General features: G+C 45.1%; 113 protein-coding genes and 3 pseudogenes (1 of these 116 running past the window's edge). 62 read left to right on the plus strand and 54 right to left on the minus strand.

The genetic code is table 11. The features are described 5' to 3' along the window. Positions 1–101: 101 nt before the first annotated feature. From ACFO4O_RS00005 to ACFO4O_RS00020, 4 genes are all read right to left on the minus strand, one after another. Positions 102–650: a response regulator gene (locus tag ACFO4O_RS00005; protein WP_382405123.1), complete on the minus strand. Its 549-nt coding sequence runs from the start codon at positions 648–650 to the stop codon at positions 102–104. Between the two features lie 233 nt (positions 651–883). Further along, positions 884–1,084: a helix-turn-helix transcriptional regulator gene (locus tag ACFO4O_RS00010; RefSeq protein WP_382405125.1), complete on the minus strand. Its 201-nt coding sequence runs from the start codon at positions 1,082–1,084 to the stop codon at positions 884–886. A 9-nt stretch (positions 1,085–1,093) separates the two neighbouring features. Further along, positions 1,094–1,510, minus strand: a complete 417-nt coding sequence (locus ACFO4O_RS00015) for a hypothetical protein (RefSeq protein ID WP_382405127.1) — start codon at positions 1,508–1,510, stop codon at positions 1,094–1,096. A gap of 354 nt (positions 1,511–1,864) precedes the next feature. Further along, entirely contained in the window at positions 1,865–2,233 is a 369-nt protein-coding gene (locus ACFO4O_RS00020; RefSeq protein WP_382405129.1) for a hypothetical protein, read from the minus strand. An 824-nt stretch (positions 2,234–3,057) separates the two neighbouring features. Between ACFO4O_RS00020 and ACFO4O_RS00025 the strand changes: the two genes are divergently transcribed. After that, positions 3,058–3,477 carry a TA system antitoxin ParD family protein gene (locus ACFO4O_RS00025; RefSeq protein WP_382405131.1) on the plus strand — a complete coding sequence of 140 codons (420 nt, stop codon included), beginning with the start codon at positions 3,058–3,060 and terminating at the stop codon, positions 3,475–3,477. Between the two features lie 9 nt (positions 3,478–3,486). Next, positions 3,487–4,059, plus strand: a complete 573-nt coding sequence (locus tag ACFO4O_RS00030; protein ID WP_382405132.1) for an AAA family ATPase — start codon at positions 3,487–3,489, stop codon at positions 4,057–4,059. 696 nt (positions 4,060–4,755) lie between these two features. On the opposite strand, the gene ACFO4O_RS00035 is transcribed toward ACFO4O_RS00030, so the two are convergent. Genes ACFO4O_RS00035 through ACFO4O_RS00050 form a run of 4 tightly spaced genes read right to left on the minus strand, consistent with a single transcriptional unit; the run spans position 4,756 to position 7,342 of the window. After that, a complete protein-coding gene (locus ACFO4O_RS00035) occupies positions 4,756–5,226 on the minus strand; it encodes a PaaI family thioesterase (protein WP_382405133.1) in 471 nt (156 codons plus the stop codon). Continuing rightward, on the minus strand, positions 5,219–5,572 hold the full coding sequence (locus ACFO4O_RS00040; protein WP_382405134.1) for a DUF4442 domain-containing protein: 354 nt from the start codon (positions 5,570–5,572) through the stop codon (positions 5,219–5,221). The genes ACFO4O_RS00035 and ACFO4O_RS00040 overlap by 8 nt, the downstream gene beginning before the upstream one ends. A gap of 28 nt (positions 5,573–5,600) precedes the next feature. Continuing rightward, positions 5,601–6,491, minus strand: coding sequence for an alpha/beta hydrolase (locus ACFO4O_RS00045; protein ID WP_382405135.1), 891 nt, complete (start codon positions 6,489–6,491; stop codon positions 5,601–5,603). Beyond that, complete coding sequence (locus ACFO4O_RS00050) at positions 6,488–7,342, minus strand: SDR family NAD(P)-dependent oxidoreductase (protein ID WP_382405137.1); 855 nt, start codon at positions 7,340–7,342, stop codon at positions 6,488–6,490. Before ACFO4O_RS00050 ends, ACFO4O_RS00045 begins: the two co-directional genes overlap by 4 nt. A gap of 163 nt (positions 7,343–7,505) precedes the next feature. Between ACFO4O_RS00050 and ACFO4O_RS00055 the strand changes: the two genes are divergently transcribed. Further along, positions 7,506–7,919, plus strand: coding sequence for a MarR family winged helix-turn-helix transcriptional regulator (locus ACFO4O_RS00055; protein ID WP_382405139.1), 414 nt, complete (start codon positions 7,506–7,508; stop codon positions 7,917–7,919). A 71-nt stretch (positions 7,920–7,990) separates the two neighbouring features. Here ACFO4O_RS00055 and ACFO4O_RS00060 read toward each other — a convergent pair. The 10 genes and pseudogenes from ACFO4O_RS00060 to ACFO4O_RS00105 form a co-directional block, all read right to left on the minus strand. Continuing rightward, positions 7,991–8,167: pseudogene (locus ACFO4O_RS00060) on the minus strand (IS3 family transposase); the annotation flags it as partial. 12 nt (positions 8,168–8,179) lie between these two features. Continuing rightward, positions 8,180–8,422, minus strand: a complete 243-nt coding sequence (locus tag ACFO4O_RS00065; protein ID WP_382405140.1) for a DDE-type integrase/transposase/recombinase — start codon at positions 8,420–8,422, stop codon at positions 8,180–8,182. Between the two features lie 48 nt (positions 8,423–8,470). Beyond that, positions 8,471–8,614: a transposase gene (locus ACFO4O_RS00070; protein ID WP_382405141.1), complete on the minus strand. Its 144-nt coding sequence runs from the start codon at positions 8,612–8,614 to the stop codon at positions 8,471–8,473. Between the two features lie 56 nt (positions 8,615–8,670). After that, complete coding sequence (locus ACFO4O_RS00075; protein ID WP_382405142.1) at positions 8,671–8,892, minus strand: hypothetical protein; 222 nt, start codon at positions 8,890–8,892, stop codon at positions 8,671–8,673. Positions 8,893–8,919: 27 nt separating this feature from the next. After that, positions 8,920–9,219: a type I restriction-modification system subunit M N-terminal domain-containing protein gene (locus ACFO4O_RS00080; RefSeq protein ID WP_465253827.1), complete on the minus strand. Its 300-nt coding sequence runs from the start codon at positions 9,217–9,219 to the stop codon at positions 8,920–8,922. Between the two features lie 174 nt (positions 9,220–9,393). Next, entirely contained in the window at positions 9,394–11,235 is a 1,842-nt protein-coding gene (gene glmS, locus ACFO4O_RS00085) for a glutamine--fructose-6-phosphate transaminase (isomerizing) (protein WP_382405143.1), read from the minus strand. Positions 11,236–11,264: 29 nt separating this feature from the next. Then, on the minus strand, positions 11,265–12,629 hold the full coding sequence (gene glmU, locus ACFO4O_RS00090; protein WP_382405144.1) for a bifunctional UDP-N-acetylglucosamine diphosphorylase/glucosamine-1-phosphate N-acetyltransferase GlmU: 1,365 nt from the start codon (positions 12,627–12,629) through the stop codon (positions 11,265–11,267). A 117-nt stretch (positions 12,630–12,746) separates the two neighbouring features. Then, a complete protein-coding gene (locus ACFO4O_RS00095; protein ID WP_382405145.1) occupies positions 12,747–13,655 on the minus strand; it encodes a DMT family transporter in 909 nt (302 codons plus the stop codon). Further along, entirely contained in the window at positions 13,642–14,175 is a 534-nt protein-coding gene (locus tag ACFO4O_RS00100) for a methylated-DNA--[protein]-cysteine S-methyltransferase (RefSeq protein WP_382405146.1), read from the minus strand. The genes ACFO4O_RS00095 and ACFO4O_RS00100 overlap by 14 nt, the downstream gene beginning before the upstream one ends. After that, the gene (locus ACFO4O_RS00105) at positions 14,172–15,551 is read right to left on the minus strand and encodes a DNA-3-methyladenine glycosylase 2 family protein (protein WP_382405147.1); all 1,380 of its coding nucleotides are present in this window, start codon (positions 15,549–15,551) and stop codon (positions 14,172–14,174) included. Before ACFO4O_RS00105 ends, ACFO4O_RS00100 begins: the two co-directional genes overlap by 4 nt. 130 nt (positions 15,552–15,681) lie before the next feature. Between ACFO4O_RS00105 and ACFO4O_RS00110 the strand changes: the two genes are divergently transcribed. After that, a complete protein-coding gene (locus ACFO4O_RS00110) occupies positions 15,682–16,854 on the plus strand; it encodes a serine hydrolase domain-containing protein (protein WP_382405149.1) in 1,173 nt (390 codons plus the stop codon). Between the two features lie 206 nt (positions 16,855–17,060). After that, positions 17,061–18,266, plus strand: a complete 1,206-nt coding sequence (locus ACFO4O_RS00115; RefSeq protein WP_382405151.1) for a GGDEF domain-containing protein — start codon at positions 17,061–17,063, stop codon at positions 18,264–18,266. A 12-nt stretch (positions 18,267–18,278) separates the two neighbouring features. Here the strand turns inward: ACFO4O_RS00115 and speA are convergent, their stop codons facing one another. After that, entirely contained in the window at positions 18,279–20,219 is a 1,941-nt protein-coding gene (gene speA, locus ACFO4O_RS00120; RefSeq protein WP_382405152.1) for a biosynthetic arginine decarboxylase, read from the minus strand. Positions 20,220–20,449: 230 nt separating this feature from the next. Between speA and ACFO4O_RS00125 the strand changes: the two genes are divergently transcribed. Next, positions 20,450–21,418: a GGDEF domain-containing response regulator gene (locus tag ACFO4O_RS00125; RefSeq protein ID WP_382405153.1), complete on the plus strand. Its 969-nt coding sequence runs from the start codon at positions 20,450–20,452 to the stop codon at positions 21,416–21,418. Positions 21,419–21,443: 25 nt separating this feature from the next. On the opposite strand, the gene ACFO4O_RS00130 is transcribed toward ACFO4O_RS00125, so the two are convergent. Further along, positions 21,444–22,310 carry a hotdog family protein gene (locus ACFO4O_RS00130; protein ID WP_382405154.1) on the minus strand — a complete coding sequence of 289 codons (867 nt, stop codon included), beginning with the start codon at positions 22,308–22,310 and terminating at the stop codon, positions 21,444–21,446. A 178-nt stretch (positions 22,311–22,488) separates the two neighbouring features. Continuing rightward, complete coding sequence (locus ACFO4O_RS00135; RefSeq protein ID WP_382405155.1) at positions 22,489–23,388, minus strand: MipA/OmpV family protein; 900 nt, start codon at positions 23,386–23,388, stop codon at positions 22,489–22,491. Positions 23,389–23,607: 219 nt separating this feature from the next. On the opposite strand from ACFO4O_RS00135, the gene ACFO4O_RS00140 reads away from it, so the two are divergent. Next, a complete protein-coding gene (locus ACFO4O_RS00140; RefSeq protein WP_382405157.1) occupies positions 23,608–24,411 on the plus strand; it encodes a polysaccharide lyase in 804 nt (267 codons plus the stop codon). Between the two features lie 82 nt (positions 24,412–24,493). On the opposite strand, the gene ACFO4O_RS00145 is transcribed toward ACFO4O_RS00140, so the two are convergent. Next, complete coding sequence (locus ACFO4O_RS00145) at positions 24,494–25,066, minus strand: GspH/FimT family pseudopilin (RefSeq protein ID WP_382405158.1); 573 nt, start codon at positions 25,064–25,066, stop codon at positions 24,494–24,496. A gap of 109 nt (positions 25,067–25,175) precedes the next feature. Continuing rightward, positions 25,176–25,937: a DNA-J related domain-containing protein gene (locus tag ACFO4O_RS00150; RefSeq protein ID WP_382405160.1), complete on the minus strand. Its 762-nt coding sequence runs from the start codon at positions 25,935–25,937 to the stop codon at positions 25,176–25,178. Positions 25,938–26,111: 174 nt separating this feature from the next. On the opposite strand from ACFO4O_RS00150, the gene ACFO4O_RS00155 reads away from it, so the two are divergent. From ACFO4O_RS00155 to ACFO4O_RS00165, 3 genes are all read left to right on the plus strand, one after another. After that, positions 26,112–30,041 carry a PAS domain S-box protein gene (locus ACFO4O_RS00155; protein ID WP_382405161.1) on the plus strand — a complete coding sequence of 1,310 codons (3,930 nt, stop codon included), beginning with the start codon at positions 26,112–26,114 and terminating at the stop codon, positions 30,039–30,041. Between the two features lie 408 nt (positions 30,042–30,449). Further along, positions 30,450–31,856, plus strand: a complete 1,407-nt coding sequence (locus ACFO4O_RS00160) for a xanthine permease (protein WP_382405162.1) — start codon at positions 30,450–30,452, stop codon at positions 31,854–31,856. 59 nt (positions 31,857–31,915) lie between these two features. After that, entirely contained in the window at positions 31,916–32,428 is a 513-nt protein-coding gene (locus ACFO4O_RS00165; RefSeq protein WP_382405163.1) for a YcxB family protein, read from the plus strand. 104 nt (positions 32,429–32,532) lie between these two features. On the opposite strand, the gene ACFO4O_RS00170 is transcribed toward ACFO4O_RS00165, so the two are convergent. Next, positions 32,533–33,429, minus strand: coding sequence for a LysR substrate-binding domain-containing protein (locus ACFO4O_RS00170; RefSeq protein ID WP_382405164.1), 897 nt, complete (start codon positions 33,427–33,429; stop codon positions 32,533–32,535). A 109-nt stretch (positions 33,430–33,538) separates the two neighbouring features. Here ACFO4O_RS00170 and ACFO4O_RS00175 point away from each other — a divergent pair, with 109 nt between their 5' ends. Then, positions 33,539–33,907 carry a hypothetical protein gene (locus ACFO4O_RS00175; RefSeq protein ID WP_382405165.1) on the plus strand — a complete coding sequence of 123 codons (369 nt, stop codon included), beginning with the start codon at positions 33,539–33,541 and terminating at the stop codon, positions 33,905–33,907. 119 nt (positions 33,908–34,026) lie between these two features. Here ACFO4O_RS00175 and ACFO4O_RS00180 read toward each other — a convergent pair whose 3' ends face one another. Further along, a complete protein-coding gene (locus ACFO4O_RS00180) occupies positions 34,027–35,424 on the minus strand; it encodes a DUF1501 domain-containing protein (protein ID WP_382405166.1) in 1,398 nt (465 codons plus the stop codon). 26 nt (positions 35,425–35,450) lie between these two features. Further along, positions 35,451–37,364, minus strand: a complete 1,914-nt coding sequence (locus ACFO4O_RS00185; protein ID WP_382405167.1) for a DUF1800 domain-containing protein — start codon at positions 37,362–37,364, stop codon at positions 35,451–35,453. A gap of 353 nt (positions 37,365–37,717) precedes the next feature. Between ACFO4O_RS00185 and ACFO4O_RS00190 the strand changes: the two genes are divergently transcribed. After that, complete coding sequence (locus ACFO4O_RS00190) at positions 37,718–37,969, plus strand: hypothetical protein (RefSeq protein WP_382405168.1); 252 nt, start codon at positions 37,718–37,720, stop codon at positions 37,967–37,969. Positions 37,970–38,204: 235 nt separating this feature from the next. Here ACFO4O_RS00190 and groL read toward each other — a convergent pair whose 3' ends face one another. Then, a complete protein-coding gene (gene groL / locus ACFO4O_RS00195; RefSeq protein WP_382405170.1) occupies positions 38,205–39,842 on the minus strand; it encodes a chaperonin GroEL in 1,638 nt (545 codons plus the stop codon). Between the two features lie 55 nt (positions 39,843–39,897). Next, positions 39,898–40,188 carry a co-chaperone GroES gene (locus ACFO4O_RS00200; RefSeq protein WP_382405171.1) on the minus strand — a complete coding sequence of 97 codons (291 nt, stop codon included), beginning with the start codon at positions 40,186–40,188 and terminating at the stop codon, positions 39,898–39,900. Positions 40,189–40,638: 450 nt separating this feature from the next. Between ACFO4O_RS00200 and ACFO4O_RS00205 the strand changes: the two genes are divergently transcribed. After that, entirely contained in the window at positions 40,639–42,477 is a 1,839-nt protein-coding gene (locus tag ACFO4O_RS00205) for a M2 family metallopeptidase (RefSeq protein ID WP_382405172.1), read from the plus strand. A 43-nt stretch (positions 42,478–42,520) separates the two neighbouring features. Here the strand turns inward: ACFO4O_RS00205 and ACFO4O_RS00210 are convergent, their stop codons facing one another. Beyond that, complete coding sequence (locus ACFO4O_RS00210; protein ID WP_382405173.1) at positions 42,521–43,033, minus strand: FxsA family protein; 513 nt, start codon at positions 43,031–43,033, stop codon at positions 42,521–42,523. Between the two features lie 377 nt (positions 43,034–43,410). Between ACFO4O_RS00210 and ACFO4O_RS00215 the strand changes: the two genes are divergently transcribed. The 12 genes and pseudogenes from ACFO4O_RS00215 to ACFO4O_RS00270 all read left to right on the plus strand — a co-directional run bounded on the left by ACFO4O_RS00215 (position 43,411) and on the right by ACFO4O_RS00270 (position 57,268). Further along, entirely contained in the window at positions 43,411–45,192 is a 1,782-nt protein-coding gene (locus ACFO4O_RS00215) for a protein-disulfide reductase DsbD (protein ID WP_382405474.1), read from the plus strand. 944 nt (positions 45,193–46,136) lie between these two features. Continuing rightward, positions 46,137–46,724, plus strand: a pseudogene (locus tag ACFO4O_RS00220) (methyl-accepting chemotaxis protein); the annotation flags it as partial. 51 nt (positions 46,725–46,775) lie between these two features. After that, complete coding sequence (locus tag ACFO4O_RS00225; RefSeq protein WP_382405174.1) at positions 46,776–47,057, plus strand: STAS domain-containing protein; 282 nt, start codon at positions 46,776–46,778, stop codon at positions 47,055–47,057. Between the two features lie 16 nt (positions 47,058–47,073). Then, positions 47,074–48,744, plus strand: coding sequence for a SpoIIE family protein phosphatase (locus tag ACFO4O_RS00230; RefSeq protein ID WP_382405175.1), 1,671 nt, complete (start codon positions 47,074–47,076; stop codon positions 48,742–48,744). 3 nt (positions 48,745–48,747) lie between these two features. After that, a complete protein-coding gene (locus ACFO4O_RS00235) occupies positions 48,748–49,113 on the plus strand; it encodes a response regulator (RefSeq protein WP_382405176.1) in 366 nt (121 codons plus the stop codon). A gap of 25 nt (positions 49,114–49,138) precedes the next feature. After that, the gene (locus ACFO4O_RS00240) at positions 49,139–51,154 is read left to right on the plus strand and encodes a chemotaxis protein CheA (RefSeq protein ID WP_382405178.1); all 2,016 of its coding nucleotides are present in this window, start codon (positions 49,139–49,141) and stop codon (positions 51,152–51,154) included. Then, entirely contained in the window at positions 51,144–51,650 is a 507-nt protein-coding gene (locus ACFO4O_RS00245; RefSeq protein ID WP_382405180.1) for a chemotaxis protein CheW, read from the plus strand. The genes ACFO4O_RS00240 and ACFO4O_RS00245 overlap by 11 nt, the downstream gene beginning before the upstream one ends. 964 nt (positions 51,651–52,614) lie before the next feature. Then, positions 52,615–52,806, plus strand: a pseudogene (locus tag ACFO4O_RS00250) (hypothetical protein); the annotation flags it as partial. Between the two features lie 30 nt (positions 52,807–52,836). Further along, positions 52,837–54,759 (plus strand): methyl-accepting chemotaxis protein, encoded by a 1,923-nt coding sequence (locus ACFO4O_RS00255; protein WP_465253828.1) that lies wholly within the window; start codon positions 52,837–52,839, stop codon positions 54,757–54,759. A 3-nt stretch (positions 54,760–54,762) separates the two neighbouring features. Next, the gene (locus ACFO4O_RS00260) at positions 54,763–55,596 is read left to right on the plus strand and encodes a CheR family methyltransferase (RefSeq protein WP_382405181.1); all 834 of its coding nucleotides are present in this window, start codon (positions 54,763–54,765) and stop codon (positions 55,594–55,596) included. Next, positions 55,593–56,198: a chemoreceptor glutamine deamidase CheD gene (gene cheD, locus ACFO4O_RS00265; RefSeq protein ID WP_382405182.1), complete on the plus strand. Its 606-nt coding sequence runs from the start codon at positions 55,593–55,595 to the stop codon at positions 56,196–56,198. The genes ACFO4O_RS00260 and cheD overlap by 4 nt, the downstream gene beginning before the upstream one ends. Before the next feature lie 20 nt (positions 56,199–56,218). Then, the gene (locus tag ACFO4O_RS00270; RefSeq protein ID WP_382405184.1) at positions 56,219–57,268 is read left to right on the plus strand and encodes a protein-glutamate methylesterase/protein-glutamine glutaminase; all 1,050 of its coding nucleotides are present in this window, start codon (positions 56,219–56,221) and stop codon (positions 57,266–57,268) included. A gap of 8 nt (positions 57,269–57,276) precedes the next feature. On the opposite strand, the gene ACFO4O_RS00275 is transcribed toward ACFO4O_RS00270, so the two are convergent. After that, positions 57,277–58,971, minus strand: coding sequence for a GGDEF domain-containing response regulator (locus ACFO4O_RS00275; RefSeq protein ID WP_382405185.1), 1,695 nt, complete (start codon positions 58,969–58,971; stop codon positions 57,277–57,279). 327 nt (positions 58,972–59,298) lie between these two features. Here ACFO4O_RS00275 and ACFO4O_RS00280 point away from each other — a divergent pair, with 327 nt between their 5' ends. From ACFO4O_RS00280 to purD, 11 genes are all read left to right on the plus strand, one after another. Then, complete coding sequence (locus tag ACFO4O_RS00280) at positions 59,299–60,147, plus strand: hypothetical protein (RefSeq protein ID WP_382405187.1); 849 nt, start codon at positions 59,299–59,301, stop codon at positions 60,145–60,147. Positions 60,148–60,894: 747 nt separating this feature from the next. Beyond that, positions 60,895–61,329 (plus strand): type II 3-dehydroquinate dehydratase, encoded by a 435-nt coding sequence (aroQ, locus tag ACFO4O_RS00285; protein ID WP_382405188.1) that lies wholly within the window; start codon positions 60,895–60,897, stop codon positions 61,327–61,329. 52 nt (positions 61,330–61,381) lie between these two features. Next, positions 61,382–61,831 carry an acetyl-CoA carboxylase biotin carboxyl carrier protein gene (gene accB, locus ACFO4O_RS00290; RefSeq protein WP_382405189.1) on the plus strand — a complete coding sequence of 150 codons (450 nt, stop codon included), beginning with the start codon at positions 61,382–61,384 and terminating at the stop codon, positions 61,829–61,831. A gap of 15 nt (positions 61,832–61,846) precedes the next feature. Next, positions 61,847–63,193 (plus strand): acetyl-CoA carboxylase biotin carboxylase subunit, encoded by a 1,347-nt coding sequence (accC, locus tag ACFO4O_RS00295; RefSeq protein WP_382405191.1) that lies wholly within the window; start codon positions 61,847–61,849, stop codon positions 63,191–63,193. A 243-nt stretch (positions 63,194–63,436) separates the two neighbouring features. Beyond that, complete coding sequence (locus ACFO4O_RS00300) at positions 63,437–63,823, plus strand: hypothetical protein (RefSeq protein ID WP_382405192.1); 387 nt, start codon at positions 63,437–63,439, stop codon at positions 63,821–63,823. Positions 63,824–63,835: 12 nt separating this feature from the next. Further along, complete coding sequence (locus ACFO4O_RS00305; protein ID WP_382405193.1) at positions 63,836–64,030, plus strand: DUF6435 family protein; 195 nt, start codon at positions 63,836–63,838, stop codon at positions 64,028–64,030. A gap of 203 nt (positions 64,031–64,233) precedes the next feature. Next, positions 64,234–65,112: a 50S ribosomal protein L11 methyltransferase gene (gene prmA / locus ACFO4O_RS00310; protein WP_382405195.1), complete on the plus strand. Its 879-nt coding sequence runs from the start codon at positions 64,234–64,236 to the stop codon at positions 65,110–65,112. 133 nt (positions 65,113–65,245) lie between these two features. Next, the gene (gene dusB / locus ACFO4O_RS00315; protein WP_382405477.1) at positions 65,246–66,241 is read left to right on the plus strand and encodes a tRNA dihydrouridine synthase DusB; all 996 of its coding nucleotides are present in this window, start codon (positions 65,246–65,248) and stop codon (positions 66,239–66,241) included. 33 nt (positions 66,242–66,274) lie between these two features. Further along, positions 66,275–66,568 carry a DNA-binding transcriptional regulator Fis gene (fis, locus tag ACFO4O_RS00320; protein WP_371194355.1) on the plus strand — a complete coding sequence of 98 codons (294 nt, stop codon included), beginning with the start codon at positions 66,275–66,277 and terminating at the stop codon, positions 66,566–66,568. A 211-nt stretch (positions 66,569–66,779) separates the two neighbouring features. Beyond that, on the plus strand, positions 66,780–68,384 hold the full coding sequence (purH, locus tag ACFO4O_RS00325) for a bifunctional phosphoribosylaminoimidazolecarboxamide formyltransferase/IMP cyclohydrolase (protein ID WP_382405197.1): 1,605 nt from the start codon (positions 66,780–66,782) through the stop codon (positions 68,382–68,384). A 20-nt stretch (positions 68,385–68,404) separates the two neighbouring features. Further along, a complete protein-coding gene (purD, locus tag ACFO4O_RS00330; protein WP_382405199.1) occupies positions 68,405–69,700 on the plus strand; it encodes a phosphoribosylamine--glycine ligase in 1,296 nt (431 codons plus the stop codon). Here the strand turns inward: purD and ACFO4O_RS00335 are convergent. Next, on the minus strand, positions 69,693–70,514 hold the full coding sequence (locus ACFO4O_RS00335; protein WP_382405200.1) for a hypothetical protein: 822 nt from the start codon (positions 70,512–70,514) through the stop codon (positions 69,693–69,695). The two genes, purD and ACFO4O_RS00335, sit on opposite strands and share 8 nt — an antisense overlap. Positions 70,515–70,962: 448 nt before the next feature. Here ACFO4O_RS00335 and ACFO4O_RS00340 point away from each other — a divergent pair, with 448 nt between their 5' ends. From ACFO4O_RS00340 to envZ, 3 genes are all read left to right on the plus strand, one after another. After that, on the plus strand, positions 70,963–71,865 hold the full coding sequence (locus tag ACFO4O_RS00340) for a phosphoribulokinase (protein ID WP_382405202.1): 903 nt from the start codon (positions 70,963–70,965) through the stop codon (positions 71,863–71,865). A gap of 92 nt (positions 71,866–71,957) precedes the next feature. Next, a complete protein-coding gene (gene ompR, locus ACFO4O_RS00345; RefSeq protein WP_382405203.1) occupies positions 71,958–72,680 on the plus strand; it encodes an osmolarity response regulator transcription factor OmpR in 723 nt (240 codons plus the stop codon). 11 nt (positions 72,681–72,691) lie between these two features. Next, a complete protein-coding gene (gene envZ, locus ACFO4O_RS00350; protein WP_382405205.1) occupies positions 72,692–74,005 on the plus strand; it encodes a two-component system sensor histidine kinase EnvZ in 1,314 nt (437 codons plus the stop codon). 162 nt (positions 74,006–74,167) lie between these two features. Here envZ and hslO read toward each other — a convergent pair whose 3' ends face one another. Both hslO and ACFO4O_RS00360 read right to left on the minus strand, forming a co-directional pair. Next, positions 74,168–75,082, minus strand: coding sequence for an Hsp33 family molecular chaperone HslO (gene hslO, locus ACFO4O_RS00355; protein WP_382405207.1), 915 nt, complete (start codon positions 75,080–75,082; stop codon positions 74,168–74,170). Positions 75,083–75,092: 10 nt separating this feature from the next. Beyond that, positions 75,093–75,527, minus strand: a complete 435-nt coding sequence (locus tag ACFO4O_RS00360) for an RNA-binding S4 domain-containing protein (RefSeq protein ID WP_382405209.1) — start codon at positions 75,525–75,527, stop codon at positions 75,093–75,095. A 222-nt stretch (positions 75,528–75,749) separates the two neighbouring features. On the opposite strand from ACFO4O_RS00360, the gene gspC reads away from it, so the two are divergent. The 12 genes from gspC to ACFO4O_RS00420 all read left to right on the plus strand — a co-directional run bounded on the left by gspC (position 75,750) and on the right by ACFO4O_RS00420 (position 87,526). Next, complete coding sequence (gene gspC / locus ACFO4O_RS00365) at positions 75,750–76,694, plus strand: type II secretion system protein GspC (RefSeq protein ID WP_382405210.1); 945 nt, start codon at positions 75,750–75,752, stop codon at positions 76,692–76,694. A 30-nt stretch (positions 76,695–76,724) separates the two neighbouring features. Further along, positions 76,725–78,767, plus strand: coding sequence for a type II secretion system secretin GspD (gene gspD, locus ACFO4O_RS00370; protein ID WP_382405478.1), 2,043 nt, complete (start codon positions 76,725–76,727; stop codon positions 78,765–78,767). Positions 78,768–78,769: 2 nt separating this feature from the next. After that, a complete protein-coding gene (gene gspE, locus ACFO4O_RS00375) occupies positions 78,770–80,362 on the plus strand; it encodes a type II secretion system ATPase GspE (RefSeq protein WP_382405211.1) in 1,593 nt (530 codons plus the stop codon). Beyond that, entirely contained in the window at positions 80,362–81,579 is a 1,218-nt protein-coding gene (gene gspF / locus ACFO4O_RS00380; protein WP_382405213.1) for a type II secretion system inner membrane protein GspF, read from the plus strand. The genes gspE and gspF overlap by 1 nt, the downstream gene beginning before the upstream one ends. Before the next feature lie 14 nt (positions 81,580–81,593). Further along, complete coding sequence (gene gspG / locus ACFO4O_RS00385) at positions 81,594–82,049, plus strand: type II secretion system major pseudopilin GspG (protein WP_382405214.1); 456 nt, start codon at positions 81,594–81,596, stop codon at positions 82,047–82,049. A gap of 26 nt (positions 82,050–82,075) precedes the next feature. Then, entirely contained in the window at positions 82,076–82,687 is a 612-nt protein-coding gene (gene gspH / locus ACFO4O_RS00390) for a type II secretion system minor pseudopilin GspH (RefSeq protein ID WP_382405215.1), read from the plus strand. Next, on the plus strand, positions 82,684–83,082 hold the full coding sequence (gene gspI, locus ACFO4O_RS00395) for a type II secretion system minor pseudopilin GspI (protein ID WP_382405217.1): 399 nt from the start codon (positions 82,684–82,686) through the stop codon (positions 83,080–83,082). The genes gspH and gspI overlap by 4 nt, the downstream gene beginning before the upstream one ends. A gap of 3 nt (positions 83,083–83,085) precedes the next feature. Then, on the plus strand, positions 83,086–83,868 hold the full coding sequence (gene gspJ, locus ACFO4O_RS00400) for a type II secretion system minor pseudopilin GspJ (RefSeq protein WP_382405218.1): 783 nt from the start codon (positions 83,086–83,088) through the stop codon (positions 83,866–83,868). Next, entirely contained in the window at positions 83,868–84,971 is a 1,104-nt protein-coding gene (gene gspK / locus ACFO4O_RS00405) for a type II secretion system minor pseudopilin GspK (protein ID WP_382405219.1), read from the plus strand. The genes gspJ and gspK overlap by 1 nt, the downstream gene beginning before the upstream one ends. Before the next feature lie 92 nt (positions 84,972–85,063). Further along, a complete protein-coding gene (gene gspL, locus ACFO4O_RS00410) occupies positions 85,064–86,251 on the plus strand; it encodes a type II secretion system protein GspL (RefSeq protein ID WP_382405221.1) in 1,188 nt (395 codons plus the stop codon). A 29-nt stretch (positions 86,252–86,280) separates the two neighbouring features. Next, positions 86,281–86,757 carry a type II secretion system protein GspM gene (gspM, locus tag ACFO4O_RS00415; protein WP_382405223.1) on the plus strand — a complete coding sequence of 159 codons (477 nt, stop codon included), beginning with the start codon at positions 86,281–86,283 and terminating at the stop codon, positions 86,755–86,757. A gap of 13 nt (positions 86,758–86,770) precedes the next feature. Then, complete coding sequence (locus ACFO4O_RS00420) at positions 86,771–87,526, plus strand: type II secretion system protein N (protein WP_382405224.1); 756 nt, start codon at positions 86,771–86,773, stop codon at positions 87,524–87,526. Between the two features lie 77 nt (positions 87,527–87,603). Here the strand turns inward: ACFO4O_RS00420 and yjjX are convergent, their stop codons facing one another. Then, positions 87,604–88,128: an inosine/xanthosine triphosphatase gene (gene yjjX, locus ACFO4O_RS00425; RefSeq protein WP_382405225.1), complete on the minus strand. Its 525-nt coding sequence runs from the start codon at positions 88,126–88,128 to the stop codon at positions 87,604–87,606. A gap of 4 nt (positions 88,129–88,132) precedes the next feature. After that, complete coding sequence (yrfG, locus tag ACFO4O_RS00430) at positions 88,133–88,828, minus strand: GMP/IMP nucleotidase (RefSeq protein WP_382405226.1); 696 nt, start codon at positions 88,826–88,828, stop codon at positions 88,133–88,135. 61 nt (positions 88,829–88,889) lie between these two features. Here yrfG and nudE point away from each other — a divergent pair, with 61 nt between their 5' ends. From nudE to ACFO4O_RS00445, 3 genes are read left to right on the plus strand one after another with little or no spacing between them, the layout of a single operon-like run. After that, positions 88,890–89,453: an ADP compounds hydrolase NudE gene (nudE, locus tag ACFO4O_RS00435; protein ID WP_382405227.1), complete on the plus strand. Its 564-nt coding sequence runs from the start codon at positions 88,890–88,892 to the stop codon at positions 89,451–89,453. After that, positions 89,450–90,271 (plus strand): 3'(2'),5'-bisphosphate nucleotidase CysQ, encoded by an 822-nt coding sequence (gene cysQ, locus ACFO4O_RS00440; protein ID WP_382405228.1) that lies wholly within the window; start codon positions 89,450–89,452, stop codon positions 90,269–90,271. The genes nudE and cysQ overlap by 4 nt, the downstream gene beginning before the upstream one ends. A gap of 53 nt (positions 90,272–90,324) precedes the next feature. Beyond that, positions 90,325–90,915, plus strand: coding sequence for a YceI family protein (locus ACFO4O_RS00445; RefSeq protein ID WP_382405229.1), 591 nt, complete (start codon positions 90,325–90,327; stop codon positions 90,913–90,915). Positions 90,916–91,043: 128 nt separating this feature from the next. Here ACFO4O_RS00445 and ACFO4O_RS00450 read toward each other — a convergent pair whose 3' ends face one another. Genes ACFO4O_RS00450 through ACFO4O_RS00465 form a run of 4 tightly spaced genes read right to left on the minus strand, consistent with a single transcriptional unit; the run spans position 91,044 to position 94,743 of the window. Next, positions 91,044–91,253, minus strand: coding sequence for a YheU family protein (locus ACFO4O_RS00450; protein WP_382405231.1), 210 nt, complete (start codon positions 91,251–91,253; stop codon positions 91,044–91,046). Beyond that, entirely contained in the window at positions 91,250–92,269 is a 1,020-nt protein-coding gene (locus ACFO4O_RS00455; protein ID WP_382405233.1) for a hydrolase, read from the minus strand. Before ACFO4O_RS00455 ends, ACFO4O_RS00450 begins: the two co-directional genes overlap by 4 nt. Before the next feature lies 1 nt (position 92,270). Then, positions 92,271–92,780 carry a TIGR02444 family protein gene (locus ACFO4O_RS00460; protein ID WP_382405234.1) on the minus strand — a complete coding sequence of 170 codons (510 nt, stop codon included), beginning with the start codon at positions 92,778–92,780 and terminating at the stop codon, positions 92,271–92,273. A 1-nt stretch (position 92,781) separates the two neighbouring features. Next, a complete protein-coding gene (locus tag ACFO4O_RS00465) occupies positions 92,782–94,743 on the minus strand; it encodes an ATP-binding cassette domain-containing protein (RefSeq protein WP_382405236.1) in 1,962 nt (653 codons plus the stop codon). Between the two features lie 107 nt (positions 94,744–94,850). On the opposite strand from ACFO4O_RS00465, the gene ACFO4O_RS00470 reads away from it, so the two are divergent. Beyond that, positions 94,851–95,054, plus strand: a complete 204-nt coding sequence (locus ACFO4O_RS00470; RefSeq protein ID WP_382405238.1) for a YheV family putative zinc ribbon protein — start codon at positions 94,851–94,853, stop codon at positions 95,052–95,054. A 67-nt stretch (positions 95,055–95,121) separates the two neighbouring features. On the opposite strand, the gene ACFO4O_RS00475 is transcribed toward ACFO4O_RS00470, so the two are convergent. Both ACFO4O_RS00475 and ACFO4O_RS00480 read right to left on the minus strand, forming a co-directional pair. Continuing rightward, positions 95,122–95,346: a SlyX family protein gene (locus tag ACFO4O_RS00475; protein WP_382405239.1), complete on the minus strand. Its 225-nt coding sequence runs from the start codon at positions 95,344–95,346 to the stop codon at positions 95,122–95,124. Between the two features lie 4 nt (positions 95,347–95,350). Beyond that, entirely contained in the window at positions 95,351–96,328 is a 978-nt protein-coding gene (locus ACFO4O_RS00480) for a WD40 repeat domain-containing protein (RefSeq protein ID WP_382405241.1), read from the minus strand. A gap of 106 nt (positions 96,329–96,434) precedes the next feature. On the opposite strand from ACFO4O_RS00480, the gene fkpA reads away from it, so the two are divergent. Further along, positions 96,435–97,190, plus strand: coding sequence for an FKBP-type peptidyl-prolyl cis-trans isomerase (gene fkpA, locus ACFO4O_RS00485; RefSeq protein ID WP_382405243.1), 756 nt, complete (start codon positions 96,435–96,437; stop codon positions 97,188–97,190). Between the two features lie 188 nt (positions 97,191–97,378). Here the strand turns inward: fkpA and ACFO4O_RS00490 are convergent, their stop codons facing one another. After that, on the minus strand, positions 97,379–97,609 hold the full coding sequence (locus ACFO4O_RS00490) for a hypothetical protein (protein ID WP_382405245.1): 231 nt from the start codon (positions 97,607–97,609) through the stop codon (positions 97,379–97,381). 109 nt (positions 97,610–97,718) lie between these two features. On the opposite strand from ACFO4O_RS00490, the gene greB reads away from it, so the two are divergent. Both greB and ACFO4O_RS00500 read left to right on the plus strand, forming a co-directional pair. Continuing rightward, positions 97,719–98,192, plus strand: a complete 474-nt coding sequence (gene greB, locus ACFO4O_RS00495; RefSeq protein WP_382405246.1) for a transcription elongation factor GreB — start codon at positions 97,719–97,721, stop codon at positions 98,190–98,192. A gap of 93 nt (positions 98,193–98,285) precedes the next feature. Further along, entirely contained in the window at positions 98,286–100,625 is a 2,340-nt protein-coding gene (locus ACFO4O_RS00500; protein ID WP_382405248.1) for a Tex family protein, read from the plus strand. 35 nt (positions 100,626–100,660) lie between these two features. On the opposite strand, the gene ACFO4O_RS00505 is transcribed toward ACFO4O_RS00500, so the two are convergent. From ACFO4O_RS00505 to bioH, 3 genes are all read right to left on the minus strand, one after another. Further along, complete coding sequence (locus ACFO4O_RS00505; RefSeq protein WP_382405250.1) at positions 100,661–101,368, minus strand: putative metalloprotease CJM1_0395 family protein; 708 nt, start codon at positions 101,366–101,368, stop codon at positions 100,661–100,663. A gap of 28 nt (positions 101,369–101,396) precedes the next feature. Beyond that, a complete protein-coding gene (locus ACFO4O_RS00510; RefSeq protein ID WP_382405251.1) occupies positions 101,397–101,627 on the minus strand; it encodes a hypothetical protein in 231 nt (76 codons plus the stop codon). A gap of 118 nt (positions 101,628–101,745) precedes the next feature. After that, complete coding sequence (gene bioH, locus ACFO4O_RS00515; protein ID WP_382405252.1) at positions 101,746–102,546, minus strand: pimeloyl-ACP methyl ester esterase BioH; 801 nt, start codon at positions 102,544–102,546, stop codon at positions 101,746–101,748. 38 nt (positions 102,547–102,584) lie between these two features. Here bioH and ACFO4O_RS00520 point away from each other — a divergent pair, with 38 nt between their 5' ends. Beyond that, positions 102,585–103,328, plus strand: a complete 744-nt coding sequence (locus ACFO4O_RS00520) for a ComF family protein (RefSeq protein WP_382405254.1) — start codon at positions 102,585–102,587, stop codon at positions 103,326–103,328. Here ACFO4O_RS00520 and ACFO4O_RS00525 read toward each other — a convergent pair. Next, complete coding sequence (locus tag ACFO4O_RS00525) at positions 103,307–105,838, minus strand: M14 metallopeptidase family protein (RefSeq protein WP_465253829.1); 2,532 nt, start codon at positions 105,836–105,838, stop codon at positions 103,307–103,309. The genes ACFO4O_RS00520 and ACFO4O_RS00525 overlap by 22 nt on opposite strands. A 350-nt stretch (positions 105,839–106,188) precedes the next feature. On the opposite strand from ACFO4O_RS00525, the gene nfuA reads away from it, so the two are divergent. Further along, the gene (gene nfuA / locus ACFO4O_RS00530; protein ID WP_382405257.1) at positions 106,189–106,767 is read left to right on the plus strand and encodes a Fe-S biogenesis protein NfuA; all 579 of its coding nucleotides are present in this window, start codon (positions 106,189–106,191) and stop codon (positions 106,765–106,767) included. Positions 106,768–106,818: 51 nt separating this feature from the next. Here nfuA and ACFO4O_RS00535 read toward each other — a convergent pair whose 3' ends face one another. Further along, entirely contained in the window at positions 106,819–108,306 is a 1,488-nt protein-coding gene (locus ACFO4O_RS00535) for an MATE family efflux transporter (RefSeq protein WP_382405258.1), read from the minus strand. A gap of 26 nt (positions 108,307–108,332) precedes the next feature. Between ACFO4O_RS00535 and ACFO4O_RS00540 the strand changes: the two genes are divergently transcribed. Continuing rightward, complete coding sequence (locus tag ACFO4O_RS00540) at positions 108,333–109,436, plus strand: polysaccharide deacetylase family protein (RefSeq protein WP_382405259.1); 1,104 nt, start codon at positions 108,333–108,335, stop codon at positions 109,434–109,436. A 64-nt stretch (positions 109,437–109,500) separates the two neighbouring features. Here the strand turns inward: ACFO4O_RS00540 and ACFO4O_RS00545 are convergent, their stop codons facing one another. From ACFO4O_RS00545 to ACFO4O_RS00570, 6 genes are all read right to left on the minus strand, one after another. Continuing rightward, positions 109,501–110,097, minus strand: a complete 597-nt coding sequence (locus ACFO4O_RS00545; protein WP_382405260.1) for a GNAT family N-acetyltransferase — start codon at positions 110,095–110,097, stop codon at positions 109,501–109,503. 9 nt (positions 110,098–110,106) lie between these two features. Beyond that, positions 110,107–110,766, minus strand: coding sequence for an SCO family protein (locus ACFO4O_RS00550; RefSeq protein WP_382405261.1), 660 nt, complete (start codon positions 110,764–110,766; stop codon positions 110,107–110,109). A 45-nt stretch (positions 110,767–110,811) separates the two neighbouring features. Then, positions 110,812–111,708: a heme o synthase gene (gene cyoE / locus ACFO4O_RS00555; protein WP_382405262.1), complete on the minus strand. Its 897-nt coding sequence runs from the start codon at positions 111,706–111,708 to the stop codon at positions 110,812–110,814. Between the two features lie 37 nt (positions 111,709–111,745). Further along, on the minus strand, positions 111,746–112,729 hold the full coding sequence (locus tag ACFO4O_RS00560) for a COX15/CtaA family protein (protein WP_382405264.1): 984 nt from the start codon (positions 112,727–112,729) through the stop codon (positions 111,746–111,748). 19 nt (positions 112,730–112,748) lie between these two features. After that, complete coding sequence (locus ACFO4O_RS00565; RefSeq protein WP_382405266.1) at positions 112,749–113,309, minus strand: hypothetical protein; 561 nt, start codon at positions 113,307–113,309, stop codon at positions 112,749–112,751. Between the two features lie 221 nt (positions 113,310–113,530). After that, on the minus strand, positions 113,531–114,256 hold the full coding sequence (locus ACFO4O_RS00570) for an SURF1 family protein (protein ID WP_382405267.1): 726 nt from the start codon (positions 114,254–114,256) through the stop codon (positions 113,531–113,533). 31 nt (positions 114,257–114,287) lie between these two features. Between ACFO4O_RS00570 and ACFO4O_RS00575 the strand changes: the two genes are divergently transcribed. Then, entirely contained in the window at positions 114,288–114,497 is a 210-nt protein-coding gene (locus ACFO4O_RS00575; RefSeq protein WP_382405268.1) for a DUF2909 domain-containing protein, read from the plus strand. 14 nt (positions 114,498–114,511) lie between these two features. Here the strand turns inward: ACFO4O_RS00575 and ACFO4O_RS00580 are convergent, their stop codons facing one another. Then, positions 114,512–115,343, minus strand: the 3' portion of a protein-coding gene (locus ACFO4O_RS00580; protein ID WP_382405269.1) for a cytochrome c oxidase subunit 3. Its footprint extends 59 nt past the window's final position; the window shows 832 of its 891 coding nt (coding positions 60–891); its start codon lies off the right edge, out of view; its stop codon occupies positions 114,512–114,514.

The raw sequence follows: 115,343 nt of genomic DNA on the forward strand, positions 1-115,343 counted from the left end.
AGTAAATCGATTTGGGCTGAAAAGAACTTAGCTCAAATCTAATCTGACAGGCACCGATTGAAAAGCGGGTAAGTGTCAGATCAAGTCTGAGCTAGTACAACTTACTTGTCTGCTGCGCCACTGTCTGTACTTTGTTCTTGATTGTCTGCTCTTTGAGTGTCAGATTTTTCAGGAATGATAGGATTTAAGTTCACTTTTCTTAGAAGTTTCAGCACGCGATATTCAAGCTCTTTGGGTTGGAAGGGCTTTGAAAGATAATCGTTAACACCTAGTTCAACCGCCTTGAGCACTCGTTTTTTATCAATAGAAGCGGTCAACATCAAAAAAGGAATGTGCCTTGTGGTATCTTTTGATCTAACTTTCTGAAGAAGTTCTATGCCAGTAACTTTTGGCATGTCCCAATCACACACAATCATATCTACTCGATGCTTTTCTAATATGTGCCACGCTGCATCACCGTTGTAAGTGGCGATCACTCTAGTCGCACCCATTTGACGCAGGCATGCCTTGATCATACTACGGATAGCTTCCATATCGTCAACCACCAAGATGTTAATTGACTTTAATAGTTTGTTTGGGTCTTGCATGCGCGGTGTATGGTCGCTTTTTTGTTCTTCATATAGGGTGTATCGGTAATTTGAGCCTTTCACTTAAATAATGCGCTTTGACATTGCACTTCAGTTTTTCACTGACATACAGTTGAAGCCAACGCATATTAAGAAAGTAACAATTCTAAAGGATCACGCTAGTGTGATAACTCGTCCTGCTCAGCCTTAATTATTCAGTCTTGCTCTGGTCGTTAACCTTGATACTTGTGTTTGTTTGGAACTTGCAACAATGGCGTCCTTGCCTCTAATTCTTTTGTGTAGTTTGCTGAAATGCTTCAATCACCATTTTCAAGTTCAAATACACTTTCAACCGTTGTATTAAAATGCGCAGCTATTTTTAGCGCAATAATTACCGATGGTGTAAAGCGAGAGGTCTCAACAGTACTTATTGTTTTTCGTGATACTTCAATTAAATCAGCCAGTTCCTGTTGAGATATACCACTATTCTTGCGAAATTCTGCAATATTATTTTTCATTTTCAGTCCTTAGGCGCGACTTTGCCACAAAAGTGATATGCCGTATGTAACGCAAGCAATTGCCAAGTAAATGAATGCCATAGACGAATGCGATATTTGTGAAAGCAAAGTCGAGCCAAAAATAATTGCTATGCCAAAAGCCCCTATTAGTGAATAGGCACAATGTTTGTATGCTTTGGTGTTAATAGCACTTAAAAACTCATCTTTATAAGTTATGTAGAGCTGCCTACTCTTTAGCCCACCTTGTAAACAGAACATAATAAACGTACCTACAAAGGCAACGACCAGTATTCCAATAGTGATAGCTCTATATTCATCAACTAGCGGGTATAGAGATTGTGCCAATAGTGCAACGCCTATAAAGACTGAAAACCAGGCATTGTGGCTCATAAACTTCTCTTCTGACTTTGGGTTGTGTTGTTTCATGTTTGTTTCCTTTTTTTGATTAAATGATACCTTGAGGTATCGAGGTAACCTCAAGGTATCATCGTGTCAACAAGTTTTTGTAACCTTTGGGTATCAAGGAGAGAAGTGTTTATGTGAGCCTTGTTTGTTGAGCTTACCTTTGCAGACAGTTTTACTTAGCAAATGAATCTATTGTTTTGCTGCTTCGCATGGCAACCTTTGTGCCCAACTCATACTCCTAGCGTGATAAGGCTTGTCAGACTGGCTATTTTCTTGATTGTTTAGTTTAAGACTATTTTTCCCTCGCTGTGACGCCGTCACTCATATGCGAAGATTGCTATTGCAAGGGTCGAGCGTTGAATGCCGAAGTAAGTTTTAAATAAATTTTACGTCTCCTTTTTTGCGTTCTTTTAAATCACTTCCCGAGCCCATACCCCAATAGTCAGATACCCAGCAGTTTTGCGTTTGATCATAGCCAAAGGTGTAGCTGTGGCTGTCAATGTAAATTGTGAGCGAATCTTCACCAGTGGGTGAGTACTCGAAGTCAAAAGCACCGTCAACTCTGTTGAGGGCGCTAGCAATTTCCTCATAACCTGCACACTGTTGCTTAGATGGCATCTCAAAACTGCCAACAACAAGCATGTCCTCTTGTTGTTTTGTTTTAGTGCTTAATATCCAATGCGGATTTGCCCTATCAACCTCGCCACAGGTGCAGAGTTTAATTTTGCTTTTTGACTGACACATAATATTTACCCTTCTAAAAATAGGCCTCTGTCTTGAACCAAGACCGAACAATTTGTTTGCGCAAAGCTTTAACAGGTCTTACTTATTATTTCGGCGTTTTGAATACTGCCGTTTGTTACTCTTTAGAATGAAGAGGTGGACACACTCCACCCCGCAGCGCTACTTTTTCTTTGTCTCTGTTGTGCGAGTGAATTAATATCTGAAACTGAAACCACCTGAAACTCGCGATTTCGTGTTGGTAGATTTTATTCAAAATTCGTAAAGTTTGAAACTGAGTAAAGCCTAAACTTTAATATGACAAAAAGTCCACGTATTAATGTTTGAAACTAATTAATCTCATTAAGATTACCCATGAGCAGTCAAGATAGCTCTGCTTAGCAAGTGCTGGAAGTCGAGAAAATAAAACAGGCGGGGTTTAACCGACAATTTCTCTAATTGCAGCTAACCGCTAACTACCTGTAACTCCATTCAATCATCATTACCTTAAGCAATCTGATCTAAGCGTTCACATTCATCGGCCAGCCGTTTAAGCGAATCGTAGCCACGATATGACAAACAAGTAACCGACAAAATAATACTGCACACGATATAAGACAATAGAGCAGTATCGTTCCTACTTATTTTTTTATATTCGGCTCTATGTGCAAGAGCTGATCGCAGGACATAGAACCCTTTGATCATAGCTTTTAATGATGAATAACTTTTAAATTCATCAACATCATTTAGCTGCATGTTGATGTCTTTTTAAAGCGATATAAAAGGCATTCGCTTTCATGTAGAGATTTGCTACACTTAATCGCGTAAAAGAAGAAAGAGGCTAAATCATGGCTAAACATAACAGTCCTATGCGCCTTAACGAGCAATTAGTTAAGGACGCAAAAATTATTGGCTCTACTTTAAGCAGAACTGCCGCAGAGCAAATCGAATATTGGTCGGAAATTGGCAAGCGAGTAAGTGCAAACCTCTCACCTGCACAAGTCATCAGTCTATTCCACGGTAGTGCGTCAATCAAAGTTGAAGCAGCTAGCGAACAAGAAATTGACCCTTTTTATGTTGCAAATGAGGTGAATGCAGATACTTCGCTTTCACAAGACTTACTTAACCAAGGAAACGTACTTTATTCGCCTAACATCGATATGACGCACTTAGGTACACTAAAAGCCACCTACCCAAATGGTGAAGTGAAGTTTGGTAAATTTGTAGATGGCGAGTTTGTTGCTGAACGCGCTAAATCCAAAGCATAAGGAAGTAGCTTGTCTCAACTTAATATAATTGTAGGCGGCAATGGTAGTGGAAAAACAACTTTCTACTATCGTTATCTAAGTCAATACAACTTGCCTTTTCTGAATGCAGATGAGTACGCCAAGAAAATATGGCCCGATGCGCCAGAAAAACACAGCTATGAAGCCGCCAAAGAGGTCGAAAAACTAAGACAACAGTTTCTAGCTAGCCATCAGAGCTTTTGCTTTGAAACCGTTTTCTCTCACCCCTCTAAAGTGGATTTTATTGCCGATGCAAAGGCCAGAAACTTTAACATCAACTTGTACGTTATTCATATCGATAGTTCGCCTGAAACAAATATTGCCCGCGTAAACAATCGAATTCACCAAGGCGGTCACAGCGTCCCCGAACAAAAAATATCAGAGCGCATTCCTCGCATGCTCAATAATGTAAAGCTTGCCATTCCCTTGTGCGATACAGTCTCTTTTTATGACAATACTGATGAAAAAGAAACGCACAAGTGTGTCGCAATTTTAAGTGCAAACCAAATCAAAAAGTTTAGAGAACTGCCAGATTGGGTAAAGAATACGATTGGAAATAGCTAACTGTTGAATTCAATTTTCCACATAATATTCCGAATACTTTTTTTATCTTGCCCGAAATCCACTCTAAGCTCTTTTTGAGTTTATCCTTGCTGTTCAATTATTACCCCACTAAAAAATACTGCCTTGATCGTATTCAAAATTGAAATAAAAAGATTTGCTTTGGTTTAAATAATTTAGAGTTGCCAAATAAATTTGGTCTACTTTTTTGCGTTTAAGGCATACTTACGATCATAATTGCATCCAAGCATCCTTGTGATTAGCCACTTCAGCAGTCTTTCAGAAGCGTTTGATTGGGAACAACTTAAAAGAAATAAAAGAAAGACATGCGTTAGCAATTTATAAGCAAGCATTCGCTGGCATAAAAAAATAATTTCAAATCATAAAAAGCTGGTCTTGAAATCAGCGGCTTTGGATATCAAATTGAATATTCAGTTTCCATGTTTTTTTATCGATTACTTAGATTGGTAGTTAGACCGTCAAGTTCCTTTGGTAATCATAGTCTTACAGATTACTTCTCTATCTGAAACATGCAGAGAATCCTAACAATCGATCCAGTAAAAATCGAGTCCTTATATCAGCCAACCTAATTAATTAGTCGATTGAAATCTGAGATTTACCGGTTGGTCGATTAACCGGTTGATCGATTATGAAGTTCTGGTTCGCTAAACACAGTTTTACCTCGACGGAAGATTTGACCTATTTCATTATTACATGCCAGTTAGCTTTCATCTTCGCTACTAATTCGTTATTGCCGCTATCTATTACATTCACTGAAACTGAGAACTGTACTTTCTTTTCCTTACGAAGTTTAGCCAGTAATAAGCGTGAATTGCCCTCCACTTTTGCATCTGCAACAGCTTCACCCTTACAGTCTGATATTACGGTAAAATCAGCTCGGGAAACAACTGGGCGTGCATTTATAATCACAGGTAAAAAACTGCCAGTCATGGCCGCACCAGACGCCGTTTCGGCAAGTGTAAAAAGAGCTCCCGATTCAAAAGCTCCTTGAGCATCTTGGAGGCATGGATTGACGGCCATTCGAGCAGAAGCAATACCACTGTCAAAAGATGTAACTTTTAGACCGCATTCACGCGCAAATGGTACGCCATTATTCAGTTTCCTTGCTGCAATAGGTTTAAGAACAAGAGATAAAATAGAATCAAACATGGACTGACTCCTGACCGCTTTTTTTCGCAGTAATCTCCACTACGATGATTTCGTTATTGTCGTAAATTTTGGTGAGATAATCTCTTGATTGGGTTATGCATTCAGTGCTTGCTCTTAGCAAGCCCCGAGCAGGCTTTTTATAAAAAATGGTGAAACAAAAACCTTTTGTATCTGTTGGAACATTAGTTTCTGTTTTTAGTTTTGCAATGAGTGACTGTTGGGCAAGCGTAAACAAGGCTCCAGCGTGAATTGTATTGACATGGTTTTTGACACGTGGTTTTCCTTCCAAAACAAGCTGCGATTGACGCTCACTAATTGAGCATAACTCAGTGAACTGTTTTTTCATTTCAATATAACCCCTTACTGTATGTCGTTTACCCTAAAACTGTTGCTAAAAATGCAAGCTGGTCTTTGAGTGTTTGATTGGTGTGTTGTGGTTCATATAATTCAAAGTGGTCACAGTCATATCCCACGCTTTTAGCATTCTTTGCCCGTGCGACGACTTGATAAGCTAAATCAGGGATAGCGATTGAATCGCGGTTGCAAATACATAAGAGCAACGATGAAGTAATACGATGAGCCTCTTTAATCGGCCTGTAGAAGGCAAGTGTCAGAGCAAACCCAGCAGTAATCTCATTTCTCCAAACACGGCTAGCGCTAGCGTGTCTTGGATATCCTAATACAGCGTCCCTAGTTACCATTAAAGCGCTACTATCTAGCTCTCCAACCAACGGGATAAGTTTGGGTGAAGCCCCGAAACTTCTGCCAACAATATCTAACAAGGCATTGATTGTGAGCTTAAGTAACCTGAGTGGATGGGTATGTAAAACAGTATGTAAAAAGTCAACGTTAGGACACTGCGCTATAATTGCATCAATATCATTTCTTCTAGCGCCCAAGGTTAGAGTATGACTACCACCGAAAGAGGTTCCCCAAAGCACCAATTTGGTAGTATTAAGGTTTTTTGAGTTCTTCTTGGTATAACTGATGACGCTGTTCCAATCTTCTAACTGTTTTTTTATAGAGAACAACTGTCGTGGTGAGCCATCACTTTCGCCGAAGTGTCTGTAATCAAATGCGATAGCATTATAACCGTGATGGGAGAAAAATTTCGCAAGGTCTTTGTTTGCGCAATCCATTGTACCACCTATGCCATTCCCCAAAATGATTGTTCCACATACCTTAGTTGTTTTCGCTTTTACTTCGAAAATTTTAATTGATTCTTGAGTCTCCGACTGAATAAACTTGCAGTTGATATTCGTCACGACTTTTGATCTCTTTCTTGTGCTTTTAGCAACTCTATTCGTTTACGCCGTTTTTCTGGTAGCACTTTGATAAACTGATTCGGAAGAAATCGCTTAAATCGCCATAACGTTCTGAGTTTCTTTGGTGCAAAAATATAATTCTGTTTATTTGCTATACCTTCGAGAATATCCTCCACAGCCTGCTCGACGGTATAGTCAGAATATTTCATCAATAGACGTGCGGCTTCTTTTTCCTCGTCACTTGCTAGTAGAGAGGCCAGCAAATTAGTCTTAAAGAATGCTGGCAATGAAACTGAGATAAGTAATGAGTCTGTCATTGAATACTCGCCAATCAGAGTCTCTGTCAATGAAACTACAGCAGCTTTAGAAGAATTGTAACTAGCCATCATTGGTGAAGACATAAAACCCGCCGCACTGGCAACATTGTGCAATATAGCCCTATTCCCTATTAGATGTGGTAGCGCAGCTTTACAGCCATTTACGACGCCGAATACATTTATCTGATATATTTTATTCCAATCGTCTAGTGTTCTTTCTAGAAAATTCCCGCCAGCAGCTATTCCAGCATTGTTAATCATTACACCTAAGCCATCGGCTGCAAAATCATCAATACATGCTTTTAGCTCAGCATAGTTAGCCACGTTTCCTTGAAAAAATATTGGACTAGTTCTTTCACATTGAAGCTGCTTCTGCGCCGACTCGATGTGCTCTTGGTTTAAATCGAATATACCAACTCGCCACCCTGCCTTTGCAAACTCAGATGCAATAGCTAATCCGAGGCCGCTAGCCCCACCAGTAATAAATATTGACCTATTTTCAATATGCTTTTCAATTTGTGTTATGTGCTTCATATATCGACTCAGCAAGCGTTTTTATGCAAGGTATTTAAACATACCTGACATGTCAAGTATATTTTGGTATGCAAAAGACTATTGCTTTCTTGAATTAGTAATGTATAAAACTCTGAATCAATAGGCTGAACTTATAAAAACAAATAAGGAACTGGGATTCGAGGTGAAAAACCGTCAGCTTTTCTTTTTACTCAATCAAGCTAGACATGCATCAATGAAATTTGTTGACCAAAACTGTCTAGAATTATTTGGCGCTTCAGGTGTTCAAATTGGAGCACTATTTTATTTAAAAGAAAATCCAAATAGCCTAATGAAAACTATGGCTAAAAAGCTGCTCCTAGATGACTCAGCTGTTACAGGATTGGTTAAAAGGTTAGAGAAAGCGGATATGGTTTTTCGTCAAAAGTGCCCTGAAGATGGAAGGGCATTTAGGCTCAATTTAACAACAAAAGGCGAGAAAACCATATTATCGGTGATACCTTTTCTGCGAGACTTCAACCAGTCTATTGAAAATCAATTCAGTTCTGAGGAGCTAGATGTTATAGAACGGTATCTAACTACCATGAGGAAACTATAGCGGTCTTAACAATCAGAAATAGTCAATCATCGATTGCTCTGTGAGATAGACTGTGATGGGGCCTGAGTTCCCTAGACACTTTCTATCGCTTTAAAGTAATTACTTTCAAAGGTATTAGGTGACACTCGTATATTGCTCGTGTGTCGACGTTTTGGATTGTAAATCATCTCAATATAATAAAATATAGCCTGCCTAGCTTCAGAGCGGGTTTTGTAGATTTTTCGCCTAATTTGCTCTCGCTTCAAACTACCAAAAAAGCTCTAAGCGGCAGTATTGTATTGACAGTTTCCACGCCGACTCATACTCGGTATAATTTTGTAATTGGCTAGAAGTTTTTTGAATTGTCGGCTTGTGTATTGAGAGCCTTGATCCGAGTGTAAATTGACTTCTTTTACTGGTTTTCTGCGCCAATAAGCGGAAGTACTAGCATCCATAGCCAAGTCTTCTGTCATCATCGAACTCATCGACCAGCCCACAACGTTTAGAGCAAATAAGTCGAGCATTTTCTGCTCTCAAGTCTTGCTCATCATCACTCGCTTTTGATGGCACAGCTAGCTTTTTACGCCAATCATAAAGAGTTTTTGTACATACCCCTGGTCGATATCCGCAACGTCATTTACACTGTAGCCATGAACGGTTACTTGATTGACTGCTTCTCGCTTGAATTCATCGGTGTATCTGGTGCCTCTGCTCATTGTATCTTTCCTTGTGGTATTGTTTCTATTTTTACCATAAAAAGTGTCTACAAGTCTCAGGCCTTATCAATTAGCTGTACTCCAATAGAATCCTTAGCGAACATATCACTGGTGTAAAGGTCTATTTGAAAGCGAACATCTAACGGTGGAATATTGGGTGTTTCATTTTTTCTGATCAGATAAGAATCAATTGCATTTGATAATAATTCCTCAAATACGATAAATCGGTTGTCGCTTATTCTAGTCGTTTTTTTGCTACCTCTAATATCAAGTGTCATCCTGCTCTCCTTGTTCGAAGTATTCACTTAGGGTTGATGTATATTGAATTGGTATTTTTCTTGATAAGCAACATAGCCTTGCTCAATTAGTCTTTTGCGTTGAGCTTCAAACTGGTCTGTGATGAATTTTAGGAATATGAGACTGAGCACAACATGTTTGTACTCTGAAGATTCAACACTTCCACGCAGTTTGTTGGCAGTGTCCCATAAGTGCTGTTCGAATTTGGCGGTGGTTGTGGTGTTTTTTTGTTTGTCGCCATACCTTAAAGCTTCCTTAGCAACACCTTGCTTATAATAATTATTATTCTTACATTTCCTTGTTCTCATTATTCCACTGTTTTGAGGTTTTTGAAAATGAAGAGACTATTAAAACAAAGCCCGCATAAAAGCGGGTTCGTTATTATGGCTTCAGTTTGAAACTTTAATGTCTAGTTTCAAACTTTAATTCCAAGTTCCAAACTTTAATTCGATCGCACATCTGTATCTGTGCCTGTATCTGCGTCACTCCACAGTAACGCTTTTAGCTAAATTCCTCGGCTGATCTACATCTGTCCCTTTAATTAAGGCGACATAGTATGAAAGTAGTTGCAGAGGTAGGGTATACACAATGGGCGCGATAGACTCCATGCAGTGAGGCACGTTTACTACACGCATGGTTTCGTCTGACTCAAAATGCGCGTCTTTATCGGCAAATACATACATTATGCCGCCGCGAGCACGTACTTCTTCAACGTTCGATTTTAGCTTTTCTAATAGCTCATTGTTCGGCGCAACTACAATTACCGGCATGTCGGCGTCGATTAAGGCAAGTGGACCATGTTTAAGTTCGCCCGAGGCATAAGCTTCTGCGTGAATATACGAAATCTCTTTTAATTTAAGTGCGCCTTCCATTGCGATGGGATACTGGTCGCCGCGGCCTAAAAATAAGCTATGTTCTTTATCTGAAAACTCCTCAGCTAGCTCATCAATTTCATTGGCAAGGGTAAGGGTTTCATCAAGTTTATTGGGCAGTTCTACAAGCGCTTGCAATATGTGCTGTTCAAGCTGGGCAGGCATATTGTGATGCTTACCTATCGCCAATACCAGCATCAAAAAGCCTGCAAGCTGAGTGGTAAACGCTTTGGTAGATGCCACACCGATTTCGGCGCCAGCCTTGGTCATAAATGAAAGTGAAGACTCACGCACTAAAGACGAACCGTCAACATTACAAATTGCCAAACTCGACATATAACCGCATTCTTTGGCCAATTTTAAAGCGGCTAATGTATCGGCAGTTTCGCCCGACTGAGAAATAGTCACCAATAGGCTATTAGGTTTTACTACGGATTTTCTGTATCTAAACTCCGAAGCAATCTCAACGTCACACGACACCCCAGCGTAAGCCTCTAGCCAGTATTTTGCGGTCATGCCGGCGTGATAACTTGTGCCGCAGGCAATGATTTTGATGTGCTGCGTTTTAGCAAAAATGGCATCGGATCCTTCGCCAAATACATCGTCTGCAATTCCCTCTGGGCTTACACGGCCTTGCAGGGTATTGCGAATTACAGCGGGCTGTTCGTATATTTCTTTGAGCATATAATGGCGATAACCGGCCTTGTCACCAGCATCATGCTCTACGTTTGATTCTACAATAGGGCGCTCAACCTGCGTGCCAGTGGCATCAATGATGACAATGCTCGTGCGCGTAATTTCGGCAACATCACCCTCTTCTAAAAAGATAAATCGGCGGGTAACGGGTAACAGCGCCATTTGGTCTGACGCTATAAAGTTCTCACCAATGCCCAAACCAATCACCAGTGGCGAGCCTGAACGTGCCACCACCATAGTGCTGGCATCTTCTTTATCAATAATCACCGTGCCGTAAGCACCATGGAAGGTTGGCACTGCTTTGAGTACCGCTTCTAAAAGCGATGCGGATGATTTTCGTAATTGTGCAACGGTATGGGCAATGGTTTCGGTATCGGTATCTGAAGCGAAGTGGTAGCCGCTTGCACTTAGGCTGTCGCGCAAGGCTTTGTGGTTTTCTATGATGCCGTTATGCACCACTGCAAAGCGTTGTTCACTCACATGCGGGTGAGCATTAGCTTCGGTTACGCCGCCGTGCGTTGCCCAGCGCGTATGCGCAATGCCAGTAGTGCCTAATGCAATTCCGCTATCGCTTTGGTGGTCAATGGCGTCGCTCAACTCTTTTACTTTGCCGGTGCGCCGAATCACATTAAGCACGTTGCCGTTAATGAGCGCCACGCCAGAGGAGTCGTAGCCGCGATACTCTAAACGCTTCAATCCCTCTAGTAATATTTGTACTACGTTACGCTCAGCAACCGCGCCAACAATCCCACACATAATCTCTTCCTTCGCTTATTCGTTTTGGCTTATTTTTTAACTGGCTTTTGCCAGCCTGCAATATTGCGCTGTTTTGCCCGGGCTATCGCTAAATTATCAGCATCAACTATTTTGGTTATGATACTGCCCGCGCCGACTGTCGCGCCCTTACCTATTGTCAGAGGGGCTACTAGAGCACTGTTGGAACCAACAAATACGTCGTCTTGAATTTCGGTTTTAAATTTATTTACGCCGTCGTAGTTACAGGTAATGGTGCCTGCACCAATGTTGACGCCGCTGCCTATCTCAGCATCGCCAATATAACTTAGGTGATTTACCTTTGAGCCCTTACCAATGCTGGCTTTTTTGACTTCTACAAAGTTGCCTACTTTAACACCCTCACTCAAATCGCTTCCTGGGCGCAAGCGGGCGTAAGGGCCTATTTTACAATTTGCGGCAAGTTTGGCATCTACAATATGGGAGAAGGCTTCAATCACAGTGCCGTCGCCAATCTCACAGTCTTTGAGCACACAGTTAGGACCAATGCTAACATTATTGCCAAGCACTACTGAGCCTTCAAATAGGGTGTTTACGTCAATGCTCACATCACGACCCACGCGCAAATCACCGCGCACATCAACCCGATGAGGGTCGGCCAAACGTACGCCGTCATCCATCAAGGTGTCTGCTATTTTAAGCTGGTAAGCACGCTCTAATGCGGCCAACTGTTTACGATTATTGATCCCTTCAACTTCTTTAGGCCATTGCGGCTGCGCCGATTGAATCACTTTACCCTCTTGCGCTGCCATGGCAATTACGTCGGTTAGGTAATATTCGTTTTGTGCGTTGTTATTCGATAATTTAGACAGCCACTGCTTTAAATCTTTACCTGCCATGATCATCATGCCGGTATTAATTTCGGTAATAGCGCGTTGTGCGTCTGTGGCATCTTTATGCTCAACAATTGCCGTAATAGAGGCGCCATCTGCACTGCGCACAATGCGGCCCATGCCGGTTGGGTCTGGCAAGTTCACGGTCAGCAGAGCTAAATCACAGTTTTGCTTCACTGCCACTAATTGCTCTAAGGTGCCTTTAGAAATAAGCGGGGCATCGCCCACTAAAATTAGCACGTCGTCATTATCGTTTATATGCTCTTGCGCCTGCATTACCGCATGACCGGTGCCAAGCTGCTCTGCTTGCAAACACCAGTTGAGCTGATGCTTATTTAACCGTGCTTTAAGCAAGTCTCCACCGTGACCATAAACAAGGTTAATCTGATGACAGTCAAGGCTCTTAACGGTATCTATAATATGTTCAACAATCGGCTTGTTGGCTAAGGTATGAAGGACTTTAGGAAGGTCAGACTTCATTCTAGTGCCTTTGCCCGCGGCTAGAATGACTACAGATAGCGCCATGCTTTTTCCTCATAATTTCAGTGCGCAAAGTGTAGCCAAAGCAGGCGCGTTTGTCAGTAGCTTTTCATTTTAAGGACTGGTCGCAGAATTGAGTGACAGACTGGTCGAGGAGATGTTTTATAGCGACGCGCTTTTTTTACCGGGCAGCAAACGCTTGAATATCGCCCAAGCGTTAGTTGCCATCATTACACCAAGTAATATCATGCTGCCGCCAAAAATAGAGCTTAATGACAAGACTTCATCTAATATCACCACGCCCCAAAATATGCCAAAAAGCGGCACTAAATAGCCAACGGTCATACTGCGCGAAGCACCAATTTTGGCAATTAAATCGAAGTACATAACGTAAGCCAAACCTGTGCACAAAAAGGCAAGCGTTAAGCCACTTATCCAAGCGCTGCTAGAAGGCATAACCTCAGGCAAATGATAAAGGGCAAAGGGTGCAAGAATAATCGCTGTAAATATTTGGCTTCCCGCCGCAATCGCAAAAGGCTTGGCTTGCGACAGGTGACGCTTTAAATAGCTCGCGGCTATGCCATAGCATAAGGTGGCGGCTAAAGCGGCGAGTACGGGTAGCGCCGAGGCAAGCCCATCACCCTGTACGTGCGTTTGCCCCACCGTAATAACTACCACGCCGGCAAACCCCAAACCTATACCACCGATGCCGAGCCAGCCAATAGACTCGCGTAAATACAAATATGCCACAAGCACGCCAAACATAGGCGCAGTTGCGTTTAAAATTGCACCGAGGCCTGCGTTTAAGTGCAGCAGCGAATAATTGAACAAGCAAAACGGGATTGCGGTGTTTACTAGCCCCACCACAAAGAGTTTAGGCCAATAACGAATTAAATCTCCCCCTTGTTTTTTTAGTAAAACCAAGGGCAGCAAGCAAAGCGTCGCTCCCAACGCGCGTATTTCAACTAACGCAAAAACGCCAAATGCAGGCACCGCCTCTTTCATTAGCATGAAGGAGGCACCCCAAATAGCGCCTAGCAGCAGCAGTTCGGCAAAATCAGATGTTTTCAATAAACAATCTCTGTTGGTTAGATTCAAGTGAGAGCAAAAAAGCTTTTCGCGACATGCCGCCTGCATATCCGGTTAGCTTTCCGTTGGAACCGATTATTCTATGGCATGGCACTATAATAGCAATAGGGTTTTTGCCATTCGCAGCACCAACCGCTCGACACGCTTTTACATTACCCACCGCTTGAGCAATATCTAAATACGACGCAACCTCGCCGTAGGCAATCTGCTGCAGAGCATTCCACACTTGCTGCTGAAATTGCGTGCCTTTTGGACTAAGGGGTATATCGAAGGTCGAACGCGCACCAGCAAAGTACTCAATTAGCTGCCCTTTGGCGTGTTCGCTAATGTCGTTGGCCTGCTCTTGCACAGCATCGTCTGCAAACGCAACGCTCAACACGGCGCGCTCACTCGCCCTCACCTGCACATATCCTACAGGTGTTGCAAACTGACTAATGCCGACAGTCCTGTACTCTTGTTTTTGTTGCTGTTCTTGTTCTGCGCTCTTAGCTTGCTTGCTCATGCTAAATTCCATAATGCGAGGGTTAGGTAACTGCGCCATGGAGCGGCGTGCTCAGGCGTAAATGGCGGTGCTTTTTGTTGCTCAAAGCTATCGTGCAATTTCTTGATTTGCTGGCGAATGATCAAATCGGTATCTAGCCACACGTCGGTGCTGCTGGTGGCGCGCAATTTTACGTAGTTTACTGTCCACGGGCCAATGCCTTTAAGCGCGAGCCATTGGTCAAAATCTGCATTGGGGTGTTGAGCCATCAGAGCAGCAAAGTTCTGCAGAGCGGCTTTTCTAGCTCCAGGCATCTTTAAAAAACTTAAGTCTGCATCGCGCAACTGCTCGGGCGTAATAAAGCTTTGCGCCGCGCCCACAAGGCCCTGCTGCAAGCGATTAAGCTGCGTGATTGCCGCCTGTACGCTTACCTGCTGCCCGAGAATTGCCCTTACGCCCGCCTCAAAACGACAGCTCAAGCCGGGTATGCGAATACCACGATTAATTTGCGATGGCTTAAGCCCTGCTTTTTCAATGGCGTCATAAATCACATAGGGGTTCGCCTGTAAATCTAAAATTTTGTTAACCCGTTCAATAATTGCCGCACTCAAATCAACATGCTCGTGCGAATAAGACACCTCAAAAGCCCGAGCACTTGCTTTATGCCGCATACAAACCCGTACATTGCGGTTGTGTATGTTGAGGCTTTTAGTAAAGCTGGTTTGGCTTACCGCCTCGTTGTTATCTATTTGCCGACGTTTAAAAAAATCGCGCATGCTTGGCCAGTCATATTCGCCCTGATAATAAAGCATGAGCTGAATATTAGCTTGCTTCGCTGAAGCGGCATGATGCGCGCTTCTAATTTGAGTAGGGGTTAATGAGCAGATTTGTTTCATATGATGCTGCAACTGCCTGCTACTACTAAATCCTGCGCCTTGTGCGACTTGCTCTATGTTCATGTTAGAGCCGTGCAGCAAGCGTTTTGCGAGTAAAATTTGATTGAACAGGCGAAATTGTTTTGGCGATAGCTGCAAGTGGCTCGTCATTAATTTTCGCAAATAACGCGCACTTACTCCCAAACGCTCAGACACATCTTCTATGCTGCGGCTATAATCTTCGGTGAGCAGGCGCATGGCTCGCTCTACAGTGGTTTGTACGCCCTGCCAAGCGAACGAATGAGGCGAACTGTCGGGACGGCACCTCAAACACGGGCGAAAGCCTCTATGCATAGCCTCAACCGCGCTGTGAGCATACTCTACATTCTTCTCTAAAGGCGCTCGTACTTTGCAAATGGGGCGGCAAAAAATGCCTGTGCTTTTTACCAAAACAAAAAACTTGCCGTCAAAGCGGGGGTCTCGTGCCATTCTGGCGCGCTCACATTGCTCAATCGTTAACATCGTTTTCCATTTAGTGGTATGCTTTGGCTATAACAAACAGTCTACGATGATAACGCAAAAAAACACGTTGTTTTCGGAACTCATTGTTAATTAACCTTACTAACTCATACTATTTATAATGCAGTAATTCATGATTTCTACTCGCCTGTTTATCCGCCTAAGTTGTGTCTTGCTGAGTCTTTTAGCTGGATTTAGCGTGCGCGCGCAGGCTCCATCTGTAGACATGCAGTGGACAAACGACTTTGCCAACGAGGTAAGAGCCGAGGCCAAAAAGCGTAATATTCCAGGGTTTGTGTTTGTGGTTGTTGAGCGCGGAAAGCCGGCAAAATTCTATACCTTTGGAAAAACGGAAAAACGCGGCGAAGCTATCTCAACCAACACAAAATTTCGCCTAGCGTCGGTATCAAAAACCTTTACCGCCACCTTAATTGCCACCGAAAGTCCAATTGCTACCACCATGGGCTGGCAAACGCCGGTCAGTGAAATAACGCCAGAGTACAACTTCGATAAATACCCTCAAAAACCGCTTCTTCTCAGGCACATTGTTGGACAGTCTACGGGCTTTATGCCCAACGCCTACGACAACCTCATAGAAGCGAACTACCAGCGAAAACGAGTACTGAAAGAATTTCAAGCACTCGAGCCTTTATGTGAACCCGGATATTGTTATACCTATCAAAATGCGCTGTTTGGCGTAATAGAGGAGCATTATGCCCAGCGCAATACTTCTTATGCTAAGCAGTTGCAGGCGCGTTTATTTGAACCGCTGGGGCTCGAGGCATCAGTAGGCAGAAACGCGCTAGAATCAGCCTCAAGCTGGGCTAAACCACATGCCGCTATTGCCAGAAATCGCTGGGCGAAGGTAAAAGTAAAAGATGATTATTATCGATTTTCACCGGCTGCGGGTATTAACGCGAGCGCGAAAGACATGGAAATATGGATACGGGCTATGCTGCTCGAATATCCAGACGTAGTGTCCGAAGATATGGTCACTGAAATGACTTTACCCAGAGTGCAAACCAAAAACGAACTGCGTAGGCGCGGTTGGCGACAGCATCTAAACAGTGCGCATTATGGTTTAGGTTGGCGTGTATATAACTTTAAAGATATTCAGTTGAACTATCATGGTGGCTGGGTACAAGGTTATCGAGCGGATGTGTCGTTTGCCCCAGAGCTCGGCATTGGTTACGCCTTTTTGATGAATGCTGAAAGTAATTTAATTAATCAGGTGACCGCCGATTTTTGGGCTAACGTGGTTAATGCCTACGAAGCAAGATTGGCAGCGCAATCAACGCGTAATTGAGTTTATATACTCATAAGCAAAGGCCTTATCAAATAAGACAAAATGCCGATATACTCTTTAACGCCGTGAAATCGCTTTACTAGATTCACAAATAAACACTGTGATAGGCAACTAAAATTAAGGGCAGTCGCGTAAAATTATGCTGTGCCTTTAGGTTTATCAACGAAATGGCTGAACAACGAATAGTCTAAACAACGAGCTTAAGATTGAACCCAGTAAGTTTAAACACCACAGAATATAAAGATATTGCTATGCGCACTCGAGCAGACATTATTGCTTTGCTCTTTGCACAATCGGGCAATGTCCTCATCGGGCATATTGGCATTATATGTATCTATGCCTTTTGGCTCTCAAACACAGTTGACGCTAGCTCATTAACTATTTGGATTAGCCTTGGTGTGTGTATATCGCTGGCGCGTTTTGTTTTGTCATTGGCCTACCAAAAATATCATCACAGTGCGCTCAGTCAGAATCAGTGGGTTGCTATATGGACAGTGCTCACCATCCTTATGTCGCTATCTTATGCTTTTGCTATAACGGTGGTTACGCCTGCTTCGCCCCCTGAATATATCATGAGTACAGCAGCGCTTTTATTCGCAGTATATGCCGGAAGCGCATTGAGTTACGCCACTAGTTTGTATGCCATAGCATGCCTAACCCTCCCTGTTAGTATCATTAGCGCAGCTTACATGTTTATGCTCAATACCCACGCCAGTATTTCGGTTGGCTTAAGTGTTGTGGCTTTTGCAGGCGTGACATTTCTGCTAGTGCGCAAGGTAAACAAGGCACTTGTTAAAGCGATTGAGCTTAACTATCAAAACCAACAAGAGATTGATAAGCGCAAGCTCGTTGAAAGGCAGCTATACGACATTTCTCGTCGCGACTCACTTACCGGTTTATTTAACCGCCGTTATTTTGATGAAATGTTGGAGGTAGAATTAGGGCGTGCTTATCGTAGCCATAGCGCACTTTCGTTGGTGCTTTTAGATGTGGACTATTTTAAGGAATATAACGACCACTATGGTCATGTTGCCGGCGATAATTGTTTAGTTGATTTAGGGCAAATTATTGAGCGGCAAACTAATCGCAAAGGCGATTTGGTTGCCCGCTATGGCGGCGAAGAGTTCGCCATTATCTTGCCGGGTATTGATGCAAAAGGCGCGCTAGCCTATGCCAAACGCCTGCAGAGCTTTGTTCAGAGCCAGCGCTTGGAACACAAAGCAACAAAACTGACGAGCTTGAACTGCCTAACCATCAGCGTAGGCGTTACCAGCGTGGTACCGGTTATGAAAATAAAGCCTCGCCAATTGATTGATCAGGCAGACAAAGCGCTATACGACGCCAAAAACGACGGGCGCAACCGCGTCAAAGCATTTGCGCCATTTGGCATCGACCATGAAGGCCTTAAATAACCTAATTCCTGTTTAAGATTCAGTATTTAAGTAGGTGTAACCGGCCAAGCAGTGCTCGTAAAAATCTGTCCATTTTACACCTTCTCTCGGCTTGATATTGCCAGCGGCAACTTCTTTGTCGATATACTTTTTAATATCAATCGCCATAGAGCTTGGGTGATACTGCATTACCGACAACACGTGCTCCACACTCGAGCCTTTAACAAACTCTTCAATATAAAAATCTTGTGGGTCATCGTCGTAACTGAAGATATGAACTTCGTTCAAACGGCCAAACAAATTGTGCATATCGCCCATCACATCTTGATAAGCACCGGTTAAAAACAAGCCTAAGTAGAAAGGCTCGTCTTTCGAAAATGCGGGCATCGGCAACACGTGGTCTATCGCGTGCTCAATCACAAATTTGTCAATCTTGCCATCGCTGTCGCATGTAATATCTACTAACGAACCGTCATTTACAGGCGGTGTATGCAGGTTAGTAATGGGGACAACTGGCAATATTTGGTCAATCGCCCAGCTGTCTACCGCCGACTGGAATATAGAAAAGTTGCACAAGTATTGAGACGATAATGAGAAGTCTAATGACTGCACTTCTTCTGGCACAAAATCAGCATTGCGGTAAAAATGCTTAACCTTGCGCATTATTTGCCAATAGAGCGTTTCAATTTTACCTAACTCTTCAAGGCCAATGACCCTTAATTTGAAGGCATCTGACGCCTGCTCTTTATATTGCGTCGCATCGTTGTAGACTTCTTGAAAATTTAGCTCACCGCTAAGGTGGTCAGCTAAATCACGCATGTTTTTTAGCAAAATGTGATCATCTTCGCCGGCGGCGGTATCAATTTGAGCGCCGTCAGGTTTGATTTCACCTACCACTTCGGTAATGACGCAGCTGTGGTGAGCAGTTATCGCACGTCCGCTTTCGGTCACAATATTGGGGTGGGGCACGCCTTCTAAATCACAGACTTCGCGCATGCCATACACCACATCGGCAACGTATTCTCTCACGCTGTAGTTGCGTGATGAATCGGCGGTAGATTTACTGCCGTCGTAATCAATACCCAAACCACCGCCCACGTCTACGTACTCGAGCGCAAATCCCATTTTCACTAATTCTGCGTAAATACGAGCGCTTTCATTGACCGCGTCTTTTATGGCGCGAATTTCTGGAAGCTGCGAACCAATATGAAAATGCAAGAGTTTTAAAGTGTCGCTCATGCCTTCTTTTTCAAGCAAGCGCGCGGCTTTAATAATTTCGGAAACATTCAAGCCAAATTTGGCCCGCTCGCCGCTCGAGCCTTGCCATCGGCCTTGACCCTTCGACTGCATTTTTGCACGCAAACCGATTATCGGCGCGATATCTAACTGCTTAGATACCTTGATAAGCATGGTCAGTTCACTGAACTTTTCGATGACCACAACCACCTTGCGTCCTAATTTACGGCCTAATAGAGCAAGCTTTAAAAATTCTTCGTCTTTGTAGCCATTTAAAATGGTGAGCGCATTTAAATTAGTATTCATGGCAAGCACGGCGAGGAGCTCTGGCTTTGATCCCGCCTCTAAACCGTAGTCGTAAGGCTGCCCAGCATCTACAATTTCTTCAACCACTTCACGCATCTGGTTAACTTTAATAGGATATACGCCGCGATATTTACCTTGATAGGAAGCTTCGCTAATAATTTCTCTAAACGTCTCATTGAGCGTAATCACCTGTGAGCGCAAGACATCATGGAAACGTACCACTACAGGAAATTGGATATTTTCTTCACGTATTTCATCGATTACCGCTTTCATATCGATGCGCACGTCATTCATTCTAGGTTCAGGAATAACGTGTATATTACCGTTCTCACCAATTTCAAAGTAACCACCGCCCCAGCTAGAGACACCATATACGCGCTCTGCATCTTCAATCGTCCACGTTTTTTCAGGCTGTTTGTCGCTCTGAGTCATTGCCACACCTACTTATTAAAGGGGCTATCAATTAGGGGCGTATTATAGCTACACCTGTGTAAGTTGCCACTATAAGCATCACTTCATCAGAATATTTAATTGAGCCTTTTAGCTATGCGAATTTGAAACAAATGTAAACTTGGTGTAAATTTTGATATATCTTTGTTAAATGTGCTGAGATATTTGGGTAACGAAGCATTCCACTACGGACTAATCAAAACGGACTAACCATGTACTCAGTAACCGATAGCGTAGAACAAGAGCTGCATCGCATAATGATTGTTGATGACAGTGCCAGCGAATTAACAATTTACGCAAACAGCTTGGCGGCCAACTTTGCTGTTACTGTTGCAGACTCGGCAGATAAGGCATGGGAACTGCTAAATCGCTCTCCATTACCAGACGCTATTGTGCTCGATATTATGCTGTCGGACATAGACGGCATCGCCTTATGCGACCGCATAAAAGAAACGCGCTACTTCAGTGACATTCCCATTATATTTTTAAGCGCACTTGACGAGCCGAATATAAAATCACAAGCCTTTGAATTAGGCGCAGCAGATTTTGTTTCGAAACCACCGGTCATGAGTGAGCTAACCGCGCGCCTTAATCGGCATATTGCTCAGTATCATAAAACTAAGCGTCTTGAGTCTTTAATATTTATAGACCCCCTTACGCATTTACCTAACGAAGTGAAATTTCATGAAGTACTTAAGCAAGAATGGTCGCGGTGCGCGCGATATTGGCATCATCTGTCATTGCTGATGATCCGCGTTCATGGCTTGGAGCGGGTAAAAGAGCATTTTGGCGTTGACGAATACTACGCCGTGACCGCAAGCATCGCAGACGATTTGTGCAGCGTTGGCGCCCGCCCAGGGGACTTGTTTGCGTCGATAGGTGATAATACCTTTGCCCTACTACTGTCTGACTGCAGTACCGAAGGCGCGCTGTTAAAAGCAAAACAGATAAGCGAGCGATTTGAGCACCCCCACTTCATGGTAAATCATGAAACGTCTGCAAAACATCTCTATTGCAGCATAGCCTACACAGTGGCGGCTCCTGCGGGTGGTTCGTCGGTAAACGAAATCATGAAAACTACCGAAGACCTATTGCTAAGCGAGACTACACCTGAGCGCACAATGATTCATGGGCACACGAATTTATTGGGAATTGAAGGGATATCAAACTTCGCTAGCTGAGAAGTCTCGCTGCGGTCTTAGCTTACTATTTTCCGGGGAGCTGGGTGGTTTGCATTAAGTCAACTTGAGCGGTAAAAAGAGGCGTTTGTTGGTTCACATATCCGAAGCATTCGTAGCGCTGAGCACCTGTTTTCAGCACCAGCGGCTCTCGAATTAAAATATTCAGGGCATCATTACTTCTTAGCTGCTTTAACTGCACTTTATCAACGCATAAATGTTGCGCTGTGTATATCAGTGGGTTTTTCACCAAGTCGTATCTGATGGCTTGGGCACGTTCGAGCATTGCTGAAGAAAGCAGAGCCAGCGGATACATTTGTGGAAAGGTCACTTTGTTGGCGAACTCATCAATAAACTTAGTCTGATCAGCAAATGCGCTTAGTAAAAAGTTTTTTGCGTTTCCAACAATCATCCATTTACGTTTAAAAAAGTACTCACCATCTAAAATAAAGCTTCGGTCGGGAGTGTTTTTTAGCTCCGACAGCAATACCTCTGGGAATTCCATGTTTAAGGTAGGATATTCGCCGTCTCGCTTAAAACCGATAATTGCAGGCTTATTGTTGGTTTTTAAGCACACTCGGGTGGAATATTGTTTGCCGCTGTCATTTTTAGATAAGCGACTTTTTTTAAGCTCAACGCTTACCTCATCGCCTACTTTTACTGCATTCGCAAAATTAAATTCAAAACTGCTGAATCTGAGCATGTCTACAGTGAGGTGAGCGCTATTTTGCGGGATATGTGTTTCAACCATACAGCCTAGCTGAAAACCAAGAGCAATGGGCCCTTTGAATGGATTACCTTTTATCCAGCCCCAGCGAAATTGGTCGTGAAATAAATTGAAATCGTCGGTTGAATTGCGCGCCATATCTATATGCACTTGCGACAGGGTATACATCAGGCCTCCAAACAACGTTTCGTTTTAAATAGATGCGAAGCACAAAGCTTATACATCGCGCGATAATCTCTATTAAGGTTATCGCACAAAACCCTGTTTTACTTAGGCATACTTTAGGATGTTTTTGGCGGTTTATTCACCGTACGTGCGCGGTTGCTCTCGGGTAGCTACCCGCTTGTTACCAACTTGCCACCGCATCTGATTGATATAAACGCCATACAAAGCCCACTCCATAGCTATAGGTGATGTCTTTTTCAAATAAGGGACTGTCTTGGTTTGCCGCCCCTTGATGAAAACGTGCTGTACCGCCTAAAAACCCTCGCATGTTTTTCATAATTGGAAATGAAAATCCAAGCGATAACTCCGAGCCTAAATACCCACCGCTGGCGTCGAAGGCCGCTCGGTTGGGTCTAGCAAATGCTTGGTCGACTTCATAAAAATAATCGTGCAGGTCTTCACTGGCGAATACAGCGCTAACGGCCAGATTCAACGCAGTATCTTTAAATAAGGTGCCGCGCTGCTGATACGTCAGTTGAGGCTCAAACACATAACCACGGTCGTCTATGCGTTTAAAATCTGTAGAGAATACAGCGCGTGCCTGCATGCGCAGGTTCAAACGTCCTTCGCCGCCATTATCAAACGTAAAGTCGCGCAAACGGTATACAAGCTGCGGCCCAATCTCAAATAAGAAATCAAGCTCGGGCATCCCTTCTCGGGCGGTATTGTCGTCGCTATCTGCGGCAAATGCGCCACCAACCGACACATCGAGCTCAAAGTTGCTGCTCTCAGCCACGACAGCACGCGCGCCGCCCCCGCCCCCAATGCGGAATACATCGCCTCGATAAATAACATATGGAGCGGCCAAAGCGACAAAGTTTCTTTCTTGTGATGCTGGGTAATTAGGCACGTCCACAAAGCCACCGCCAGCGCCAAATTCCCACAAGGGTTGCGCTTCATCGCTATCTTCAAATCCAGTGAGGCTTCTGTCAGGAGATTCACTTTGCTGGGCTTGCACAGCAGCTGAACTTATAAGCAAAGTAAAGTAGAGTACGATGAGTGTAAACGGCATTTTGAGCATGAGGCCTCGATGAGTGATCTGCGAATCAATAATTATTACTGCATTTTGCAAAAAAAGGCGCAGAATAAGCCAAACATTCACGCCCGAGCATGCTGAAAAAATCGAGGAAAAAAATCGAGAAAATCGAGGACACTCAACGTGAGGAAACTAGCGAGGAAAAATCGAGGACACTCAACGTGAAAAAGAAAAAACTAGCGAGAAAAAGCGAGGACACTCAACGTGAATATTAAACACTATACTGTTTTCATAAACTCAATGGTGATGCTTTTGCTTTCAAGTCTCGCGAGTGCCATGAGCGCTGATGCCAAGACCGTATTTGAAGAAAGCTTTGACGATATACCCGTTGGCGCTTTCACCGAGAGTGAGGCTGCATCGCGCTGGCCAAGCATTAAATGGGCACAGTTACGCGGCCGCTTCAGCATTGTCGAAAATCAGAAACAAGGCCACACCTTGCGCGCAAAATATCCCGCAGGCGGCGTGGGCCCTAGTGAATCAGGAGGCCAATTCCCCTTGTATTTTGAGCCTGCGGACGAATACACGCTCAGCTATAAATTATATTTTGAAGAAGGGTTTGAATTTGTTTTGGGCGGAAAACTCCCCGGACTAGCGAGTGGTGGAGAGAAATACTCAGGGGGTATTCATGCAAAAACGGGGGACGGTTGGACCGCCCGTTTTATGTACAGAGAACAGGGTCAGGCAGAGGTGTATCTATATTATGTGGATAATCCAGAGCAATGGGGACACTCTGTATTGCTGGGCGATTTAAAATTTGAAACGGGCAAATGGTATACCATTGTTCAACGCATAAAGTTAAACAAGCCAGGGCAAGCGGATGCGCTTTTGCAGGTCTGGGTAAATGATGAAATGCTGTTAGATAAACAGAATTTCAGATTACGTTTGGGCGAAAAAGGACAGATAGATTCGTTTTATTTTTCGACGTTTTTTGGTGGCAATCAACCTCATTGGGCACCGAAAAAAGATGTATACATTCAATTTGACGACATCACTATAGTAAGACCATGAGCATATACGCGTTTCAGGCCTTACGCGTTAAGGCTGTTTTGTAATACTCTTTTAACCGTAGTCTACCCACCTTAAAAAGTGATTAACTTATACATGTCACCGCATCGCCACTACCAAGTTCGTGAATGTCATCATTGTTAGTGTCGGTGCTGACTCTAACTCGCCCTTGCAAACTTATTATCAGCGCCCTATTAAGCGTGGCGTTTTCCCTCGTCGGGCAAACACGCAAGGTTGCCGGACTGCCTATGGTGCCGTCTTCATAAAATCTAATTAGCTTTTTGGGCCCCTGCAAAATGACCCCGGTGGGAATTTTCTCGGTAACGTAAATCAGCGCCTCCTCTTCATCTCGATATTGGTTAAAATTTTTGTCGTCAAACACCATTTTAGGCAAGCTCCAATCATTAATATCGCATTGCGACAAGTCGGCGCTCGGACATAACGCAATGCTTTGATGCTCATCGATGGCTTGCGCCCGAGTGTATCTGAGCATAGCGCTAAGCAAATTTACTTGTGCAGTAATGCGACTTTTGTCCACTATAGCTGTTGCGCTGGGACCAACAGCGCTCAACAAAATAGACACAATCGCTAGCACAATTATCATTTCTAACAAGCTCAAACCGTATTGGGGGCGAGCAAATCCCTGCTCTATATTCAACTCATAATCCTTTATGCAAGATGTGACTGAATACGCACAATAGCGCACAACAACCTGCGTAATAACTGAACTAAATAATGGTTTTTGTTCTTTAGGCTGCTAACGATAGCTAGGCTGCGCTCAGAATATGTTTTCGTAGTTTGTTATAAGCGTTAAGTATTGCTTTTGAACGTTCAGCGCACCCGCCCTTGTCTGGATGGTTTTGGTGCTGCAATTTACGATACTGCGCTTTTAACTCAGCCAGACCTAAGAGCTTTCTCCCATCGTTTACTGGCGGCAGTGCTAACACGCTCAACATCTCATTTAATTGCGTTTGGGATAAAAGGTTACTTTGGTCAAACCCCGCCATTTTTTGCCAAAATGATGTGAGTAAGTCTTCGACATCCTCTGTACTCGTCTCATTCAAATTATCCCAGTTCAGGTAATAATCGGCGAGCGGATCTTTGGTTTCGATTGAATGAGTTTGTGATTGTACAGAGTGAGTGTCCTTGGAAAATTCCTCGGAAAGTTGAGTGTCCTCGGAAAAATCAGAGTGAGTGTCCTTGGAAAGTTGAGTGTCCTCAAAAAGATGGGAATGCTTTTGCGAAGGGCTAGTCATAGGTAGCAGCGTTATTTTGGTCAGCGCTATCTCTAGTTCCCCCACGCCTTGACTGCGCCATTGCGCTCTAAGCTGATATAAATGATGGAATAAAATAAAGTGAGTCTGAAATAAGGTTAATGGGTCGCGCAAGGCTTGGTCATCAAAAAGCTCAAAAGGAGGCAACTTTAGCGACTTGATAAGACTGTACTCGTCCATGCCTTCAATAAACTGAGGCTTAAATGTTTCAAGTGCCTCATTTAAAATCGATGAATACTCATCAAATACTTGCACCGTTAAAACTCCTACAGCGGTTTATTTATGCGACACCTTATGCGACACCATGACAATTAAAGCTTGATTACGTATATCTAATAATACCAAAATCTTTATGTTTTTATATACACTTAACGAATGTCGAGTAATCTAGTAATATCTGTACAACTTTTGTTAATGGATTAACCAAGTATGCCCATAAGTGATTTTGCGATGCGCTTGTTCAATAAACTAGCAGTCTCAGCCGTCCTAATTTGCACAAGCTTGCCAAGCTTTGCCATATCTAATTATATTAATGCCCAGTCAGAAGGCGAACTGAGCAGCTTTGCGTTTACGTTGGTGATTGCTTGTGGCGTTTTATTACTTTCATTGCTCGTGTTTGTCGCATTGGCAGTCTATCGAAAAAACAAACTCGAAAAGAGCGAAAACCACCACCAAACCACGTTAGAGAAACTGCCCAGCGGGATTGTGCATGTTGGCATTGGCGGCAACATTATTTATGTGAATAAAGCGGCGGCAACCTTGCTCGGCAGAGACGCGGCTAAACTAGTAAACTCGCAATTTAGCAGTGGCTTTACCGCAGAGGCTGAGCAAGAAGTAAAAGACGCGCTCACTAAAAAGAATGTGAGTGTTCAGGTGCGCGCAAAATCGAGCAATTTGTTTTTACTGGCGCAAATTGGCCCGCTTATCAATCACGACGACCATGCATACACCCTCATTACCTTAAGCAATCAAACGGCCTTAAAGCGTGACTTCGACGACGTATCACAGAAACATCGTCATCTGAACCATCTTGTTGATACTAGTCAGTTTGCTCGCGTGCATCTCAACTTAAAAGATGACCGCTTTGTGCATGAACATTTATTCAACCAGTATCTAAATATTGGCGATAGCATGCAGGAAGACGGCTACTCTTCGCCACTTCCTGTGAGTGATTTTGTAAAGTATATCCACAGCCACGACCTGAGCAATTGGAATGATGCACTCGATACTGCCAGCTCTATTGGTAAGGCAAGAATCAGCATTCGAATGGAAATTGTCAATGCAGGTGAGAGCAACTTGCTTTACATGCCACTCGATATTGACATCATTTGCACAGACTTTGATGGGTCAGCGGTGGTCGAGACTAGCACTCCTGAACAAAGCGTTAACACTTTAACAGCTAAAAGCACTGAACTTCAGCTTCAAGATAAGGCACCTGAGGCGCCCAAGCGCCCGAAAGCATCAAAATTTACGCTCTTACTTAGGCCCGAACTTCCCCTTGAACAGATAAAAAAGAAACTGGATATTGTGAGTGAAGAGCGCGATGCGATGATAAATGCAATCCCGCATCCGGCCTACTCCTTAGATAAAACTGGAAAAATCGTATGGTCGAACTCTCGTTTTGATATGTTGCTGCGCAGCATATTGCCGGAAATTCCAAGCAAAAACCTGCTTGAGCTGAATCCTTTCCCAGAAAAAGTCATGAAGCTTCATCAAAATATTTCGTTTATGTCGAGCCACCAAGACGGGATGGAATTCAGCGTTACGACAATCGACAATGCAACGCTGCATTTTAAACTCGAACTGGCGTTTTACGTAAGCGATGACCGTTTGAATGAGCAAAAACATGCAGGGATGGTGGGCGTACTTAAAGACTTAACTGATTTACGCCTAACCCGCCAAACGCTCAAAGAAGAAGAAGAGCATAGTAAAGCTCAAGCGTCTAAACTGGCTGAAACGCAGGCTCACGTAGACCAGCTCAATGCTCAGCTACAAGAGGAGCTGTCTAGCGCCGAGCGCCTAAACGATGAGCTAATAGCCACACAAAACCGTGCTGAACAGACTGCCATTCAACTTCATCAAGAAAAAGAGCGCATGGGACGCTTTTTAGAACTCGCACCGGTAGCGATAGCTACGATTAATGATAATGACGAAATTATCAGTGCTAACAAGGTCATGCTCGACCGCTTAAAATACACTGAAAAAGAACTCAAAAAAGGCAATATCTACAAGCTGTTTAGCGACCCAACCGAAGCCGGCACCGCTGCTAAATATCTCAATAAAGAGGGAAAATTGAGAGACTTTCATGTTCGCTTGGTAGGTAAAGACGAGAAAATATATCCGGGAGAGTTAAAAGTTGATTTGTTTAACGCTGAAAAACAAGAGTATTTATTTTGGATAGTAGACCGCTCTGACGAACAATTTCAGCGCGATAAGTTTGAAAACACCCTTACACATAGCCGCCTGCCAATGGCTATCTTGACCACAGGGGGATTTACGAAGCTCAACAAAGCCGCCTGCACGTATTTTGGGGTTGAAGATGAAGAGGACATGTTTGGTCGCTCTCCCATTACGCCCGAACTCAACGAAAGCCCTGAGGTTGCCAGCCATTTACATAAAGAATTGTTAAAGCTGCCAAATAGCGGCAAAGTGCTTTCGATGCCATGGGCACATAAAGTCAATGGAAAGATGCGCCCTTGTCACGCCACTTTTGTGCCTATTTACAAAGACCAAGTGTTTAACTGTATATTGTGCATTTGGCAAGACCGTGAAGAACTGCGTAAAAAAGAGCTTGAATTAAAAACCGCGTTAGAAGCGAAAACTAAGCTTGAAAATGAGCAACAAACAACGGCAAACGAATTAATAAGTAACCGTGAACAGCTCGATAAATTAAGCCAAGAGCATGCGTCGTTAAAAGAGCAGCTCGAACAATCTACCCAAGCAATTAAAAACTTAACTGAGCGTAAAGAAGCCCTAGAAAGTGATACAAAAGAGGCCAAGCAAGCGTTTGATGATGCACAAGCAAGTATTCAGCAGTACGAAAAACGCATTGCAGAGCTAGAAGAAGCCGGCAACACTCATCAAGAACGAGATAAAGAGCTTTGTGAACAGCTCGAACAAGCGCGCACCGACGTAAGCCTTAAAGAAAAGGAACTGTCTGATTTACATAAACAACTCAAAACCTTAAATAACGATTTAGTTAAACGCCAGCAAACGCTCGATAGCTTGACCGAAAACGCAAATAAACAGCTTAGTGAGCGAGGCGAGTTAGAGCAGGAACAAGTAGAAATACAGCAGAAGCTTGAGCAAGCTAACAGCGAGATTGCCGCTAAAGCCGAAGAAGCCTCAAAACTTGAACAAGCACTGAAAGACTTAGAGAGCACATCGGATAAAACGATTGCGACACTTAAGGCTCAGCATGAAGCTACGCTCAGTAAAGCCAAGACTGATATTGATGCCATATTAAGCGCGAAGGAGGGCCTGCAGCAAGAGTTAAAAAAAGCTGAGGGTAAGATAAGCGACTTAGAAAAAGCAATAGAAAAACGGGCCAATCATGAAAAAGCCTTGAGCGAAAAGCTCCGTGCTCAAGAGACCTCAATGACCGAGCTGGCTAAAGAAAAAAATCAGGGCTCATCGATTATAGAAAAAGCTCAAGGCAAGCAAAAAGCTTTAGCCGAAGAGCTCACATCGGTGCGCCGCGACAGAGATAGCAACGAGCAACTACTCAAAAAGCAAAAGGCTGAACAAGAAGCCCTAGTTAACAAACTTGAAGCGCTAGAAAGCCAGCTTGCTAAGAGCCAAGAAGCGCTTGCGGCAAAAAGTGAAGCTTTAAAGAGCGCTGAGCGCTCCCTCAAAAAAAGCAATGAGCAGCTCAGTAAAGTAAACAAAAAATCAAATGCGCAGCCTGCCGCAAAAGAGCAATCTGCAGTGCAGGCCGCTAACATTGACGAGTCGAAGCCTAAAGCAGAGACTACACAGGCTAAACGCTCAGATATTGCGAGCATTCCCCTACCTAACAACCCTGAAATATGGTTTGATATTTCGCATTTTTTGAAAGAGCAAGGGCCGGCAGTGTCTGTTAACGATGCCCTAGCAGGCTTAACAAAAAACATCGAACAAAACATTGAACAAACAGAGCGCGCCATAGCGACCAATAAGAATGATGACATTCAAATCAGTGCCAATGATCTTGTGAAATTGGGCGAGAAGACACACTCTGAAGCTCTCATGCAGCTTATACAAAACATTGAGCACGATTGTGCGAAAGGCATGTTCGACAATGTGTCGATACGCTGGCCTGCAACTAAAAGTGGTTTGCAAAAAACCTTGCGCGTAGTGTATTCACATCTTAATGCATAGTTAGTGCATAGTTAGTGTATAAATAAGCCCAACTCTCGCTACGTCATTATGTGTATGAACTGGGCTGTTCTTGGCTGAACTGGGCTGCTCTTGGCTGAATTGGGCCTGCCTATATTGGCAGGCTACTTAAGCTAAACTACTTTTTCTCATCACTGTACTCCTTCCTGCTTTGTCGAACAAAGATTCCATCAAGCAAAAATTCCTTATTTAATCTCAGCTCTGGATAAGAAATAGTGCAATCAAATCTTATTATCAGCCAGAGATATTTTTAATTATTTGTTAAATAAATGCGTATAGTTTGTTACAAATAGGGTAATAATAGGGAGAGCGAGCGCAGGTATTTATCCCAACTGTAAATCGCGTTTAGATACCGCACCAATATAAAGCTTACATAACGAGAACGATAATATGCTAATTAAACGAAAAGATGGTGACGTACAGCCCGGTATTAAATGGGGTCCATTTGTCATGCGCATTCCTTTGATACACCTGCGGTTTTCGCTGACTAATTTACTTCAAGGCCTTGCTGTTGCAGGCGCTACAGGGCTCGCTTTGGTTCCATACTTCATCGCACTATTGGGTCTTAGCTTTGAAGAAGCTGTGGTTATGGCCATGTTTCATAGCATGCTTATCTCATTTTCGTGGATGTTTTTTGGCGACCCATACGCACCGGGGTGGCTAACCCCCGCCATTCCATTTGTGGTTGCCTTTATTACCGCACCTGCCTATCTAGGTGATCACACGGCACAATTTCAGGCCATGACTGCGCTCTCCCTCAACTTCGCTTTTGTGCTAATCTTTTTGGGTGTTACCGGACTTGGCGCTAAGCTTGTTAAAGTTGTGCCAAACGTATTCAAGGGCGGCATCATTTTGGGCGCGGCAGTGGCTGCTTTTTTACGGGTCACTAAAGATGGTGATGCTGCTAATGTGTTTCAATCTGCGCCTATTGCGGGCACCCTAGGCGTAGTTGTTTGTTTGGTGTTTGCCTTTTCAAAGCCCCTACAGGCACTGGCTGTTAACAATAAAACCCTTGCGAAGATCCTGGGCCTTGGCTTGCTGCCAGGGTTTATCATAGCCGGAACGGTTGGCTACTTTACAGGCGAGTTTACCTACAACATTCGTTGGGAAATTCTTGATGTGGGTGCTGCTGCCACTTCACTGTGGGCAAAGGCGTCTCCTTTTGCTATTGGCTGGCCGCCGATTGACGTATTTGTTGCCTCTTTTCCACTTGCTCTTATTACCTATATCTTGTTTTTTGGTGATGTTGTGACCGGCAATGAAATGATTGAGCAAGCCCAAAAAGCACGAAGCGATGAAAAGCTTGAACTAAACGGAAGCCGCGCTCATATGGCAACTGGAATCCGTAACGTGTTAATGGGAATCATCGCTCCATTTTTTACCACACAAGGCGTTTTGTGGACCGGCATACAAGTTATTTTGCTCAAGCGCTGGACCGCCGGACGAGACAAGGTAGATTCAATTTTTGACAGCATCGGAAGCTTCTATGCGTTTGGGCTACCTATACTGTTTATTTTACTGCCCTTGGTGACCTTATTGCAGCCTCTGCTGCCAGTAGCGCTTGCAGTCACCTTAATCCTTACAGCATTTGCCTGCGCCACGTTAGCGCTGTCGCTTGTCAGTGATGCAACCGAGCGCGGCGCAATGGTGATCACTGCCATGGCATTTAGCGTGTTCGAACCTTGGTTAGGCCTGCTCATAGGTTTGATCACCATCGCTGCACTTTGCGGCACAAAGGTATTTATGCCTTCAGATTCACATAAAAGCGGCCCTGAAAGTGATGAAAGCAAGCCTTAGATGATGGCGTAACCGTTTGGATGTAAGTAAACTAAGGTTTTACTGAGACTTTGCATTTCATGACATCGCCGTTTTCTTATTCTACTACCTACAAACTGGATAAAAGCCATTTCAGTGAAACCTTTGACGAATCAACGAGCGCAAAGCAACCAGCATCGGCCTACTACAAAGCCACTGGCTTGGTCGTATTCGGCCTTGTCATTTTATTAATGACTCCGCTCAGCGCTTATGCAGCGTGGTTTATTATTGTGCTGGGGATTGTTGAGGCTTTAGGTGTGTATTTTAGAAAGCCTTGGTGGTTGGCTCGGCAAATGATCAGCCGGGCGGCAAATACGCAGCTGACCTTAACCATTGATGAACAAGGCGTTAGTAGCGAATCTGAATCAGTGCAAAGCCAAATTCTATGGATAGATGTAAACGCGCTTGAAAAGACCTCTCGCGGCTGGATGCTGCATCATGGCAAGGTAAAAAGCTATGTATCGAGCAGATGTTTATCAAGCGAAGCAGAGGATTTTATGCACACCAAAGCTGATTTAATTCAACAACAGGTGCAAATAGATGCGAAGCCATAAGTATGGGCCACTTTGTAGGTTAGTATGACCGCTGTGGTTGTGGTTAAAGAATGTATGCTAAAGGCTTTACGGCCATATGGTCGTAACAAAAAACTATCAACACTTTATGTATGAGCCTTTATCAATGGTACTAACCATTGCTCAAAAGCTTTCACTTTTTTCCATTCAAAGTTCTGCTTGGGCGCAACCAAATACAGCGACCAGGGGCTAACAGCCTCAAACCCTAGCACCTGAACGAGTTCGCCACTTGCTAAATATTGCGTAACCAAACCTTTGTTCACGAGAGTAAATCCACGCCCAGCGAGCGCATTCTCAATCAGCATCATGGAATTATTCGAACGAATAGTAGGCGTGAGTGATTGTTTATTAATGTGAAATTGTGAACAGGCCTCATCCAAAACATCGTGCGTGCCTTTAGACGGGTCCTCTATCCAAGGTAAGGAGAATATATATTTGGCATCTGCATTGCTGCGCCCTTCCAATAAATCTGGGCTGACAACAAAAATCAAATGATCGCTCATGATTTTCTTTTCATGTAAGCCTTGGTAGTTACCGCTACCCATGCGAATGGCTAAGTCAATTTCATCGTTTTTAAAATCAACTAAATCGTTTGATGGAGCAATTTGCACCATCAATTCTGGATGTGCTTTTTGAAATTGCGGCAAACGAGGCAACAAAAAAATAGAGGTAAAAGAGTGGATAGCAGAAATTCGAAGCACCTTAGTTTGATTATCATCCGTGATGGATGCCAATCCTCGCTGCCACTGCAAAAAGCCCTCTTCGATATAAGGCAATAAGCGCGCCCCATGCACCGTTAATTTCGTTTCGCGATTGTTTCGCTCAAACAGCGAAAGCCCAAGATAAGACTCGAGTTGTTTGATTTGTTGGCTCACCGCTGCTTGGCTAATATTCAGTTCGCTAGCCGCGCGTTTGAAGCTACTTAACTTGCCCGCCAGCATAAAATACTGCAAAGACTTTAAAGGGGGCAGATATGACTTCATTCTCACTCATGATTAAGTTTTTCTTAACTTTACATAAATTTTTATCGTTTGTCTGCATCTATGAGAATAACTAGGATACATCAACAATTAAGTAATAGGACTTCGAGAGATGATGAGAATGAAAATAGAAAAACTAAGTATGACACTTATTTTTACGGGCTTAATTAGCGTCAGCAACACCTCTTGGGCAAATGAACTGCAAGGTGGCGGTATTAAAACTCGAGAGAGCAACACGGGTTTTCCTTATTCTGCTCTTTCGTCTAGAGCAGATTCGCTAAAGATAAACTACACTACCGAGGGTAATGTTATAAGATGTAGAGTCGTAATGACTGAGAAAAGCCGCGAGCATCGGTCGAGTGACAAGCAGATTTTGAAAAATCGCTTCGAGGTAGCGCCGTTAAGCGCATGTCTATCAAAAACTGAGGCCTTTGAATGGTTGGGCAAAACGCTTGAGCAGGGCTCTGTTGATAAGCGTTAATATTGTGGGCCGCAGAAGTTCAAACAATGTATATCTGAAGCAAGTCAAATGTTGGGACGATGACCCCCGCGTGTGAACGTTGTGAATGCTCTATTTTGATTGATGCAGGGTCTCATTTATTAGATAAAAAGACGCAAGTTTGCAGGATTGAAGTTACTCAATCCCGGTAGCGCAGACCGAAGTTCAGTATCAGATAAGCCCCACCAGCGGCCAAGCGGTTCAGCAAACTGCTCGACCGATAATGTTGGAATAAGCCGGCCATTTCCCGCATCAAGATCATGCCCCAAACGTGTAGGCGGCACATTACCCAATATATTACCGCCGCGCACCGCGCCTCCCATAACAATTTGATTGCCACCCCAACCGTGATCAGTGCCATCTCCGTTAACGGTCAGTGTTCTGCCAAAGTCAGAGGCGGTAAACGTGGTGACGTTATCAGACAGACCAAGCTCGTTCATTGCCGCGTCAAAAGCTGACAATGCACCGTCTAGTTGTGAAAGCAAAGCGGGCAAATCAGCTGCTTGATTAGAATGAGTATCAAAACCACCGGTGCCTACGAAAAAGATTTGACGGTTAGCCGACAAACTGTTCCGTATCGACATGGTTTCGGCAACCGTACGTAATTGACTTCCTAAAGAAGATTCTGGAAATACTGTGTTGATAGTAGGTGCACCTGCGCGAGCAGCGTCAAACACTGTGTTGGTATCAATACCCGCACCAAATTTGTTGGCAATATCTCGTGCTAATAAATTTGTACCAGCAAAACCCTCGGCTCTAAAGCGGTCTTTAGCCATGGAGATAAAATCAGACAAATTAGCCGATGGCGCACTTCCATTAATCGCTTCTAGCGCGGTAATGCCCGCAGATCCTGTTAACGACACTTGATAAGGTGATACTGTATTGCCAGTAAGAAAGGGGCCAACACCAGTGGTAGATAATGTAAAGAAGTCAGCAATACCGTTATTGGCGCCAGCGGCAAGCATTGCATCTGCAAATAAGCCGCCCCAACCGGAGGTAGCACCCTCAGGAGCACTTGCTTGCCAGATCGACTGCTGATCGTTATGTGAAAAAAGTCTCGGCGGCACCCTTGCTGCACCTGTGGCAAAGCCTTGTGCCGTGACGGGCTCTATTAGCGGGCCTACATTGCTCACAAAAGAAACCCTGCCTTGATCAAAGAGCGATTTAAGCTGTGGCATTTCCGGCGGCAAGGCAAACTCTCGACTCCCAAACTCTGTTGCATTTTCGGGGGTTATGGGTAACAAATTCTCTCTTGCGCGAGCACCATCGTAGCGATTTAGCAGCGTCTGCCTTATGTTGGCAAAATCATTGTATGAAGAAAAATCAAAAGGAATTAACAAATCGTGTCCGTCTACGCCACCGAACAAAAACACGCACACAAGTGCTTTGTAACCCTCTGTTTGCGCAGCGTGAGCGGTAAGTGAACCTGGCAACCCTAAATAGGCAGTGCCGACAATAGAAGAGGCAACAGAGTATCGTAAAAAGTCACGTCTATTCATGGGTATGCTCCTTAGCGTTGGATAAATTAGCGTTGAACAAGATAGTCAGGTGAAGACATTAGCATTAACACCGCATAGCCTATTAAGGCCTCACGACCGGCTGCTTCGGTTAACGCACTTGGCGCAAAGGCATTGAGCGTGTCGATAAGTGCTGTTTTGCTGCTCTCGCTCAGGGTGTTGTAAAGCAGTAGCCCATCTAAATATTCTACGAGTGCTTCAGCGTCATCTGCTAAAGGAAGTAAGTCAGCGTAATTGGGAATAAAGGTTTGTTGAGCGCGTGAAGCGTCAAAATTAGCGCCGAACCGAATAAACACGGGTCGCATATTGTCAAAATTTTCACGCTGAGATTGCAGCGCTCCATAGGACAATAGATTGATATACCCCGGAATACTGGATGCATTCACAATCTGCAGTTCAGGCGCAACTAAGCCTTGCTCAGCTGACAGTGTTCCCGGTGCCTTGTAACCTGGCCGATAAAAGTTAAATACAGAGGGTGAACGATAGGGATGCTGACCAAGCACGCTCAATGATGACGTATCGTAAAACTGAAAGACGTACTCAGGCGTGGTCATATCCGTTTCGAATGCTCGCATAAAATGGCTCAAACGCAGCACGGGTTCGCGTACTTTGCCAAAGGTATCGTCAGCAAGGGCGTTAGCAATGTAAATACTTTCATCAAATAGTATCGCTGCGATAGTCGCTTTTAAGTCACCTTTACGCCCATCTCCTACTTCCTCACCATTTGGTAAGGTGTAGCTTCCAGCATCAAATGCGTTTGCCACTCGTTCTACATAGGCAGGACTTGGATTACTGGTGACAAATCGCTGGATTAACTGCCGACCTACAAAAGGGCCAACATTGGGATGCGCCATAATATGATCTAATGCCATATCAATAGAGGCTTCACCTTGTGTACCCGCTGGTATGGTGAAATCTAAAAAGGATTTTTCACCTGGTTCGTGCTTAGACTCATCTATAAGCAATGGCTCTAGCACCGCAGCCCTAATTCGTGTGATTCTTCCTACTAAGCTAGATTGAATATCTAACTCAGGATTATTTAAACCTGTGAATACTTTCGCAAGGCCCGTAATATCATTGTTATCGTAGACTTCTACTGGATTACCCTCAACATCGGTTACCACAGTGCCGTCTTGATTAAGCTCAACAAGACCAATGGTAAAAAGCTGTAAAATCTCTCTTGAGTAGTTTTCATCAGGCACGCGACCAGTGCTTTCATCGCCTTTTTCATTGCCTAAATACGTTAAATACTCAGCCATTGCTGGCGTATAAGTAACTGCTTCTAATAAATCACGATAATTACCCAGTGCATTATCAGCCAACACCTGTTGGTAATACCCGACCGTTTGCGGAAAGATGCCGTTAAGCCCTCCGCTGCCGTTGGACACAACAAGAATTTGTGACAACGCAAAAGCCATGCGCTGGCGAAGCTGGTCTTCGCCATGAACCGCATTTTTCCAAAAAGTATAGGTGGTTGCACCTTGATCAAATGCATCGGCCAACATACTGCGTTGAGCAGGCTCTCCCATTTCAAAATAGCGCTGTACTTCAGACAAAAACTCACTCGTTGGCGCGTTAAATTGATCAACCATCCATGCCGAAGCACTTGTGCCTGTTAAGTCTTCAATGTCTTGCAATCGTGGGCCAAAGGTCGCCATGGTTAAAAATCGCGAAGTTTGCTGTGGTGTTGCAAACTTGTTATTTGGCTCTACCACTGGCGAAGGCGCTGGCGTGCTGGGTGGAGCGGGTGTTGTAGGTGTTGGAGCGGGTTGTGCTGATGGAGGCTCTGGTTCAGAACTTCCTCCTCCACCGCAAGCTGTCAAAACAAATAAAAGAGATGCACAAAAAACAACACGCCAAACATGCACGCGTTTGTTAAAAAGCCCTCGATAATTAGGGTCAGCCAACCGTATGTCCATCATTTGTAAACTCCTCTCACGCGGATGACTTCAGTTCGATAAACTTTAAGTAAGTACCGCGAATACAACGTTTGATTGGCAGTCTAAAGAGCTAAAGCAGATGAGTTCAAGTTGAGAAGCTTGGCTTTACTCAATCTTTACAAAGCCTTTACGCAGAATTACGTTTTGCGACTTTAGAGTGCTCTCAGTTAAGAGAACTCAGGGTAAAAATTCTCTAAGTTGAAAAGGCACGGCGAACTCGCGATCGAGCGGCGGGCCTTCCGTCTCGGCATCGCTTTTATTCATTAGATGCGCAAATTCTCTCGTCTATACTCGACCCCGGAACGCCTTATGTTGATCATGCAGTAGTTGAGGTATTGATTGATGACAAATGGCTTAGAGTAGACAGTTACATTGTAGATAGTGCGCTACTCGCTGGCGCCAAACAGCGCTTAAACGCAGCTATCGGTATGGGCATTAGAAAAGACGCAAGTGGCGTTTGGTCAGGCATGGAGGACAGTTTTTCGCAATTCCATCCAGATTACAAAAGTATGGATTTTGGTGTATTTGAAGACGTAAGCGATTTTTACAAACACGCGAGTAAAGCGAGCAAAAGCACTGAGCTATAAATGCAGGCGTATCACGCTCGCTACGTTAGGGCTTTTTAAATGTTGGAAAGGAAAACCATTAACCAAATCGGTACCCCACTTTTTACCCTCGTAATTGGTGCATTGAATAGCATCCCGTTTGTATTACAAAAACATATAACCAAAGAAAAACCCCTTGAAACCAGATGGCTCAAGGGGTTTTGTTTGGGAGATTCCCGCATACGCGGGAATGACGGTTAGCTAGGCGTCAGCCCGTTTACATCATGCCGCCCATTCCGCCCATGCCGCCCATATCAGGCATGGCTGGTGCGTCTTCCTTTGGTAGTTCGGCCACCATCGCTTCGGTTGTAATCATCAGGCTAGCGATTGATGCTGCGAACTGCAATGCAGAGCGCGTGACTTTAGTTGGGTCCAAAATACCCATTTCAATCATGTCGCCGTAAGTGTCGTTGCCTGCGTTGTAACCGTAGTTACCTTCGCCATTTTTAACAGCGTTAGTCACTACTGACGCTTCCGCACCAGCGTTTGCTGCGATTTGACGAAGCGGTGCTTCCATAGCACGAAGAGCCATCACGATACCGTGAGTTTGGTCTTCATTGTCGCCAGTCATATCGGCAAGTTTCGCTGCTGCGCGCACAAGTGCTACACCGCCGCCAGGAACAACGCCTTCTTCAACCGCAGCGCGAGTTGCGTGTAGTGCATCTTCAACGCGGGCTTTTTTCTCTTTCATTTCAACTTCGGTTGCTGCGCCTACTTTGATAACTGCAACACCGCCGGCTAGTTTAGCCAAACGCTCTTGTAGTTTCTCTTTGTCGTAGTCTGAAGATGACTCTTCAATTTGCGCACGAATCTGGTTGCAACGACCTTCAATCGCATCTTGCTCACCAGCACCGTCAACCACGGTTGTGTTATCTTTAGTGATCACAACGCGCTTGGCTGTACCTAGGTCTTCAAGCTGCACTTTTTCAAGCTCAAGGCCAATTTCTTCAGAAATTACGGTACCACCAGCAAGTGTAGCGATGTCTTGTAGCATTGCTTTACGACGGTCACCAAAACCAGGTGCTTTAACAGCTGCCACTTTTACGATGCCGCGCATGTTGTTAACCACTAATGTTGCTAGCGCTTCGCCTTCAACATCTTCCGCAATAATTAATAGCGGCTTAGATGACTTAGCAACTGCTTCTAGCGTGGGTAGCAACTCACGGATGTTAGAAATTTTCTTATCAACTAACAAAATGTACGGGCTGTCTAGCTCTACAGAACCGCTTTCCTGATTGTTGATAAAGTAAGGAGATAGGTAACCGCGGTCAAACTGCATACCTTCTACTACGTCTAATTCGTTTTGCAGGGCTTGGCCTTCTTCAACCGTGATTACGCCCTCTTTACCTACTTTTTCCATTGCTTGAGCAATGATGTCACCCACAACGCTGTCCGAGTTTGCAGAGATAGTACCTACTTGAGCAATCGACTTGCTGTCGGCACAGTCGGTAGAAAGCTTTTTAAGTTCTTCAACCGCAGAGACGACTGCTTTGTCGATACCACGCTTAAGGTCCATTGGGTTCATGCCCGCCGCAACTGCCTTTAAGCCTTCGGTTACGATTGCTTGTGCAAGCACGGTAGCGGTTGTGGTGCCGTCACCAGCTTCGTCGTTTGCTTTAGACGCCACTTCTTTAACCATCTGTGCGCCCATATTTTCGAATTTATCTTCTAATTCGATTTCTTTAGCAACAGAAACACCGTCTTTGGTGATAGTAGGCGCGCCGAATGATTTGTCTAATACTACGTGACGGCCTTTAGGGCCAAGGGTAACTTTTACTGCGTTAGCGAGAACGTTAACGCCTTTAAGCATTTTTGCGCGAGCGTCGTCGCCAAAACGAACTTCTTTAGCTGCCATGTGTAATTTCCTCTAAATCTTTAATTTGTTTAATGCAATGGGTGGTTGAATCTACTTATTCAACTACCGCTAGAATGTCGCTTTCACTTAAGATTAAGACTTCTTCGCCGTCTAATTTGTCTGTTTTAACGCCATAACCGTCGTTAAAAATGACAGAATCACCAACTTTAACGTCTAGTGCTTTTACGTCGCCGTTATCTAATACGCGGCCGTTACCAACTGCGATAACTTTACCGCGCGTTGATTTTTCTGCGGCTGAGCCAGTCAGCACGATGCCGCCAGCGGATTTGCTTTCTACTTCTTCGCGCTTAATGATGACGCGATCGTGTAAAGGACGAATTGCCATTTTCAAATCTCCTGAAAATTCCAATAAAGATTAGTGTTTATAAAACTCAATCTGAGTGGGTTACCACGCCAAAAACGACGTGAATTCTTTAACTGCAAAGGTAAGTGGGGTTGGTCTATATAAACTCAAGGCTCGGTATGAAAAAAATCTGAAATTTATTGTTCGCTTATAATAAGATGCGCAAACACAATCATAAAAATGCGTCTCGAAGGACGTGACTTGAGTCGATTTAACATGACTTGAAGACACCCTCGTTTGAAAACGTCGAAATCATGGATGATTTCGATGAGCGCCCATGGATGGGTTCACAGCGATTTTCAAACGAGGGTGCCTACAAGTCAAAGCGGTGTGACTTTGTTCAAATTGCATATACACGAACGCAGCTTAACGATTTTTAACACGCGCCGCGAGATGCATAATTATAATAAAACCAATTTTACGGGGAATACCATGACACACTTTAAACCGTCATTGCTTGCTCTAGCATTTATTGCCATAGGAAGCGCATGCACGCCGGTCGCGAGCGACTCTTCTGCTGTGCAATCAAGGGTTGAAACGGCTGCACTTAGCGCTGAAGATGCCAAGGCGTTTTTACACGACTTTGACACTCAAATGGGTAAAATTAGCACACCTGCCGCCCACGCCGCTTGGGCCTACGCGACCCACATCAACTACGATACTGCAAAAGTTAATGCGTATTTTAATGAGCAAGTATCGGTGCTCGTGGTTAAATATGCCGTTGAGGCGGCAAAGTTTAACGATGTTCAGGTAGACCAAGACACTAGACGTCAGTTAGATCTCTTAAAAGCAGCGCTTGAAATTGCCCCACCTGCCGACGCGGCAAAGGCCGAGCGACTGGCTGAAATTGGTTCGCAAATGACCAGCATGTATGGCTCAGGACAATACTGCCGAGAAGAAGGAACCTGTTTATCGCTAGTACAAATGAGCGCAGAAATGGCCACAAGTCGTGATCCTGAATTACTTAAAGAATACTGGCAAGGCTGGCGCGAGGTGTCAAAGCCAATGAAAGCGATTTATGCCGAGCAAGTGGGCATTGCAAATGAAGGCGCACAAGAACTCGGCTTTGCCGATACCTCTGAGCTTTGGCGTGCTAAATACGATATGCCCGCCGAACAATTTCCGATAGAACTCGACCGTTTATGGGGGCAGGTAAGTCCGTTCTATGAAGCGCTGCAATGCCACGTGCGCGCCGAACTTGCAGAGCACTACGGTGAAGATGTCGTTCCCCTTGATAAACCTATTCCGGCGCATTTGTTAGGAAATATGTGGGCACAAAGTTGGGGCAATATTTACGATATTGTTAAACCTGCGCAAGAGATGAATGTGCCAGATGTGACCAAAGCGATGGCCGAACAAGGCTACGACGAGTTGAGAATGGTAAAAGAAGCTGAAGCCTTCTTTTCATCTTTAGGCTTTGAAGAACTTCCAGAAACCTTTTGGGAACGTTCGATGTTTCAAAAGCCTGAAGGGCGTGATGTGCAGTGTCACGCTTCGGCTTGGAACCTAGACGACAAAGAAGACTTGCGCATTAAAATGTGCATCCAGATCACCGGCGAAGAATTTAACGTGATTCACCATGAGCTCGGTCATAACTACTACCAACGTGCGTATAAAGACTTACCCACTTTATATAGAGGCTCTGCCAACAGCGGCTTCCATGAGGCGATTGGCGATACCATTGCGCTGTCGATTACGCCTACCTACCTGCAAGGTTTAGGCTTGATTGATGAAATTCCAGATGCATCCAACGACATTGGCATGCTGCTAAAAGTAGCGCTTGATAAAATCGCGTTTATTCCCTTTGGATTAATGGTAGACCAATGGCGCTGGCAAGTACTCTCGGGCGATGTGCCACCTGAGCAATACAACCAGCTATGGTGGGAGCTTAGAGAAAAGTATCAAGGTGTTGCTGCACCTGTGGAGCGTGATGCAGATGCCTTTGACCCAGGCGCCAAATATCATGTTCCGGCCAATGTCTCTTATACGCGCTACTTTTTAGCGCACATACTGCAGTTTCAGTTTCATCAGGCCTTATGCGATATCGCCGGTAGCGAAGAGCCGCTGCATCGCTGTTCAATTGTTAACAGTAAAGAAGCTGGAAAAGCGCTTAACGATATGCTGGAAATGGGCAAAAGCCGCCCTTGGCAAGAAGCAATGCAGACTCTAACGGGCTCCCCTGATATGGACGCGTCCACTATTGAGGCATACTTCAAGCCGCTGAAAATCTGGTTAGACGAACAAAACGCTGACAGACAATGCGGATGGTAATCTAGCCCAACTAAGGTATTTGTACGCTATATTAAAGACCGACTCATTGCAGTCGGTCTTTTTCATCATTAGGCGTTTTATCTTGGTATTCAGCATCAATAATATCGCCGTTTTCATGCTCTTTTTGCCCACTTTGCGCGCCACCTTTATAGCTGTCTTGCTGATAAAAGTGAAACTGCGCGCGAGCACCTCCTTTTGCTTGATGGGCAACAAATTGCTTAACTAAGAACGCGGCAATCGGGCCCCGAGTAAAGGGTAAGGTAAAGAGCAAACCTACAATATCTGTAATAAAACCTGGCGTGACTAAAAGCACGCCAGCGACTAAGAGCAACAACCCCTCACTGATTTCTTTGCCCGGCAGCTCACCCTTTGCCGATTTTTGCTGTACCTGACGCAGGGTATTTAAGCCTTCACGCTTAACAAAAAACGCACCAATAAACGCACTGAACACCACAATAAAAAAGGTGTTCCACCCGCCGATATTATCCGACACCTGTATCAGCAGCATAATTTCTGCAATAGGCAATACGGCAAATAATAAAAACAAAATTAACACTTAATACGCCTCTTGTTGTGATATTAGAAAAAGTGCACGCACCGCTTGTTGCTTAGGCAAAACGCAAAAATCATGCAAAATACATAGCAAAGCCGAAAATACGACCTTAGCTCGCAATTTGCCCTATACTATAGAGCTTGGGGCGGTTTGTCCTAATTCAAACCAAATCTTACCCAAGCGAGTATTTGTTTAGTCTGGCGTAAAAATAAATGCCGCGCAGCCTTGAAATATTTTCAAGCGCGTACCGGTCATGTAGGCCGTAATTGTTCATTCCAAAGGTTGTATTAATGTTGTTGAGTCACCCACTTTATTTGCCAAGCTTAGCGCTTCGCACCGCCAAAAAGTTATATTCAGTTAGTCGCAATGCACGCATGCTGATGGTCTTTATGCTTACATTTTTGGCGAGTAGTCAGGTCCACGCACAACAAACGCCTGAATCATTATTTTCTGACGCGCCTACATTTTTAAAAGTTGACGAAGCCTTTGGTTTTGATTTTGAGCAGCGCGAAGGCGAGCTCGTTATTAAATGGGACATAGCCCCAGGCTATTATTTATATAAAAAACAGTTTCAAACGGTGACAAAAAACGTCACGCTTGGCGAACCTGCATATCCGCCACACGAAACCATTGAAGATGAATTTTTTGGCTTATCGGATGTGTTTTTCGAAGATATGGAAGTTACTTACGCTATTGATAACGCTGCGCAAGATGGCCAAGTAAAAATCCGCTTTCAAGGCTGCGCAGAAGCAGGGCTATGCTATCCGCCCACCACTAAAGTCATTTATCTTGACGCTTATAATGCCCAAGGCGCAGCCACCACCAATTCGAGCTCCGACTCACAAGGCGCGGTATCAGAGCAGTTTAGCCTCGCTGAACGCTTACTATCAGATGAAAGCCTTGCCATAAGCTTAGGCGTGTTGTTTTTGCTCGGCATTGGTCTGGCTTTCACGCCTTGCGTTTATCCTATGTACCCTATCTTATCGAGCATCGTGATTGGCAAGGGCAAAAAAGAAATCAAACTCTCTCAAGCCTTCATCTTGTCATTTGTTTATGTACAGGGCATGGCAATCACCTACAGCATCTTAGGTTTAATCGTTGCTTCGGCAGGCGCACAATTTCAAGCGTCGCTGCAAAACCCCATTTTATTAGGCGTATTTATTGTGCTGTTTGTCGCACTGGCCCTCGCGATGTTCGGTCTATATGAAATTCAGTTACCCTCCAAATGGCAAGAGAAGCTCAATGGTCTTAGTAACAATCAGAAATCGGGCAACCTAGTAGGCGTGTTTGTAATGGGCGTTATTTCAGGATTGGTGGCATCTCCCTGCACCACCGCCCCACTTACCGCCATTTTACTGGTAGTCGCGCAAAGTGAATCTCTCGTGTTTGGCTTTTTTGCGCTTTATGCTCTGAGTATCGGCATGGGCGTGCCGCTTATTTTGTTTGGGATGACCGGCGGAAAACTCCTGCCTAAAGCCGGCGCATGGATGAATGTTATTAAAGCAACATTTGGCTTTATGATGCTTACGGTAGCCATATTATTTGTAGAGCGCATTTTTGTAAGCGACTGGACTGAATTGCTTTGGGCATTGCTTGCCATGAGCTTGTTCGCATACTTATATACTGTAAATCAGCACACAGAGTTGAGCTTTGCAAAAGGTGTCCGCAATCTCTTTCTCACCGTCGGCTTAGTCGCAAGTGTCTTATATGGCGTATATGCGTTACAAATTGTCAATCTTGTCCCGGGCAAGCTGTTTACGAACAACCTTGTATCAAGCGAACAAAGCCAATCGCATCCTGAGTTTTTAGTGGTGCGCGACCTTGACGATTTTGACATCAAGCTGGCTGCTGCCAATGCTGAGGGTAAAAGCGTTATGGTCGACTTATACGCCGATTGGTGTGTGGCATGTAAAGAGTTTGAAAAATACACCTTTCCTGACCCAGCAGTGGTTGAGGCTTTAAGCGACACGGTATGGATGCAGATTGACCTCACTGACAACACGCCGGCCTCGCTAGCATTCCAAGAAGAGTTTGATGTTTTAGGACTGCCAACGATTTTGTTTTTTGATGCACAAGGTAAGGAACTAAAACAGTCTCGCGTAACTGGATTTATGAAAGCGCAAGCCTTTGCCGATCACGTTAATCGTAGCCTAAATAATTAATCTCAATGTGAGGGTCTGTTGCACTTTTCCTAAATAGTGCACAAACTGCCGCAAAAACATACAGCAAAGAGCAACAGACCCTAGCACTTTGCTGTGTTTGCATGCAGCACAAACATGTAAACACGCATCGCGCTCTCCTTTAACGTCATATTCTGCGCTGTAGCGGTGCTGGCTTTATTACTAAAGCATGATTAGCGCTAAACTTTTCGCATTTCTTAACGATAACTCTTTATACCTATCCTGATTCTTCCTATTAGTGCGAAGACAAAATTTAGACTAAAGTCGGCGTGTCAAAATATAGGCACACGGCGCGCCAAGTCTTTGTCGTTGCGCTCTGCAGAGGAAACGGGTATTTTGCCGGACCGAAAAGTAGAGTGCGTATGACAGTAATATCACCAAAAGTATGGCTTAGCATAACAATCGTAATTGCGATAAGTGCCGTCACCTATATTTACGCCAGCCCAATGGCAGCCTGTGCGTTGTTGGCAATAAGTCATGTTGCCTACGCTCTTTGGTTAAAAGCCAAGCTGAATAAAAGTGCAGAAGATGACAGCAAGCCTGAAACACCGGCAGTAACAAACCCTTATCACGAATTAGAAATGTTGCGCGATGAATTTGTGCCCACATTAATCGAGAGCGAAACAAACCTTGCGGGCATCAAAAGCACTCAAGATGACGCGGTCAACACGCTAAGCGAGAGTTTTACTCGCTTGCAAGAACTTGTGAACGTCCAGTCAGAAACCATTCAAAAGCTCATCCGCGCTGATTCTTCTGGCGATACACTCTACAGTGAAAAAATGCGTGTATTTGCCGACAACACCGCTGACACCCTCGATAAGTTTATCAAGTCCACAGTGGATATGTCTGCCTCATCTATGGCCTTACTAGACCAAGTAACAGAAATATATGAGTCGGTACCGCAGGTATTAAAAGCGGTTAAAGACATCGACAGCATCGCTGACCAAACTAATCTATTGGCGTTAAACGCTGCCATTGAGGCTGCGCGAGCCGGTGAGCATGGTCGTGGCTTTGCGGTGGTTGCAGATGAAGTACGTTCGTTGTCGAATCGTTCTTCACAGTTCAGCGACGCCATTCAAGCCCAACTCAAAGCTATGTCGAGCCAAATTGAAGGCTTGACCGGCGAAGTCGGAAGCCTCGCAAGCTACGACGTGAGCTACGTTATTGACGCCAAAAAAGACATCAACGACGCGCTAGCATCCATCATCGACAAGGCAGAGTCTGATTCAAAAGTCACCTTAGGCCTCGAGAAAGTCTCAAGCGATTTAGATAACGCGCTCTCCCAAGCCATAAGAGGTTTGCAGTTTGGCGATATTAATGGCCAGAATCTTGCTTTTACTCTCGATACTATCTCGTTTATGCGACAGCAAATCGAGCATTTAACCCCTAAGAATATCGAAGCTATCAGTCAAGAAATTCATAGCTATTTAGAACAACTTAAGGATCGCAAGCGCGATTCACACAACCCGGTATCTGCTACCAGCATGGACTCGGGCGATATAGATTTATTTTAGCCTGCACTGCAGGGCTTTTCACAGCAACATAACGAATTAGGATTAAGTTTTATGAGCGAAAAATCACTTCAAGTACCAGAGCGTTTTGATTTTGGTTACCACAAAGAGTTTACCGAGCAGTATCAGAACATTCTAGGGGAAGCAGGGGTTACTGATATCGCCCTTGATTTTAGCCGCGTGAGCTACCTCGACAGTTCTGCTCTTGGCATGATGGTGCTGTTTCAGAAAAAGGCTAAGTCGAAAAATGTCAACGTTCGTATTCGGGGCGCCAAAGCAAGTGCGCGAGAGATATTGACCATCGCGAACTTCGATCGTTTATTCGAAATTTCATAACTTAAAGGTCGCCACAATGCGCGTTTTGATAATTGAAGACGACAGCTTGTTTGCTGAAATCTTACAAACATTTCTAGAAGACAATCAATGTACCACCATTGTGGCGGAAAATATTGAGTCGGCAAAATTACAGTTGCAGACCTCCGTATTTCAGTTTGCTTTGCTCGACAATCATCTACCAGACGGTGACGGCATTAACTTTATCGAATATCTCAAAAATGATTTGCCCCACGATAAGCCCCTGCCGGTTATGATGATTACCGCCGATGAAAACCAAAATTTGATGCTCGACGCTTTCGAGCGCGGCGCTGATGATTTTCTCGTTAAGCCGCTTTCGCTAGATTTACTCTGGCAAAAAATGCAGCGCGTTAACAATCTGTATCAAAAAGAAGCGCAGCTTGAAAAACAAGCCCAACACTTATCGAGTTTGCTCGACAAACAAGAGCAAGAAGAGCAGCTTGCGCGTTACGTATATGAGCACGTTGCGGCTACCTTATCGACCGAAGAAGAATGCGTTGATACCTATATTCAGTCATCGAGTGCGTTCAACGGTGATGTGTTCATTTGCGATACCGCACCTAACGGCAACCGATTTGTTATTTTAGCGGATGCCACCGGGCATGGTTTGTCCGCTGCTATCAGTATTTTGCCGCTTGTGGCAACCATAAAAGCCATGATCCGCAAGGGCTTATCTCTGGCGCATATTATTCATGAGGCAAATAAAAAGCTGTGTAAAGAGCTGCCCGACGACAAATTTGTGACGCTCATTGGGGTTGAAGTGAACTTTAACAGTCGCACCCTTGAGCTATTTAATGGCGGCATGCCCGACGTAATATCCATTCGCCACGACAAAACCCTAGAGCGCTTTCCGTCTACAAGTATGGCCCTTGGCATTCTTGAACCCGAAGACTTCGACCCGGGCATTATTAATCTAGAAACGCACCCGATTAAAAATTTATTCTTTTTCAGTGACGGACTCATTGAGCAAAAAAATTCCTTTGGTGAAGAGTTTGGTATGGACCGCGTGATGGAGATTATCAGCGGAAACAATAGCGCTGAACCTCACGTTAGTCGCATGGTGAATTACTTCACGGTATTTAACGAAATGGAAGAATTACAAGACGATTTGTCTATGTGCGATTTGCAGGTAGACGCCTTGATGGAAGCGCACCTCTACGACAAAAAAGAAACCACCCTTACAAACACTGGCAAGGTTTGTGCATCCTTAGAGCTATGCGGTGGATTAATTGGCACATCCGACATTGTAGGCTGTTTTGACAGCTTAATGCGCAGCATTGATGTGGTAGGCGATATGCGCCAGCGTGCCTTTACCGTATTTGCAGAGCTGATAAGCAATGCAGTTGACCACGGCATACTTGATTTAGATTCAAAGCTTAAAAATGATTTTGCCGGCTTTGCTGAGTATTTGATGCTCAAAGAAGAGCGCCTCGGCAATATCGGTGAAGACTCACATCTAAAAATGGGCTTTGAGTATTCACCTATTACCAATGAGATCAGTTTCAGTATTGCCGATTCTGGCTCAGGGTATGAAATGAAACGCGATACCACTATGGACGATGAATCATTGTCGGGACGAGGTTTATCGTTGATTGAGCAGTTATGTCAGTCGGTGGAAGTCACTCCGCCGGGTAATCAAACATCTGTAGTTATAAAGAGAGAGTTTTAACTAATGAGCAAACATATTTTGGTAGTAGACGATTCACCTTCGATTCGTCAGATGGTGCAGGTAACCCTGAAATCAGCCAGTTACCAAGTAACCACAGCCGAAGACGGTCAGGCAGCGCTGGATTTGTGTAAGCGCATGCAGTACGACTTTGTGATCACCGATCAAAACATGCCGCGCATGGACGGTCTTACCTTGATCAAATCGCTCAGAGGCCTGAGTTCGTATCGCTCAACGCCCATCGTAGTGTTAACCACCGAAGCAAGCGACGGTATGAAAGCACAAGGCAGAGCCGCAGGTGCAACAGGTTGGATGGTGAAACCCTTCGACCCACAAAAGTTACTCGCCGTTGCCGCTAAAGTTCTGCCCTAACGACATGCCATAAGGATACCTCTCTATGTCTGTAGACATGAGTCAATTCTTCAGCGTATTTTTTGAAGAAAGCCAAGAACACTTAGATGATATGGAACATCTTTTGATGGAATTGTCATTAGACAATCCAGATAAAGAAGATCTCAACAGCATCTTTAGAGCCGCACACTCCATAAAGGGTGGCAGCGGAGTATTTGGTTTTGATGCCTTAACCGGTTTGACCCATGTCATGGAAAACATCTTAGACCTCGCGCGCAAAGACGAGATTGAGATGACAAAAGTCATTGTTGACCAACTGCTCATTACCGTCGACACATTAAAAAACATCCTAGAATGCTATCAAAACGAACAAGAAATTAATTGGGACGAAATAGAAACTGGCACCGTTGCCCTAGAGCAACTGCTAAAACCTGCTGCAGATGAAACATCCACCACCGCTAAGCCTGAAGACGAGTCTGATGATATCGAAGGCTTTGGCATGTTTGATAACCCGGTGACTAACGATGATGGGGAGTTCGGCTTTTTCGAACCCTTAGAGCAACAGGTTGAGGAGAAAGCCTATGGCATCTATGCAGAAGAAGACCAAAAGAAACAAGCGAACACTGATGCGCAAAATGCAGCAACAGCTAAAGATGATGAAGATGCCTTTGGTTTCTTTGATGACGAACCAAGTACTCATCAAGTAGAACCACAAGCAAGCACAAGTGCAAAAGAGCCAGAAGCAAAAGCCCCTGCTGCAGAGGCTAACAGCAGCAAGAATTCTTTAAAGGCAGCGCCAGCACCGAGCAAAAGCGCCAGCGCCGCAGCACGTAAAAAGCCCGCCAGCTCAAAGAGCAAAACCGAAGGTAAAGAAAGCAGCTCTATACGCGTAGACACCATGAAAATAGATTCCTTGGTGAACTTAGTGGGCGAACTGGTGATCACCCAATCGATGATCAAAATTGTGGGTAAAGAAGTTCACGGCGAAACCGAAGAAAAGCTTGAGGGCGCCATTGGCGAGCTTTCTCGTAATATTCGAGAAATTCAAGAAGCCGTAATGTCAATGCGCATGTTGCCCATGTCGTTCGCCTTTAACCGTTTTCCGCGAGTGGTAAGAGATTTAGCCGATAAACTCGGAAAAGACGTTAATTTAGTGATTGAGGGCGGCGCCACTGAAATCGATAAGGGCATGATTGAAAAGCTTGTTGACCCGCTCACTCACCTTATTCGCAATAGTGTTGACCACGGCATAGAGATGCCTGATGTGCGCGAAGCTGCCGGCAAAACCCCTGCAGGCACTGTCATACTTGCTGCTGAACAGCGCGGCGGTTCAATCATCATAAGCATTACCGACGACGGCGCAGGGCTAAACAAAGACAGGATTTTAGAAAAAGCCATTAGCAATGGTTTAGACGTACCGGCTGACATGAAAGACAGCGCCATTTGGAACCTCATCTTCGAACCTGGATTTTCCACCGCAGAGGCCGTTACCGATGTGTCGGGGCGCGGTGTTGGTATGGATGTTGTGCGCCGTAACATTGAGTCTATTGGTGGGTCGGTTGAAATTGAGAGTCACCAAGGCATAGGCTCGGTATTCAAAATTCGCCTACCGCTTACCTTAGCCATTGTAGACGGCATGTGCGTGTCGGTGGGTAAACAAACCTATGTGGTGCCGCTGACCAACATCATCGAATCGATGCAGCCTAGCCAAGAGCAGCTCAAAACCCTTGCCAATGACCAAGTGCTGTGGGTACGCGGCGAATACTGGCCCTTGGTAAAACTTCACCATTTAATGGGTATTGAAGGCGCGAAAACCGATATTAGCAACGCCATTGTTGTGCTTGTTGAAACCAGCCGCAAGCGATTTGGCATACTGGTAGATGAACTTGAAGGTCAGCAACAGGTTGTGATTAAAAGTCTTGAACAACATTACAAACGCGTGCCGGGTGTGGCAGGCGCAACCATCATGGGCGACGGTTCAGTTGCCATGATTTTAGATATTGAGTCTATTGCCGCTGAGGTAAAGACGCCAAGTAAGCAGGAGGTGCCCATTGTCAGCTAGTGCACAAGTAGCAGAAATCGCAAGCAATGATGAACAGCAAGAGTTTTTGACCTTTGTATTAGGGAAAGAAAACTACGCGCTAGACATCATGACAGTCAAAGAAATTCGCGGCTATGAAAACGTGACGAAAATCGCCAACGCGCCTGACTATATTAAGGGCGTTTTAAATCTTCGTGGCGATATCGTACCGATTATAGATTTGCGCATTAAGTTTCAGGTGGGTCAAGCTACTTACGACGAATTTACGATCGTTATCATGCTGATGATTGGCGACAGGGTCGTCGGCATTGTGGTAGATGAAGTCAGCGACGTCATTAAAGTTGACGAGCAGCACATTAAACCGCCCCCTGAATTTGGCGTGGCCTTTGATAGCGCATACCTGCACGGGCTCACCACCGTGAATGACCAAATGATAATTTTAGTAAACATCCAAAAGCTGATCTCAAGTGACGAGTTAGGGCTTTTTGACCCAAGTACAACCGCGGAGCACGACTAACATGAAAATCTTGAATTGGTTTGACAATATCAAACTGCCTATCAAAATGGGCATTATCGCGATACTTGCGATTGCAGGATTAGCCCTACCTACTTATTACTACAATCAGCTTTCTGTGGACACTCAGGCGTCATCAGAAATCGAGCTTCAAGGTATTGGGCCAACCAGTGCGGTGGTTAAGCTTAAAAAAGTGATGGCTGAACATAGAGGAATGTCCGCCAAGTTATTTGGTGGGGACCAAAGCACCGCTTCTGCGTTGGGTAATAAGGCCAATGAAGTTGACCAACAGCTAGGTAAAGTAAAGAGTATGGTAAACGAGGCAACAGACGACGCCTCTTTGAAAAACGCCATCAGCAATCTTGAACAAACCTGGGCAAGCGTAAAAGCGCGCGTAAGTGCTCGCCAGTTTTCTGGAGCAGAGTCGTTTTCAGCGCACTCAAACATGATTCAAGACGCCGATTTAGTGATTTCTGAGCTGTCAAAACACTTCTTGCTTAGCTACGATCCCGCTGCGGCAAGTTATCACCTAATTATCGCAAACTTTCAGAACATGCCTCGTTTGGCTGATAACTTAGGTAAGATACGCGGCGCAGGCGCAGGCGTGCTAGCAGGCACAGAAATAACCGAGTCCCAAAAAAGTAGCATACGCGCTTTTATCAATAATATTCAGTCTCCGTTAACCGACTTTGAATACAATATGCTGTCGGCCTCTCAAGCAGATGACCGCTTTCAAGGCGCTTATCAAAAGGCAACATCTATAAAATCTCGTGTGGATGAACTAGAGCGTTTAACGCAAAACGAAATTTTAAACGCCTCATCGCCAAATTTCAGTGCTAATGAATACTTTAACCGTTACTCAAGCATTATCAACGACCTATACGACACTCATGACAGCAACATCCGCTCTCTTACACAAGTCATTGAAGAGCGCATTGAAAGTCTGGCAGCCGAGCGCACAGCGACCATGTCGATTATTGTTGCTCTGTTTGTCATCAGTTTGTTTACTGGTGCGATTATCGTTCGCTCAGTTATAAGCTCAGCGCGAAGCCTAATTACCGCTTTTAATGACATATCCAACAACCAGTTTGAAGTAAAACTCAATAGCTCACGTAAAGACGAGATGGGCGTACTAGAGCAAGAGCTGATTGCACTTGCTAAAGAGCTTGAAAAAGCCTCAGTAGTAGCAATTGAAGCGAGCAAGGTTAAACAGGCGCTAGACAGCAGCTCCACCGCCTTTATGATGTCTGACGCAGACCGCACCATTGTCTATATGAACGAGTCGGCCATTAAGTTACTAAAAGACTGTGAGCCGGAAATTCGTAAAGATTTGCCGCAGTTTAATGCCGACAAACTCATTGGCACTCGCATTGATAGCTTCCATAACAATCCTGCTCATCAGCATGCTGTACTCGACCAATTGAAAACAGTGCATGAAGCACGATTAGACTTAGGCAAATACTCATTCCGCCTGATGATTAATCCAATCCGCGATGAAAATGGCAAAGATTTAGGCAATAGCGTGGAATGGCATGACATGACGGCCATTTATGAAGAAGAGCGCAGAGTTGCCCGTATTCTTGAGTCGCTTGACTGCACCAGCACCAACGTAATGATTGCTGACGCTGACCGTAACATCATTTACATGAACCGTTCGGTAATGGCAATGCTTAAAGAAGCAGAGCCTGATTTACGCAAAGTAATGCCGCATTTCTCAGCCGATGAGATTCTAGGTGGCAGCATGGACCGTTTCCACAAAGACGCCGCGCATCAAAAAGGTATGCTCGAGCGCTTAGAATCAAAGCACACCAGTGAAATCAAAGTGGGCCAACGCAACTTCCGCCTAACTGCGAGTCCTATTTTTGGCAAAAAAGGCGAGCGTATCGGCTCGGTTGTTGAGTGGCTTGACCGCACCAAAGAAATTGCCGCTGAGCAAGAGATTGCGCAAATTGTTGAAGCCAGTGTGCAGGGTAACTTTACACAAAGAGTGGAAGAGCAAGGCAAAGAGGGCTTCTTGTTGACCCTTGCCCAGGGCTTAAACCAGTTGATGAAAACTACCGAATCAGGCCTGAACGAGGTGAGCAATGTCTTGCTTGCCATCTCAGAGGGTGATTTGACCAAGCGTATCGATAGTCACTATCAAGGTACATTTAACGACTTGGCGAACTACTGCAATACCACCACAGAAAACCTGGTAAGCGTGATTAGTCAAATCCGCAGCGCCAGCGACACAATCAACAATGCGTCGTCTGAAATTGCACAAGGTAACTCCGATTTATCAACGCGTACCGAGCAGCAAGCCTCTAGCCTAGAAGAGACCGCATCGAGCATGGAAGAACTGACCAGTACGGTACGTTTGAATGCTGAAAATGCCAATCAGGCGAATGGTTTAGCCTCGCAAGCATCAGAAGTAGCTGGCAATGGCGGTAAGTTAATTGGCGAAGTGGTCACCACCATGGCCTCAATTAATGAATCTGCTCAGAAAATTGCCGACATTATTGGCGTGATTGACGGCATTGCCTTCCAAACGAATATTCTAGCGCTCAACGCGGCGGTAGAAGCGGCGAGAGCCGGGGAGCAAGGACGTGGATTTGCAGTGGTTGCCTCTGAAGTACGTACACTTGCGCAACGAAGCGCAAATGCAGCGAAAGATATTAAAGACTTAATATCAGATTCGGTGTCAAAAGTAGAAAGCGGCAATGAACTGGTGAGCAAATCAGGCGACACTATGCAAGAAATAGTCGTATCTATCCAACGCGTAAACGACATCATGTCTGAGATTGCAGCAGCCTCTGCAGAGCAGGCCAGCGGTATCGATGAAGTCAGCAAAGCCGTAACGCAAATGGATGAGATGACGCAGCAAAACGCAGCGCTGGTTGAAGAAGCGGCCGCGGCGGCTGAGAGCATGCGCTCACAGGCCTCTGACCTAAATAACCGCGTAGGCACATTTAAACTTACCGATGCCGATGTGCAAACAAAGGTAAGTGCAAAACAGCCTGACCTGCTCTCTAAACAGTTTGACGAGCTACCGTCGGTAAGTGCTGCAAAAGCGCCATCACGCGCTAAAGCCATTCCGGCCATGTCTGACGAAGACGAGTGGGAAAGCTTTTAGGCCATGACCGCCTCTACTAGAGAGAGCACAGAGTTTGGGTACAAGCGCGCCGATTTTGAAATCGTGCGCGCCAAGCTCAAACAGCTAGCGGGTATTAACCTAGCCGACAGCAAAGATTCGATGGTATACAGCCGCCTATCTCGGCGCATTCGCACTTTGCATTTAGGTGACTTTAAAAGTTACCTTAGTTACTTAGATGGGCATAAAGATGAACAGGAAGAGTTCATTAATGCCCTGACGACTAACCTAACGTCGTTCTTCAGAGAACGTCATCATTTCGACCATTTACTCAACGTTATTCAGCAAGCCAAACGCCCTCTTAAAATATGGTGTGCGGCTTCATCAACCGGCGAAGAACCTTATTCAATTGCTATGACCGCAGTTGAGGCTCTAGGTTCTTTTGATATACCGGTGAGTATTATTGCCTCAGATATAGACAGTAAAGTGCTGCAAACCGCCAGCAATGGGGTATATAAGCTCGACCAACTTGCCAGCATGGAAAACAGCGTTAAGAAACGGTTTTTTCATCGCGGCAAGGGTGCGAATGCAGGAAACGTGAAGGTAGTGCCAGAGCTCAGAAACTTACTTAGCTTTCAAAAAGTCAACCTAATGGACAGCAGCTATCAGCTGCCCAAAGACTTTGACATCGTTTTTTGCCGCAACGTGATGATTTATTTTGATAAGCCGACCCAGTTGAAAATACTTGAGAAAATCATAACGCACATGCGACCAGACGGATATTACTATGCAGGACACTCTGAAAACTTTTCGCATGTCAGCTCAATTTTAAAACCTTTGGGCAAAACGGTTTATCAACCAAAAGAGCGAAGAGGATGAGCGCATACTTTACTGAGCATCTTGCTCCAAACCGCTACTTTGATAAAAACTTTAACACCGATGCCGTTAAGATTTTGCCCGGAGAGTACTTTGCTACCCGCGACGAAACCATGATTGTTACGGTGTTAGGTTCGTGCGTTTCGGTTTGTTTGAGAGACCCAATTACGCGGGTTGCCGGCATGAACCATTTTTTGTTGCCTGCCAATAAAGATGAAGTGAATTTCAACTCAGATTCAGCGCGTTATGGTGTTTACGCCATGGAGGTGTTGGTTAACCACTTGATCAAGCTCGGCGCCTCTAAGAGTCGCTTAGAGGCAAAAGTGTTTGGCGGCGGCAATGTTTTAAAACAACTTAGACTAAACAGCGTAGGGTCTCAAAACGCGGCCTTTGTTGAGAACTATCTCGAAACTGAAAATCTTAAAGTAGTCGCAAAAGACCTGCTTGGCGAATTTCCAAGAAAAATTTACTTCTTTCCGCTTACCGGAGAAGTAAAAGTACGAAAACTCAAATCCTTGCACAATACAACTATTCTCGAGCGCGAGAGCGAATACCGTGTCAAGGTCAATCAAACGCCAGCATCTGGCGATGTTGATTTCTTCTAGCCTTTTTTTGGAGTAAGTGCATGGCAATTCGTGTACTAGTAGTAGACGACTCAGCGTTAATTCGCAGTCTGTTGAGTGAAATAATTCATCAAGACCCCGATTTAGAACTCGCAGGCGCTGCGCCTGATGCCTTTGTGGCAAAAGAGATGGTCATGTCGCTCAAGCCTGACGTGATCACGCTCGACATTGAAATGCCAAAGGTAGATGGTCTCACCTTTCTAGACCGTCTTATGAAAGCTCGCCCTACCCCAGTATTGATGATATCAACACTGACCGAAAAGGGCGCGGATGCGACTATTCGCTCACTCGAAATGGGCGCTATCGACTTTATTGCTAAACCAAAGTTGGATGTTGCACGCACCATTGGTGAATATCAGCAAGAAATTGTACAAAAAATTAAAATTGCCGCGGCGTCTAAACCACGCGCACGTACTGCCAGTCAGGCCAAAAACGAATCCATTCCAATTAGCTATCAAGGCACCGAAACGATTGTAGGCATTGGCGCATCAACCGGCGGTACCGAAGCAATAAGACAAGTGCTAGAGAAGCTCTCTGCAGCATTTCCCGCCACGGTTATCACCCAGCATATGCCGCCCAGTTTTACGCGTTCTTTTGCTGAGCGTTTGAATGGCTTATGTAGAATGAATGTGCATGAGGCTAAAGACGGTGAGCGCTTGCTACCCGGCAATGCCTATATCGCACCCGGTGATAAGCATCTTGAGGTGGTACGCCATGGCGCCGATTACCGCATAAGACTCAATACCGGTCCGTTGGTAAGCGGCCACAAACCAGCGGTAGACGTGATGTTTAACTCTTTGGCCAAAGTTGCCGGTACCAATACCATTGCCACTATTTTAACGGGAATGGGCAAAGACGGCGCAAAAGGATTACTGGCATTAAAGGAGGCTGGGGCAATAACAATGGCGCAAGACGAGGCGAGCTGTGTGGTTTACGGCATGCCAAGAGCAGCGGTAGAGATTGGTGCGACCTCACATGTGTTTTCACTTGAAAAAATGAGTATGGCCTTGACCAAAGCGGTTGAGAAAAAAGGCAGCGGCATGCGTTTGTAGCCGTTGTTTTAAGCCACTTTTATTTGATTTCTGCCGGCCTCTTTTGCCAAATATAATAAACGGTCGGCCTCACTTATGGCCTTAGGCAGTGAGCTAAATTCTTCTAAACCCACCAAGCCGCCGCTAAAACTCACCTTAATTTCTGGTTTACTTTGCACAAAGTGCATCTGCGTGCACTTTTCACGAATTGCATTCGTTTTGATGAGCGCCTGCTCCACGCTGCAATTAACAAACAACAGCACAAACTCTTCACCACCGTAGCGTCCAACATAATCGGTTTCACGTACTGAAGCTAACAGCAGTTGCCCGAGTCCGTTGAGGACTAAGTCCCCTGAAGAGTGTCCATAGGTGTCGTTTACCTGTTTGAACCTGTCTACATCGAGTAATACCAAAACGCTTTGATTGTCGTGACGTTTGTTTAAACGCATTTGTTGATTTGCAGCCTCTACAATCTGACCATGGTTTAACACGCCAGTTAAGGGGTCTTTTGAAACGAAAGACTTGATAAATGCGGCACGCTCTAGCCTTGCAAGCACCTGCTCTAACACTAAAGGCGCGGGCGTTGTTTTTGCGATGAGGTCGTCAGCCCCGTGCGACAAAATTTTAAGTTTTGTATCGAGCTGCTCATCGGCGGTTAAAAACACAATGGGCGAAAAGTCGAATTTTGCGTCTTGACGAATCATCGCCGCTACTTCAAGTCCGTTTACACTAGGCATCACCCTATCGAGTAAAAACAAATCGGGCTGAAGATATTCCATTGCCGCAATCAACGATTCTGCGGTATTGAAAAAATGAAAATCCACATCAACCTGAGAAAACACAGCTTGATAGAACTCTCCCATCGACTCTTGGTCATCGAGTAACACTATTTGATAAGTATGCTTGATGTGTCGACGCAGTGCCCGCGTGATTTTTTCGACCAACAGATACGTATTAATGGGTTTTACCGCATAGTCACTCACGCCTGCGCGCACTGCTTGCAAACGCGTATCGTAGTTAAACAAGCTGCTGCAGCTAATCACTTTAATACCGCGGTCGCAAAGCTGCTTTGCAAAAGCAAACACCTGCTCTGAGGACACATTCGGCATTACAATATCGAGCAAGACTAAATCCGGGTCACCGTTTTGCAAGCTGTGTTCAAAATCAATCATTGAGCTGTAGTGAGTTGCCTCAAATGCAAACTGCTGAAGATTCGCGCATAGCGCACCTCCAACTGACTTTTCATCGTCCACAATGGCGACTTTTATAGGATTATGGCTGTGCACCCATGGTTTAGCGGGGCTTTTGCTTAGAAAGCTCTCGCTAGTGCCGGCTTCGCTTAAAAAAGGGTCGGGGCTTAAGTTGTTGGAACGAATCAACTGATTCATTAGCCAATCTAAGTCTTTTGTTGTTTGCTTGACCGAATCTTTTCCTGCCAGCCCTCTGGCGCAGCTCAACTGCATGCTGTGCAGCATCTGATGCAGAGCAAACAGTGCATACGTCGCGTAATTTTGAGACGTATCGTTAAGACATGCTTGAAAGTCTTTTAAATCATTTTTACGCGCACTGCGTCTGGCCACCGACCATGATTTGACCAGTGTTTTTAAATCTGCCTTGTACTGACGCTGTACGGTTTCTGAAATGGCGATGATGTTAACCTGTAGCGCACTGCATGCGCGATTCGTTTTGCTGAAAGCTAGCGTTACAAAAGTAAGGCTTACCAAAAGCAAGTGTTGCTAAACAATTTACTTGGAACATGGTTTAGAGTGTTATCGGCAAAAATTTAAAAGCATTTAGCGCGTCATTGTTTTTCGTTCTTGCTGTTCTTTTTATTGCCGGCTTATTGTTTTTCACGGCTTATTTATATACGCGTCTAATAGGCGTCATTGCAGATATAAGAAAAGCCTAGAATAAGACCTTGATGTTTGCAAACTAGGGTCTTATATACTGCCCCCATAAACTGCTTAAGAAATAGGCAGCGAGGCCGATAACCCCTTTATGTTTAACTCGCTTTCATTTATGTGCTTGCTCACACCGAGAAGATTCCGTTAATGACTAACGATGACCTTGAAAATAAAATTCGTCAGCTCGAACTACAGCTTCAGCGCGAACGCGCTACCAGAAAGAAAGCCGAAGATATTTTAAGGCAAAAAACGCTGGAGGTGTTCGACGCTAACGAGCGCATTACCACCGCTACCCGTCGCCTTCAGGCGGCATTATGGGCCAGCCGAGAATCGGTGTGGGAGTGGACGGCAGACGATAACATGTATCGGCTTTATACTTTGGTAACCGAACGTGAGGTGATTGTACATTCGCGCGGCACGCTTGAAGAGCTAATGCTGACCTTTTCAGAACGTTCTGCTGAAAAATTCATGCAAGCATGGCAAGACCACACGAGTGGGCTGAATGAGTCCTTTCATTGCGTGTGCCATCGTAAATCATCCACAACTGGAAAGTGGCGCTGGGTGAGAATTACCGGCCGCATCGTGAGCCGCAATGACGAAGGTATGGCGAAGCAATTTATTGGTATTTTTAAAGACATTACCTATGAGTATGAGCAAGACCAAACCTTCAGAATGATCACTTACACCTATCTTCGCACAGAGCAGCCAGGCTTTATTATTCGGGTTGATAATCACCGTGTTGAAGGCACCGATTCAATGTTTGCGCTGCTCGGCGGCGAGCGCAGAGATTTCTCTCAAGAGCAGCTTCGCCAAAGCCTGCCAATTGAATTGATTATTCACAATCAGAAAACCAAAGAACGTTTGTTTGAACACGCTGTAGTGAACTTGAAAGGCGAGTCCATTATGTGCCAGTTCATTTTACCGAAAATGCTCGAAGACAAAGATAAAGCCGGTGTTTATTCATATGCAGTAGGGTTCTTCAGACCCAAAAAGTAGCTGAATTTACTTTCTCAGTTTACACCTACAGCGCTTGTCACAAAGCGTATTCGTCTACGATATTTATATTGGGCATAACACGCTTCAGATAACGTGCTAGCGCTAGCAGTTAACCCCGCCTTTTGCCTGCATCTTTTAACTTAGCTATTTTTTCATAAGGTGTTGTTGTATGTTGCTATTAAGCATCAATGCAGTATTGACAGGTAGGGGCCTTAGCTTGAAAAACGCTGCGAACCCATCCATGGGCGCTCGGCGAAATCATCCATGATTTCGATGTTTTCAAGCTAAGGCCCCTACCTGTTAAAGGTCACCACTCAACTATCATTATTAAGCCTTTTTAATTCCTACCAAGATAAACAGCACTCTTTTATAGCAGTTTCGTCTTTATCTTTTTTATCTTTGGGCATTTATCGATTGCCCTGTCACTTTATCGTGCACCGATGGACTTGACCTCACAGCGACGATTATTAACGCTTAGGGACCTGTGCATGGTTAGGAGCGACCAATCACTCCTTACTAAATCACAAACATGGCTTCGGTCTTTCGTCCTTTTTCATCTTTCGTCTCCCAAATGCGACAACTTCGCTGATTAGACCAGTAATTTGCTGAAAACATGCTGCATTGTGTGTTATTTTCCATTTTCTGAAGGTAAAAAACCGTTAGCGCGTCAAAGATGCTCATAAATTAGACACACTGATTGTTTTTTGCATAATAACGACACAATCCTAACAATTAAGCGCTATTTACATGAATTTACTGTTAATCAACGGCCCAAACTTAAACTTACTAGGAAAGCGCGAGCCTGAGGTATACGGGCATGAAACCCTCGCAGATATTGAGGCTTCTTTAGTGCAGCACGCTCATGCAAAAGGTGCGAGTTTGCAGTGTTTTCAATCAAATGCTGAACACGCATTAATTGACTGCGTTCATGAGCATATGAATAAGGTTGACGGTGTTGTAATTAACCCGGGTGCCTACACCCATACCAGTATTGCTTTGCGAGATGCTTTTTTAGGTACAAAAATTCCATTTATCGAAGTTCACCTTTCCAATATTCACGCACGCGAAACGTTTAGGCACACTTCATACTTATCAGATATAGCAAATGGCCTGATTGTAGGTCTGGGTACATTGGGCTATGCACTGGCAATTGACGCATTAATCGCCAGCCAAACAAAATAATAAAACACATTAAAATCAAATAAGCACAACATATAAGAAACAAGGCGACATCATGGATATTAGAAAAATCAAAAAACTCATTGAGTTGGTTGAAGAATCGGGCATTGCTGAGTTAGAAATTACGGAAGGCGAAGAGTCGGTGCGCATCCATCGCGGGGCAACCGCCCAATCGGCTCAGCCAGTGCAGTATATGCAGCAAGCGCCCGTGCAGGCGCCACCTGCGGCTCCAGTTGCGGCTCCTGCGGTAGCTGAGCCTGCAGCTAATTCTGGGCATGTCTTAAAATCGCCAATGGTAGGCACCTTTTATCGTTCGTCTTCTCCCGAATCAAAGCCCTTTGCAGAAGTTGGACAAACAGTGAAAAAAGGCGATGTGCTTTGCATTATTGAAGCAATGAAAATGATGAACCAAATTGAAGCCGACACCGACGGTGTGGTGAAAGACATTCTGGTTAGCAATCAAGAGCCCGTTGAATTTGACCAGCCTCTATTTGTGATCGAATAAAAAAAGGGCCAACTCATGTTAGATAAAGTGCTTATCGCCAATCGCGGCGAAATTGCCTTAAGAATATTGCGAGCCTGTAAAGAGCTTGGCATCAAAACGGTGGCGGCACACTCTACCGCCGACCGTAATTTAAAACACGTACTGCTGGCCGATGAGTCAATCTGTATTGGAAACGCACCTGCATCTGAGAGCTACCTGAACATCCCTCGCATTATCGCTGCGGCTGAGGTCACTAACGCCATTGCAATTCATCCGGGCTATGGATTTTTATCTGAAAACGCTGATTTTGCCGAAGCCGTAGAAAAGTCAGGCTTTGTGTTTATTGGCCCAACGGCCGACACCATTAACTTAATGGGCGACAAGGTATCGGCGATTGCCGCAATGCGTAAGGCCGGCGTACCGTGCGTGCCAGGGTCTGACGGCCCACTAGGTAGCGATATGGAAAAAAACCGCGCGATTGCTAAGCGTATCGGATATCCAATGATCGTAAAAGCAGCCGGCGGCGGCGGCGGACGCGGAATGCGAGTTGTGCGCAGTGAAGATGAACTTGAATCGTCGATTAGTGCAACCAAACAAGAAGCGGGTGCAGCGTTTAATAACGATATTGTGTACATGGAAAAATACCTCGAGAATCCTCGCCACGTAGAAATTCAGGTATTGGCCGACGGACAAGGTAACGCCATACATTTGGGTGAGCGTGACTGCTCGATGCAGCGTCGTCATCAGAAAGTAGTGGAAGAGGCTCCGGCGCCTGGCATCTCACAATCGATGCGAGATAAAATTGGCGAGCGTTGTCGCCGCGCCTGTATTGAAATTAACTATCGCGGTGCAGGTACATTTGAGTTTTTATATGAAAATGGCGAATTCTACTTTATTGAAATGAACACGCGTATTCAGGTTGAGCATCCCGTGACAGAGATGGTGACCGGCGTTGACTTAATTAAAGAGCAGCTTCGTATAGCAGCCGGCCAGCCTTTATCTATCTCCCAAGAACAGGTAAAAGTGCATGGCCACGCGATTGAATGCCGTATAAATGCTGAAGACCCTAATACCTTCATTCCAAGTCCCGGTAAGATCAACATGTTCCATTCACCCGGTGGATTAGGGGTTCGTTGGGAGTCGCATATATATTCAGGCTATACCGTACCGCCTTTTTATGACTCAATGATTGGCAAGCTTATTACTTATGGTGAGAGCCGTGACGAGGCTATCGCGCGAATGCGCCATGCACTCAATGAGCTAGTTGTAGACGGCATCAAGACCAACATACCGCTGCAGCAACGCATCATGCACGACGAGAACTTCTTCAATGGTGGCACCAACATCCACTATCTAGAAAAAAAGCTCGAAAACGAAAAGTAAGCCAAAAAACCAGCCAAGCGCTGGTTTTTTTATCCGAGTTTATTCGAGGACACTCAAACTTTTTTGACCTTTTACGAGGATTTTTTTCGGGGACACTCAAATTTTTTTGGGCTATTTTTTTGAGTATTTTTTTGAGGACACTCAAGCAAATTAACTCTCAAACGCTAAAACAAACTAAACTTTGCTTATTAGCGTTATAAAACTCTAGCGAGCCAACTTATTGTAAAAAGTAAAGGAATAGAATTGTTAGACATTAACGCGTTCAACATCGGGCAATGCGACATCAGCACTCTATTTAGTTATCGATACGTGCTCGATAAAAAGGACGATATTGTGGATTTGCATCAAGACATACGAGACCTACGAGCCTTCCCTGAGAGGATTGCAGATAGCTATCAAGCTGAATGGACAAGCTACGTGAAACGTGAGTTACATAATATTTCGAAACGCTCACAAAAAGAAAAAGCAGCGCTTATCACAAGCTTGCAGATGCTTGAGTCGGGACAAGACGAAGAGTTTGAAGCGCTACGCGAGATCATAAATACCGCAATAAAGGTGAACATTTCACCCGATGTCACTGTAATGACTACTCCACTTAAACGTTATGTTAGTCAATTGCTAACCTTATAGAAGGCAACCTGTATGTTCGGAATATTCAAGTCAGACCCAAGTAAAAAATTGAGAAAAACCTACGACATGAAACTCGAACAGGCCATGCACGCGCAGCGTAAAGGCGACATTAAAACCTACTCGATGCTAACGGCAGAAGCAGAGGCTATATGGGCACAAATCGAGGCATTGAAAGAGAATTCTGATAAAAAGCAAAGCGCAGAATAGACCGAGAGCTTTTCGATAGCGGCTTGATGGCATTCAATTGCAAATTTTGATTGAATCACTAGCAACAAGCTGCTCCCATCATGTATATTTGGCGGCCTTCAGAAGTAGCCTTCGATAACATCATATACACATACTTAACGACTAGTTGATGCAAATCGATTGATGCGCTTAATTAACAACTCAGTTAACGAGACCATATACTTATGCCTTGGCAACAAATCAAAATAAACGTAAAAGCAGCAGACGCCGAGGCATTAGGCGATATACTACATGATATGCAGGCGCAAGCCGTTACCTTTATTGACGCCAAAGACACCCCCGTTTACGAACCGAAGCCCGGCGAAGTGCTGCTTTGGCCAGACACGCAAGTTATCGGGCTTTATGACGCTGATTTTGATATACAAGCGGTTATTGACGAACTCGCATCACACTCTTTCTTTGAGGAAGGCTTTCATTATGTGCTCGACCAACTAGAAGATAAGGAGTGGGAGCGGGAATGGATGGAAAACTTTCATCCTATGAAGTTTGGCGAGCGCTTATGGATTTGTCCTAGTTGGCGTGATGCACCAGATCCCTCAGCAGTAAATGTAAAGCTTGACCCCGGACTTGCCTTTGGAACAGGGACTCACCCCACTACATCGCTATGTCTGAAATGGCTTGACGCACAAACTCTAGAGCAAAGCACGATGGTCGATTTTGGTTGCGGAAGCGGAATATTGGCCGTTGCTGCGTTAAAACTTGGGGCAAAACGAGTCATAGGCATTGATATTGACCCTCAGGCACTTCTGGCCAGCGAACAAAATGCTGCGAATAATGAGGTCGCTGACAAACTTGAGCTTTACCTTCCGCAATCTCAACCCTCACTTCAAGCAGATGTTGTGATGGCAAATATTTTGGCCGCCCCTCTTAAAGAACTAAGCTCAGTCATTACTGGCTTTTGCCGACCTGGCACAAGCTTAGTTATGTCAGGTATTTTGCTCTCTCAAGTCAATGAAGTGTTAAGCAAATATGAACAAAACTTTGCATTTGACGCTGTGGTGAGCGAAGGAGAATGGGTAAGACTGGTCGGACATCGCAAATAGACTTGAACGCGCGATAGTCAAGCAATTTTTCTATTTTTTGTTTAAAAAATAACCTTCCCAAAGCGAATAAAAAAACGTAGTATACGCCGCCCTAAAGACAGGTGGTCACTAGCGGTACATAAACATGCGTCAATTGCAGATAGGTCCATACAGATTATCGAACAATTTGATACTTGCACCAATGGCCGGTATTACAGACCGTCCTTTTCGGGAACTATGCAGAAAAATGGGCGCTGGCTTGGCAGTATCTGAAATGCTTTCAAGCAACCCACGAGTATGGCAAACCGAGAAATCAATGAACCGCATGAATCATGAAGGCGAATCAGGTATTCGTTCAGTGCAAATTGCGGGGAGCGAACCAGAGTTGATGGCGCAGGCAGCGAAGCTTAACGTCGATAATGGTGCTCAAATCATTGATATCAACATGGGATGCCCTGCAAAAAAAGTCAATAAAAAATTGGCAGGTTCAGCATTGCTGCAAGACCCAGCGTTGGTCGCTCGCATTTTAGACGCAGTGGTCAAGGCAGTAGAGGTGCCCGTTACTTTAAAGATTCGGACGGGTTGGGATGTTGAGAATAAAAACGGAGTTGAAATTGCGCGCATTGCGCAATCTAGCGGAATTCAGTCTCTAGCGGTTCACGGACGAACGCGTAGCTGTATGTTTAAAGGCGGTGTTGAGTACGACACGATAAAAGCTATTAAAGATGCAGTTGATATTCCCATTATTGCAAATGGGGATATCTGCAACGAAGATGATGCCTTGAGGGTACTGGAATACACCGGTGCTGACGGCATCATGATAGGACGAGCGGCACAGGGCAATCCTTGGATTTTCCAACAAATTCAGTGTTTTTTGGAAAATGGTAAGCGGTTGAAGAAACCCAGCGTGACTGAACAAAGCGAAGTCCTATTAACGCACATGCGTGGACTTTATGAGCTTTATGGAGAGTTTTCAGGCGTTAGGATAGCGCGCAAGCATGTGGGTTGGTATGTCACAGCCCATGACGAATCAAGGGGATTTCGTCGGACGTTTAATGCAATCGAGGATGCAAATGAGCAGCTCGAAGCATTAACCGATTATTTTTCATCGTTGCATGAGCAGTCACAAGACTTTAGCCATGTAGCCTAGCGTTAAGCAATACATAAGAGAGCAGTAGAATATATGTTTGATCAAAATCTAACATCAGCGTTTACCACAACCGTTACCACACCGTCACAATCGCAAGCACAGAAGCCATTGCGCTCTAGTGTTAAGCAGGCGGTTAATAAGTATCTAAAAGAGCTAAACAACCAAGACATCGATAATCTTTATGAGTTGGTGCTAGCCGAAATTGAAGCGCCTTTGTTAGAAGAAGTTATGACTTATACACGCGGCAACCAAACGCGCGCAGCTAACTTAATGGGCATAAACCGTGGCACGCTTCGCAAGAAGCTTAAACAATACGGTTTAGGTTAATACGAAAAACCGCAATGCAAAAAAGAGCGCAAATTAGCGCTCTTTTTTGTTATCATTTAGCGCTAGAAGGACACCCAAACCCTCTTGCAAAAACCATTAGCACTTAAACGTACTTTTAAATGCTCGCGCCTTTGCGTTATATGCAGCACTAATCAGGTTTACCGCAACGAGGACACCCAACTTAACGATTTCATTCGCAACCGAGAGTCTCATGCAACAATCAACTTCCATTCAACGCGCACTATTAAGCGTTTCTGATAAAACTGGTATCGTCGAGCTAGCAAAAGCGCTTGCTGAAAAAGGCATCGAAATACTGTCGACCGGCGGTACCGCTAGTCTACTGAGACAATCTGGTATCACAGTTAAAGATGTTAGCGAACATACCGGACATCCCGAAATAATGGACGGTCGCGTGAAAACCCTTCACCCTAAGATTCATGGGGGCATTTTGGGGCGCAGAGACATTGATAGCCGTGTTATGGAAAAACATGAAATTGCACCTATCGACCTGGTTGTAGTGAATCTTTACCCCTTCGCTGCGACGGTCGCAAAAGAAGACTGTACGCTTGAAGACGCCATTGAAAATATCGATATTGGTGGTCCTACTATGGTGAGAGCAGCCGCGAAGAATCATAAAGATGTCCTCATCGTGGTTAACCCGTCAGACTATAAAGCTGTAATTGATGAGTTGAGTAGCAGCGCCAACCAAATTTCTTATAAACTTCGATTCGACTATGCGGTCAAAGCATTCGAACATACTGCACAGTATGAGGGCATGATCGCAGATTATTTAGGTAAGCAGCTCAATAAAGTTGACCATGAGTGTGAAGACAATTGTGATTTAGAGCACAGCCTTTTTCCGCGTACCTTAAATATTCAGATGACGAAAAAACAAGAGCTCAGATATGGTGAGAATAGCCATCAAAGCGCTGCGTTTTATGTTGAACATGATATTCAAGAAGCATCGGTGGCTAGCGCTGTGCAGATTCAAGGCAAAGCCCTTTCATTTAATAATATAGCCGACACGGACTCAGCGCTTGAGTGTGTTAAAGAATTTGAAGAGCCCGCGTGTGTGATTGTTAAACATGCGAATCCTTGCGGTGTCGCCATTAGCCAAACAATCTCGCAAGCATACGAATTAGCTTACCAAACAGACCCTACCTCAGCCTTTGGTGGAATTATTGCATTTAACCGCGAACTGGACGGTGAAACGGCTGAAAAGATTATATCTCGCCAATTTGTGGAAGTGATAATAGCACCGTCAGTTAATGATGATGCGAAGGAAGTTATTGCCCAAAAACAGAATGTAAGGTTGTTAGAATGCGGCGACTGGCGAGGACAGCTAACGGAAGGGCATGACTTTAAAAGGGTAAATGGCGGTATGCTAGTGCAAGAGCGCGATTTTGGAATGGTTGATGCGTCAGACTTGAAAGTTGTTACTAAGAGGACACCCAACGCGCAAGAACTAGAAGACTTGATGTTTACATGGAAGGTTGCCAAGTACGTTAAGTCAAACGCTATAGTGTATAGCAAAGCAGGTCAGACAATAGGTGTAGGTGCTGGGCAGATGAGTCGCGTCTACTCTGCAAAGATTGCTGGCATCAAGGCAGCAGATGAAAACCTTGTTGTAGAAGGTTGCGCTATGGCATCTGACGCATTCTTTCCATTCAGAGACGGCATTGATGCTGCTGCCAGCGCTGGGATTACAGCGGTCATTCAGCCTGGCGGGTCAATGCGTGATGATGAAGTCATTGCGGCCGCAGACGAACACAATATTGCTATGGTATTTACCGGCATGCGCCATTTTAAACATTAAACGATTTGAGGACACCCAACGTGAAGAAAGTCTTGATAATAGGCAATGGCGGCAGAGAGCATGCGTTAGCAATTCAAGCCGCAAAGTCACCTCTTGTGAGTAAAGTATATGTTGCTCCCGGTAATGCTGGAACAGCCTTAGAAAAAGACCTTATAAACGTAAATGTTTCCAGTGACGATATTGATGGATTACTCACTTTTGCACTTACTGAAAAAATAGACCTAACAATCGTTGGTCCTGAGGCCCCCTTAGTTGCAGGTGTCGTAGATTTGTTCGAAGCTAATGGTTTAATGATTTTTGGACCGTCTCAGAAAGCTGCGCAACTTGAAGGTTCTAAAGCCTTTACCAAAGATTTTCTCAAAAAGTACAATATTCCTACCGGCGCATACCAAACTTTCGTGGACACTCAACAAGCCCTCGACTACATAACAAAAGTTGGCACTCCAATCGTTATTAAAGCTGATGGTCTCGCTGCAGGAAAAGGTGTAATTGTCGCGTTTGATGAACAGACGGCAGCTGATGCAGTTCGTGATATGTTGGCCGGTAATAAGTTTGGTGATGCTGGCAGTCGTGTTGTGATTGAGGAATTTTTAGATGGAGAAGAAGCAAGTTTTATAGTCATGGTGGATGGAAGCAACGTCTTACCCTTTGCAACGAGTCAAGACCACAAACGAGCCTACGACGGTGATAACGGTCCAAATACCGGAGGAATGGGAGCATATTCACCTGCACCGGTTGTTACACCAGAAATTCATGACCGCGTAATGAAAGAAATTATTGAACCAACGATAGCGGGAATGGCCGCTGAAGGAACTCCATATAAAGGCTTTTTGTACGCAGGGTTAATGATAAATAGCAATGGGGTGCCGAAAGTCATTGAATATAATTGCCGCTTTGGGGACCCTGAAACCCAGCCCATCATGATGAGGTTGCAATCCGATCTTGTAGAGTTGTGTGTCCTCGCTTGCGAGGGCAAGCTAAACCAAGCCAGCATCGCATTTGACTCACGCGCTGCCGTTGGTGTTGTGCTAGCGGCAGGGGGTTACCCCCATGGATATGGGAAAGGAAAGTTAATTTCAGGCTTAGAAAATGTGCCAGATGAAATGGGTAAAGTCTTTCATGCCGGAACAACTCTTTCGGATGGGAAAGTGCTTACGTCAGGAGGGCGTGTGTTGTGCGCAACTGCACTAGGCGATTCCGTATCTCAAGCACAGCATAAGGCATATGAAATCGTCAAACGCATTGACTGGGATGAAATGTTTTATCGAACAGACATCGCTTACAGAGCAATTGAACGCGAGAAAGAACTTAGTTAAGCCTCAACGCAGGAAGCCTAGGCCTATTCATATTTGCTCTCACTTTTTTGCGATATGAGATTATCTGGGTTTGCGTCCCTGCAACATAGGCAAACTCAGTTTCAAAGGCTCTTGCTCGCTTTATCCAACTTCTGTCAATATCTAGAGCACCCATATTTACAGGGTGATCATCTCTGAACGGATTTACCATTGACACCTGACTGAGCATTTTCACGTAGTCATTTAGCGAAACTTTATGCAAAAACGTGTCAGCAACGAGCTTTTTTCTGTAAACAACAGGAAAAAGCTTGGTCAACTTATGATCATGTGAACAACGCGTCCGCTTTCGAATACTTGTATGAGAGGAATCAAGAATATCCTGCGAAATTCCTGCTCGAATAGGATTCAAATCTACGTATGCCATACAGGCGAGCACAGCATTTTGCGTCATCAGTGCCTGCGACTTGAAGCGACCTTCCCAAAAACGGCCCGTACATTCGTCTTCTTTATTAGCTTTCCGAGCAATATATTGATTCAGACAACTCATAAACCAACTGATGCTATTAAGCTTAGCTCTTATTTCAGTTGCAGTATTTGCAACATGAATAAGTTCATGCTCACTTAGTTTAGGTCTTTTATCCGTGCATAAATAACGCATACAAATAGCGTCCATATTGCGAATTCTCGCCCACCGTTGCAGCACTTCTAGGTCGGTTAGCGTCATATTTTCTAATATATTGACATGTAGCACCACATGAGTGTGATTATGCATTACGGCATAAGCACAAATATCTATCGAAAATACTTCACCCAGTAACAGTAAGCGTTTTTCCACCCAAGCTCTGCGGTGTTCGTAGCTACGACCGGTTACCCTATCTTTGCCACAGAGAAAAGCGCGCCGAACGCAACGTGAAACGCAATGATAGAACTGCGTGTCTTCTAAATTTATGAGATTTTTTCTTGCATAAGTCATGTTCTCAATAATAACTGCATGCAAACATATCAACAGCTGTACCTTAGGCAGGTTTTTAACGATGAGTAGGTTTTGGTCATTGTTTTTAGACGCTATTCGGAAATCTGAACCGATTCCGCTCGCTCCATTTTCACCATAACACAGCTAGACAATTGCGCATGTGCGTAAAAATTCCGTTGAGTGTCCCCGAGAAAACACGTTGAGTGTCCCTGTGAAAACTTCTTCACAAAACAGGCGAGACCATAAAAATGCCTTGACCCCAGTTGCCCACTTGCATATAAAAGGGCAACGCTCATCAATTTGCAGTGATATGTCAGTCAAACATCCCATTATCGCAATAACCGGTAGCTCTGGAGCCGGCACAACCACAACGACCAATGCTATTAGGCATATTTTTCGGAATTTAGAAATAAATGCTGCAAGCGTAGGTGGTGACAGCTTTCATCGCTTTACACGACCGGAGATGGAGGTTGAAATTCGCAAGGCACAAGAACAAGGTAAACACATTAGTTATTTTGGGCCTAAAGCTAATGACTTTGAACTGTTAGAAGCGCTCTTTAAGCAATACGGTGAAGCAGGGAATGGTCAATTCAGACAATATCTTCACACTTTTGACGAAGCAGTTCCCTTCAATCAAATGCCTGGCACATTTACGCCATGGCAAGAGCTGCCTGAAAGTACAGATTTATTGTTTTACGAAGGCTTGCATGGTGGGGTACGCACCGAAGACACTGACGTTGCATCGTATGTCGACCTGTTAGTGGGTATGGTGCCCATCGTAAACTTAGAGTGGATTCAGAAAATTGTGCGAGACACCACCGACCGTGGTCATTCCAGGGACGCTGTGATGAGCAGTATTGTAAGAAGCTTAGACGACTATTTTCATTACATTACACCTCAGTTTTCACGCACGCATATTAACTTTCAGCGTGTGCCTACCGTTGATACTTCAAATCCTTTTAGCGCCCGTGAAATTCCCTCACAAGATGAAAGTTTTGTCGTAGTGCGCTTTCGACGCGAAATGAAAAACGTCAATTTCACGTACCTACTGCAAATGATTGATGGTGCTTTTATGTCTAGAGTCAATACGATTGTGGTGCCAGGCGGGAAGATGGGGCTCGCGATGGAACTTATACTGACGCCATTGATTGAAGAGCTCATTGATAAAAAACGTCGGGCGGGATATCAGATGGATTGGGTTGCCGACAACTAGATTTAACCTTGTAACAATATGAAACACTTGCATTATTGGCTTGCTGACATCGCTAGGGTATAGTTTTCGAAAAAATAGGAAGGGATTGTCTGATGGGCCAAGAAACCACTAAGATTTTAGTTGTCGATGACGATATGCGGCTTCGTGCCTTGCTAGAGAGATATCTCGTCGAGCAAGGTTATCAGGTGCGTGCCGCAGCTAATGCTGAACAGATGGACCGTTTGCTAGCTCGTGAGAATTTTCATCTCATCGTGCTCGATTTAATGCTCCCCGACGAAGACGGCCTATCAATATGTCGTCGATTACGCCAACAAAAAAATGAAATCCCCATCATTATGCTCACCGCAAAAGGTGATGAAGTCGACCGGATTATCGGATTAGAAATGGGGGCTGACGACTATTTACCCAAACCATTTAACCCCAGAGAGTTGCTTGCTCGCGCTAAAGCGGTGCTAAGACGCAAAACAAATGAAGCGCCAGGCGCCCCCTCTCAATCTGAGCATAGCGTTTCTTTTGGTCGATTTACCTTGAACCTAGCAACTCGAGCGATGACAGATAATGGTGAACCTATCACCTTAACGAGCGGAGAGTTTGCAGTGCTTAAGTCTTTGGTTTCTCATCCGAGGGAACCGCTGTCTCGAGACAAGCTTATGAATTTGGCTCGCGGCAGAGATTACAGCGCAATGGAACGCAGTATCGACGTGCAGGTTTCTCGCTTAAGAAGAATGCTAGAGGCAGACCCAGCTAATCCACGGTATATACAAACCGTGTGGGGCCTTGGATACGTATTTGTTCCCGATGGTGAAGGGACCTAACGCTTAACGCAATGCGCTTATTACCTAAGAGCACATTTTCACAAACCATTGTCCTTATCGGATTGCTGTTATTTGTTAATCAAGTAGTTTCATATCTGTCTATTGCTCATTACTTTATCAGTCCCAGTTACAACCAAATCAACACATTAGTTTCAAACCAAGTCGCAACGCTGTTTGTTAGCGACATTACCACCTTTTCCCAATCCGAAAAACGGCGCTTATTTGAACGCACGGGCATTCGTTTTCATGACGAAGTCAGTGCAATGCATGCTGGATTATCAGAAGCAACATATTATGCATTTATGGCGCAAAGCGTTAGCGAAAAACTAGGAACTGATACCGAGGTACGAATCAAAACCGGTTCTGATTACATGATTTGGATACGTCCGTCACCGACCTCCGATATTTGGATATCAATTCCGTTAGTTGGGATTGGCGAAGAAGAGCTATCGCCGCTGACCATGTACTTTATTGTCATTGGCGGTTTGAGTGTCCTCGGTGGTTGGTTATTTGTAAGACGTTTAAATAAACCACTGCAAGCGCTTCAGCGCGCGGCAAAGGAAGTAGGAAGAGGCCAATTTCCCGAAGCTTTGCCATTGGAAGGCAGCACCGAAATTATCTCTGTCACGACAGCGTTTAATCATATGTCTTCAAATATAAAACAATTAGAGAGTGACCGTATACTGATGACTGCCGGTATATCCCATGATTTGCGCACACCGCTCACGCGTATTCGTTTAGCAAGCGAAATGCTTCCAGACGATCAAGAGTGGATAAAACAAGGAATTGAGCACGATATTGAAGATATGAACGAAATTATCAATCAATTTATTGATTATGCACGCCAAGATCAGCAAGAACAGTTTGAGATGATAAACATCAATGAGTTAATTGAAGAACTTGTGATGGCTCACAACATCGAGGACACTCATCGCATTAAACTTTGTCTGCAAGAGGTTCCACCTATTCGATTGCGCGTTATTGGGATCAAGCGCGTGCTGGAAAATTTAATAGAAAACGCCTTTCGGTATGGCAGTCAAAACATAGAAGTAATGACTCATTTTGAACCCAAAACGGTTTCTGTTTTTTGTGGCGTAAGAGATTACGGCAAAGGCATTGAGGACACCCAAATTGAAAAACTATTTAATCCCTTTGTTCAAGGCGATAAAGCAAGAGGCACGCAAGGTTCCGGACTCGGACTGGCGATAACGAAACGAATTATTGAAAGTCACGGAGGACAGATGGCATTTTATAACCACAAAAACGGTGGACTAGTCGCTGGCTTTTCGCTCAAGCTGCACTACAAACCCTATCGAATGAAATAAGTAACTAGATAAGCGAAAGTAAGCAAAAGAAACATAAGGGCGCCGGAACAAAAGGACACCCAACAAAGCACATTGGCCTCGATACAAGCCATATTTATTTATCGCTGTAGTTGAGTGTCCTCAAAAATCCCGCAAAAAAGATCCCAGCATCTCATGTCAAATCTAATGTTTGAGTGTCCTCTCATCTATCCTCCCATCTGAGTTAAACGCATCAAAGTTATCGTTGTGTATATTTTCAATATCGACTGCGTCAAACACATACTGCTGATGACAAAATTGGCAGTCCATTTTAATATCGCCATCTTCGTCAATCATCGTGAGTAATTCAGTTTTTGCGACATTCTGAAGAGCTTGTGCACTGCGAGCTTTAGAACAGTCGCATTCAAACAAAACATCTTGCGTTTCAAAGAGTCGGATGTCCTCTTCGTTGAACAATCGGTGTATCAATACTTCAGGATTAAGTTCTAGCAACTCGTTTGACTTAGTAGTGTCTGCAAACATCGCTAGATGCTCAAAGTCCTTATTGTCTCCACCTTGATATGTTTCACTAGTTGGGGGCACAATCTGCAGGAGCATACCTGCAGCCTTAGGTGCACTGTCTAAACTAGTAGCAAGATACACTTTGGTAAGCAGCTGTTCTGATTGCAAAAAATAATTTTCCAAGCAAGCCGCTAAGCTATCCTTATCTAACGCAACCACGCCTTGGTATCTCTCTTTATCCTTTGGCGCAAGCGTAATGGCTAAAACACCTTTTTTAAACAGCGAAGAAAATTCTGTTGGCAATTCTTGCAAACCTTCGTCCCAGCGAGCAACACCCCGCAGTCTTTGGTCATGAGTCCCGTTAATCACCGCATATTTAACTGCACCCTCGCTCTGAATCTGCAGCGATACTTCACCTTTAAATTTTAATGTGGCGGTCAGCAAACTTGCTGCAGCCATTAGTTCACCTAGCAATTGAGCTATGGGCTTGGGATAGTGATAAGACTCAAGCACTGATTGATAGCTGCCTTGTAACTGAACGACCTCACCTCTAACAGCTCTGTCTTCGAATAAAAATCGCGTTAATTTATCGTTCATTTGATACCTTTTATTGATTCTTGAATTTAATGATTTGTCGTCGCTGCTTTTTATCAGGGCGACTATCAGGTCTTGGACTATGAAAAACGCTTAATTTTCTTGCTTCTGCGTTTCGAGCGCGTTGCAAAAGGCTTTCTTCAGTTTCGCAATAGAACTCGCTAGCCAACGCTGCAGATACCCTTTTGTCCGAAAGATGCCGAACCGTTACCGTTTTTGTATCAAATCCTGCCGGAATTTTAAGCTCGGCTCCTATCTCTACTAAACGACTCGGTTTTGTTCTTTGACCGTTATACGTGATCTTACCGGCCTGAATCAAATCTCTGGCAATAGAGCGAGTTTTGCAAAATCTCGCGGCCCAAACCCACTTATCGAGACGAATGGAGGTTTCATTCTCAGAAGTGGTGTTTGAGTGTCCTCGCTTTTTTTCAGCTTCTCGCTTTTTCACGTTGAGTGTCCTCGTTCTGTTTCTCGTTCTGCGCTCGTATTTCGATTATTTCTCACGGCCAAAATGACTTCGTCATTTTTTATGCACTTTTATCGCCTATTAAGGTCAATATTATGTAAAAATTATGTCGCAAATGATCTTGGCTATTGTTCATCACCATCACACTAGCTATGATTGGTGTCCTATTATTTTGGCATCAAAGCGCTACCCAAACGAGAAGTAATGACAATCGACAAGCTCAACCTAACGCCCATTGCTCAATTCTATCAACAAAATGACAAAAAAATCATTTTGGCGGTGGTGGTGGTTCTGGCGCTTTACCTCATCGCGTTTGCTGCCCAACTCACATGGCAGTTAATGCCGCGTCCCGAGTCAAGCACCAGCCAATATCAAGCAAGCTCACAGCAAACCAGCAATGTGAGGGCGAATGATAGCAAAACCAACCTTACCCGATTGTTAAAGCTCAATTTGTTTGGCGACGCTGCAGCAAAGCCGCAAGCCCCCGTGCAACAAGATGTAACAGACGCACCTGAAACCAAACTGAATTTGATACTGTCAGGAGTGGTATCCTCCCCGTCTCCGGACGTGGGCGCTGCGGTTATTGAATACCGCAACAGCCAAAACACTTACGGCATAGGCGATAAAATTGAAGGCACTCAGGTTACGCTTGATGAAATTTATGAAGACCGCGTTATTATAAAGAATCGAGTGACCCGTGAAACCCTTATGCTCGAAGGAATCGATTTTGAAGAGGCCAATCGTTTACGCGAGCAAAATCAACCAATAGAGACCGCTGAGAACGACGCTCGTGGCCGTCGACAACCTGAACCACAAATAGGTCCACAGCCCAGTGAGCAAGCGGCTCGTATCCGCCAACAATTAATTGAAGAGCCTGCAAATTTTGCGGACTTTATTCGATTAAGTCCATACGTTGAAGACGGCATGCCTATTGGTTATAAGGTGTCTGCGGGTAAAGACCCCAGCCTGTTCAGAGAAGTCGGATTACAAGAGGGTGATGTAGTCATTGAGCTAAATGGTTATGATTTATCCGACACAGCACAAGCTCTCGAAGCGGTTACTTTATTAAACGATGCGCAAAGTCTCGACATCGAAGTATTGCGAAACGATGAGTTCATCTCATTAAATTTAGAAATTCCAAGGGATTAAGACAATGAAGGTAGTTTGGTTATGAGATTGATGAAATCTTACCAACGTATGGTATCCATCGTTTCGCTCTCGCTTGCTGTACTTTTAGGCAGCCTAAGCGTCTCGAGCATGAGTATCGCCGCAGAATATCAACCTAATTTCAAAAACACAGAAATTACTGAGTTCATTAATATTGTAGGTAAAAATCTAAAACGTACCATCATCGTTGACCCCAATGTGCGAGGCAAAATCAGCGTTCGCAGCTATGACCTGCTCGATGAGCAGCAATATTACCAATTTTTCTTGAACGTACTTCAAGTATACGATTTTGCAGTAGTAGAAATGCCTAACGGCATTCTTAAAGTCGTGCGCTCAAAAGATGCTAAAGCGTCGAATATTCCGGTGGTAGAGGGCACCAGATTTGACGGTGACGAAATGATCACGCGGGTACTGCCTGTTTACAACGTTCCGGTAAGAGAGCTTGCGCCAATATTGCGCCAACTCAATGACCAACAAGGCGGCGGAAATGTGGTAAGTCACGACCCTAGTAACGTTATGATGCTCACCGGAAGAGCCGCTGTGGTAAATCGCTTAGTAGAAATTATTGAGCGTGTTGACCGTGCAGGCGATGAAGAAGTTGAAGTCATTAAATTAAGGTATGCAAGCGCCTCTGAAATGGTGCGAATCATCGACAGTATTAATAACTCTGCTGGCAAACAAGCCGCCGGCGGCAAATCAACACCTCGCATCGTAGCAGATGATCGCACCAACAGCGTGATTGTGAGTGGCGACGTAAAGGCGCGTCAACGCCTGATCAACCTTATCGAAAGAATGGACCAAGAGTTAGAAAGCAGTGGCAACACTCGTGTGATTTTTTTGAACTACGCCAAAGCAGAAGACCTCGTGAAAGTCTTGCAAGGTGTGAGCGCGTCGATTCAGTCAGAAGGACAGCCAGCGCAACAGGCGAGAAGAGGTGCCGGTGGAAATCGCGACGTTAGCATAGACGCGCACGAAGACAGTAACTCACTGGTAATTACCGCCGAACCCGACATGATGCGCTCTTTGGAAGATGTGATTCGCCAGCTCGACGTGCGCAGAGCACAAGTTCAGGTAGAAGCCATCATTGTAGAGGTATTTGAAGGTGATGGCGTCACCTTAGGCGTGCAGTGGGTTTCGGAAGAAGGCGGCGGCACGCAATTTGGCAACGGCGTCATTCCAGTGGGCAGCTTAGGCGTAGCCCTAAGAGAGGCGGAAGACACCACAATCACTGGCACAGCCATCGGTCCGAACGGTGATGTAGTGCCCACTACCCAAACTCAAGAGGGTAATTTAACACCGCTTGCCCAACTCTTAGGCGGGGCAAATGGCTTAATTGCGGGGGTCATTCAAAACGGATGGGGCGCTGTGGTTCAAGCGGTAAGTAACGACACCAATTCGAATATCTTAGCCACACCTCATTTAACGACCATGGACAATGAAGAAGCGTTTTTTATTGTTGGTCAAGAAGTGCCCATCATCACAGGGTCGAGCACAGGCGCGAACAATTCTAATCCTTTCCAAACCGTCGACCGCCAAGAAGTGGGTATTAAACTAAAAGTCACGCCTCAAATTAACGAAGGCGACGCTGTTCAAATGACGATTGAGCAAGAAGTATCAAGCGTCAGTGGCGCTACTGGTGTCGATATCTCCATCAATAAACGCGAAATCAAAACCACTGTTATCGTGGATGATGGCGGCACTATTGTGCTTGGAGGCTTAATAGACGAAGACGTTCAAGAAAGTGTCTCAAAAGTGCCTTTGCTAGGTGATATTCCTATTCTCGGACACTTATTTAAAACAACGACCACAAGTAAACGAAAACGTAATCTTATGGTCTTTCTAAAGCCCACCATCGTGCGCGATGGCGTGACCATGAATGAAATAAGCCACCGTAAATACAACTATATCCGAGCGCAGCAGCTTAATCGTCAGTCGCAGGGTGTCCCACTTATGCCAAATACGAGCGGTCCAGACCTTCCCGCTTGGGATGATAAGCTGACATTACCGCCTTCGTTTGAGCAATACATTCTTGAAAAAGATCAACGAGAAAATTAATCATGCAGGACAACAGCGCGCTACCAAATGATTCATCAGAATCTCAGACTTTTGAGTCTGAAGCGGTAGATTTGCAGCAGGCACAAATTGAAGCAAACACAGAAGTGATGCCAGATGACGACGAAATCATCGGCTCTCAGCTTCCCTTTGGGTTCGCAAAACGTCATAAAGCACTGCTAGGGCTAGATACCGAACCTGCCACCTTGTTTTACACCGAGTCCACAGCATTAAAAAGCATCGCTGAGGTAAGGCGCTATGTGGGTGCCTCATTGCAAATGAAGCTGTTAGAAGAAGATAACTTCGAGCAATTGTTAACCGATTCGTTCCAGCGTAACTCTTCTGATGCAAAACAGCTTATGGAAGATATTGGCAATGAGAGCGATTTGTTTGCTCTTGCAGAAGACCTGCCCGATACGGAAGACTTGCTTGATAATGAGGATGATGCACCGATTATCAAACTTATTAACGCGATGTTGGGTGAGGCGATTAAAGAAGGTGCGTCGGACATTCACATTGAAACTTTTGAAAATCAGTTAATAGTGCGCTTTAGGGTTGATGGCGTGCTGCGAGAGATACTGCGGCCAAATCGCAAAATGTCTTCAATGTTGGTATCTCGTATCAAAGTAATGTCAAAAATGGACATTGCGGAAAAGCGTGTTCCTCAAGACGGGCGCATTAGCCTTCGCATTGGCGGCAGAGCAGTTGATGTGAGGGTTTCTACTATGCCGTCGAGCCATGGCGAACGTGTGGTACTGCGCTTACTAGATAAGAATAATGCACGGCTAAATTTAGAAGACCTTGGCATGACGCTGCATAATCGACAACACTTCTCCAGCCTTATTCGTAAACCACATGGCATTATGTTGGTAACCGGCCCCACAGGTTCTGGTAAAAGTACCACACTTTACGCAGGCCTCAGTGAAATTAACTCTAAAGACCGAAACATACTTACTGTAGAAGACCCCATCGAATTTGACCTTGAGGGCATCGGGCAGACGCAGGTCAATCCAAAAGTGGACATGACTTTCGCAAGGGGGCTACGTGCTATCCTTCGCCAAGACCCTGACGTAGTGATGGTGGGGGAGATTCGCGATGTCGAAACCGCACAAATTGCTGTGCAAGCGAGTTTAACCGGACACTTGGTGCTATCAACGCTTCACACTAACACCGCTGCCGGCGCGATAACCCGACTCGAAGACATGGGCATAGAGCCGTTTCTACTCTCGTCGAGCTTGTTGTCTGTGCTGTCGCAAAGACTCGTTCGCACCCTCTGCTCCGAGTGCAAGACTGAACACACGCCGAGCGCAAAAGAGCGTGAAGTTCTTGGATTGTCGCATGACGACCCCTCACCTATTTACCAGCCTAAAGGTTGCGTTTCTTGCAACTATACTGGCTATCGTGGGCGTACTGGTATTCACGAACAGCTCATCGTCGATGACAAGGTTCGTGAAATGATGCACGACGGACGAGGCGAACAAGCCATTGAAAAATATATACGCCAAACCACTCCGTCAATTCGTCAAGACGGCCTCGATAAAGTGCTCAAAGGCATTACTTCGCTAGAAGAAGTACTCAGAGTGACGCGGGAAGAATAATGCCAGCGTTTGCATACAAGGCGCTCGATGCGCGAGGAAGAAATAAAAATGGCGTCCTAGAGGGCGACACTGCCAGACAGATTCGCCAGCAATTGCGTGAGAAGTCGCTGATACCGGTTGAGGTTGAACAAGTCGCTGAACAAAAAAACAGCGAAAGACAGTTTACTTTATTCTCGCCAAAAATATCCGCGTCTGATCTAGCCCTGCTCACTCGACAACTTGCTACTCTAATTGAAGCGTCTTTGCCCATTGAAGAGGCCCTGCTCGCAGTAGCGGAGCAGTGCGACAAGCCTAAACATAAAAATATGATGATGGCCGTGCGCAGCAAAGTGGTCGAAGGTCACGCGTTAGCAAAAGCGCTTGCGGATTTTCCCAGAGTATTTGACACGCTTTATCGCGCCATGGTTGCCGCAGGCGAACGCTCGGGGCACTTAGATACCGTACTCAGTCGCCTTGCTGACTATACTGAGAAGCGCCACGAAACATCTAGCCAAATAAATCAGGCACTGATATATCCCATTGTAATGATGCTTGTCGCCCTCGGCGTGGTGATAATGCTGCTGACGGTAGTTGTGCCGAGCATTGTTGAGCAATTCGACAAAATGGGCCAGGAGCTACCGCTGATGACTCGCATTTTGATTGCCATCAGTGATGCGCTGCAGGCATACGGCATTTTTGCTGGCATCGGGCTTTTAATCGTTGTTCTTCTTATCAATCGCTTGCTGCAAGTCCCGCGCATTCAATTAATGTGGCACAAGCGTCTACTTTTTTTGCCAGTAATTGGCAAACTAGTGCGCGGAACTAATACCGCACGTTTTGCTCAAACCTTAAGCATATTGTCAGCCAGTGCAGTGCCTTTACTTGAATCGATGCGAATAGCAGGCAACGTGCTTGAAAACAATCACCTGAAAAATTTAGTACAAGACGCCGCTGAAAAAGTGAAAGAAGGCAGCAGTTTACGTGCAGCGCTTGATAACACAAAAGTGTTTCCACCGATGATGATGCATATGATAGCCTCAGGTGAGCGTTCAGGAGAGTTACAAGGCATGCTAGCGCGCGCGGCAGATAATCAGGAGCGCGAACTGGCGTCGACCATTAACATCGCGTTGAAAATATTTGAACCTGTATTAATTGTGTCGATGGCGGCTATTGTCTTATTTATCGTGATGGCTATTTTAATGCCTATATTGGCACTAAACAATTTAGTAGGTACTTAACAAGGAATCTCAACATGAAAGCATTTAGGAGCCTAACGCTAGGCAAACATAAGGCGCAGGGCTTTACCTTAATTGAGGTAATGATAGTAATTTTCATCATCGGCATGATTGCGGCATTGGTGATACCAAACGTTGGCGGCAGTAAGTCTACCGCCGAGCTTAAAAAAGCAGCCATAGATATCCAGAATCTTGAAAATGCGCTTCAAATGTACAAGCTAAATGCCAATCGTTTCCCCACCACGGAACAAGGTTTAGAGGCCTTAGTATCCATTCCAAGCATTGAACCGATTCCTAAAAACTACCCTGAAGGCGGTATTATCAATCGCTTACCGCAGGACCCTTGGGGCGGTGATTATAAGTTGTTGAGCCCCGGAGAAATAAAGCCTGTCGAAATTTACTCGCTAGGCCCCGATGGAATAGAAGGTACGGAAGATGACATCGGTAGTTGGAACATTAACGAATATCTTTAAGCAAGTAGCGCAGGAGCGCCAAAGGCATGCGAACCCAAGGTAAGCATCAGGGCTTTACGCTGCTTGAATTGATTTTAGTCATAGCGGTAATTGGCTTAATTGTTTCAACCGTCACCTATAATGTGATTGGCCGCGACCCAAGCGATGAGGTAGAACAGGAGACCAGAAAACTACAGGTTCTCTTTGATATGGCCAGCGACTACGCGGTAATGAATCAACAGCAGTTGGGTCTTCGCATTGATGATGAAAAGATGGCGTATGAGTTTGTTGCCCTTAATGAAGAGCAGAAGTGGCGCCCTATTGAAGCCCAACCTATTTTTGCGTCCACCGAATTGCCCGAGTATGTTAGCGTTGAGCTCGTATTGGATGACCTACCTTGGAAGTCTCAAGATAGTTTGTTTGATACTACGGTGTTTGACGAGTCGCTCAGCGTGAGTAACGATGGCGTTGAAATAGGCAATGAGGAGGACATTGAGCCCCCGCCGCCACAAATCCTGTTATTGTCGAGCGGCGAAATTACACCATTTGAGCTTCGATTAGTTTACGACGAACCCTTTGCACAAAACCCTCCGTTCTTTTTCACACTGCAGGGCGAAGACGTACCGCCGCTCACACGCTTGGGGCCTGAGGACCTATGAGACCCTTAAGGTTGCGAGCTGGTTTCATCAAAAACGCGGGGTTTACCTTATTGGAGGTGCTGATTGCTGTCGCTATTTTCGCGCTAGCAGGAGCGGCTGTTGTTAAAGGTGCAGCCGAACATCTTAATTCGGTCGGCATGCTTAAAAACTTAACCTTTGCAACCTATGTCGCAAACAATCAACTTACCGAGGCCAGTATGCGAGCCAAGGTTACATGGCCACCAAAAAACAATCTCAAAGGTGAATCTGAAATGGCGCAACGCACTTGGTATTGGGAGCAGCAGGTGCTTAAAACTGCAGATGAAGACCTTTTGCAAGTGTCGATTACGGTGTATGAAAATGAAGATTTTACGGGCTCAATCACCAGTGTCTCAACGTTTATGGCGAAGGACTAGTACATGGGTTTATTTGCTAGGGTTTGTAGATGGGGTTTGAGTGTCCTCGCTTTTATCTTCGTTGCCCGCGTTTGGCTTGTTAAAAAAGTTGAGTGTCCTCGCTTTTTTTCTCGCTTCTTTTATTTTTACCGTTCAAAAAGTTTGAGTGTCCTCGTTGCTGGCGCTGGCAGCAGGGGCAAGGCGAAGCACGCTGGCTTTACTTTAATTGAGCTTGTGGTTGCTGTAGCGATATTTTCTTTTGTGGCCCTTGCGGCTAATCAAGTACTAAGTAACGTCACATCAAGCAGTGAAATCTCAGATGCTGAACTATCAAACCTTCAAAGTTTGCAGCGCGCCATGCTTGTTATTGAACGCGACTTTCAACAAATCACCGATCGCGTGCCGCGTATTCAAGGCCAAGAAAACAAACTTGTCCTGAACGGCGGGGAATTTGAGTTTGAGAGTGATGCCGATGGTATCGCAATGGTCAGAAGCGGCTGGCATAACCCGCAAATGATGCTGCCAAGAAGTGAACTGCAAAATGTCGTTTATCGCATGCAAGAGGGGCAATTACAGCGCCTACACACTAACTTTGTAGATGCAGTCATTGGCACAGAACCGAAACTCAGGGTACTGCTGGACGACATTGAGGATTTTCAGGTCGAAGTCCTGCGAACGGTAAGCAGCAATGAAGAATTTGAATGGTCTGACACGATTGAAAGCACCGAACTACCGAAGGCGATTCAGATTACGATTACATCAACCCAGTTTGGTGAGTTAAGACGCGTGTTTCAGGTGAGTTTGTGATGCTAAAGCCTCATCTTTCATCAAAACCCAATGCTCATTCAGGTGTTGCATTAGTGGTGGTATTATTAATTGTTGCGCTTGTCAGCATACTTGCCACCCAAATGGTTAGCCGGCTACAGTTAAATGTTGTGCGGGCACAGAATATTAAAGACAATAACCAAGCGTATTGGTATGCCTTAGGTGCGGAGCAGTTTGCTCGTAAATCCCTAAGGGCTTTGGCAACCCTGAGCCCTGGCAACATAAACCTCAGCCAACCATGGGCGCAAACATTTGAATATCCGGTAGACGGTGGCAGTATCAAAGCTGAACTCATTGACATGCAGTCTTGCTTTAACTTAAATGCAATTAACTCAGTGCCGCCATCAGCAGGCGCAGGGAGTGCACCCGCAGCACCTGGCAACTCGTTGGTGACACCAGACAATACGCCCAATGCACCCACTCCTGTGGCTAATCCGTCGCCGGTTAGTCCAAGAAATGGCATAAATCGTTTGGCCAGCCAGCAAGCCTTTCACAACCTTTTAGATATTGTGATTGAAGATTCCTTTACGGTAGATACCCTTACCGACTCATTAATTGACTGGATTGATGAAGATGATAACCCCTCTAATTTTGGTGCCGAGGATCTTGACTATGAGTCCCTTCCTAATCCCTATTTAGCTGCAAATAGCCCGATGTCGAGCGCCAGTGAATTAAGACTAATCAACGGCATCAGTGAGGTCATTCAAAATCGCTGGCTCGACGATTTACTGCATTTAGTCTGCGTGCTGCCAGAGAGCACCCTAAAATTAAATGTAAATACCGTTACTGAAAAACAAGCCGCCGTCTTAGCTGCCCTTTTAGGCGACGATATCGATAATGCACAAACCATTATCTCAAACCGTTCACCCGAAGGGTTCAGTGATATAAATGATTTTAAAAACTTGCCTGGCGTCACGCAACTTGGATTAACTGCTGAACAATTAGATTGGTTTGCTATAGATACAAAATACTTTAAGCTTATCAGCACAACCACGTACAATGATGCTCGGTTTAGACTCAGCACCTTATTTCGCGTAGAAGACACTACCGTTACCGTTGTTCGACGTGAGTTTGGAGGCTATTGATTGAACTTTATTAGTTTGAAGCGTATTTTCTTGGTACTTTTTTCTTTTACAGCCAAGCGCCTAGCGACTACTCATTTGGAGACTATTAGCACGTGCAACGTTTAATTCTCAGATTCGGCAGCGATTTAAATGCCCCCTTACAGTGGTTGGTATTTAACGATGACGAGCAAGAAATTATTGCCTCTGGTGAGTTGAGCACTGCGCTAGAACTTGCCTCACTAAAAGAGCGTGCACAGAGTGCTGAGGTTATTGCTCTTGCGCCAGCATCAGAGATTTTATTAACTAGCGTGACGCTGCCCCCTAATGCGGGGCGTAAAATTCTAAACGCTATTCCCTTTATGTTAGAAGAAGAGATTTGCGGCGATATTAGTCAGCATTTTGTTGCATTAGGTAAACGGGAAGGCGAAAAACAGCAAGTTGCGGTAGTCGCAAAAACGAAGTTAGACATGTGGCAGCATGCCATGAACGATGCCGATATATTTTGCCAAACCCTCATTCCTGACGCTTTAACCTTACCTGTGAAAGAAAATGCCTATAGCCTTTTGCAAATTAACGACCAACTGATTGCTCGCTTTGACGAGCACAGTGCTCAGGAGGGTGAGATTGATTGGCTCTTGCCCATGGTTTTACAAAAAGCAAAGAATGCAGAAGTTTCCCTGGATTGCTATAGCGAGCTAACCGGTATTGATAGCACGAGCGAAGAGCTCACCTTTCACTATGACGATTTACCTTTGCAGCTTATGCTCAAAAATATTCAGGCCAGCAGTATTAATTTACTACAGGGCCCCTATGCTGTTAAACGCGCAGGCAATCCTCACTGGCAAAAATGGAAACTTGCCGCAGCGCTGGCGGCCATAGCACTCACCGTCAATTTAGTATCTAAAACGATTGAGCTAAACCAAATCAAGAGTGAGCGCGCCGAGCTAAATCAGCAGATTGCGGCCTCTATTGCCGAGGGTTTTCCAAACATTGGGCAATATCGTCAAGCGCGAATTGCTGTGCAAAATGAAATGAAACGCTTGGAACAAGGCGGGGGTGGCTTGAGTATGCTTGCCATCTTATCTCAGCTCACCGATGCGTTTTCTAACTCTGGTGTTACGCCGCAGACACTGCGTTTTGATGCCAGCCGCACTGAACTCAGAATGCAGTCGGTTGCCACTAACTTCGAATCGCTAGAGCGCTTTCGGCGCGACATCCAATCCCTTGGTTTTGAAGTAGACCAAGGAGCAATAAACAACCAAGGCGATAAAGTGGTTGGCGTCGTTATTGTAAGAGGCTAAACACACTATGATGATCAGTGAGATACTACATGCAAGCAGTTAAACAATGGTTTTTACAGCTATCTGAGCGGGAGAGAGTGCTCGTACTTGCGGCCAGTGGTGTAAGCCTTATCGTGCTTTTCTACTACCTTTTATGGGCACCTTTAAATAATGCATTGGACACTCAACATGCCGGCTTGGAGGCTGACCGAAAACTGCTGGTTTGGGTGCAAGAGCAGAGCAGCCGCGCAAAGCTTTTACAAAGCACAGGACAAGTCACGCGTTTCAGCGGCTCGTTAACTCAGCTTGTTAACCAAACTACTCGCAGCGCGAACATCTCGGTATCACGCCTACAGCCGCAAGATGATGAACTGCAAGTGTGGATTGACGAGGTTCCCTTTAATGCGCTCATGCAGTGGCTAGCAGACTTAGAGCAACGCGGCGTAGTAATTCTACAATCTGATTTTAGTGAAACCAATAAAGACGGACTGGTGCAGGTGCGCCGTTTGCAGTTAGGAAAGGGCTAAGGCAAATATGAGGATGAAAACATGGCATTGGATAGTGCTGGCCATTATCAGCTATATAGGCTTTTTAATTGCCTATTTACCTGCCGCCTATGTTGCAGATGTACTTCATGAACAAAGCAAGCAAGAGCTCAAACTCTCTGGCGTAAATGGCACTTTATTTAGCGGCAGTGCTTTGAGCCTCGATGCCTCAGGTTTTAGGGTCAACAATCTGACTTGGGAATTGAACCCATGGGCGCTTTTCCTGCTCAAGGCGAATATCGACATCAAAGGCGGCGCACTAAGAGACAGCGAACAACTCTATATTAGCGGCAAAGCATCAGTAAATTTATTGTCTACCAATACCTTTTCACTCGAGCAAACGCAGATGCTTGTGCCAGCCAAGTCTGTACTTTCGCAATTTAGACTTCCCATTGCTGTTACCGCTAACGGCCGCTTTCGCATTGATATAGATACGCTAGACATGACACCGCAGTGCACAGCATTACGCGGCAACGGTGCTTGGTTAAATGCAGAGGTAGACACCCCTCAGCAAGCAGTAAACCTTGGCAGTTTTGAGGCGAATTTAAGCTGTAGCGAGGGTAATTTGACCGTTGAAATCCTACCAGAGAATAGTCTTCAACTGAGCGCCAATATACTGGTAGATGCTGAGGGTAGATACGAGGCGAGCGGTCAATTTAAGCCGGATGACGCCTTACCAGAAGTCATTCAGCAAGCTGCTGACACCTTCTTTCGGGTCAATCAGCAGGGATTTTACTTAATTGAATTGTAGACTTAAGGTTCTGGCGGCGTAGGCAAGACCAAGGGTTTTACTTACCGCTGAGCACTAGCCACTACAAGCACTGGCCGCTAAGCCCCAAAAAGCTCAGGTTGGGCAAACACACTCAATGCCAGAATAGTTGCGCTTTCATACACCGAAGCGCGTGTTTGTAGGCCGCCAGTGAGCTGCCCAATCGCACCGCCTTTTTGCTTAATGTTGTGCGTGTTAAACAATATATCCATGGCGTCACCTAACTCCATCCCTTCAAGCAAATTTTCGTAAATACTCATAGGCAAGGGTAGCGTTGCCGTCTGCCCGTATACAATGCTTTCGCCGTTTGAAATACATATTACCGCAAAAGTTTTGGGACCATCTTCAAATACATCCACACCGCCTTCATAGGCAATATAGAAATCACCAGGCTGTGAGTAGGCATTGATAACGCGATTATGCGCACCCTCTCGAGTTTGTTCATAAGACATGGGTTGGTCTGGCACACCAGATGCAGCGTCGTAACTAATGAGTTCAACAGTATCGGCTGAAAACACCTGTGCAAATGCGGCTTTCGCTGCATTTAATTTAACCGGATTTTGCGATGCCACCACTATTTTCATTTGCCTACCTTTTGCTGCCACCCTGAAAATTATCGTCTATGATTGACTGCAGGATGTCGTGGTAATTATTGGTACTTGGATGCCCTTCAATAACATTTTCAGGCGCCTGGCTATCAGGATTACTGATACCCAAAGTATAAGCTATGCCAAACTCCTTTGCAGCGTCCAAAATCCGTTGGCTATCATCAACAAACAGAGTGTGCTTTGGATCAAAACCAAGGTGTGCCTGCAACTGCTGCCAAAGAGACTGTGACTCCTTAGTTACACCAAATTGATGCGTTGAAATAAGCGTGTCGATGTGGGTATCTAACTGTGTTTTTTCAACTTTAAGCGAAAGACTACCGGGATGCGCGTTCGTGACTAGCACCACTTCGCGTTGACTGCTGTGCAAGGCATCTAAAAACGGCAGCGCATCATCACGCATCCGAATAAGATGCATCAGTTCGCGCTTTGCTGCCATGATGTCAAGGTCGAGCTTTTCGGCCCAGTAATCTAAACAATACCATTGAATTTCCCCATACACTTGCTCATACGCTTCCTTCATGTGCGCTTGGCACTCAGCAAGAGGCTTGCCGCTCTTTTGCGCGAGCTTTTTGGGTATGTGCTCGACCCAAAACTGGGTATCAAAATGCAAATCTAGCAGCGTCCCGTCCATATCGAGCAATACCGTTTCTATATTATGCCAGGGTAACAGTGCCAATCTTTGTTCCTTATGCTAATGTTAAGCCTCTTGAAGCCTAAGTGTATCTTGTGTTGGTTGAATGAGTAAAATTAATCCGAATAAAATATTGCCTACCATCCATAAAACACAAACGATTGCAAAAAGTCGTTTTTTTAAGATAGAGCAAGTTGATTTAGAATTTAGCAACGGCGCCACGCGAGAATTTGAGCGCATGGGCGGCAGTGGACGCGGCGCTGTAATGATCATCCCCTTACTCAATCAAGACACGATGCTGCTGATTCGAGAATATGCTGCCGGTACGCATTCATATCAATTAGGCTTTCCAAAGGGCTTAATAGACCCAGGCGAAACGCCTGACGAAGCCGGCAATCGTGAACTTCAAGAAGAAGTTGGGTATAAGGCAGCCACAATAAAACCTTTGCGTAAACTCATGATGGCACCCACCTTTTTCGATGCCACAATGAATGTCTTAATTGCGCAAGATTTAACGCCATCGCGCTTAGAGGGGGATGAGCCAGAGCCCCTAGAAGTGGTTGAGTGGCCCATAAGCGCAGTCGACGAATTGCTCGCACGAGAAGATTTTACAGAAGCCCGCAGCGTAGCGGCTTTGCTCTTGCTACAGCGCTGGAGAGACCAATTATGATGTCCAAATCAATTGATGAATTGCTCGAAATAGCCAAAGACGTTGCGGTTCAGGCCGGCATTGAGGTGCTTGATATATATGATAAAGGCACGTTTGAAACCTATGAAAAGGACGACGAATCGCCGGTAACAAGCGCTGACTATCGCGCCAATGAAATCATCAGCGAAGTGTTATCGCGCCTCACCCCAAATATCCCTATTATGTCGGAAGAAACTGAAATTCCTCCCCTTGACCAGCGCCAAGCATGGACTCGATACTGGCTGATAGACCCTATTGATGGTACCCAAGAGTTTGTTGCTAGAAGCGGCGACTTTACGATTAATATCGCATTAATTGAGCGTCATCAGCCGGTGATAGGTGTGATTTATTGGCCCTGCGGTGAATCTTTATACTTTGCGAGTAAAGATAACGGGGCCTACAAGCGATGCTCGGCAGAAACCAAAGCTATTTCTGTGCGCCAGTTTGGCGTGCCCAGTGAAGATGTGGTGATGATTGCTATATCGCGAAGACAATCACGGGAGCGCGTTTTTGAGCGCTTATCTGACAAACGTAAATACCAAACGTTGCCCACCGGAAGTTGTTCGCTTAAGGCGTGCTTTATTGCCGAAGGTAAAGCCGATGTATTCATGCGCCTCGGCGTGACCGGAGAGTGGGATACTGGCGCATCGCAATGCATTATTAATGAAGCTGGGGGCCAAATTAAAGCGGCTACTTTTGATGAGCTTTCATACAATAAGCGTAAAGAAGTCACCAATCCAGATTTTGTCGTGTTAGGTGATCAACGCGTAGACTGGCGAAGTATAATTCAATACAAATAAACATTTGGTGCACATTTTCGTGCACACTCATTAAATAAAACGGACGATTCATCATGCGCACTTGTTCGAATTTAGGCAAAGCAATTCTGGTTACAGCGAGCTTGTTAACTGCAAACGCTGCGTTAGCTAATTTTACTTTGGATTCTCAAAGCAGTTCGGTTAATTTTTTATCGACTAAAAATGTCAATGTTACCGAAAGCCATACCTTCGATAGATTCTCAGGCACCGTCAGCGATGCGGGCGAACTTACGCTCGATGTAGATTTAACCTCAGTGAACACCATGATCCCCATTCGTAATAAACGTATGCAGAGCATGCTGTTTAAAGTCAGTGACATTGCGACAGCCACTTTTACCGCAAAGATAGACGAAGCGCTACTGGCTTTAGGTGCAGGTGAAACCGTGACAACAACAATAGAGGGGCAGTTGAGCATCAGTGGTACAACTAAACCAGTATCTTTCGATGTGAGGGTTACGGGCCTAAAAGACGGTCGATTAAGCGCCAGCACCACAAAACCAACCGTTCTTAGCGCGTCTAATTTTGGATTGGAAAGCGGCATAACAGCACTAAAAGAGGTGGCGATGCTGCAAAATATTTCTGACACTGTGCCGTTTTCATTTAGCGTAGTGTTTGAAAAAGACTAGGTACCATGAGCTCTGGATAAGAATCTGTAGCTTCTAGCCTTTACCTTCTAAGCAGAGCGCCTCTATTGTAGGCGCTTTTTTATTTAGTTGATTAAAATAGTGAGTGCGTTTCTTAAACGGGATTCAGGTTAAATATTACGCGACACTATCGTTACTGTCTCATGCTCTTCTGAATATTCGATAAACGCTTCTTCGTTTATCAGTTGTGCTTTCACGTGCTCTACCTTTTCTGCTAGCGAATATTCGACTTCACCGTAGTCGGTTCCCTCTCTCAGCACAAAAGACTCAATCAAGCTATCTAGCGTATCTGGCGCCAACTCTCTGTAGTCAACAATCATAGGTGCTCCTGAATAAAATTAAGTATGCGCTCGGGTAAGTATAGATTTGGGGACAGCATCGAACCGCTCATAAATCCGACATGACCACCGTGAGAACTCAACTCATATGCCGTATAGTCTGAAAGCGCACAAGGTAGCGGAACTACTCGCGAATCCATGAAAGGGTCATCCAAGGAATGCATAATAAGCGTCGGCGTTTTAATATGCTGTATGTACTGCATAGCACTGCATTTTTCATAGTAGTCATCAGCATTTTTAAACCCGTGTAAAACCGAGGTCACATATTCATCAAAGAGGCGAAAACTGTTTAGCTTTGCAACATCTGCAGGACTTAGCTGCACATTTGGCCGCATATCAATCACCTTCATTTTATTTATCAGGTTTTGTCGCATACTGCTCAACAAATGCGCTTGATAGTGCCTTGCAAATCCATGGTTAATGGCTTGCGATGATGCTGCTAAATCAATGGGTGCCGATATACTTACCGCCGCCTTAATCGTATCATCTTGCTGCTCACCGAGGAGCTTTAACAACATATTTCCGCCAAGTGAAAAACCTACCGCGAACATCGGCACCTGTGGATAAGTCTTTTTTATCCACAGAAAGAAGTGTTTAGCATCGCTGGTTTCTCCCGAGTGATAGGCTCTTGCTTGTCGGTTTATTTCACCGCTACAGCCTCTAAAATGCATGAGGACACTCACTATTCCATTTTGCTGAAGCCTGTATGCAAGATGCTGAATATAATGGCTTTTTTTAGAACCTTCCAAGCCATGAAATAGGGCAACGACCGCTTTTGGCTGTTTCATTGCTTGCGGGCTGCACACCGCCAAATCCAAAAAATCTTTATCAGGGGTGTCGATTCGCACATTTTTAAAATCGACGTTGGGTGTCCTCATTGCGTATTTAGGGAAGATGGTTTGCAGGTGCGGATTTTGAGCCCAGCGAGGGGCGCGAAATGATGATGTGCTGATGCGCCCGTACTTTGTCTCACTCACGCTCGTTTGAGGCAATTTCATTTTATAAATACTTCACAAAACAACTGCAGGCCTGCAGCGTTTCTTTGGATAACAAGCGAGTGTCGAGAGCTCTTACGCGCTTATTTCGGCTTTCAGTCAGATACCGAGCGCAGGTTGCCGCAATCTGCTCTGACAGCACTTTTTTAACCGGTATATGTTTAAATTTCATCGTACTGGCAATCGCTAAAAGTTCTTTTTGCTGCTGCCTTTCCATGTCGAGCTCTTCGCTAAGTGCTTTTTCATAAAGCGATTGGCTAACTTGCTTAATACCGCGACGCTTAACACGATGTTTTTTGAGGGCTCTATTAGAGCGCAAAATCCCCTGCTCTAGTTTTTCTATATCATCAAAATCAAAGGCTAAGTCATGCTTGCATAAGTACATCATAAGTAGAAGGATATTCACGTTAAACATCATTTCATCTTGCAGATGCAAGCAGGCGCGTTTTACCTCGTCAACCGCATATATCTCTAAACAAAACGCCCAAAACTCGTCCTCTTTTAGCGTAAACATATTAAGCACTGTCCATCATGTTGCTGAGCGTTTCATCAAAAGCTTGCTTAGCTGATTCGAGCGCCTCTTGAGCCTCCAACCAACTCATTTCCGCACTCTCTAGCTCGCTGTTGACCTTTCCTTGCTCTTGCAGGAGCTCGGTAAGCTGTGCTTTGTTTTGTGCTTCATACAGGCTGCTGTCTCCCATTGTGCGTTCAATTTTGTCTTTACGCAGCGACAGCTCCGTCATTAACGCCTCATAGCGCTTAATATCATCAGTAAAAGGTTTGGTATCCTGACGAAATTTTGCCTCAAGGCGCTTGAGCTCCCTTCGGTCGATACTGCCTTTACTGCCTTGCTCGCCCTTTTTTAACGGCCCTTGGCTTTCAGCTTTTGCTTGTAGCGCAGTGTCTTTGCTCGCATTGAGCATCCATTTGCGATAGTCGTCTAGGTCACCGTCAAATGCACTGACTTGTCCTGCGTCTACTAAATAAAAATCGTCACAAACTGAACTTAGCAGATAACGGTCGTGCGAGACTAATACAATAGCGCCCTCAAAGCCTTGCAGCGCGAAATTAAGCGCGCCGCGCATTTCGATATCAAGGTGATTGGTAGGTTCATCGAGTAGCAAGAGATTAGGCTTTTGAAACACTAAAATAGCAAGCACCAAACGGGCCTTTTCACCGCCCGACATCGGCGCAACTTTTGCTATCGCCTCGTCACCGTGAAAACCAAAACCGCCTAAATAATCACGCACCGCCTGCTCGGTCATTTTTGTATCAAGACGCTGAATATGATCAAACGGAGAGCTTTGCATATCAAGCGCATCCACTTGATGCTGAGCAAAATAGCCAATATGAAGACCTGCGGAGCTTAAATATTCGCCTGACAAGGCCTTGAGCTTGCCCGACATCAGCTTGATTAACGTAGACTTGCCCGCGCCGTTTTTACCTAAAAGCCCAATGCGGCTGCCAGGTACGAGATTCAAATGAACCTTAGCTAAAACAATCGCATCATTGTAACCTACCTGCACATCCTCCATTTTAATGAGCGGGTTAGGCAGCTTGTTTGGCTCTTTAAACTCAAATGAAAATCCGCTGCTCTGCTGCACAGGTAGCACCTCTTCCATTTTTTCGAGCTGCTTTACTCGGCTCTGCGCCTGTTTCGCTTTACTTGCCTTGGCTTTGAAACGCGTGATAAAGCTCATTAGGTGTTCACGTTTTTTCTGTTGCTTCTCGTATTCGCTGGCTGCCAGTTTTATGCGCAGGGCTTTTTGCTTTTCGTAGCTTGAATACCCCCCGGTATAGGCCATTAAGGTTTTATTTTCAAAGCTCACGATTTGAGTCGCGCAATTGTCGATAAAGGCTTTGTCGTGAGAAATAAGCAACAGCGTACCTGAATACTGACTGAGCCAATTTTCGAGCCACAGCACGGCGTCTAAGTCTAAATGGTTGGTAGGTTCATCGAGTAAGAGTAAATCAGAAGGGCACAGCAGCGCACGAGCTAAGTTCAACCTCATCTGCCAACCTCCGGAAAAAGCCGACAATGCATGACTGAGTTTGTCTTCAGTAAACCCCAAACCCGCCAAAATGGTTGCCGCTCGCGCCTCGATATCATAAGCACCGGCTTGGGCAAGCTTATCGTGTAGCAGTGCGATGTGGTTACCATCACCACTTTGTTCGGCCTCGGCAAGTTGAGCACGCAGCCTGAGTAATTCTGCATCGCCATTGACCACATATTGCAAGGCGCTGCTGCCATCATCTTCAACGGTTTGCGCAACCGAAATAACTCGCCAATCTTTGGGTAGCGAGTACTCACCAGCATCTGGCGATAATTGACCGAGCAGCATCGCAAAAAGACTTGATTTACCGCAGCCATTGCGCCCAATAATGGCGACCTTTTGCCCAGCAAAAATATCGAGAGACACATTTTCTATAAGCGGCTTAACACCGCGATGCAATGAGAGTGCTTGAAGCTTTACCATAAATACTGCATGAGCTAAATTTGCTGGCAAGAATAGCAAACAACCGAGCATTGATCATTAATGACTGTGCTTGTGTACTAACAAGCAAAGGTAATAATTGATTTAATATGAACAAACACACCAGAAAACGTTTTATTGCGGGGGCAACATGCCCTTCCTGTAAGCAGCAAGACACGCTCATGCTCTACTCTGAAAACAATGTTGAGAAGCTTGCGTGCGTAAAGTGCGATTACGCCGAAAGCCAAGCCGATAAAAATGTCACAAAGGCCAGCAAAGGCTCTACTGGCGTGATAGGTGTGTTTAAGCCCTAAACGCTGCCGTAGTCCAAAACCGATGTGCCGAACAAATACAAGCATCGGCACTTGCTCGTATTAACCCTCAGTAATGCGGCGGTAACTCCACACCATCATTTATTTGGTTTTCTTGGCTTTGCAGGTTTTTTAGTTTATCGAGCATGCTAGAAGTTAGTTTTTCGAGCTGCTGTATTTGCCGCTGCTGAGCGGTCACAATCTGGTTAAGCTGCTCTATCGTATCTTCTTGATAGGCGAGTTTTACCTCAAGCGTCTCAATGGCTTGCTGCATATGTTCACTGTTGTTACTCACGGTTTTACTCACCTTTTATTCGCCAAAATGCTAAATTTCCGCTACTAGAGACCGACACTGCCTCGCCATCGATAAACCCCGACGCGTACACTACTGCCGACTGAGGCGCTGGGCCATCTCGCGGCGCAACCCGCCACTGCATGACTTCGTCGCCACTATTTATATCCCATAGCATTAGCCTTTTTGCAGGAGAACCAGTAAGCAAGTACTTACCATCCTTTGAAAAATCCGCACTTGTGAAAATGATCTGGCGCTCAATAAACTGCAGTTGGCTAAGCGCTGAGCCAGTCTGCACATCCCAAATCTGTGCATCGTTTTGCCCGTCTGCGGTAAATGCATATCGTGCGCGCTGGTCGAGCTTTACCTGAGTCACTCGGTTAGGATGAGCAAAAGCATGAATCACCTGTCCGGTTTCAGTACTCCATAAATAAGCGTAATAGTCGTTGCCGCCAGTAAGGGCATATTTGCCATTGGCCGACAAATCAATGGAGTTAACCTTGTTCTCGCCGTGGCCTAAAAATTCAATGCGTCGCTCGGTATTGGGCTCAAAAAACATCACCGTTCCGTTCGCCCTTGCCACCAAAATGCCGCTTGCTTGGTTGCTAAGGGCCACATCTTGGATGGTAGATTCGTCGATACGCCAAAAACCCAGCGGATCGCCTGTGTTAACGCTCCAGATCGCAAAGGTTTCGCTGTCAGAGCTCACCACATACTCATCGTCTGGTGAAAATCTAACGTTATCGACTAGGTTGGTCGCATCTCCCTGATGCTGCCAAGTAAAACGGGGTTGCTGAGCCTCTATGTCGTACACTTGAATTGCACCGCTAACCTGCGATACCACGGCATATTTGCCGTTAGCACTGATATCGGCCGCATAAACACCCGATTCAGATAAGTTTATTCTTTTGCTTGGCCTTGACTCTGGTACACTGCATCCCAATAACAAAAAACTAGTCAGGAGCACCATAAATTGACTTTTCATTGCGTAATCTTATTGTAATAGGTTTACTTTTGAAGCAAGCCAACTAACATGGGTGCAGTATATCCTAATCTGGCAATTACAATCCAACGTATAAGTGGAGATGAATATGAAAAAGGCTTATTTAGCCACGGCAGTTTTATCAGCGTTTTTATTGAGCGCATGCGGCACAGACAATAATAAAGAAGAAACAGCAAGTGCTGAGGCGACGGCAACAATCGCACTCGAAACGGACGCTCAAAAGCAGTCTTACGCGCTAGGTGCAAGCATGGGAATGTTTGTAAACAACCGCTTCGAGCAGCAAGCGAGTTTAGACCTAGCAGTCGATAGAGACGCCCTGCGCAAAGGTTTTGAAGATGCCTTGAATGACACGCCGCAGCTTACTATGGAAGAGATTCAAGCGCTTACCCAAGCGTCTGATGAAGCGCTTCGTGCAGCACAAACTGCACAAATGGCCAAGCAAGCAGAAGAGGCCATTGAAGTAGGCAAGGCGTTTTTAGCTGAAAACGCGCAAAAAGAAGGCGTGACGGTAACCGAATCAGGTCTGCAGTACGAAGTCATTGAAGAAGGTGACGGCGCCAGCCCCGTCGCAACAGATACCGTGACGGTGCACTATCGCGGCACCCTAATTGACGGTACCGAGTTTGATTCATCATACTCGCGCGGCGAACCTACTTCATTTCCGCTTAACCGTGTAATCACGGGTTGGACTGAGGGCTTACAGCTCATGAAAGAAGGCGGCAAGTATCGCTTTTACATCCCATCAGATCTTGCCTACGGTCAGCGCGGCCAAGGTGCTATTACCCCTAATTCAACACTTATCTTTGACGTTGAGTTAATCGATGTGGCTGATGCGCCGGAGTAAGCTGTGTTTTGAAGGTCTCAACAAATGAGGCCTTGTTGATATTAAAACGTAGCATCAAAGCTAAATCAGAACCAAAAACAGCGCCTCTAGGGCGCTGTTTTTATTTTGCTTATGGACCGTTTTTACGCGTAACATTGCCTTGCATTGAAAGCCCTGAAGCTGCGCAAAGGTCTGCTGTAGCTAAATTTCTATTTTGAGCGTCTCTGAGCGCGCAGTAGCCAGCGCCCAAAAAACATAAGGCCTAAACTTAGCAACACAGCCACCGGAAACCACTTGTCGTAATTATTTGTAACAACCGCTATGGCGGTTAGGGTGAATGTCAAGACGCTCACAATGATGCAGTTGATTGCTAGAAACATCATCGCATAGTTAAATACGGAGTATCGTGGCTTATTTGTATCGTTTTTACATACGGACATAGCTGTCTCCTTTACTCATATGCTAGCATAGAATAATTCTTACGCTACTAATTGACAGACGTTAAGCCTAGCTTATAGTTCAAAATTTGTGCAGCTTTCTGTAGATATTATGCCAACACCCCTGATCACGCCAAAAGGTTACGCTAAATTAAAGCAAGAACTCGATCATTTATGGCGCGTTGAACGGCCAGAGACAACGAAAAAAGTTACTTGGGCTGCAAGCCTTGGTGATAGAAGTGAAAACGCTGACTATCAATATAATAAGAAGCGTTTACGCGAAATTGACCGGCGAATTCGCTACATATCCAAAGCCTTGGAGCGCTTAAAAGTAGTCGAATATCACCCCTCACAGGCCGGCAAGGTGTTTTTTGGCGCGTTTGTTGAAATTGAAAACGACGAAGGTGAGCGCAAAGCCTTTCAAATTGTTGGCTACGACGAAATATTTGGCCGCAAAGACGTCATTTCGATCGATTCACCAATGGCCAGAGCGCTCATTAAAAAAGAAGTGGGCGATGACGTAGAGGTGGTCACGCAAACCGGCAGATACACGTGGTACATCGAATCGATTGAGTATCCGCGTTAAAAAATTTCTTCGCTATGGTCGCGTACTGTGTGCATCACAGTTATAATCTCGTCACTTTGCTTCTCTCCTATTTAACAGAGACCGACCCTATACATGATAAATCAAACTATTGCCGCAGAAATTGGCGCTAAAGATTCGCAGGTCGCTGCGGCTGTAAAACTGCTCGACGAAGGCGCCACCGTGCCTTTTATTGCGCGCTATCGTAAAGAGGCCACCGAAGGTTTAGACGATGCGCAACTGCGCACACTTGAGCAACGACTCGGATACTTGCGAGAGCTAGAAGACCGTCGTAAAGCGATATTAAAATCAATAGGCGAACAGGGTAAATTAGATGCGGCACTTCGTGAAAAAATAGAGGCCGCAAGCAGCAAAACACTATTAGAAGATTTGTATCTTCCATTTAAGCCGCGCCGGCGCACCAAAGGGCAAATAGCCATAGAAGCTGGACTGGCCCCACTTGCACAAACCTTACTTGAAGATAGCCAAGCCAATCCTGACAGCCTCGGCGCAACTTATGTAAACAGCGAAAAAGGAATAGACGACAGTAAGGCTGCGTTAGACGGCGCTAAATTTATTTTAATGGAACAATTTGCTGAAAACGCAGATGTGTTGAACGCGCTAAGAACGCGTTTAATTCAGTCTGCGCACGTGACAAGTTCGGCCATTGAAGGCATGCAGGAAAAAGGGCAGAAATTTAGCGACTATTTCAGCTATTCAGAAAAATACTCGAGTGTGCCGTCCCACCGAGCGCTTGCTATGTTTAGAGGCCGCAATGAAGGTGTGCTGTCTGTCTCTTTAGACCCATCACCGGAACAAGAAGGCCTCAGCAAAAATGAGCATTACGAACACATCATCGCCAAGGTGCTCGGACTTTCCTTAACAAACTCTGCGCGGGACACTTGGCTGAGAACAGTTGTGCAGTGGACATGGAAAATTAAGCTTAGTCTGCATCTAGAAACCGAGCTTTTTAGTATGCTCAGAGAGAAAGCAGAAAAAGACGCCATAGACGTATTCGCGTCTAACCTTAAAGACCTCTTAATGGCAGCACCAGCGGGCCCCAAGGTTACCATGGGTTTAGACCCAGGTTTGCGCACGGGTGTTAAGGTAGCCATTGTGGATGCCACTGGAAAGGTCATGGCGACCACCACCATATTCCCGCATGCACCGCAAAATCAGTGGGATAAATCAAAGCGAACCCTTGCAACGTTAAGCAAGCAACACAAAGTGAATATTATCAGTATCGGCAACGGCACGGGCTCGAGAGAAACCGATAAACTCGTTTCTGAAATGATGCAAGCAGAGCCCGAACTTGGCCTACAAAAAATCGTGATCAGCGAGGCCGGTGCATCGGTGTATTCAGCATCTGAGCTAGCTTCTGCTGAACTCCCGAATTTAGATGTTTCATTGCGAGGCGCGGTTTCGATTGCGCGTCGTTTACAAGACCCGCTCGCAGAACTGGTGAAAATTGAGCCGAAAGCCATTGGCGTGGGTCAGTATCAACATGACGTTAATCAAAGCCAGTTGGCGCAATCACTGGATAACGTGATTAAAGACTGCGTAAATGCCGTTGGTGTTGATTTGAACACGGCTTCTCCAGCCTTGTTAGCAAATGTTTCGGGTCTGAACAAAACACTCGCCAGCAATATCGTACAGTTTAGAGATACCCATGGGCGTTTTGACAACAGAAAACGCCTACTCGAGGTTGACCGCTTAGGACCAAAAGCTTACGAGCAGGCGGCAGGGTTTTTACGAGTAATGAATGGTAGTAACCCACTTGATGCAAGTGCCGTTCATCCCGAGGCATACGAAGTGGTTGACACGATTGTGCAAAAGTCTGGGATCGCAGTTAACGATATGATTGGCAATGAGAGCGTGCTTAAAAACTTAAAGCCGCAGGACTTTGTTACTCAAACCTTCGGTTTGCCCACAATAAAAGATATTGTGAGCGAGCTTGAAAAACCCGGAAGAGACCCTCGACCAGAATTTAAAACCGCCACGTTTAAAGAAGGTGTAGCCACCATGGCAGACCTTGAAGTGGGCATGATATTAGAGGGCGTCATAAGCAATGTTGCTAACTTTGGCGCATTTGTCGATATTGGCGTACATCAAGATGGCCTGGTGCATATTTCATCACTTACCAATAAGTTTATCAAAGACCCGCGTGAAGTTGTTAAAACCGGCGATGTGGTAAAAGTTAAAGTGATGGAAGTAGACATTAAGCGTAAACGTATTAGCCTTACGATGCGTTTAGATGACGATGTAAACGCTCATAAGAGCGACACTTCAAGTCCGAAAAAAGCGTCTGCCAATCGCCCCTCATCTAGCAAAGGAGCTCATGCGGCTAAAAACAGCAGAGGCAAACCAGCTCAAGGCGCAAACAACGCAGCAATGGGTAATGCATTTGCTGAAGCATTTGCGAAAGCAAAAAAATAATAGGATAGCGACAGTTGCACTGCTACTTATGCTGCTTAAGCCTCGGCCGAAAACGCTTGGCTTACTGGTCGACTAGCATATTGATATTGACTAAGCGCTAATTCGGCTTTATTGCCAAGCGCTTGTGAAGCTTGTCTTGAGTTGTTCTCATCGCCTCCTGACACAGATTGTTTGGCAACCTCGGCTCTAGCGGCCTGCTCTTTTTGAGCTGCTTGCGAGGCGACCTTATAGTCTTGTGCGGAAGGCTCTGCAGGTGCTAGTGCAGCGGCTCGCACCACCTGCATTTTAGAAATAGTATCTTCCGGTTCTTTTTCTTCGCTAACATCTATTGAGACTTCACCACCCACCGCATATTGCTTACCGTCAGGGCCTGTTTCGAATTCATATGACGGAGCGCCCGCGTACTGACCACCCACGGCAGCATGAGCCTGCTCGTGTATGCGGACTTCTTGGTCACGGTCTTTTAACTCTTGGATTTTCTTTTCGTCGGCTTTTTCTTGCGCTTGCTCTGCGTCATTCTCGACTTTTTGTTTATCGGCCAATTCACTTAAGGTGTCTTGGGTGCTAGCCTTCTGTTTGCCAGCTTCACTGATGCTGACTTTGTCTTGACCTACTGGCGGTATTTGGGCTTGTTGCTCTGATTTAGTCGTGCCAAATGAGCCCGCTTGCGACTGAGGCATAAGCGGCTGAGGCATAAGCGGCTGAGGCATTTGATAATCATAAGCGGTCGTTGTTGGAAACACCTTTAGCTACCTTTTGACATAAACATGACTACGCAAACACATCAATAATTGTGCCCACCATGGAATCAGCCCGCTTCATCACCTCTGCTGAGGCCTGTGCTTGCAGACTCGCCTGCTGCATGGAGGCCGCGCTGGCCGGGATATCTATATTTTGACGATTTGACTGAGCCAAATTGGCTGATACCTCTTGCATTTGACGAGAGGCGTCTTGATAAGACCGCGCGCCAGACGCAAACGCATCTTGCACCGTGTTATTCACAATAGCTACCATCTCACCACCCTAACCGAGGACACTCAACGAGCGCCACTTCCCAAACGAGGACACTCAAACAAATTTACTTTTCTAAAACGGGTTATCGGCACCCCAACTAGATTCTTTAGTATTTTTTCACACTTTTTATAAAGCTAACAATGTCATCAATCATATCTTGAGGATGACTCATAGACGGTGCATGGGAGGCTTTGGAGTAAACAATGCTTTTGCAGGTAGGATGTAGTGCAGTTATTTTCTGCTGCGCTTTATGCGGAACCAAAGAATCTAAACGTCCGTAGAGCCGCAGAGTTGGCACCTTTATTAGATGCAGATGCTCGCGCAAATCTGTGTTGTGTAAAATATTTAAGCCGCCTTTTAAGGTATCGGCATTTGCGATTGGTTTAGCGTTAACTGCATTTAACATGCGCTGAATATTGGTTTTCGCGTCAGGTTGACCCAAGTTTTGGATTGCCAAAAACCGCTTCAGTGTTTTTACGGAGCTATGAACTAGTTGTTCTTGAAAATTCGCTAATACCTTCGCATCAATACCTGGCCAATCATCACTTGCAACAAATTTTGGTGACGAACATACAGTAATAAGCGCGCTGATTTTTTTACATGCATTTACTGCAAGCGCCTGAGCCACTAAGCCACCTAAGGACCAGCCGAGCACAACGCAATCATCTGGCAACCTGCGCTCTACTGCAGCGCTCAAAGATGCAATATCGCCATGCGCATATTGACCAATCTCGTTGCCATAACCCGGTAGGTCAATAAGATGAATATCAACCGTTTGCTGAAGCTCTCTGTTTACAGCCAATTCTAATAAATGACTGAATTGCTCAAAGATTGCAGCGTTCATTCCCCAGCCGTGCAGCAGGCATATTTGCAATTCAGTACTTTTGTTCAGCTGACGTATTTGCATGATGTGTTATCGTAATTCGTAAGTGCGGGGTAAATAGTATGGGTAGTGTAACGCGATTAACGAATGTATGGGAGCAAGTAAGCGCACTGTTAACGCATCACAAACACTGCTATGTCTGTAAACAGTCGAGTGCTTTATTAGTTTGTGAATATTGTCGCTATGATACTAGTATCGCGCATTTTGAAGTGCCAGGATTCGATTTGCTCGAAAAGCCGTCTGTATCAGAGCACCTCGTCAGCCCTTACTATCATCACCTTTACGCGCTTGGAAAATATGAGGGGATATTAAAGGCCCTGATTAACAGATTAAAATTTTCAAAAGAGCCGCTCGCCGCCCAAGTGCTAAGCAGGTTTTTTGTAGATTACATTTACCCGCGCATGGCTCATACGAGTGAATTGCCTGAGGTGCTCGTGCCCGTTCCATTATCTAAATGGCGCTATGCACAAAGAGGCTATAATCAAGCGCGACTGCTGGCACACGCTTTAGGAAAACGCTGCGATTTGCCCGTTTACGATTGCGTCAAGAGGCTGCGTCACACCAAGGCGCAGAGCGAATTAAATCGAGAGCAGCGCCTCGAGAACATTCACGACGCTTTTGCATTATGCAGCAGTATTGAGTACAAGCATATCGCACTGGTGGACGATGTTGTAACCACTGGGGCGACAATCAACAGTGCGTGCAAAGCAATTGTTGCATCCTACCCTGATATCACCGTTTCAGTATGGTCGATGGCGCTATCGCCACCGACCCGCACAAAGACTCAAAACAGCGGCGACATATAGATAGCGTTCGCCATTAGCTTGTTGGTTCCATCCCAGTAGCCACGGAAATGAATGTTATCGACAAAGGCGACAACTGCTCCACTCGACACAGGCTTAACAACTACCGCTGCCGTCTCAGATACCAGTGATTCTAGCTCATCGGATGCATAACCGGCTGCAAGTGGTTTCTCAACATAGTTGGCTATTTCAACAAAGGGATCGTCTGTGGATTTAAGCACAAAGTTACTGGTCTTAAACATGGGTAGAGTGTCTGTCTCAAATCCAAAAAACAAGGGGTGACTGCGGTCTATCGAAGTTAAAAATGCCGCGCCTGCTATGCGTTTTTTCGATGCTAAATCTTGACGATCTTTATATTTCAGCCCTTTAGTAGAAAAGCTGTCGTCAATACTATCGTTAGAGAGCACTTTATTATCTATCCAGTCTTGCTTCGCGAACCAACTTACTGCCGATTTTTGGCCAATCAGTACGCCGCCATCTTTTACCCACTGCGATAAGGCATCAGTCAGCTTTTTACTCACCTTATTATAGCGACCTGAAGCAAACACAATGTGGCTATAGCGAGACAGCTTTGTATTAGCAAGGTTGCTCAAATCTACCAAGGTAGCCGGCAGGCCGATACGCGTATCTAGATAATGCCAAATTTCGCCAATTTCGTATTGATTGGTGCCCACACCCCCAACTAACAGCACATTAGGCGTATTGACGGGAGCGAACTGGCGGCTGCCTAAGTCAATACCCGCTGGCGTCAGGCCTGAAGTAACGCTGGCAATTTTAATCCCATATTCGGTTTGCGCTGTGTTCAGCAACGCTTGCAGGTTGTCCGGCTGCTCAAGCGCGGTGGCAATCATAATACTGCCAGGCGCAAAGGTTTGAGCGCTTTGCGAGTCGCCGCTCACTCTAGCGCTAAAGCCATCCCCTGCCACACGAATTTGTACGCCATTCTCTAGTAGGTGCTGCGCCATAGCCGGTGCATTCGCACTGTGCCATTCAAAAACGTAAGCATAAGCATCGTCACTAACATTTTGGCGTAGAGACTCCTCCACTTCTGCCGGCACTGCTTCAAATGGTTTATCAGACAACTTCACTTTGCGGCGGTCTGATTGTTCTACTCCCGCATATTTAACATTAAAAGCCAAGCCAATATTCCAGTTTGAAACATCGTAAAAGGTATTATCTACAAAGCGCGTTCGCTCGCTAAATAATGAGCGGATTAGGCGATACTGAGGCTGTGCAAGCGGTATAAAAACACTGCTTTTAGCTTGGTAGTTTTTATCATCTAAACTCAAGTCGCTGGCCAAGGCAGAGAACTGAATTTGATGCGCCTCTAAAATTGACAGCATTCTTGAGAATCTTGCTCGGTCTTTTGCAGCACTTACTACAAACCCATGCAATTCATCGTCGTCTATCAATTGTTTTGTATCTTTATAAAACTGACGCTGATAAGCAGCAATTGCAGACTTGTTCGCCATTGCGCCAGCGAAAGTTGAGAGCGACGTTGTAAACTGATTTTGAATTGTTCGCTCAAATTCAAGCAAGCCATTTATTGATTCTTGGGCATGTCCGCGGCTGCTTGCCTGCTCAAACAAGATACCTATACTGCCGTGAGCATCGGGATAGGTTGAGCCCTTACCGTAATAGAAATCATCGAAAGATTCCTCGGTAAAATAAAGCTCTTTATTTTTGTCTAGCGCTTGTGCGTGAAAGTTGGCTAATGCTTTTGTTAGCGTAACGTTTGTGTCAGGTGTCCACGGGTTTTTTCGCGATGGGATGCCTGGCTGAAAGAAGAATGTACTGTTGGTGCCCATTTCATGAAAATCGGTCAAAATATGCGGGCGCCACTGATGAAACTGCGCAATTCGAGCTTTAGATTCAGGATGCGTCAGCAATAACCAATCGCGGTTTAAATCAAACCAATAGTGATTAGTTCGCCCCGACGGCCAAGCTTCTCGGTGTTCGCGGTGAGCAGGGTCTGCCACCACATTGTAACCTTTGTGCATATTTGCCCATTGCGCAAAACGAGATAAACCGTCTGGATTGAGTGACGGGTCTAACAGAACGACATTTTCATTCAATAGTTTTTTTACATCATCCGCTTGCGATGCAGCTAAATGATAAGCCACAAGCAACGAAGCATTTGTACCCGATGGTTCATTGCCGTGAACGCTGTAACCCATATAGATAAACAAAGGATCTGATGCCTGCGCCGCCTCACCTTTACTGAGTCGTTCGATATGCTCGGTGCGCATCTGCTCGACTTTGCTCTGATTGTTAGGTGCGGTGATAGTAAGCAGCAAGAGCGGACGCTGCTCGTGAGTATATCCGGTGACTTGCAAACTTACCCTATCAGATGCATCAGCCAAGGCACGCATATAATTGACCACCTGATCGTGACGCACATGCCAAGTTCCCACTGGATAGCCGAGCACATCGGCTGGTCTTGGAATACTGGCGTCGTAGTTTTGGCCATCAGGCAGATAATTTAAGTCACTTTCCACGGCCCAAGCCGGCATGGCAACAGCAAGACTCAAGGTAAGCGTTGCACTTAAAATAGTTGTGCTGGGCGGCAAAAATGACTTAACAGGTCGAGTGTGTTTTTCGAGTGTAAATACACGAGCTAAGCCGTGTTTAAACATAGTAATACCTTTAACTAGGCCGGTTGTGACCCAAGATAGACTGCGGTTATTCATTATGTATCGCTCTTTTAGTTATAGTTTGCTGACGTATAAATTGTGACGTAATTCAGCTGGAAAGTATAATTTTACGGCGAAACCTCTAATATAGATGAAAAAGCTTAATACTTGAGTGTTTTACTCAGGTAATCTTTGCTATTATGCGCGCATACAGATTGTGGAGGATAAACATGGTTAGCATTTCAGAAAGTGCTCAAGAGCATTTTGGCAAACTACTTGCCCAACAAACACAGGGCACAAACATTCGCGTTTTTGTTGTTAATCCAGGCACATCAAAAGCCGAATGTGGCGTGTCGTACTGCCCACCAGAAGCGGTTGAAGACACCGACATCCGCCTTCCGTTTAAAGGATTTGATGCTGTAGTTGACGCCGAAAGTGCGCCATATTTAGAAGAAGCTGAAATCGATTTTGTGACTGACCAAATGGGTTCACAGCTGACTCTTAAAGCGCCCAATGCGAAGGCTAAAAAGATTGCTGACGACGCGCCTTTAATTGACCGCATTAACTACATTATTGAGTCTGAAATTAACCCTCAACTAGCCAGCCATGGCGGCAATGTTATGCTTGTGGAAGTCACCGAAGACGGTAATGCAATACTGCAGTTTGGCGGCGGTTGTAACGGCTGCTCGATGGTCGACGTGACGCTAAAAGACGGTATTGAAAAGCAACTTCTAGAGCATTTTGCAGGTGAAATTAAAGGCGTGAAAGACGCCACTGAACATGAAGCGGGTGAACATTCGTACTACTAATATGACAAACTGAGCAATTTACGTTGTATGTTGTTTTATAGCCGCTTTTATTTAGCGGCTTTTTTGTGCTTGCTGCGCGGGCAATACACGCCAATAAAAATGGCATGCCAAACCAGAGCCTCGCGCACTCAAAAAGGCCAGCATAGCAATCCATAAGGCACTGTTCCCTAGTTCAATAAAGAACCAATAAACAGGTATGAATGCGAGTGTACTGCTGGCCAGCATATTGTTACGCATGATTTTTCCGAGGGTTAGGCCAACATAAACGCCGTCAAACAAAAAGCACCAATGGGCAATAAGTGGCAACATCAAAATCAGCCACTTATAGCTCATCGTTGCTAAAATTAGGCTCTTTTGATCAGTTAGAATAGATACAATGTCTTGCGTCCCTATAATAAAAACTAGGGTGTAGAGGCACGCAATTATGCTTGACCAAAACATCCCCAAGTGTACCTGCCTTTTTAAATTAAGCGGTGGATGTTGGTTGGAAGGTTGAGTGTCCTCGTTTTGATTTTGATTTGAGCGTTGAGTGTCCTCGTTTTGATTTGAACGTTGAGTGTCCCCGTTTTGATTTGAGCGTTGAGTGTCCTCGTTTCCTCTAGCTTCGCCAACGAGGGCTTCTACTGCATTAGCGATACCGTCTAGGCCCAGCGCAATTAAGGCAAAAAACTGCATCAAAATTGCGTTTACCGCTGCCGCTTGGGTGCCGTATTGCGCGCCCTTGAGCGTTACAAAGGCTAGGGTAAACTGCAGCGCAAGATTTCGTATTAATATATTGGAGTTTAATGACAGCAGGGGTTTTAATGCTTTTAAAGCAAACCACTTACCAATTTCATCTCCTTCGAGTAGCCCATTTTCACCGCGTATATCTGATGACGCCCAAACGGACACCCAATAGCGTCGATAAATCCATATCAACGATACTATCGTCATGCTGTATTCTGCTACTAGGGTACCCGCTGCCACTCCAGCCACGCCCATATCAAGCACGTAAACAAACATAAGACTTGCCGCGATATTCATTACATTCACAAATACCTGCAAACCTAAAATAAGGCGTCCTTTTTGCTGTCCAATAAGCCAGCCAATAATCGCCAAATTCACAAGCGCAGCGGGCGCCCCCCAAACGCGTACGTAAAAATAGTCCATTGTACTTTGCACTACTTGTGGCTCAGCTTGTGCAAACCATAAGCCAGCTTGCAAAAATGGCTGCTGAACAATCAATACTATCAGGGCAAGTAGAAGTGCAAGAAACCCTCCCTGAACGAGTGTTTTAATGCTTGTTAGAGATGATTGTGAGCGTCCTTGAGCTGACAGTCCTGTCATAGACATTTTAATGAAGCCACACACCCAGTATAACTGCGTCAGGATAAGCGAACCGATGGCAGCACCGGCCAGATAGTGCAGCCCGTCCATACGTCCTAGAATTGCTGTATCGACTAAGCCTAATAGCGGCGTGGTAATATTCGCCAAAATAAGCGGGATCGCAATTGACAAAAGCTTTACATGAGCGAGTCTATTTTTTAAGGTGGATAGCATGAATCACCTAAAAGGGAACAGTATGTATGACGCATATCGCGCGTAAATTAAAAGCAATGGGCGTGGTCGCCTTTAAGTTTTTATTGTGCGTGAGCCTTTGCGTGCATTATGCACGTGCCTTTGCACAACTGCCACCCCAAGTGGTTGTGCTGCAATACCATCATGTTGCGCATGACACACCCAGCATCACCTCTGTAACACCACAGGTGTTCAAAGAGCATATGCAATACCTTAGCGAGCACCATAGCGTTATAGGCCTCCATGATGCTATTGAAGCGCTTAAACGCGGTGAAGATTTACCCGCTAATGCCGTCGCCATAACCTTTGACGATGGATACCTCAATATTCTGACCAATGCTCATCCGATACTGGAGGATTTTGGATTTAAGTACACAGTATTTGTAAATCCCGATAGTGTCGGCGCGCTGGCGAATCACCTCAGCTGGGAAGACATTCAAAGCATGCAGCCTTTAGCGGATTTTGCCAACCATACAATGGGGCATATACACCTGCTTGAGCGAGAGAGTAATGAAAGCGAGGCACAGTGGTTAAAGCGTGTTATGCAAAATATAAACGAAGCCGAAAATGCGCTTGCTGAGCAACTCGGATACAGCCGTAAATGGCTTGCCTACCCATATGGCGAATTTAATCTCGCATTGGAGGAGGCCCTGCGCGATGCCGGCTATATAGGTTTTGGTCAGCAATCTGGGGTAATTGCCAATCTAGAGCAAGCGGTTCCGCTTGCCCGCTTTCCATCAGCGGGACGCTACAGCAAACTTGACACCTTGAAGGTAAAAATGGCGTCCATTGCGATGCCGGTAATTGCTCAAGCGGGCATGCAGCATGTGTATCAATCAGGCGAAAGCCTTTCTATGTTGACGCTGCATTTATCTGTTAACAGCGACATCTCGCTGTCCCAAATGGCTTGCTACTTTAAGCAAGCGCGCATTGTTCCCTCAATAAAGACTCAGCAAAATAAGGTTTTGGTATCAGTGCCGCTTGAACACACGTTTGCGCCTGGCAGGGTAAGAGTCAACTGCACCGCGCCGAGCAAGGCGCATAAAGGGCGATTTTATTGGCACTCAGTCCCATTTTTCACCCCCTCAAACGATGGCACATTTTTGGAATAATAACTAACCTCAGTTCTGGATAAGAAACAGCGTCTAGCACTGTTTAAAATTGTGCTCTTGGTGCTTAAAGGGCAAGGGCCAAACGAGCAAATCGCTGGTCGGTGGGTTCGTGTTTATATCGGCGAACAATTTCAAATCCATGCCTTTGATAAAAACCTAATGCCGATGTTTTTGCGATATCTGCATCCAAAACAAGATGTGTTTTGTTTAGCGCTTTAGCCTGAGCTTGTGCATAAGCGATGAGCTTGCTACCAACGTTTTTTCTTTGCCAATCTGGCGCCACCGCTAAATGACCGATGCATAATTCATGTTCTGTGGGTGCTTTAAAAATCGCGCCAAGCGTTTGATTAGCCACAACGATATGCGCGAGCTGCTCTACGTCTAAATAGTCAGTTAGACTTTGTACAGTAGCATCGCGAAAGCCGTCTGGCATATCATCATGCCATAGACTCATGCATCCGATGACCTCATTATTGCTAACAGCGACGCGATGGCGCAGCGCACTATACTGACCGTCTTGATGCCTGCTCGCTTGTTCTAAATACTCAAGTGCAGCGGCGGATGAACCAAATAAGTAAGGAAGCAGCGTATCTGCAGAGAGCAAGATTAGTTTGGCAAGCAATGGGCCATCGTCTTGAACCCCTTGTCTTAGGTGTAACATGCTTGTGGCTTAACTTGAGCCGAGCAGGATGGGCATGTCGGCAAGAATATGATCAACATCGCTAATTGCAAGCTCACCGGGGATATGTTTTGGTTTAAAGCGCCCTACAACGTTGCCTTCAGGATTTATCACCACAATAGACGCACTATGGTCTACTAGGTAATTTGGGTTATCAGTACTTTCAGATGTGGAGTACATCATTCCCATGCTGCGCACCAGCGGAAACAGCTGTATATGCGGTCCGGTTGTTGCAATAAAGTCAGGATTGAAGTAGCTCACGTATTCGTTGAGTCTTTCGACCGTATCTCGATTGGGATCAACCGATAAAAACCACACTCGTAAAGGGGTTTCTTGCACCGAGGCCTGCAGCTGCGGATAAACGTTGTTGATTTGCGCTAGGGTAACGGGGCAAATATCAGGGCAGAATGTATAGCCTACAAACGCCAGCGTCCACTGACCCGTGAGGTCGGCATTTGTCATCGTGCTACCGTCGTGTTTTGACAGCTCAAAATCAGTTAAGGCCCGCGCTTGCGGATACCAATTTAAGTGCTGCGTTTGCTCAGAGAGTGGTTTGTCATCATTAAATCCGGGTGGCGCAATCGTAATCGCTAAATATACGCCTAGAATTAATGAGAACAGGGCAATCAAACCAATCCACTTCTGCTGCATTAGAATTTTTCCCAATTAGAGTGCCAATTACTCACAACATACAACTTATAAATAATGATCAACAAGCAAAAGAACAAACAACAGCATTAAATGCAGAATCGAAAATTTAAATGTATCCATTGCTGTCGAGGCTTGCGGCTTGAACTTCAATTTAAGCGCCATATACATGAAATACGCATTTAGCAATGACGAACCAAGCAAATAGAGTCCACCGCTCATGCCAGTCAAATACGGTAGTAGGCACACGGCGCACAGTAGCAAGGTATACAGCACAACACAGGTTTTTGTAAATTCGACACCATGGGTGTTAGGGAGCATCGGTATTTTTGCTTTTGCGTAGTCTTTTTCTCGGTGTATAGCCAAGGCCCAGAAATGCGGAGGTGTCCATGTAAACACGATTAACACCAACAATAAGCCATATGCATGAATTTCGCCGGAAACAGCCGTCCAGCCTAAAAGTGGAGGCGCTGCGCCTGCCAAGCCTCCGATAACGATGTTTTGCGGCGTCGCTCGTTTTAAGTACATTGTGTATATAACGGCGTATCCAACAAGACTTACCAAGGTCAACCATGCAGTAAGCATGTTTACAAATACTGCGAGGGCAACGAATCCAAGAGCGCCAAGCACACCGGCAAATATTAAGGCCCGCTTAATCGACACTTTGCCTTTTGCCACAGGGCGGTTGAATGTTCTAGCCATAATTGAATCAATACGATGGTCCACAACATGATTGATGACAGCGGCTGCAGACGATAACAAGCCAATACCGAACATGCCTGCACTCAACACCAGAGGGTCAACCCAAGTTGGGGTTGCTAAACACATACCAACCAAAGCGGTTAACAATAGCAACATCACCACTCTTGGCTTTGTTAGCTCGTAATAGTCGCGCCATGTTGCGCCTGAACTTAGTTTTGAAGGGGCTGCAAGCGTCTTATTCATTCGCTTCTCCTTGATGGGGTTGGTTAATCTTCACTTTTCAGTATTTCCTATACATTGTGTAGGTGAGCAGCACCATGACCAAGAGCAAGCATGCGGCGACCGCATTGTGCATAGTGGCAACAGTTAGCGGTAGCGTATATACAACATTGCTAATACCAAGCCCTACTTGCACTGCAAGCACAACAAGCATGACAACGGTCAGCTTTTTCATTAGCGCTGAGCTTGAGCGGGTAAAAATTGCAAATGCCAACCAGCATAAGTAGGCAACGGTAATAATAGCACCAAAGCGATGCAACACATGCATAGTAACGCGCTCTTCGTAACTGTGAACGCCATACTCATAATTTTCAGCGGCGGGCACCGAAAATGCTCCAGCAAAATCCAAACGAGCGACCCAATCACCCTCGCAAATAGGGAGTTCGGTACACGCAAGCGACGCATAGTTCGCCGATGTCCAGCCACCTAGCGCAATTTGCCACACTAGAATAGCAATCCCTATCGCTGCGTACTTCGCCAGCGGACGCATTTGCGTATCGCCCCCTGGTATTCTGAAGGGCGTCATTCGCAAATATAAAATAAACAAGCAAGACAATACTGTAAAGCCACCTAACAAATGCGCCATCACCACGACAGGCAGTAGATTCAGCGTTACCGTCCACATACCAAGCATGCCCTGAAAACTGACGAGTAAAAGAAGCAATACTGGCAGCTTAAGCGGTGCTATTTTTCCTTTTGCGCGATTAACGATAGCGGCAATTGCAATCAATAAAATGATAAAGCCTAAGCCTGCGGCAAAGTAGCGATGGATCATTTCATTCCATGCCTTTTCAGCCTCAACGGGCCGCTCGGGAAACGCCTGATTGGCGGCCTCGATATGATGCTCTGCTTGAGGCACGAGCACATGCCCGTAACAACCTGGCCAGTCAGGGCAACCTAACCCGGCATCTGTAAGCCTTGTATATGCACCCAGTACAATGACAAATAAAGCTAAAAATATGCTTATTAGCACCAGCTTTTTCATTTAATTTACTTCCTCTGGCCTAACCTATGCGTGAAAGCTTAAGCAGCTTCTTCATATCCGCCAGCATATCTCGGCTGTCCATGATGGCCTGCTCTTGGTCTGCTGTGGTGGGATATTTGAGCACAATGTTGTTTAACGTATCGGCGATAAAAATAGCATTTACCGGTACATCTTTAAACACTTTATTCACATTTTGTTTTGTTTTCTGTAACACTTGCGTGTCACTTATACTGGCAATTTTTTCAAGTGCACTTTGACTGCTTTGTTCAGTTGCAATAAATACTGCATTTACTCGCCCAGCCTCGCGGCCTATTGCCGTTTTTACTTGGCTAACGCTGTAAATCGCATTCTCACATGCGCTGTCACAAACCTGTGGTATGACATAAAGAAAATGCCACTTACGCTCCGCCTCTTGTAACAATTGTGCCGCTTCGATAGTGGGGTCGAGCAACTCCCCTCGATTTGTAGACGCCTTGTTAAACCAATCCATCTCAAGCGCTATTTTGGCTAAAATCACAGGGACCACAAACACCACAATCAATAGAATAAAAGCCATCTTATTATTTTTTTTAATTGACATACGATAATCCTAAATTTACTAAGTCAGTTGATGCTTTTGCGCTTACGAGAGTGCTGGACGCCAGCATAATATTGACTGGAGGGGCCACTCGTTTGAAAAACGCTGTGAACCCATCCCTGGGCGCTCGGCGAAATCATCCATGATTTCGACGTTTTCAAACGAGTGGCCCCTCCAGTCAATATCCAAACCTAAAGTCCAACGATGCCTCTTCAGCACATTGCCTATTTAATTTGTTCTTTACGAATTTGCATAGACTTCATGATAGTCAGCAAAAACACAGTTAGTCCAGCGATACCGAGTCCAAACCACTGGATGGCGTAGCCCAAGTGTCGTTCGGGCGCCATTACCACCACTTGCCAATCACGAATGTAAGCACTATCTGGCTGTTGGTCGAGGCGCAGGGTAAAAGGAAGCACATCTTTTCCTAGATGTTTTTCAATTTCCGCAAAATCGATTTGCTGAATAAGCACAGGAAAGCGCCCATAATTAAAATTAGTCTCTGAAATCATAACATTGTCGCTAGGTACGTAAATGCGGCCCTGATATTGAGCGTCTTTAGGTATGATGATGCGAGGTAATTCAGAGCGATTGCCAGTGCCGGGAACCCAACCGAGATTGACCAATACGGTGCCGTAATTGCTCGCCAATGGCGCCAAAACCTCATAACCTGCCACGCCGTTTTTGATGCGATTGTCTATGAAAAAGGTCTTATCGCTGAGTTCGCCCGTAACAAGCAGGGGAAAGTCAACAAAATCAGCAGGCGCATCAATGACGTCTTCTAATAATTGTGGGTCTGCTGCCTTGCGTTGTTCGATTTGGTTTAGGCGTTGCTCTTTTTGATACTTGCGATCGAGCTGCCAAAAGCCCAATAAAAACATAATGACAATACACACAATAGCCATTAAGGTAAAAATCATTCTTAGCGTGCTCACACCTTTAAACAGCATGCTAGTTAACCACCTCTAGGGAGCTACAAATATGTTAGCGGTAAAGATTATCATCGGAGCCTTACTTCTGTTCATGATATTTAATTTATTTAGGGCTATGAGAGTGATGTTAAAAGGTGGGGAGCACGAACCGATGAGCAAATTTATTGGCCGCAGGGTTATAGCGTCAGTCGTCATCGTCGTATTGATTCTGATAGCTGTCGCTACTGGCGTAATTACCCCAAACCCTCGGCCATATTGATTTTTAATGCATTATTAAAGAATATATACAAAGAAAAACAGCATTACCCAAACAACATCAACAAAATGCCAGTACCAAGCTCCCGCTTGGAAGGCAAAGTGCTCTTTAGGCGTGAAATGGCCTTTCAACACTCTCAAAAACAATACAATGAGAATAATCGTGCCCAAGGTCACATGTAGTCCATGGAACCCAGTCAGCAAGAAGAATGTGTTTCCATATATGCCAGACTGTAAGGTTAGGCCTAAGTCTCTGTAGGCATGGATGTACTCGTACACTTGAAGCGCAAGGAATATTGAACCAAGTAAAATGGTCGCACCTAGCATCGCTATAAGCTGCTTACGTTTATTTCCTTCTAGTCCGGTGTGTGCGTAATGCAGCGTCACAGACGATACCAACAAAATTACCGTATTAATGAGCGGTAGACCATACCAACCCATCGGCGTAGTTTGTACGCCACCTGGCGTGCTGGTAAGCGGCCACATTGCTTCAAAAGTTGGCCATAAGACTTCGTTAGTCATCGCATTATTAGACGCGCCACCTAACCATGGAACCGCAATCGTGCGGGCGTAAAATAGGGCACCAAAGAATGCCGCAAAAAACATCACTTCTGAGAAGATAAACCACGCCATACCCTGTCGATATGAGCGCCCAAGCTGTGCGCTATATAAGCCGCTCATAGACTCATCGATTTGATTTTTAAACCAGCCAAATACCATGACGGTGAGCATCACTAAGCCTGCTAGCAGCACGTACCCGCCTATGCCCGACTTATCACGAGTGACCTCTACTACGTAATTTCCTGCACCAACCGCAATCAAAAATAGCGCCACCGCCCCAACAATGGGC

The organism is Glaciecola siphonariae (assembly GCF_042652645.1).
Taxonomy (GTDB): domain Bacteria; phylum Pseudomonadota; class Gammaproteobacteria; order Enterobacterales; family Alteromonadaceae; genus Glaciecola; species Glaciecola siphonariae.

Excerpts from the sequence above, each read along its gene's own strand:
- cysQ (WP_382405228.1), top strand. The coding sequence starts at position 89,450 with ATGATGTCCAAATCAATTGATGAATTGCTCGAAATAGCCAAAGACGTT.
- ACFO4O_RS00560 (WP_382405264.1), bottom strand. The coding sequence starts at position 112,729 with ATGAAAAAGCTGGTGCTAATAAGCATATTTTTAGCTTTATTTGTCATT.
- ACFO4O_RS00565 (WP_382405266.1), bottom strand. The coding sequence starts at position 113,309 with ATGTCAATTAAAAAAAATAATAAGATGGCTTTTATTCTATTGATTGTG.
- ACFO4O_RS00450 (WP_382405231.1), bottom strand. The coding sequence starts at position 91,253 with ATGATTGTTGACTACAGAGAGTTGGCGCCAGATACGCTAGATAGCTTG.
- fis (WP_371194355.1), top strand. The coding sequence starts at position 66,275 with ATGTTTGATCAAAATCTAACATCAGCGTTTACCACAACCGTTACCACA.
- ompR (WP_382405203.1), top strand. The coding sequence starts at position 71,958 with ATGGGCCAAGAAACCACTAAGATTTTAGTTGTCGATGACGATATGCGG.
- bioH (WP_382405252.1), bottom strand. The coding sequence starts at position 102,546 with ATGCAAATACGTCAGCTGAACAAAAGTACTGAATTGCAAATATGCCTG.
- accC (WP_382405191.1), top strand. The coding sequence starts at position 61,847 with ATGTTAGATAAAGTGCTTATCGCCAATCGCGGCGAAATTGCCTTAAGA.
- ACFO4O_RS00230 (WP_382405175.1), top strand. The coding sequence starts at position 47,074 with ATGCGCGTTTTGATAATTGAAGACGACAGCTTGTTTGCTGAAATCTTA.
- ACFO4O_RS00050 (WP_382405137.1), bottom strand. The coding sequence starts at position 7,342 with ATGAAGCACATAACACAAATTGAAAAGCATATTGAAAATAGGTCAATA.
- greB (WP_382405246.1), top strand. The coding sequence starts at position 97,719 with ATGCCAACACCCCTGATCACGCCAAAAGGTTACGCTAAATTAAAGCAA.
- ACFO4O_RS00575 (WP_382405268.1), top strand. The coding sequence starts at position 114,288 with ATGTTAGCGGTAAAGATTATCATCGGAGCCTTACTTCTGTTCATGATA.
- ACFO4O_RS00155 (WP_382405161.1), top strand. The coding sequence starts at position 26,112 with ATGCCCATAAGTGATTTTGCGATGCGCTTGTTCAATAAACTAGCAGTC.
- ACFO4O_RS00175 (WP_382405165.1), top strand. The coding sequence starts at position 33,539 with ATGATGAGAATGAAAATAGAAAAACTAAGTATGACACTTATTTTTACG.
- ACFO4O_RS00010 (WP_382405125.1), bottom strand. The coding sequence starts at position 1,084 with ATGAAAAATAATATTGCAGAATTTCGCAAGAATAGTGGTATATCTCAA.
- purH (WP_382405197.1), top strand. The coding sequence starts at position 66,780 with ATGCAACAATCAACTTCCATTCAACGCGCACTATTAAGCGTTTCTGAT.
- ACFO4O_RS00180 (WP_382405166.1), bottom strand. The coding sequence starts at position 35,424 with ATGAATAGACGTGACTTTTTACGATACTCTGTTGCCTCTTCTATTGTC.
- gspM (WP_382405223.1), top strand. The coding sequence starts at position 86,281 with ATGCAAGCAGTTAAACAATGGTTTTTACAGCTATCTGAGCGGGAGAGA.
- cyoE (WP_382405262.1), bottom strand. The coding sequence starts at position 111,708 with ATGAATAAGACGCTTGCAGCCCCTTCAAAACTAAGTTCAGGCGCAACA.
- gspD (WP_382405478.1), top strand. The coding sequence starts at position 76,725 with ATGAAATCTTACCAACGTATGGTATCCATCGTTTCGCTCTCGCTTGCT.
- cheD (WP_382405182.1), top strand. The coding sequence starts at position 55,593 with ATGAGCGCATACTTTACTGAGCATCTTGCTCCAAACCGCTACTTTGAT.
- ACFO4O_RS00105 (WP_382405147.1), bottom strand. The coding sequence starts at position 15,551 with ATGTTAACGATTGAGCAATGTGAGCGCGCCAGAATGGCACGAGACCCC.
- ACFO4O_RS00035 (WP_382405133.1), bottom strand. The coding sequence starts at position 5,226 with ATGTTTGATTCTATTTTATCTCTTGTTCTTAAACCTATTGCAGCAAGG.
- gspI (WP_382405217.1), top strand. The coding sequence starts at position 82,684 with ATGAGACCCTTAAGGTTGCGAGCTGGTTTCATCAAAAACGCGGGGTTT.
- ACFO4O_RS00025 (WP_382405131.1), top strand. The coding sequence starts at position 3,058 with ATGGCTAAACATAACAGTCCTATGCGCCTTAACGAGCAATTAGTTAAG.
- ACFO4O_RS00200 (WP_382405171.1), bottom strand. The coding sequence starts at position 40,188 with ATGGCAATTCGTCCTTTACACGATCGCGTCATCATTAAGCGCGAAGAA.
- glmS (WP_382405143.1), bottom strand. The coding sequence starts at position 11,235 with ATGTGTGGGATTGTTGGCGCGGTTGCTGAGCGTAACGTAGTACAAATA.
- ACFO4O_RS00340 (WP_382405202.1), top strand. The coding sequence starts at position 70,963 with ATGTCAGTCAAACATCCCATTATCGCAATAACCGGTAGCTCTGGAGCC.
- ACFO4O_RS00135 (WP_382405155.1), bottom strand. The coding sequence starts at position 23,388 with ATGCTCAAAATGCCGTTTACACTCATCGTACTCTACTTTACTTTGCTT.
- ACFO4O_RS00020 (WP_382405129.1), bottom strand. The coding sequence starts at position 2,233 with ATGTGTCAGTCAAAAAGCAAAATTAAACTCTGCACCTGTGGCGAGGTT.
- yjjX (WP_382405225.1), bottom strand. The coding sequence starts at position 88,128 with ATGAAAATAGTGGTGGCATCGCAAAATCCGGTTAAATTAAATGCAGCG.
- nudE (WP_382405227.1), top strand. The coding sequence starts at position 88,890 with ATGAGTAAAATTAATCCGAATAAAATATTGCCTACCATCCATAAAACA.
- ACFO4O_RS00100 (WP_382405146.1), bottom strand. The coding sequence starts at position 14,175 with ATGAGCAAGCAAGCTAAGAGCGCAGAACAAGAACAGCAACAAAAACAA.
- glmU (WP_382405144.1), bottom strand. The coding sequence starts at position 12,629 with ATGGCGCTATCTGTAGTCATTCTAGCCGCGGGCAAAGGCACTAGAATG.
- ACFO4O_RS00205 (WP_382405172.1), top strand. The coding sequence starts at position 40,639 with ATGACACACTTTAAACCGTCATTGCTTGCTCTAGCATTTATTGCCATA.
- aroQ (WP_382405188.1), top strand. The coding sequence starts at position 60,895 with ATGAATTTACTGTTAATCAACGGCCCAAACTTAAACTTACTAGGAAAG.
- ACFO4O_RS00420 (WP_382405224.1), top strand. The coding sequence starts at position 86,771 with ATGAAAACATGGCATTGGATAGTGCTGGCCATTATCAGCTATATAGGC.
- ACFO4O_RS00480 (WP_382405241.1), bottom strand. The coding sequence starts at position 96,328 with ATGAAAAGTCAATTTATGGTGCTCCTGACTAGTTTTTTGTTATTGGGA.
- accB (WP_382405189.1), top strand. The coding sequence starts at position 61,382 with ATGGATATTAGAAAAATCAAAAAACTCATTGAGTTGGTTGAAGAATCG.
- ACFO4O_RS00065 (WP_382405140.1), bottom strand. The coding sequence starts at position 8,422 with ATGCTCGACTTATTTGCTCTAAACGTTGTGGGCTGGTCGATGAGTTCG.
- ACFO4O_RS00535 (WP_382405258.1), bottom strand. The coding sequence starts at position 108,306 with ATGCTATCCACCTTAAAAAATAGACTCGCTCATGTAAAGCTTTTGTCA.
- ACFO4O_RS00130 (WP_382405154.1), bottom strand. The coding sequence starts at position 22,310 with ATGTATACCCTGTCGCAAGTGCATATAGATATGGCGCGCAATTCAACC.
- ACFO4O_RS00445 (WP_382405229.1), top strand. The coding sequence starts at position 90,325 with ATGCGCACTTGTTCGAATTTAGGCAAAGCAATTCTGGTTACAGCGAGC.
- gspE (WP_382405211.1), top strand. The coding sequence starts at position 78,770 with ATGCAGGACAACAGCGCGCTACCAAATGATTCATCAGAATCTCAGACT.
- nfuA (WP_382405257.1), top strand. The coding sequence starts at position 106,189 with ATGGTTAGCATTTCAGAAAGTGCTCAAGAGCATTTTGGCAAACTACTT.
- envZ (WP_382405205.1), top strand. The coding sequence starts at position 72,692 with ATGCGCTTATTACCTAAGAGCACATTTTCACAAACCATTGTCCTTATC.
- ACFO4O_RS00240 (WP_382405178.1), top strand. The coding sequence starts at position 49,139 with ATGTCTGTAGACATGAGTCAATTCTTCAGCGTATTTTTTGAAGAAAGC.
- ACFO4O_RS00540 (WP_382405259.1), top strand. The coding sequence starts at position 108,333 with ATGACGCATATCGCGCGTAAATTAAAAGCAATGGGCGTGGTCGCCTTT.
- ACFO4O_RS00225 (WP_382405174.1), top strand. The coding sequence starts at position 46,776 with ATGAGCGAAAAATCACTTCAAGTACCAGAGCGTTTTGATTTTGGTTAC.
- ACFO4O_RS00305 (WP_382405193.1), top strand. The coding sequence starts at position 63,836 with ATGTTCGGAATATTCAAGTCAGACCCAAGTAAAAAATTGAGAAAAACC.
- ACFO4O_RS00520 (WP_382405254.1), top strand. The coding sequence starts at position 102,585 with ATGGGTAGTGTAACGCGATTAACGAATGTATGGGAGCAAGTAAGCGCA.
- ACFO4O_RS00455 (WP_382405233.1), bottom strand. The coding sequence starts at position 92,269 with ATGAAATTGCCTCAAACGAGCGTGAGTGAGACAAAGTACGGGCGCATC.
- ACFO4O_RS00460 (WP_382405234.1), bottom strand. The coding sequence starts at position 92,780 with ATGTTTACGCTAAAAGAGGACGAGTTTTGGGCGTTTTGTTTAGAGATA.
- ACFO4O_RS00280 (WP_382405187.1), top strand. The coding sequence starts at position 59,299 with ATGACTAACGATGACCTTGAAAATAAAATTCGTCAGCTCGAACTACAG.
- ACFO4O_RS00015 (WP_382405127.1), bottom strand. The coding sequence starts at position 1,510 with ATGAAACAACACAACCCAAAGTCAGAAGAGAAGTTTATGAGCCACAAT.
- ACFO4O_RS00465 (WP_382405236.1), bottom strand. The coding sequence starts at position 94,743 with ATGGTAAAGCTTCAAGCACTCTCATTGCATCGCGGTGTTAAGCCGCTT.
- gspF (WP_382405213.1), top strand. The coding sequence starts at position 80,362 with ATGCCAGCGTTTGCATACAAGGCGCTCGATGCGCGAGGAAGAAATAAA.
- ACFO4O_RS00080 (WP_465253827.1), bottom strand. The coding sequence starts at position 9,219 with ATGAGAACAAGGAAATGTAAGAATAATAATTATTATAAGCAAGGTGTT.
- ACFO4O_RS00185 (WP_382405167.1), bottom strand. The coding sequence starts at position 37,364 with ATGATGGACATACGGTTGGCTGACCCTAATTATCGAGGGCTTTTTAAC.
- gspH (WP_382405215.1), top strand. The coding sequence starts at position 82,076 with ATGCGAACCCAAGGTAAGCATCAGGGCTTTACGCTGCTTGAATTGATT.
- ACFO4O_RS00070 (WP_382405141.1), bottom strand. The coding sequence starts at position 8,614 with ATGAGCAGAGGCACCAGATACACCGATGAATTCAAGCGAGAAGCAGTC.
- ACFO4O_RS00470 (WP_382405238.1), top strand. The coding sequence starts at position 94,851 with ATGAACAAACACACCAGAAAACGTTTTATTGCGGGGGCAACATGCCCT.
- ACFO4O_RS00545 (WP_382405260.1), bottom strand. The coding sequence starts at position 110,097 with ATGTTACACCTAAGACAAGGGGTTCAAGACGATGGCCCATTGCTTGCC.
- groL (WP_382405170.1), bottom strand. The coding sequence starts at position 39,842 with ATGGCAGCTAAAGAAGTTCGTTTTGGCGACGACGCTCGCGCAAAAATG.
- ACFO4O_RS00160 (WP_382405162.1), top strand. The coding sequence starts at position 30,450 with ATGCTAATTAAACGAAAAGATGGTGACGTACAGCCCGGTATTAAATGG.
- ACFO4O_RS00235 (WP_382405176.1), top strand. The coding sequence starts at position 48,748 with ATGAGCAAACATATTTTGGTAGTAGACGATTCACCTTCGATTCGTCAG.
- ACFO4O_RS00525 (WP_465253829.1), bottom strand. The coding sequence starts at position 105,838 with ATGCCGGCTTGGGCCGTGGAAAGTGACTTAAATTATCTGCCTGATGGC.
- ACFO4O_RS00215 (WP_382405474.1), top strand. The coding sequence starts at position 43,411 with ATGGTCTTTATGCTTACATTTTTGGCGAGTAGTCAGGTCCACGCACAA.
- ACFO4O_RS00570 (WP_382405267.1), bottom strand. The coding sequence starts at position 114,256 with ATGCTGTTTAAAGGTGTGAGCACGCTAAGAATGATTTTTACCTTAATG.
- gspC (WP_382405210.1), top strand. The coding sequence starts at position 75,750 with ATGACAATCGACAAGCTCAACCTAACGCCCATTGCTCAATTCTATCAA.
- ACFO4O_RS00500 (WP_382405248.1), top strand. The coding sequence starts at position 98,286 with ATGATAAATCAAACTATTGCCGCAGAAATTGGCGCTAAAGATTCGCAG.
- gspJ (WP_382405218.1), top strand. The coding sequence starts at position 83,086 with ATGGGTTTATTTGCTAGGGTTTGTAGATGGGGTTTGAGTGTCCTCGCT.
- ACFO4O_RS00165 (WP_382405163.1), top strand. The coding sequence starts at position 31,916 with ATGACATCGCCGTTTTCTTATTCTACTACCTACAAACTGGATAAAAGC.
- prmA (WP_382405195.1), top strand. The coding sequence starts at position 64,234 with ATGCCTTGGCAACAAATCAAAATAAACGTAAAAGCAGCAGACGCCGAG.
- gspG (WP_382405214.1), top strand. The coding sequence starts at position 81,594 with ATGAAAGCATTTAGGAGCCTAACGCTAGGCAAACATAAGGCGCAGGGC.
- ACFO4O_RS00550 (WP_382405261.1), bottom strand. The coding sequence starts at position 110,766 with ATGCAGCAGAAGTGGATTGGTTTGATTGCCCTGTTCTCATTAATTCTA.
- ACFO4O_RS00110 (WP_382405149.1), top strand. The coding sequence starts at position 15,682 with ATGATTTCTACTCGCCTGTTTATCCGCCTAAGTTGTGTCTTGCTGAGT.
- ACFO4O_RS00490 (WP_382405245.1), bottom strand. The coding sequence starts at position 97,609 with ATGTCCGTATGTAAAAACGATACAAATAAGCCACGATACTCCGTATTT.
- fkpA (WP_382405243.1), top strand. The coding sequence starts at position 96,435 with ATGAAAAAGGCTTATTTAGCCACGGCAGTTTTATCAGCGTTTTTATTG.
- ACFO4O_RS00260 (WP_382405181.1), top strand. The coding sequence starts at position 54,763 with ATGACCGCCTCTACTAGAGAGAGCACAGAGTTTGGGTACAAGCGCGCC.
- ACFO4O_RS00075 (WP_382405142.1), bottom strand. The coding sequence starts at position 8,892 with ATGACACTTGATATTAGAGGTAGCAAAAAAACGACTAGAATAAGCGAC.
- gspK (WP_382405219.1), top strand. The coding sequence starts at position 83,868 with ATGCTAAAGCCTCATCTTTCATCAAAACCCAATGCTCATTCAGGTGTT.
- hslO (WP_382405207.1), bottom strand. The coding sequence starts at position 75,082 with ATGAACGATAAATTAACGCGATTTTTATTCGAAGACAGAGCTGTTAGA.
- ACFO4O_RS00270 (WP_382405184.1), top strand. The coding sequence starts at position 56,219 with ATGGCAATTCGTGTACTAGTAGTAGACGACTCAGCGTTAATTCGCAGT.
- ACFO4O_RS00040 (WP_382405134.1), bottom strand. The coding sequence starts at position 5,572 with ATGAAAAAACAGTTCACTGAGTTATGCTCAATTAGTGAGCGTCAATCG.
- ACFO4O_RS00170 (WP_382405164.1), bottom strand. The coding sequence starts at position 33,429 with ATGAAGTCATATCTGCCCCCTTTAAAGTCTTTGCAGTATTTTATGCTG.
- speA (WP_382405152.1), bottom strand. The coding sequence starts at position 20,219 with ATGACTCAGAGCGACAAACAGCCTGAAAAAACGTGGACGATTGAAGAT.
- ACFO4O_RS00125 (WP_382405153.1), top strand. The coding sequence starts at position 20,450 with ATGTACTCAGTAACCGATAGCGTAGAACAAGAGCTGCATCGCATAATG.